Annotated in this window: 102 protein-coding genes, 2 tRNA genes and 1 pseudogene (2 of these 105 only partly in view); 53 read left to right on the top strand and 52 right to left on the bottom strand. The window is 54.2% G+C overall.

All coding sequences use genetic code 11. The features are described 5' to 3' along the window. Both COO92_RS08885 and COO92_RS08890 read right to left on the bottom strand, forming a co-directional pair. Positions 1-399 carry the beginning of a glycosyltransferase family 9 protein gene (locus tag COO92_RS08885; protein ID WP_101301463.1) on the bottom strand. 843 nt of this gene lie to the left of the window's left edge, so only the first 399 of its 1,242 coding nucleotides appear in the window; its start codon is at positions 397-399; its stop codon lies off the left edge, out of view. 34 nt (positions 400-433) lie between these two features. Further along, the gene (locus COO92_RS08890) at positions 434-982 is read right to left on the bottom strand and encodes a thiamine phosphate synthase (RefSeq protein ID WP_165792306.1); all 549 of its coding nucleotides are present in this window, start codon (positions 980-982) and stop codon (positions 434-436) included. Positions 983-1,120: 138 nt separating this feature from the next. Here COO92_RS08890 and COO92_RS08895 point away from each other — a divergent pair, with 138 nt between their 5' ends. Further along, positions 1,121-1,816: a YggS family pyridoxal phosphate-dependent enzyme gene (locus COO92_RS08895; RefSeq protein ID WP_101301466.1), complete on the top strand. Its 696-nt coding sequence runs from the start codon at positions 1,121-1,123 to the stop codon at positions 1,814-1,816. 232 nt (positions 1,817-2,048) lie between these two features. Here COO92_RS08895 and COO92_RS08900 read toward each other — a convergent pair whose 3' ends face one another. Beyond that, complete coding sequence (locus COO92_RS08900) at positions 2,049-2,738, bottom strand: response regulator transcription factor (RefSeq protein ID WP_022733614.1); 690 nt, start codon at positions 2,736-2,738, stop codon at positions 2,049-2,051. A gap of 412 nt (positions 2,739-3,150) precedes the next feature. Here COO92_RS08900 and ribA point away from each other — a divergent pair, with 412 nt between their 5' ends. The 3 genes from ribA to COO92_RS08915 all read left to right on the top strand — a co-directional run bounded on the left by ribA (position 3,151) and on the right by COO92_RS08915 (position 7,049). Further along, positions 3,151-4,308 carry a GTP cyclohydrolase II gene (ribA, locus tag COO92_RS08905; RefSeq protein WP_101301468.1) on the top strand — a complete coding sequence of 386 codons (1,158 nt, stop codon included), beginning with the start codon at positions 3,151-3,153 and terminating at the stop codon, positions 4,306-4,308. 269 nt (positions 4,309-4,577) lie between these two features. Beyond that, positions 4,578-6,158 carry a hypothetical protein gene (locus COO92_RS08910; RefSeq protein ID WP_101301470.1) on the top strand — a complete coding sequence of 527 codons (1,581 nt, stop codon included), beginning with the start codon at positions 4,578-4,580 and terminating at the stop codon, positions 6,156-6,158. 69 nt (positions 6,159-6,227) lie between these two features. Continuing rightward, a complete protein-coding gene (locus COO92_RS08915) occupies positions 6,228-7,049 on the top strand; it encodes a carbon-nitrogen hydrolase family protein (RefSeq protein WP_206186382.1) in 822 nt (273 codons plus the stop codon). Between the two features lie 121 nt (positions 7,050-7,170). On the opposite strand, the gene trpS is transcribed toward COO92_RS08915, so the two are convergent. The 4 genes and pseudogenes from trpS to mutS all read right to left on the bottom strand — a co-directional run bounded on the left by trpS (position 7,171) and on the right by mutS (position 16,146). Next, positions 7,171-8,172, bottom strand: coding sequence for a tryptophan--tRNA ligase (gene trpS / locus COO92_RS08920; protein WP_101301776.1), 1,002 nt, complete (start codon positions 8,170-8,172; stop codon positions 7,171-7,173). Positions 8,173-8,332: 160 nt separating this feature from the next. Further along, positions 8,333-9,892 carry a murein biosynthesis integral membrane protein MurJ gene (murJ, locus tag COO92_RS08925; protein ID WP_101301472.1) on the bottom strand — a complete coding sequence of 520 codons (1,560 nt, stop codon included), beginning with the start codon at positions 9,890-9,892 and terminating at the stop codon, positions 8,333-8,335. A gap of 546 nt (positions 9,893-10,438) precedes the next feature. After that, positions 10,439-13,180 (bottom strand): annotated as a pseudogene (locus tag COO92_RS08930) ([protein-PII] uridylyltransferase); the annotation flags it as partial. Positions 13,181-13,422: 242 nt separating this feature from the next. Further along, the gene (gene mutS / locus COO92_RS08935) at positions 13,423-16,146 is read right to left on the bottom strand and encodes a DNA mismatch repair protein MutS (RefSeq protein ID WP_101301474.1); all 2,724 of its coding nucleotides are present in this window, start codon (positions 16,144-16,146) and stop codon (positions 13,423-13,425) included. 183 nt (positions 16,147-16,329) lie between these two features. Between mutS and COO92_RS08940 the strand changes: the two genes are divergently transcribed. Together COO92_RS08940 and COO92_RS08945 are read left to right on the top strand one after the other, a co-directional pair. Next, on the top strand, positions 16,330-16,830 hold the full coding sequence (locus COO92_RS08940; protein ID WP_101301476.1) for a hypothetical protein: 501 nt from the start codon (positions 16,330-16,332) through the stop codon (positions 16,828-16,830). A 449-nt stretch (positions 16,831-17,279) separates the two neighbouring features. After that, entirely contained in the window at positions 17,280-19,547 is a 2,268-nt protein-coding gene (locus COO92_RS08945) for an NADP-dependent malic enzyme (protein ID WP_101301478.1), read from the top strand. A 100-nt stretch (positions 19,548-19,647) separates the two neighbouring features. On the opposite strand, the gene COO92_RS08950 is transcribed toward COO92_RS08945, so the two are convergent. Next, the gene (locus COO92_RS08950) at positions 19,648-20,853 is read right to left on the bottom strand and encodes an APC family permease (RefSeq protein WP_101301479.1); all 1,206 of its coding nucleotides are present in this window, start codon (positions 20,851-20,853) and stop codon (positions 19,648-19,650) included. A 305-nt stretch (positions 20,854-21,158) separates the two neighbouring features. On the opposite strand from COO92_RS08950, the gene COO92_RS08955 reads away from it, so the two are divergent. Then, positions 21,159-21,617: a hypothetical protein gene (locus tag COO92_RS08955; protein WP_022733603.1), complete on the top strand. Its 459-nt coding sequence runs from the start codon at positions 21,159-21,161 to the stop codon at positions 21,615-21,617. A gap of 88 nt (positions 21,618-21,705) precedes the next feature. On the opposite strand, the gene COO92_RS08960 is transcribed toward COO92_RS08955, so the two are convergent. The 8 genes from COO92_RS08960 to COO92_RS08995 form a co-directional block, all read right to left on the bottom strand. Next, positions 21,706-22,698 carry a glucosaminidase domain-containing protein gene (locus COO92_RS08960; RefSeq protein WP_240626381.1) on the bottom strand — a complete coding sequence of 331 codons (993 nt, stop codon included), beginning with the start codon at positions 22,696-22,698 and terminating at the stop codon, positions 21,706-21,708. 460 nt (positions 22,699-23,158) lie between these two features. Next, positions 23,159-23,728 (bottom strand): NifU family protein, encoded by a 570-nt coding sequence (locus tag COO92_RS08965; RefSeq protein ID WP_022732890.1) that lies wholly within the window; start codon positions 23,726-23,728, stop codon positions 23,159-23,161. A 162-nt stretch (positions 23,729-23,890) separates the two neighbouring features. Then, positions 23,891-24,865 carry a DUF2333 family protein gene (locus COO92_RS08970; RefSeq protein ID WP_022732889.1) on the bottom strand — a complete coding sequence of 325 codons (975 nt, stop codon included), beginning with the start codon at positions 24,863-24,865 and terminating at the stop codon, positions 23,891-23,893. Between the two features lie 69 nt (positions 24,866-24,934). Then, the gene (locus COO92_RS08975) at positions 24,935-25,477 is read right to left on the bottom strand and encodes a L,D-transpeptidase family protein (protein ID WP_101301480.1); all 543 of its coding nucleotides are present in this window, start codon (positions 25,475-25,477) and stop codon (positions 24,935-24,937) included. 336 nt (positions 25,478-25,813) lie between these two features. Beyond that, positions 25,814-26,338 carry an inorganic diphosphatase gene (ppa, locus tag COO92_RS08980; protein ID WP_101301482.1) on the bottom strand — a complete coding sequence of 175 codons (525 nt, stop codon included), beginning with the start codon at positions 26,336-26,338 and terminating at the stop codon, positions 25,814-25,816. 169 nt (positions 26,339-26,507) lie between these two features. Further along, on the bottom strand, positions 26,508-27,338 hold the full coding sequence (locus tag COO92_RS08985) for a glycosyltransferase family 2 protein (protein WP_240626382.1): 831 nt from the start codon (positions 27,336-27,338) through the stop codon (positions 26,508-26,510). Between the two features lie 164 nt (positions 27,339-27,502). Then, positions 27,503-28,489, bottom strand: a complete 987-nt coding sequence (gene galE, locus COO92_RS08990) for a UDP-glucose 4-epimerase GalE (protein WP_101301484.1) — start codon at positions 28,487-28,489, stop codon at positions 27,503-27,505. Between the two features lie 54 nt (positions 28,490-28,543). Further along, on the bottom strand, positions 28,544-29,482 hold the full coding sequence (locus COO92_RS08995; RefSeq protein WP_101301486.1) for a LysR family transcriptional regulator: 939 nt from the start codon (positions 29,480-29,482) through the stop codon (positions 28,544-28,546). Positions 29,483-29,727: 245 nt separating this feature from the next. Between COO92_RS08995 and COO92_RS09000 the strand changes: the two genes are divergently transcribed. Next, positions 29,728-30,675 carry a DMT family transporter gene (locus COO92_RS09000; RefSeq protein WP_101301487.1) on the top strand — a complete coding sequence of 316 codons (948 nt, stop codon included), beginning with the start codon at positions 29,728-29,730 and terminating at the stop codon, positions 30,673-30,675. Here COO92_RS09000 and COO92_RS09005 read toward each other — a convergent pair. Continuing rightward, positions 30,672-31,034 (bottom strand): antibiotic biosynthesis monooxygenase family protein, encoded by a 363-nt coding sequence (locus COO92_RS09005; protein ID WP_101301488.1) that lies wholly within the window; start codon positions 31,032-31,034, stop codon positions 30,672-30,674. The two genes, COO92_RS09000 and COO92_RS09005, sit on opposite strands and share 4 nt — an antisense overlap. After that, entirely contained in the window at positions 31,031-31,372 is a 342-nt protein-coding gene (locus tag COO92_RS09010; protein ID WP_101301490.1) for an NIPSNAP family protein, read from the bottom strand. Before COO92_RS09010 ends, COO92_RS09005 begins: the two co-directional genes overlap by 4 nt. A 178-nt stretch (positions 31,373-31,550) precedes the next feature. Between COO92_RS09010 and COO92_RS09015 the strand changes: the two genes are divergently transcribed. Together COO92_RS09015 and COO92_RS09020 are read left to right on the top strand one after the other, a co-directional pair. Continuing rightward, the gene (locus tag COO92_RS09015; RefSeq protein ID WP_206186383.1) at positions 31,551-32,786 is read left to right on the top strand and encodes a metallochaperone AztD; all 1,236 of its coding nucleotides are present in this window, start codon (positions 31,551-31,553) and stop codon (positions 32,784-32,786) included. 122 nt (positions 32,787-32,908) lie between these two features. Further along, entirely contained in the window at positions 32,909-33,589 is a 681-nt protein-coding gene (locus tag COO92_RS09020; RefSeq protein ID WP_101301492.1) for an ArsR/SmtB family transcription factor, read from the top strand. A 3-nt stretch (positions 33,590-33,592) separates the two neighbouring features. On the opposite strand, the gene COO92_RS09025 is transcribed toward COO92_RS09020, so the two are convergent. From COO92_RS09025 to hrcA, 3 genes are all read right to left on the bottom strand, one after another. Further along, complete coding sequence (locus COO92_RS09025) at positions 33,593-34,339, bottom strand: NAD-dependent deacylase (RefSeq protein ID WP_101301494.1); 747 nt, start codon at positions 34,337-34,339, stop codon at positions 33,593-33,595. 213 nt (positions 34,340-34,552) lie between these two features. Then, complete coding sequence (gene grpE / locus COO92_RS09030) at positions 34,553-35,194, bottom strand: nucleotide exchange factor GrpE (protein WP_022732875.1); 642 nt, start codon at positions 35,192-35,194, stop codon at positions 34,553-34,555. 52 nt (positions 35,195-35,246) lie between these two features. Continuing rightward, on the bottom strand, positions 35,247-36,305 hold the full coding sequence (gene hrcA, locus COO92_RS09035) for a heat-inducible transcriptional repressor HrcA (protein WP_101301496.1): 1,059 nt from the start codon (positions 36,303-36,305) through the stop codon (positions 35,247-35,249). A 289-nt stretch (positions 36,306-36,594) separates the two neighbouring features. Between hrcA and rph the strand changes: the two genes are divergently transcribed. The 12 genes from rph to ptsN all read left to right on the top strand — a co-directional run bounded on the left by rph (position 36,595) and on the right by ptsN (position 46,987). Further along, positions 36,595-37,311 carry a ribonuclease PH gene (gene rph / locus COO92_RS09040; RefSeq protein WP_101301498.1) on the top strand — a complete coding sequence of 239 codons (717 nt, stop codon included), beginning with the start codon at positions 36,595-36,597 and terminating at the stop codon, positions 37,309-37,311. Between the two features lie 183 nt (positions 37,312-37,494). After that, positions 37,495-38,091: an RdgB/HAM1 family non-canonical purine NTP pyrophosphatase gene (gene rdgB / locus COO92_RS09045; protein ID WP_101301500.1), complete on the top strand. Its 597-nt coding sequence runs from the start codon at positions 37,495-37,497 to the stop codon at positions 38,089-38,091. Between the two features lie 114 nt (positions 38,092-38,205). After that, positions 38,206-39,399 (top strand): radical SAM family heme chaperone HemW, encoded by a 1,194-nt coding sequence (gene hemW, locus COO92_RS09050; protein ID WP_101301501.1) that lies wholly within the window; start codon positions 38,206-38,208, stop codon positions 39,397-39,399. Between the two features lie 203 nt (positions 39,400-39,602). Next, positions 39,603-39,689 (top strand) — tRNA-Leu (locus COO92_RS09055). A 176-nt stretch (positions 39,690-39,865) separates the two neighbouring features. After that, entirely contained in the window at positions 39,866-40,477 is a 612-nt protein-coding gene (locus tag COO92_RS09060) for a ribonuclease D (RefSeq protein WP_101301503.1), read from the top strand. Positions 40,478-40,644: 167 nt separating this feature from the next. Further along, a complete protein-coding gene (locus tag COO92_RS09065) occupies positions 40,645-41,667 on the top strand; it encodes a KpsF/GutQ family sugar-phosphate isomerase (protein WP_101301504.1) in 1,023 nt (340 codons plus the stop codon). A gap of 2 nt (positions 41,668-41,669) precedes the next feature. Beyond that, the gene (lptC, locus tag COO92_RS09070) at positions 41,670-42,377 is read left to right on the top strand and encodes an LPS export ABC transporter periplasmic protein LptC (protein ID WP_101301506.1); all 708 of its coding nucleotides are present in this window, start codon (positions 41,670-41,672) and stop codon (positions 42,375-42,377) included. Then, entirely contained in the window at positions 42,374-43,276 is a 903-nt protein-coding gene (locus COO92_RS09075) for an LptA/OstA family protein (RefSeq protein WP_101301507.1), read from the top strand. Before lptC ends, COO92_RS09075 begins: the two co-directional genes overlap by 4 nt. A 15-nt stretch (positions 43,277-43,291) precedes the next feature. Further along, positions 43,292-44,104, top strand: a complete 813-nt coding sequence (lptB, locus tag COO92_RS09080; protein WP_101301509.1) for an LPS export ABC transporter ATP-binding protein — start codon at positions 43,292-43,294, stop codon at positions 44,102-44,104. Between the two features lie 43 nt (positions 44,105-44,147). After that, entirely contained in the window at positions 44,148-45,725 is a 1,578-nt protein-coding gene (gene rpoN / locus COO92_RS09085; protein ID WP_101301511.1) for an RNA polymerase factor sigma-54, read from the top strand. Between the two features lie 162 nt (positions 45,726-45,887). Further along, the gene (hpf, locus tag COO92_RS09090; protein ID WP_022732863.1) at positions 45,888-46,484 is read left to right on the top strand and encodes a ribosome hibernation-promoting factor, HPF/YfiA family; all 597 of its coding nucleotides are present in this window, start codon (positions 45,888-45,890) and stop codon (positions 46,482-46,484) included. Positions 46,485-46,522: 38 nt separating this feature from the next. Beyond that, entirely contained in the window at positions 46,523-46,987 is a 465-nt protein-coding gene (gene ptsN / locus COO92_RS09095) for a PTS IIA-like nitrogen regulatory protein PtsN (protein WP_028791622.1), read from the top strand. A 130-nt stretch (positions 46,988-47,117) separates the two neighbouring features. Here the strand turns inward: ptsN and COO92_RS09100 are convergent, their stop codons facing one another. The 6 genes from COO92_RS09100 to COO92_RS09125 all read right to left on the bottom strand — a co-directional run bounded on the left by COO92_RS09100 (position 47,118) and on the right by COO92_RS09125 (position 55,547). Continuing rightward, the gene (locus tag COO92_RS09100; RefSeq protein WP_101301512.1) at positions 47,118-48,692 is read right to left on the bottom strand and encodes an AmpG family muropeptide MFS transporter; all 1,575 of its coding nucleotides are present in this window, start codon (positions 48,690-48,692) and stop codon (positions 47,118-47,120) included. Positions 48,693-48,852: 160 nt separating this feature from the next. Further along, a complete protein-coding gene (gene typA / locus COO92_RS09105; RefSeq protein WP_101301781.1) occupies positions 48,853-50,673 on the bottom strand; it encodes a translational GTPase TypA in 1,821 nt (606 codons plus the stop codon). A gap of 447 nt (positions 50,674-51,120) precedes the next feature. After that, positions 51,121-52,110 (bottom strand): adenosine kinase, encoded by a 990-nt coding sequence (locus COO92_RS09110; RefSeq protein WP_101301513.1) that lies wholly within the window; start codon positions 52,108-52,110, stop codon positions 51,121-51,123. 655 nt (positions 52,111-52,765) lie between these two features. Next, positions 52,766-53,908, bottom strand: a complete 1,143-nt coding sequence (locus tag COO92_RS09115) for a SirB1 family protein (protein WP_101301514.1) — start codon at positions 53,906-53,908, stop codon at positions 52,766-52,768. After that, the gene (locus tag COO92_RS09120; protein ID WP_101301516.1) at positions 53,886-54,548 is read right to left on the bottom strand and encodes a BON domain-containing protein; all 663 of its coding nucleotides are present in this window, start codon (positions 54,546-54,548) and stop codon (positions 53,886-53,888) included. The genes COO92_RS09115 and COO92_RS09120 overlap by 23 nt, the downstream gene beginning before the upstream one ends. A 135-nt stretch (positions 54,549-54,683) precedes the next feature. Continuing rightward, a complete protein-coding gene (locus COO92_RS09125) occupies positions 54,684-55,547 on the bottom strand; it encodes an AraC family transcriptional regulator (RefSeq protein ID WP_101301518.1) in 864 nt (287 codons plus the stop codon). Positions 55,548-55,579: 32 nt separating this feature from the next. Between COO92_RS09125 and COO92_RS09130 the strand changes: the two genes are divergently transcribed. Further along, on the top strand, positions 55,580-55,987 hold the full coding sequence (locus COO92_RS09130; RefSeq protein ID WP_101301520.1) for a DUF2000 family protein: 408 nt from the start codon (positions 55,580-55,582) through the stop codon (positions 55,985-55,987). A 27-nt stretch (positions 55,988-56,014) separates the two neighbouring features. On the opposite strand, the gene COO92_RS09135 is transcribed toward COO92_RS09130, so the two are convergent. Further along, a complete protein-coding gene (locus COO92_RS09135) occupies positions 56,015-56,413 on the bottom strand; it encodes a YraN family protein (RefSeq protein WP_101301522.1) in 399 nt (132 codons plus the stop codon). A 3-nt stretch (positions 56,414-56,416) separates the two neighbouring features. Further along, entirely contained in the window at positions 56,417-57,451 is a 1,035-nt protein-coding gene (gene rsmI / locus COO92_RS09140) for a 16S rRNA (cytidine(1402)-2'-O)-methyltransferase (protein WP_101301524.1), read from the bottom strand. A gap of 2 nt (positions 57,452-57,453) precedes the next feature. Here rsmI and COO92_RS09145 point away from each other — a divergent pair, with 2 nt between their 5' ends. Continuing rightward, entirely contained in the window at positions 57,454-58,818 is a 1,365-nt protein-coding gene (locus COO92_RS09145) for a penicillin-binding protein activator (protein WP_240626383.1), read from the top strand. A gap of 50 nt (positions 58,819-58,868) precedes the next feature. Here COO92_RS09145 and nth read toward each other — a convergent pair whose 3' ends face one another. Then, positions 58,869-59,510 carry an endonuclease III gene (gene nth, locus COO92_RS09150; RefSeq protein WP_033368946.1) on the bottom strand — a complete coding sequence of 214 codons (642 nt, stop codon included), beginning with the start codon at positions 59,508-59,510 and terminating at the stop codon, positions 58,869-58,871. Between the two features lie 216 nt (positions 59,511-59,726). Between nth and COO92_RS09155 the strand changes: the two genes are divergently transcribed. From COO92_RS09155 to dnaJ, 3 genes are all read left to right on the top strand, one after another. Next, positions 59,727-60,227: a DUF2244 domain-containing protein gene (locus tag COO92_RS09155; protein ID WP_022732850.1), complete on the top strand. Its 501-nt coding sequence runs from the start codon at positions 59,727-59,729 to the stop codon at positions 60,225-60,227. Between the two features lie 336 nt (positions 60,228-60,563). Further along, positions 60,564-62,486: a molecular chaperone DnaK gene (gene dnaK / locus COO92_RS09160; protein ID WP_101301527.1), complete on the top strand. Its 1,923-nt coding sequence runs from the start codon at positions 60,564-60,566 to the stop codon at positions 62,484-62,486. A 103-nt stretch (positions 62,487-62,589) separates the two neighbouring features. Beyond that, positions 62,590-63,744 (top strand): molecular chaperone DnaJ, encoded by a 1,155-nt coding sequence (gene dnaJ, locus COO92_RS09165; protein ID WP_101301528.1) that lies wholly within the window; start codon positions 62,590-62,592, stop codon positions 63,742-63,744. A 55-nt stretch (positions 63,745-63,799) separates the two neighbouring features. On the opposite strand, the gene COO92_RS09170 is transcribed toward dnaJ, so the two are convergent. Further along, positions 63,800-64,738, bottom strand: coding sequence for a LysR family transcriptional regulator (locus tag COO92_RS09170; protein WP_101301530.1), 939 nt, complete (start codon positions 64,736-64,738; stop codon positions 63,800-63,802). A 106-nt stretch (positions 64,739-64,844) separates the two neighbouring features. Between COO92_RS09170 and COO92_RS09175 the strand changes: the two genes are divergently transcribed. Together COO92_RS09175 and dapB are read left to right on the top strand one after the other, a co-directional pair. Further along, positions 64,845-65,729: an aldo/keto reductase family oxidoreductase gene (locus COO92_RS09175; RefSeq protein WP_101301532.1), complete on the top strand. Its 885-nt coding sequence runs from the start codon at positions 64,845-64,847 to the stop codon at positions 65,727-65,729. A gap of 104 nt (positions 65,730-65,833) precedes the next feature. Continuing rightward, positions 65,834-66,634 (top strand): 4-hydroxy-tetrahydrodipicolinate reductase, encoded by an 801-nt coding sequence (dapB, locus tag COO92_RS09180; protein WP_101301533.1) that lies wholly within the window; start codon positions 65,834-65,836, stop codon positions 66,632-66,634. Positions 66,635-66,712: 78 nt separating this feature from the next. Here dapB and COO92_RS09185 read toward each other — a convergent pair whose 3' ends face one another. Beyond that, positions 66,713-67,564 carry a substrate-binding periplasmic protein gene (locus COO92_RS09185; RefSeq protein WP_101301536.1) on the bottom strand — a complete coding sequence of 284 codons (852 nt, stop codon included), beginning with the start codon at positions 67,562-67,564 and terminating at the stop codon, positions 66,713-66,715. A gap of 246 nt (positions 67,565-67,810) precedes the next feature. Next, entirely contained in the window at positions 67,811-70,657 is a 2,847-nt protein-coding gene (gene polA, locus COO92_RS09190) for a DNA polymerase I (RefSeq protein WP_101301537.1), read from the bottom strand. Between the two features lie 301 nt (positions 70,658-70,958). Here polA and COO92_RS09195 point away from each other — a divergent pair, with 301 nt between their 5' ends. Next, the gene (locus COO92_RS09195; protein ID WP_206186384.1) at positions 70,959-71,741 is read left to right on the top strand and encodes a hypothetical protein; all 783 of its coding nucleotides are present in this window, start codon (positions 70,959-70,961) and stop codon (positions 71,739-71,741) included. 33 nt (positions 71,742-71,774) lie between these two features. After that, positions 71,775-72,353 carry an alpha/beta fold hydrolase gene (locus COO92_RS09200; protein ID WP_101301539.1) on the top strand — a complete coding sequence of 193 codons (579 nt, stop codon included), beginning with the start codon at positions 71,775-71,777 and terminating at the stop codon, positions 72,351-72,353. Here the strand turns inward: COO92_RS09200 and COO92_RS09205 are convergent, their stop codons facing one another. From COO92_RS09205 to COO92_RS09225, 5 genes are all read right to left on the bottom strand, one after another. Then, a complete protein-coding gene (locus COO92_RS09205; protein WP_240626384.1) occupies positions 72,354-73,664 on the bottom strand; it encodes a bifunctional folylpolyglutamate synthase/dihydrofolate synthase in 1,311 nt (436 codons plus the stop codon). It lies immediately after the preceding gene. Continuing rightward, positions 73,645-74,568, bottom strand: a complete 924-nt coding sequence (accD, locus tag COO92_RS09210; protein ID WP_101301542.1) for an acetyl-CoA carboxylase, carboxyltransferase subunit beta — start codon at positions 74,566-74,568, stop codon at positions 73,645-73,647. Before accD ends, COO92_RS09205 begins: the two co-directional genes overlap by 20 nt. 61 nt (positions 74,569-74,629) lie before the next feature. Then, entirely contained in the window at positions 74,630-75,478 is an 849-nt protein-coding gene (gene trpA / locus COO92_RS09215; RefSeq protein ID WP_101301544.1) for a tryptophan synthase subunit alpha, read from the bottom strand. Further along, positions 75,475-76,698 (bottom strand): tryptophan synthase subunit beta, encoded by a 1,224-nt coding sequence (gene trpB, locus COO92_RS09220; RefSeq protein WP_022732837.1) that lies wholly within the window; start codon positions 76,696-76,698, stop codon positions 75,475-75,477. The genes trpA and trpB overlap by 4 nt, the downstream gene beginning before the upstream one ends. A gap of 125 nt (positions 76,699-76,823) precedes the next feature. Then, positions 76,824-77,003, bottom strand: coding sequence for a zinc-finger domain-containing protein (locus COO92_RS09225; RefSeq protein ID WP_022732836.1), 180 nt, complete (start codon positions 77,001-77,003; stop codon positions 76,824-76,826). A gap of 181 nt (positions 77,004-77,184) precedes the next feature. Between COO92_RS09225 and COO92_RS09230 the strand changes: the two genes are divergently transcribed. The 5 genes from COO92_RS09230 to COO92_RS09250 all read left to right on the top strand — a co-directional run bounded on the left by COO92_RS09230 (position 77,185) and on the right by COO92_RS09250 (position 82,168). Next, positions 77,185-78,147, top strand: a complete 963-nt coding sequence (locus COO92_RS09230) for an ABC transporter ATP-binding protein (RefSeq protein ID WP_022732835.1) — start codon at positions 77,185-77,187, stop codon at positions 78,145-78,147. 224 nt (positions 78,148-78,371) lie between these two features. Further along, the gene (locus COO92_RS09235) at positions 78,372-79,295 is read left to right on the top strand and encodes an alpha/beta hydrolase (protein ID WP_240626385.1); all 924 of its coding nucleotides are present in this window, start codon (positions 78,372-78,374) and stop codon (positions 79,293-79,295) included. Positions 79,296-79,440: 145 nt separating this feature from the next. Beyond that, entirely contained in the window at positions 79,441-81,177 is a 1,737-nt protein-coding gene (locus COO92_RS09240) for an adenylate/guanylate cyclase domain-containing protein (protein WP_101301547.1), read from the top strand. 162 nt (positions 81,178-81,339) lie between these two features. Continuing rightward, positions 81,340-81,416: transfer RNA gene (locus COO92_RS09245), tRNA-Arg, on the top strand. Positions 81,417-81,520: 104 nt separating this feature from the next. Further along, positions 81,521-82,168: a 5'-methylthioadenosine/S-adenosylhomocysteine nucleosidase gene (locus COO92_RS09250; protein WP_101301549.1), complete on the top strand. Its 648-nt coding sequence runs from the start codon at positions 81,521-81,523 to the stop codon at positions 82,166-82,168. A gap of 26 nt (positions 82,169-82,194) precedes the next feature. Here COO92_RS09250 and COO92_RS09255 read toward each other — a convergent pair whose 3' ends face one another. The 5 genes from COO92_RS09255 to COO92_RS09275 all read right to left on the bottom strand — a co-directional run bounded on the left by COO92_RS09255 (position 82,195) and on the right by COO92_RS09275 (position 87,679). Further along, positions 82,195-83,862, bottom strand: coding sequence for a thiamine pyrophosphate-binding protein (locus tag COO92_RS09255; protein WP_101301551.1), 1,668 nt, complete (start codon positions 83,860-83,862; stop codon positions 82,195-82,197). A 239-nt stretch (positions 83,863-84,101) separates the two neighbouring features. Beyond that, the gene (locus tag COO92_RS09260; protein ID WP_101301553.1) at positions 84,102-84,650 is read right to left on the bottom strand and encodes a polysaccharide biosynthesis/export family protein; all 549 of its coding nucleotides are present in this window, start codon (positions 84,648-84,650) and stop codon (positions 84,102-84,104) included. A gap of 1 nt (position 84,651) precedes the next feature. Beyond that, complete coding sequence (locus COO92_RS09265; RefSeq protein ID WP_101301555.1) at positions 84,652-85,875, bottom strand: outer membrane beta-barrel protein; 1,224 nt, start codon at positions 85,873-85,875, stop codon at positions 84,652-84,654. Next, complete coding sequence (locus COO92_RS09270) at positions 85,875-86,513, bottom strand: sugar transferase (RefSeq protein ID WP_338063611.1); 639 nt, start codon at positions 86,511-86,513, stop codon at positions 85,875-85,877. Before COO92_RS09270 ends, COO92_RS09265 begins: the two co-directional genes overlap by 1 nt. 194 nt (positions 86,514-86,707) lie before the next feature. Further along, the gene (locus COO92_RS09275; RefSeq protein ID WP_101301558.1) at positions 86,708-87,679 is read right to left on the bottom strand and encodes a DNA-binding response regulator; all 972 of its coding nucleotides are present in this window, start codon (positions 87,677-87,679) and stop codon (positions 86,708-86,710) included. 166 nt (positions 87,680-87,845) lie between these two features. Here COO92_RS09275 and COO92_RS09280 point away from each other — a divergent pair, with 166 nt between their 5' ends. The 3 genes from COO92_RS09280 to COO92_RS09290 all read left to right on the top strand — a co-directional run bounded on the left by COO92_RS09280 (position 87,846) and on the right by COO92_RS09290 (position 91,089). Beyond that, on the top strand, positions 87,846-89,021 hold the full coding sequence (locus COO92_RS09280; protein ID WP_165792309.1) for an EAL domain-containing response regulator: 1,176 nt from the start codon (positions 87,846-87,848) through the stop codon (positions 89,019-89,021). Positions 89,022-89,102: 81 nt separating this feature from the next. Further along, positions 89,103-89,585, top strand: a complete 483-nt coding sequence (locus tag COO92_RS09285; protein ID WP_101301562.1) for a putative pterin-binding protein — start codon at positions 89,103-89,105, stop codon at positions 89,583-89,585. After that, positions 89,572-91,089 carry a sensor histidine kinase gene (locus tag COO92_RS09290; RefSeq protein WP_101301564.1) on the top strand — a complete coding sequence of 506 codons (1,518 nt, stop codon included), beginning with the start codon at positions 89,572-89,574 and terminating at the stop codon, positions 91,087-91,089. The genes COO92_RS09285 and COO92_RS09290 overlap by 14 nt, the downstream gene beginning before the upstream one ends. A gap of 15 nt (positions 91,090-91,104) precedes the next feature. On the opposite strand, the gene COO92_RS09295 is transcribed toward COO92_RS09290, so the two are convergent. The 3 genes from COO92_RS09295 to COO92_RS09305 all read right to left on the bottom strand — a co-directional run bounded on the left by COO92_RS09295 (position 91,105) and on the right by COO92_RS09305 (position 93,722). Next, the gene (locus tag COO92_RS09295) at positions 91,105-92,334 is read right to left on the bottom strand and encodes a response regulator (protein ID WP_101301566.1); all 1,230 of its coding nucleotides are present in this window, start codon (positions 92,332-92,334) and stop codon (positions 91,105-91,107) included. A gap of 178 nt (positions 92,335-92,512) precedes the next feature. Continuing rightward, positions 92,513-92,983: a DoxX family protein gene (locus tag COO92_RS09300; RefSeq protein WP_101301568.1), complete on the bottom strand. Its 471-nt coding sequence runs from the start codon at positions 92,981-92,983 to the stop codon at positions 92,513-92,515. Between the two features lie 37 nt (positions 92,984-93,020). After that, entirely contained in the window at positions 93,021-93,722 is a 702-nt protein-coding gene (locus COO92_RS09305; protein ID WP_101301570.1) for a pirin family protein, read from the bottom strand. A gap of 137 nt (positions 93,723-93,859) precedes the next feature. Here COO92_RS09305 and COO92_RS09310 point away from each other — a divergent pair, with 137 nt between their 5' ends. Both COO92_RS09310 and COO92_RS09315 read left to right on the top strand, forming a co-directional pair. Next, positions 93,860-94,771 (top strand): LysR family transcriptional regulator, encoded by a 912-nt coding sequence (locus COO92_RS09310; protein WP_101301572.1) that lies wholly within the window; start codon positions 93,860-93,862, stop codon positions 94,769-94,771. A 100-nt stretch (positions 94,772-94,871) separates the two neighbouring features. Further along, complete coding sequence (locus tag COO92_RS09315; RefSeq protein WP_101301574.1) at positions 94,872-95,672, top strand: sirohydrochlorin chelatase; 801 nt, start codon at positions 94,872-94,874, stop codon at positions 95,670-95,672. A gap of 29 nt (positions 95,673-95,701) precedes the next feature. Here COO92_RS09315 and COO92_RS09320 read toward each other — a convergent pair whose 3' ends face one another. Continuing rightward, positions 95,702-96,634 (bottom strand): LysR family transcriptional regulator, encoded by a 933-nt coding sequence (locus tag COO92_RS09320; RefSeq protein WP_101301575.1) that lies wholly within the window; start codon positions 96,632-96,634, stop codon positions 95,702-95,704. Positions 96,635-96,726: 92 nt separating this feature from the next. Continuing rightward, on the bottom strand, positions 96,727-96,903 hold the full coding sequence (locus COO92_RS22060; RefSeq protein ID WP_165792310.1) for a hypothetical protein: 177 nt from the start codon (positions 96,901-96,903) through the stop codon (positions 96,727-96,729). A gap of 315 nt (positions 96,904-97,218) precedes the next feature. Here COO92_RS22060 and COO92_RS09330 point away from each other — a divergent pair, with 315 nt between their 5' ends. Continuing rightward, complete coding sequence (locus COO92_RS09330; protein WP_101301579.1) at positions 97,219-97,668, top strand: PaaI family thioesterase; 450 nt, start codon at positions 97,219-97,221, stop codon at positions 97,666-97,668. Positions 97,669-97,745: 77 nt separating this feature from the next. On the opposite strand, the gene COO92_RS09335 is transcribed toward COO92_RS09330, so the two are convergent. Together COO92_RS09335 and COO92_RS09340 are read right to left on the bottom strand one after the other, a co-directional pair. After that, positions 97,746-99,323, bottom strand: a complete 1,578-nt coding sequence (locus COO92_RS09335; RefSeq protein WP_101301581.1) for an aldehyde dehydrogenase (NADP(+)) — start codon at positions 99,321-99,323, stop codon at positions 97,746-97,748. Between the two features lie 584 nt (positions 99,324-99,907). Further along, positions 99,908-100,639: a GntR family transcriptional regulator gene (locus COO92_RS09340; RefSeq protein ID WP_101301583.1), complete on the bottom strand. Its 732-nt coding sequence runs from the start codon at positions 100,637-100,639 to the stop codon at positions 99,908-99,910. Between the two features lie 318 nt (positions 100,640-100,957). Here COO92_RS09340 and COO92_RS09345 point away from each other — a divergent pair, with 318 nt between their 5' ends. The 5 genes from COO92_RS09345 to COO92_RS09365 all read left to right on the top strand — a co-directional run bounded on the left by COO92_RS09345 (position 100,958) and on the right by COO92_RS09365 (position 105,988). After that, entirely contained in the window at positions 100,958-102,043 is a 1,086-nt protein-coding gene (locus COO92_RS09345; RefSeq protein ID WP_022732812.1) for an ABC transporter ATP-binding protein, read from the top strand. 38 nt (positions 102,044-102,081) lie between these two features. Next, complete coding sequence (locus tag COO92_RS09350; RefSeq protein WP_101301584.1) at positions 102,082-103,398, top strand: ABC transporter substrate-binding protein; 1,317 nt, start codon at positions 102,082-102,084, stop codon at positions 103,396-103,398. A 138-nt stretch (positions 103,399-103,536) separates the two neighbouring features. Further along, a complete protein-coding gene (locus tag COO92_RS09355) occupies positions 103,537-104,394 on the top strand; it encodes an ABC transporter permease (RefSeq protein ID WP_101301586.1) in 858 nt (285 codons plus the stop codon). A gap of 2 nt (positions 104,395-104,396) precedes the next feature. Continuing rightward, positions 104,397-105,233 (top strand): ABC transporter permease, encoded by an 837-nt coding sequence (locus tag COO92_RS09360; RefSeq protein WP_022732809.1) that lies wholly within the window; start codon positions 104,397-104,399, stop codon positions 105,231-105,233. Continuing rightward, positions 105,230-105,988, top strand: a complete 759-nt coding sequence (locus COO92_RS09365; RefSeq protein WP_101301588.1) for an aspartate/glutamate racemase family protein — start codon at positions 105,230-105,232, stop codon at positions 105,986-105,988. Before COO92_RS09360 ends, COO92_RS09365 begins: the two co-directional genes overlap by 4 nt. Before the next feature lie 11 nt (positions 105,989-105,999). Here the strand turns inward: COO92_RS09365 and COO92_RS09370 are convergent, their stop codons facing one another. After that, on the bottom strand, positions 106,000-106,671 hold the full coding sequence (locus tag COO92_RS09370; RefSeq protein ID WP_101301589.1) for a FadR/GntR family transcriptional regulator: 672 nt from the start codon (positions 106,669-106,671) through the stop codon (positions 106,000-106,002). A 110-nt stretch (positions 106,672-106,781) separates the two neighbouring features. Further along, positions 106,782-107,615, bottom strand: coding sequence for a sulfite exporter TauE/SafE family protein (locus COO92_RS09375; protein ID WP_028791615.1), 834 nt, complete (start codon positions 107,613-107,615; stop codon positions 106,782-106,784). Positions 107,616-107,851: 236 nt separating this feature from the next. Between COO92_RS09375 and COO92_RS09380 the strand changes: the two genes are divergently transcribed. The 6 genes from COO92_RS09380 to mdoH form a co-directional block, all read left to right on the top strand. Next, entirely contained in the window at positions 107,852-108,796 is a 945-nt protein-coding gene (locus tag COO92_RS09380; protein WP_101301591.1) for a tripartite tricarboxylate transporter substrate binding protein, read from the top strand. Then, entirely contained in the window at positions 108,793-109,344 is a 552-nt protein-coding gene (locus COO92_RS09385) for a tripartite tricarboxylate transporter TctB family protein (RefSeq protein WP_101301593.1), read from the top strand. Before COO92_RS09380 ends, COO92_RS09385 begins: the two co-directional genes overlap by 4 nt. Before the next feature lie 15 nt (positions 109,345-109,359). Further along, positions 109,360-110,883: a tripartite tricarboxylate transporter permease gene (locus COO92_RS09390; RefSeq protein ID WP_101301595.1), complete on the top strand. Its 1,524-nt coding sequence runs from the start codon at positions 109,360-109,362 to the stop codon at positions 110,881-110,883. 9 nt (positions 110,884-110,892) lie between these two features. Next, entirely contained in the window at positions 110,893-112,491 is a 1,599-nt protein-coding gene (locus tag COO92_RS09395; protein ID WP_101301597.1) for a gamma-glutamyltransferase family protein, read from the top strand. Positions 112,492-112,828: 337 nt separating this feature from the next. Beyond that, complete coding sequence (locus COO92_RS09400) at positions 112,829-114,691, top strand: OpgD/OpgG family glucan biosynthesis protein (protein WP_240626386.1); 1,863 nt, start codon at positions 112,829-112,831, stop codon at positions 114,689-114,691. 59 nt (positions 114,692-114,750) lie between these two features. After that, on the top strand, positions 114,751-115,343 hold the 5' portion of the coding sequence (mdoH, locus tag COO92_RS09405; RefSeq protein ID WP_240626387.1) for a glucans biosynthesis glucosyltransferase MdoH. 1,537 nt of this gene lie beyond the right edge of the window; the window shows 593 of its 2,130 coding nt (coding positions 1-593); the start codon lies at positions 114,751-114,753; the stop codon falls past the right edge of the window.

Genomic DNA, 115,343 nt, shown 5'->3' on the forward strand with positions numbered 1-115,343 from the left:
ATCCGATGCGCTGGCACTGTTGAGCACAGCTATTTTTGCATCCGGGTATTTTTGCGCAAAGGCGCGAAAGAACAACACCATGCCAACACAATCGCCCAGTGCATCATCGGGGATCAGAAACAAAACACTGGATTTGGCAAAGTCGGTTTCCGACCATGCCGCACGGGGCAATACCCGGGGGTGGAAAGCATCTGACTTGATCTGGACCGAGGGTGCGGTCGCCAAGGCCTGCTGGCGCAACAAGGATGTGGTGCGGGTGAAATAAATCGGGCTGCCGTCCGAAGATTGGCCCAGTGTCGGGCTGACATTGGGCAGGCCGAACTGAAACGGCGCCCTGGATGCGAATCGGGTGAATTTTTTGCGGGCAGGGTGCAGCTTATGGCGCGGTTTTGCGGGCATTGCGGGGCGATACTCCATGCACCGGCGGGGGTGATCAAGCCCCAGAAAACCCGATCCCGGCCAAAGACGCAAGGGCTGACCCGCGCAGTTTCCCAACATTTTTGCGATTGATTCCACCAAGTCCAATCGGGCTGATGGCGTGATGTGCACAGATGTGCGCAATACGTTGAACAACGCCAAACGGCATGGTGGATGCGCCGGGGTGGCTTTGGGTCGCAAAAACCGGCGAAATGAACAGGCCGTCGGGGCGAATGTTCGCTGGCAAAAGGCACAATTTCCGGGCTGTCGTCATGCTGTGACAGGCGGATGTGACGATCAACCCGTCTGGGATTTGTCGATAGATCGATGGCGACTGCCAGATGCGATATTCGGGCAAATGCACCCCGTCGGCGCCAAGGGTCAGTGCGAGTGCAACGTCATTGGCAATCAGCATCCGGTGGCCCAGACGGCGGCATTGCGAACGCAGTTTTGCCGCAAGGCTGGCCCGGTCAGGGTGATCATAATGGCGAAAAACCACCATGCTGTGACGGGGCAGTTTTGTAATTGCCGCAACCGGATCGGGCAGGCGGTGATCATCGGTCATGAGGATAACCGGTGGGAAAGGGCCATTGGTAACGCAATTGCGTAAATTCAGTTGGTGTGCCTGCTTTAACAGGGAGGCGTCCATTGATAGTATCCCGATTTCGTAAGGCGTATTTCAAACCATTAGGATCCATCATCCATGAGCGATCATGATCTGTCATCTGGCAATAGTGATGTTGCACAGAACCTGCGCGATATTCAGGACAATATCAATGCCGCCTGTAAGGCTGCTGATCGTGATCCAACGTCGGTGACCCTGGTCTGTGTATCCAAAAACCACGCAGCAGATCATGTGCGCACGGCATTGGTTGAAGGACGGCGGGTTTTTGGCGAAAACCGGGTGCAAGAAGCGGCTGGAAAATGGCCGGGCTTGCGCGATGAATTTCCCGATGTGGAATTGCATCTGATTGGGCCGCTTCAGACCAATAAGGTCAAGGACGCCGCCCGATTGTTTGATGTGATTGAGACGGTGGATCGGCCAAAACTGGCCCGTGCATTGGCAAAGCACCGGGACACGACAGGCGAATGCCCGGATTTGTTCATTCAGATCAATACCGGTGAAGAACCGCAAAAGGCTGGTATCGCCCCCAATGATGCGGATGAATTTATCGCCATGTGCCGTGATGAGTTGAATTTGCCAATTACGGGGTTGATGTGCATTCCTCCGGTCGATGAAGAACCAGCACCGCATTTTTTATTGCTGGGAAAGATTGCCGACCGTCACGGGATTGCGATCAGAAGCATGGGCATGAGCAGTGATTACGAGGCCGCAATCCGGTTTGGTGCGACACATATCCGGGTTGGAACGGCAATTTTCGGGTCTCGGGGGTATTAATCGGCACTTCAGGCAATTTTAAAGGGGCTGAATTTGATATTTTCCCCAAAATTCAGCAAAAATTGCGTTTAAAGTGCAATAATCATGCTAATTACCGATGGAAACTGATTTTTCGGGTTTCTGTGGATAATCAGCCCGATATCCAAGACGCGCGACATTCAAGTTTGTGACAAAAAATCCCGCTTTTTATCGCGGGATTTTTTTAAACCGATGATCACGCGATGGTCCAACCTTACGGGATCAGCTTGTAACCACCCGGCTCGGTGACCAGAATCGTCGCGTTTGACGGGTCTTTTTCGATTTTCTGACGCAGGCGATAGACATGGGTTTCAAGCGTGTGGGTGGTAACCCCGGCGTTATAGCCCCAGACTTCATCAAGCAGCGTTTCGCGGGTGACCGGCTTGTCGCCTGCACGGAACAGGAATTTCAGGATCGAGGTTTCCTTTTCCGTCAGGCGGACTTTCTTTTCGCTGACCGTTTCGATCAGAATTTTTGCACTGGGCTGGAAGCTATAGGGGCCAATGACAAAGACCGCGTCTTCGCTTTGTTCGTGCTGGCGGATGTGAGCGCGGATGCGCGCCAAAAGCACATTGAGGCGGAACGGCTTGGTGACATAATCATTGGCACCTGATTCAAGGCCAAGGATGGTGTCGGAATCACTATTGGCCCCGGTTAGCATGATAATCGGGGATTTGACGCCCGCACGGCGCATCAATTTGCAGACATCGCGGCCATCCATATCGGGCAGCCCGACATCAAGCAAAATCATGTCAAAATAGGCTTCTTTCGCGGCATCGAGTGCATCCTTGCCACTGTTGGCGACAACACATTCGAATTCCTCGTGCAGTCGAAGCTGCTCGGTCAAAGACTGGCTGAGTGCTGCATCATCTTCAACGACGAGAACCTGTTTACCTGTCGACATTCACCATCCCTTGCTGCTTGTCAGAACCCGGATCAATTTCTTGATCAGACATGGCGCTTCGGCGCGCCATTGTTTTTGTGGAATATCCGTTCATGCGCCGCCATATATCTGGGGAGAGCGTCGCATAATGCTATTTCAAGAACAAACTGTTTTCATTTTAACCCATTGACCTCTGCCCGACCCGGATTAATTAATACATCCCAACCACCAAACGCTATGATCTGTTGGTTGGCCGCGTCACAAAACCTTGAAAGATGTCTATCTTCCTGCGATTTTGCGCGAGACATCAGAATAAACCCGATTGAACTGTTCGCTTATATTAATCATTACGGCCCGTTATCTAGCCCCTTACGACCAGATCGCGATGTTGTGATCGCTTAAATGGCCTCTGACCCCTAACGATAAGATAACAATGACCCAAAGCTTTGCCGCCACGGCCCAGAATGACAGCAATTCAATCCCGGCCACCGATCTGGTGACAGTATCGCGTGCGGTTGCGGATTTACGCCGCGGTGAAATTGTTCTGGTTCAGGGCCATTTGGACGGTGCGGTCCATAGCGTTGCGGTGATTGCCGCCGAGCCCTTGTCGCAAGCCGGGTTTGAGCGCCTGTGTGACATCACCCACACCACCGAAAGCCCGGCAATTATTTTGCCGCGGGTACGTGCAAGATCCCTGGGCGGTGCGTGCGAACAAGACTCGTTTGTGGCCTTTGTCAGTAAAAGGCAGTCAGAGATTGATGCGGCCCGTTTGGGCGAAATCGCCAATCCATTGCTTGATCTTGATCAGTTGCCTGCAGGCGACTGGCGTGCGGTGAGCATGGCTGAAACAGCGGCAATCCGGTTGGCGAAGCTTGCCCGGTTGTTGCCCGCTGTTGTTACGGTGCCAGTCGGGGCCGATCAGCTCGAAAACTTGGCCCGCGCGCAAAATTTACTCGTTTTGCAATCTGAAAGCATTAATGGCTACGAAGATGCATCGGCCGCGAGCCTCCGCGAAGTCAGTCAGGCCCGTGTGCCGCTTGAAGATGCGGAAAATGCCACGGTGATTGCCTTTCGCCCCGAAGATGGCGGTCAGGAACATCTGGCCATCGTGATTGATGAACCGGCCAAGGATCAGCCTGTTTTGATCCGGTTGCATTCAGAATGCTTTACCGGCGATTTGATCGGGTCGCTGCGCTGTGACTGCGGGCCGCAATTGCGCGGGGCGATTTCGGAAATTGCCAAAAGCGGGCAGGGTGGCATTATTTTGTATCTGCGTCAGGAAGGGCGCGGCATCGGGCTTGTCAATAAGCTGCGCGCCTATGCCCTTCAGGATCGCGGGTTTGATACGCTTGATGCCAACGAGGAACTTGGCTTTGATGCCGACGAACGGGTCTATCGCCCGGCGGCTGAAATGTTGCGCCAACTGGGTTTTGGTTCTGTCCGGTTGCTGACCAACAATCCGGAAAAGCTTAAAGGGCTTGAAGGTTGGGGCGTTAAGGTTGCCGAACGTGTGCCGCACAAATTCCCGTCCAACGGCCATAACGCGTTTTATCTGCAAACCAAGAAAGACCGCGCGGGTCACCTATTCTAGGCAATCGGTGCAGAACGGCCTGCAAATAAAGGTTTCCCTGCGCTTCGATGCTCACGTACTTTAAGTACGCTGCGCTTCGGTGCTCGTGAATCCTTCATTTTCGGCACGTTCTACCCAGATTGGTCCTTTCGGGGCCTTACCCGGCAGAAGATTCCGACGGGCAGGTTTGTGTCGGGCGGTGCTTTGATAAATTCCTTTGAAATCAATGTGTTGATCTATGCCAAAACTGGCACTCCTTTTGCAAAGTATGGGGCAAGAGGAGGACAAACATGTCGATTGGTGCAGATTGGCGGCAAAATTCGCCCGGCAGTGTTGCGGGCCTGACCAAGGATGTTGCGAACAACAAATTCGCAAATTCGGGTCCGGGTGAGCAGCTTGTTGATGGCGCGCAAGAAGGGCGCGACTTTTCCGAATATATGTTCGGCGAAGACGGGTTTGAGTTTTCCGATGTGCTCGACGTGATCAATCCGCTGCAACATATTCCCGGTGTCGGGATGCTGTATCGGTCACTCACCGGCGATGAGCTGGGCAATGGCGCCCGCGTTGTTGGCGGCGGTTTGTTTGGCGGTGTCTTCGGACTGGCGGGGGCGGCAATTGATGCCGTTGTTGACGCGGTCAGTGGTGAAGATACCGGCGCCCATGTGATGGCCTTCCTTGGAGACAGTTTTAATGGGGCGCCAACCGATGACGGCACAGCTGTTGTCGATGCAGCGCCGTCTGGCGCGGATGCGCCCGATGCGGTGACGGCCCGTGCTGATACCATTGCAAATGCTTCCTTTGACGGGACATATCAGGGTGATCTTGTTCTGCCGTGGATGGCGGGACAGGCAAACCAAGGCCGACCTGCGGGAGTTGCTGCCACAGCAGCAGAACAATCGACGATCGTTCAGGCCGCGCCTGTGGGGGGTGTTGAATATGCCGCCCTTGATGCGGGGCCGCAAAATGCCGCTTCGACCATTTCCGGGCCAAAGGCATCTGATCTTAATACCCCATGGGCGCAAGCAACACCGGCTGCGACTATGGCCGAAAACGCACCCCAAAAATCAGCTCAAGCTTCTGCCTCAGCACAGGCCTCAGCGCAAAGCACGACTGCGCTTCAGGAGATGGCGCAGGCGGTGCAGAGTGATCCAGCCGAACTGGCCGTTGCCATGGCATCGGCTGGCGGCAATAGCCCGGTATCGAGCTTGACCCGGACAACAGCGGCGACCCATTCGCCGCAGAATGGCAGCAACCCGATCCGCCCGGCATCCTTTAGCAGTGAAGGCGGCGATACGGTGTGGGCCCGGGCACAAAGCAGTGGCCGTGTTAGTCGGACCACCAACAGCTTTGCCCTGTCACCGGAAATGGTAGCCCACGAATCGCGTCAGGCGAAACAGGCCGCTGCCAATGTTGATGCCGTTGAGGACATGAGCGGGCAGCGCCCATCAACCGATCAAAACGCGCTCCGGGAAAATTCGGTAAGCCCGGCACAGGCGTTTGCTGATTTCAGGAATGGTGGAACGCCATTGTCAGCAGCCGAAATGGCGGCAAAGTTTAACGCGGCCCTTGGCCGGGACTCGTCGCAAGCCATGGCCCAAACCCCGGCACAAGAAACTGTATCATCGGGCAACACGTCCGCCGCACAGGGTAAAATTTCCGGAAGCTTTAACCGCGATACCAGCAGCAACAGCGTTGCCCAACACGAAGAGACTGCGGCAACGCCCGTCGTGCATCCTTTGATGGAGCAAGCGACCAGCCATATCAACGGCGATGCGCCGGTGGGTGCCTGGTTTAGCCAAACCATGATGGATGGTCTGAAGAAATATCAGGACATGCAGCAGAACCGCCAAAACCCGGCAAACGCCATTTAATCGACGCCTGCGATATATCGTTTCTGGCTTGAAGCTTGTCTAATCTTGATCGCCGTGGATAATCCAGCGATGTCCATCATTAAGCTTGCTGTCGCCCAGACACGTGTTTCTCGTGACATTTCCGAAAATGGTGTTGCAATACGGCGCGCCATGAAAAGTGCTGCGCATCAAGGCGCACGTGTGATTAATTTTTGCGAAGGTGCCTTGTCAGGGTACGCAAAAAGCCAGATTGACCGTCCAGATGACTGGGCGACTTTCGATTGGGAACAGCAAGAATCAGAACTTGCGGAAATTGCAAAACTGTCTGGCGAACTTGGCATTTTTGCCGTGGTCGGAGCGGCACATTGCCATACGGATTCAGATTTACCGCACAACAGCCTTTATATTTTTGATGATAACGGTGCCCATTTGGCGCGGTACGATAAGCGGTTTCTGTCAAATACAGAACTTGATGGCTGGTATGTTTCAGGTACGAAGCCCGTAACATTCGACGTGGATGGCTATCGGTTTGGATGTGCCATCTGTATCGAATGTCAGTTTCCTGAGGTTTTCCGTGAATATGAACAAGTCGGCGCAGATGCTGTTCTGTTTTCGTCATATGGTCTTGGCGCGTTTTTCGACATTGCCCTGCAAGCACATGCTGGTTTCAATTGTATGTGGATGAGTGTCGCGACCCCGATGCAAAGCGCCGATGCCGGTGCGGCGGGTATCATTGGTCCAGACGGCGGATGGATTACCCGATGTGTCGGGCCGAATTCTGCGGACATGGATTTGGTTATCACGAGGCTGGATCGCGATGACCCTGTTTTCGATGTACCCTTGAACAAGGCCCGACCATGGCGTGCGAAAGCCAGAGTCGGGAAGATCTATAGAGATAACAGGGGTTTCTGAGATCGGATTGGACGCGGTGCCAGAATGTAGGTGGCTTAACTCCTCTGAAATGAAAAAAGCCCGTCTGTCATGCTTGAAAAGCTTGGACAAACGGGCTTTTGGTGTTTCAGGCCGAGGCTGTTTATGAATTCAGGAAGCCGACGGTTTCCTTGACGTCGCGCAGGATCGGCTGGGCGATGGCGTTGGCGCGCTCCGCACCCTTGGCCAGAACCGCATCGATATAGGCGTTGTCGTTGTTCAGACGGGCCATTTCTTCGGTGATCGGGGCCAGTTTTGTTACCACCACGTCGGTCAGGGATTGTTTAAAGCCCGAGAACTGGGTGCCACCATGTTCTGCCAGAACCGCATCGACCGTGCTGTCGGTGAGGGCTGCAAAGATGGTGATCAGGTTCTTGGCTTCCGGGCGGTCTTCAAGACCGGCGGCCTCGCTTGGCAGGGGTTCCGGATCGGTTTTGGCCTTGCGGATTTTTTTGGCCAGCGTGTCGGCATCATCGGTCATGTTGATGCGCGCCATTTCCGACGGATCGGATTTTGACATCTTTTTCGAGCCATCGCGCAGCGACATCACCCGCGTTGCCGGACCCAGGATCAGGGGTTCTGGCTGCGGGAAGAAGCCTTCGACCTCGTAGTCATTGTTAAATTTCAACGCGATATCGCGCGCCAGTTCAAGATGCTGTTTCTGATCTTCGCCGACCGGAACATGGGTGGCTTTATAGGCCAGAATGTCAGCGGCCATCAGGCTGGGATAGGCATAAAGACCAAGAGACGCGTTTTCGCGATGCTTGCCAGCCTTTTCCTTGAACTGGGTCATGCGGTTGAGCCAACCGATGCGTGCGACACAGTTAAAGATCCACGCCAGTTCGGCATGGGCGGAGACCTGACTTTGATTGAACAGAACATGTTTTTCCGGGTCAATGCCCGAGGCGATCATGCTGGCCGCAAGTTCGCGGATGTTGGAACGCAGTTCTTTGGGGTCTTGCCAGACTGTGATGGCATGCATATCCACAACGCAGAAGATGCATTCGAAATCTTTTTGCAGAGCAACCCAGTTACGGATTGCGCCAAGATAGTTGCCAAGATGAAGGTTACCGGTGGGCTGAGCGCCCGAAAACACACGTTCCATGATGCTGTCGTCCATTTCAATAAAAACAAAACCGGGTTTGCAAGCTCCGCCAGGTTGTGGACACCCGCCGGCGGACGAGCTGCAAACCAACGCGCGGAGTTAAGCCGCCTGACCCGATTTGGTCAAGCAGCTTGTCGGTAAATGCGGGGTTTTAGGCCAATTATTCCTGTGCGGTGGGTTTTCCGCGCTTCAAGGTTGCTTTGAGTTCCGAGAAGCTGGTCGCACCGAGCAGCTGTGCGCTTAGCGCGTACACTGCAATCCCGCCACAGACACAGGTGGCCATGATCAAGATGCGCGTGATTGAGGTGGCATCATTTTGCCAGAACATATCAATGGCAAACCAAAGGGCCGCCCCCATCAAGGCCGAGGTGATCAGAATGCGCGGGACGCGTTTAAGCAACCGGGCATCAAAGGTCAAATCGCCGCGTTTACGCAGCAAATAGCCCAGCAAAAATGCATTGACCCAGACCGAGGTCGATGTGGCCGCAGCAATGCCCAAATGTCCGAATTGCGGCATCAGAACAATGATCAGAACAATGTTGAGCACCATGGCAAAGATGCCAATGCGGATCGGGGTTTTGGTATCTTCGCGGGCGAAAAAGCCCGGTGCGAGGACTTTAACCAGAACCGATGCCGGCAGGCCAAAGGCAAAAATGGTCAGCGCCAGACCGGTCATCTGGGTTTCGCTTGCGCCAAAGGCACCGCGTTCAAACAGGACATTGATTACCGGAATGCCCATCACGCCAAGGGCAACGGCCGCGGGCAGGGTCAGAAGCAGGGCGATTTCAATGCCGCGATTTTGGCTGTACATGGCAACTGCGGGATCGGTTCCCTGTAACTGGCGCGACAGGGTGGGCAACAAGGCCGTGCCAATCGCAATGCCAATCACGCCTAATGGCAGTTGCTGAACCCGGTCGGCGTAATACAGCCACGACACCGCGCCGTCAGAGACCAGAGAGGCCAGCATGGTATCGATCAAAAGGTTGATCTGATACACCCCGGCACCAATCATGCCCGGGATCATGCGTTTGCCGAGCAATTTGACCCGGTCATCAATTTTGGGTCGCTGCCATTTAATGGCAAATCCGGCACGTTTGCAGGCAATCACCAGAAAGATAAATTGTGCCACCCCGGCCAAGGCAACGCCCCACGCCAACGCGTGGGCAGGGGTTTCGGTAATGGGTGCGAGACCCAGTAGCGCGCCAATCAGACAGATGTTCAGGATAATCGGGGCCGCAGCAGCAGCGGCGTAGCGGTGCAGGGTGTTGAGAACACCCGACATCAGTGCGACGGCGGAAATAAACGCCAGATACGGGAAGGTGATGCGCGACAGTTCGACGGCAAGCGCGAATTTTTCCGGGTCTTCGGCAAATCCGGGGGCAAAGACATACATCGCCCACGGCATGATGATTTCAATGATCGCGACCAGAAAACCGGTGATGAGCACCAGCATCGACATGGCGCGCGCGGCAAATTCACGTGCGACATCAAGTCCGCGTTTTTCGATGTCCCCGGCCAGAAGCGGAATGAAGGCGGCGGAAAACGCGCCTTCGCCAAACAGGCGGCGAAACAGGTTGGGAAATTTAAACGCGACAAAAAACGCATCGGCAATGCCACCTGCGCCCAACATCCCGGCAATCAGGATATCACGACAGAACCCCAAAAGGCGCGAGATCAGGGTAAAGCCACTGACGGTGGCGATGGAGCGTACAAGCGACATTGCGTGTTTAATCCGTTTCAAGGAGCCGGTATCAGCTTGGTATCGGCATCGGGGAAATCTGACAGGGGAAGGTGAAGAAGTCGTAATCACGGCGGCCAACGGCACGAATCTTTGTCACAGAAATATGAAATCTATTTGTATGATGATTCTTTTCCGCAACTGTGACAGCCGTCACAGAAAAATGCATTCAATAACGATAAGTTCCCTCTTGCTGAGATTCGTTGGGACGCGAGCCTCATTATTTGGATGGTCGGGGATTATAAGGGAATCCACCTTAACCTGCTGCACTCCGAGGAAAGCGATGTCGTGAATAACAGGTCACGACGTCAGTTTTGGATTGCCCTTCCCCGTCCGTCTAAAATTCCAAAAGATACGCGCTTAAAAATAGTCGGCTAGTTCGACTGGATTTGATCCTTTCTGGGGTGTCACCTTGCGTGGCACAGGAGTGGGGATCAAACCGGTCGAGCGGCGTTAGACTGCGACCGTCAGGACAATGATCCTGACGGTCGCCTTGATGCCCTGACCCTGCATTTGGTGCGTGTGGTCCTAATTGTTCTGGATCGCCTGAGTAAGGGTTTCCTTGACCTGCACAAACTTGGTGCGGCTGTCGATTTTAAGCCCGAACACATCCTTCACATAGAAAACGTCAACGGCGCGTTCGCCAAAGGTCGAAATGCGGGCCGAGGCGATTTGCAGTGACAGATCGCGCAACGCACGGGTGATGTCATAGAGCAATCCTTGGCGGTCGCGGGCGGAAATTTCAATCACCGTGTGGGTGCGGCTGGCCTTGTTGTCGATAATGACATTGGGTTCGACCTTAAAGACGGCGGTTCTGTGCTTGTTATCTTTGATCTGGCGGCGTTCGAGTTCCTGACTGGGGCGCACGCGCCCGGAAATCACCTGTTCGAGGGTTTCACGCAGCTTTTCAAGCTTGGCCTTGTCGTTAAAGGCTTCGTCGTTGGCATCCTGAATAAAGAAGGTATCCAGCGCCATGCCATCGGCCAGTGTCAGGATTTTGGCATCGACAATATTGGCCCCGCACAGCGCCATTGACCCGGCAATCTGGGAAAACAGCCCCGGATGGTCGGTGGTGTGAACGGTGATTTCGGTGGCGTCAATTTCAGTATCAATGCGCACATCAACCGTGATGTCAGCGCCACTTTTCTTGGCGTCGCGGGTCAGATGGGCGTGATGAACGTGAACGTCGGTATCAAAACTGAGCCAATAGGACGGATAACCGCGATCAATGAAATCTTCGATGTCATCGGTTGGCCAGTCGACCAGTGCTTCACGGAGCGCCATCTGGGCATTGGCAACGCGTGAATCGCGGCTGTCGGCATTGAGCCCGCCGGACAGGCGATCCTCGGCAGCATAATAAAGTTCGCGCAGAAGGGTGGCTTTCCAGCCATTCCAGACATTTGGTCCCACTGCCCGGATATCGGCGACGGTAAGGCATAGCAACAAACGCAAGCGTTCCTGCGATTGTACCAGGTCACCAAATGCCTTGATCGTCGTCGGATCATTGAGGTCACGTTTAAACGCCGTCAGGCTCATCCACAGGTGGGCCTTGACCAGCCATGCGACGGTTTCGCTATCGGCGGGGGATAATCCCAGACGCGGGCAAAGCTTTTCGGCGACTTCGGCACCCAGTTCGGAATGATCGCCACCGCGTCCCTTGGCAATGTCATGCAGCAACACCGCGACATAAAGTACACGCCTGGAAATCACCTTGCCCATGATGCGGGTGGCCACCGGGGCATCATCGACCAGTTCGCCATTTTCAATCTGATTGAGCACGCCAATCGCGCGGATGGTGTGCTCGTCCACGGTATAGGTGTGGTACATGTCATATTGCATTTGCGCCACGACACGGCCGAAATCAGGGATAAACCGCCCCAAGACCCCGGCTTCGTTCATTTTACGAAGGACAATGTCGGGGTTTTGACGCTGGGTGAGGATTTCAAGGAAAACCTCGTTGGCGTCCGGGTCGTTTTGCAGCTTGTGATCGATGTGCTTTAAGCTTTGGGTGACCCAGCGTAGCGTTTCGGGATGAATGCCGACCCCGTTTTGATTGGCCACCAGAAACAGGCGCAAAATCTTGATCGGGTCTTTTTTGAAAACATTGAGGTTTTCAACCGTTAGCCGGTCATTGCGCAATTCGAACCCGTCGATTTCCTTGGTGCCAAACAGTTTGCCGGGAAACCGGATCAGCGGGCGGCGCTGATGGCGTTCTTCAAGGGCGGCACAGAAAATCCGGGTCAGGTTGCCGACATGTTTGACCATCAGATAGTAGTGCTTCATGAACCGTTCGACGCCCGATGCCCCGGCATGATCGGTATAGCCAAGGTGTTCGGCGATATCGCGTTGCATGTCGAACGTCAGACGGTCTTCTTCGCGATCCGACAGATAATGCAGCCAGCAGCGCACCGCCCACAGGAAGTTCTGGGCCTTTAAAAACCCTTGCGCTTCTTTGCGGGTCAGGACTTTTAGATCGACCAGTTCCATCGGGGAATTGACGCGGTAAAGATATTTGCCAATCCAGAACAGGGTATGTAGGTCCCGCAGGCCGCCTTTGCCGTCCTTGACATTGGGTTCGACGACATAGCGTGAATCGCCCATGCGCACATGGCGGTCATCGCGTTCGCCGAGTTTCTTTTCAATAAACTCAAGGCCGCTGCCCTTGACCAGTTCATCCATGAAGCGTGCACGAAAGACGTTATAGGTTTCCTCATCGCCCCAGACGAACCGGCTTTCGAGCAGGTTGGTGCGGATGGTGATGTCCTGTTTGCCCATGCGCAGGCAATCATCAACTGAGCGGGTGGCATGCCCGACTTTCAGGCCAAGATCCCACAGCATATAGAGGATGAATTCGACAACCTGTTCGCCGTGCGCGGTTTGTTTGTAGGGAAACAGAAACAGGATATCGACATCGGAATGCGGCGCCATATCGCCCCGGCCATAGCCACCGACCGCGACCACCGACATGCGTTGTTCATTGGTCGGATTGTGCAGCGGATAGATAAAATTGGTGGCGAAATCATGAATAAGGCGGACAATCTGATCCATCAGGAAGCTGTTGGAAAAGACGGTATCCTGCCCGGAATTGCTTTCTTCGAACCGGGCACGGATGACGTCACGTCCGCTTTCCATCACCGATTTCAGCTTGGTCAGAAGGGCGCTGCGCTGTTTGAAGTTATTCAGATCGGGATCATTGGCAATCGCCGTGAGATCGGCAAAGACCTTTTTGCGGTCAATGATTTCGCGCTGTTTCTTGATTTTATACATAGCGGGCTGCCGTTTCCTTGCGCCTTTTTGACTGCTGGTTCTGCAATACCATTTTTCGCACCATAGCGGGAATTGGTTTTGGCTGCATCAGTGCATGTGCCATGCCAAAGGCCGGACCGGCATGATCATGCGGATGCTGGCCGGCGGTGCGGTTAAATCAAAACAGGCACCTGCCTGATATGGGGGCAAGGTGCCTGTTTTTCATGCGCTTTGCCGCAATTGGCCGCGACCTGCGTTTTATCGGCTTATCCGCGCAATGCCTGTAAGCGATAGAGCGCCTCAAGCGCTTCGCGCGGGGTCATGTCATCGGGATTGATATCACCAAGGGCATCGAGCAATGCCTTTTGATCGTCCGACAGGGCAGGTGTGGCTGCGCGGTCTTCCTGTGCGGCCTGCTCAATGGCGGCGGCGAACAAGGGCAGGTCATCGGCCAGTTTTGAAACCGCGCCGCCCTGTTGGCCCTTTTCAAGGGTTTTAAGCACCTGTTCGGCGCGCTTGATTACGGGTTTTGGCAGGCCGGCCAATTGTGCGACGTGAATACCATAAGACCGATCCGCACTGCCCAGGCCGACTTCATGGAGGAAGACAACCTCGCCCTGCCATTCCTTGATCAGCATGGTGTGGCATGACAGATGGTCCAGCTTGGCGGCAAGGGCGGTCAGTTCGTGATAGTGGGTGGCAAAAAGACCACGACATTTGTTGATTTCATGAAGGTTTTCGACGACTGCCCACGCAATTGACAGACCGTCAAAGGTCGCCGTCCCGCGGCCAATTTCATCCAAGATCACCAGCGACCGGTCGGTTGCCTGATTAAGGATCGAGGCGGTTTCGACCATCTCAACCATGAAGGTCGAACGACCGCGTGCCAGATCATCAGCTGCCCCCACGCGTGAAAATAGCCGGTCAATCACGCCGATATGGGCCTTGGCCGCCGGGACAAAGGCCCCGATCTGGGCCAAAACGGCAATCAGGGCGTTTTGACGCAGGAAGGTCGATTTACCAGCCATATTTGGACCGGTGATCAGCCACAGGCTTTGTTCATCCTCAAGGCGGCAATCATTGGCGACAAAGGGCGAGTCGGCATTTTCGCGAAGGGCCGCCTCGACCACCGGGTGACGCCCGGCGGTAATATCAAACGACAGGCTGTCATCAATTTGCGGGCGGATGCAGTTCCGATCACGCGCCAGTTCGGCAAGGGCAGCAGAAACATCAAGCCCGGCGAGTGCCTGCGCACATTTGGCAATGTCGTCGGCCTTGGCAAGAACGGCCTGAACCAGTTCTTCGAACAGTTCAAGTTCAAGGGCGAGGGCCTGATCGCCCGCCTTGGAAACCTTGCTTTCAAGTTCGGACAGTTCCACGGTCGTAAAGCGCACGGCATTGGCCATGGTTTGACGGTGAATGAACTCATCAACTTCCATCATCTTGTCGGCATTTTTGGCCGACACTTCGATGAAATAGCCCAGAACGTTGTTGTGTTTGACCTTAAGGTTGGCAATGCCGGTTTGCTCGGTATAGCGGGCCTGAAGATTGGCGATCAGCTTTTTGCTTTCGCTTGAGAGCATGCGCAATTCATCAAGTGGGGGATGATATCCCCCGGCAATAAAGCCGCCATCGCGCGCCATCAGCGGCAGGCTTTCGGCAATGGCGCGGCGCAGAAGATCAATCAGATCGCCGTGATGGCCCATGCGGGTGACGTGATCGGCAAGTGATTCAGGTTGGGCGGTCAGGCCATCATTGCCGCCATCGGGCTTCTCAAGCAGATTGCCAATGGCAAAGGAACACGCCAGCCCATCGCGCATGGCGGCCAAATCGCGCGGCCCCCCACGCCAGACGGATAAACGAGACAGGGCGCGTTCAATATCGGGGCATTCGCCAAGACCGGACCGCAAATCAGACCGCAATCCATCGCGATCATGGAAATATTCGACCAGATCAAGGCGTTTGTTAACGTCATCGGCACTGGTCAGCGGGGCCGACAGACGGGCGGCCAGCAAACGCGCACCGGCCCCGGTTTTGGTGCGGTCAATGACCGACAGCAACGATCCCTTGCGATCCCCTGACTGGGTCTGGATCAGTTCTAGGGATCGTCGGGTGGCGGCATCAATTTCCATTGCCGCCCCGGCGGCAAGGCGGGTCGGCGGGGACAGGCGCGGCATCTGACCTTTTTGGGTCAGTTCGACATAGTCAATCAGGGCACCTGCGGCAGACAGTTCGGCAACTTCAAAGCCGCCAAAGGCGTCGAGTGCCTCGACCTGATACAGCTTTTTCAGGCGCAATTGCGCGTTTTCGGCATCAAAGCGCGCAGAAGGCTGCGGGGTGATGATGTTTTTATATTCGGAATAAAGGTCAAAAACGTCCGGGCGGTTGAGCAACCGGTCGGAAAACAGGATTTCACCGGGATCAAGACGCGCAAGTGCGGCGGGTAATCCGCCCATATCGGTCGGCTGAACGTAAAAATCACCGGTCGACATATCAAGCCATGCCAAGCCAACCTTGCCGCGCAGTTCGGACACCGCAGCCAGATAGTTGTGTCGGCGCGCATCAAGCAGGCTGTCTTCGGTGAGGGTGCCCGGCGTGATCAGACGGACGACACCGCGTTTGACCACGGATTTGGCCCCGCGTTTTTTGGCCTCGGCCGGGTCTTCCATCTGTTCGCAGACGGCGACACGGAATCCCTTGCGGATCAGACGCTGAAGATATGTTTCGTGACTATGGACGGGAACACCGGCCATGGGAATTTCGTTACCTTGATGCTTGCCGCGTTTTGTCAGGGCAATATCAAGGGCTTCGGCGGCTTTGACCGCATCGTCAAAGAACAGCTCGTAAAAATCGCCCATCCGATAAAACAGCAGGCAGTCCTGATACTGTTCCTTGATTTCAAGGAACTGGATCATCATCGGGGTCGCACCCTCCAGAGAAAAGGATGGTGCGATGGGTGTGGTATCGGATGTGTCAGCGATATTGTTCATGATGGTTTTGATAGCAAACCCTGAAGGCATTTACGAGGGGCAAGGAGCCGCGGTGATAAAACTTGATCTATGCCATTGCAACGCCTGAATTTCCGTAAAATATAGATAGTAAGGGATCTTTCGTTCCAGACGGCATGATGGCGTGAAAACGAACGGATGACCAGTCATCAAGGAGACAGCAAAATGTCAGAAGACCAGACCACAACGCAGGCCCCGGAACTGGTAGGTTTGTTCGACACCAAAGACAGTTTTGACGCGGCCGTGCGCGAATTGCGCGATAGCGGTTTTAAGCGCACGGATCTTTCGGTTTTGAGTTCCCACGAATCGATTGATGTCGCCGGATCAGACGGGCGGTCATGGGGGGATGTGCTGACAGCACTTGTCGGGGAAGTCAAATATGAGGTGCCCTTGGTAGCATCGGGCGCGATTGCGCTGTTTGGTGGTTCGGCAACCGCGCCGGCGGCAATTGCGGTGGGGGCTGGTGTTGGGGCGGTGGCCCTGCGCGAATTTATCGGCGAAGTCACATCCACCCCGCATACCGATGATTTTGCCCGTGCGATTGATGCCGGGTCGGTGATCCTGTGGGTGCGGATTGCCCCGGACAATAAAACCGGTGAGAGTGCGGCACAGGCGATTTTGCAAAAGCATGGTGCGACCAACATCCACCTGCATCAGGCAAAATAACGCCCGATTGCAGGTTAGGCACAGTTGAAAACGATCCTGATTTTAAAGGCGGCCCATGGTGGTTGCCTTTTTTCACTCTGTGGAATGATTGGATAAGGGGGCATTGCTTGGCAAAACGGGGGCAGGTTGGTGATGTTGGGGGCGATGTAATTATCGCACTGAAAAAGAACGATAATTCCGCCAGATCATTGTCTTGATGCGGTCTGTTATGGCGGCGAGGATACAAAGAGATGGGCAGTTCTGACCTGCCCAAACAGGGGGTTGTTGCGGCGCAACATACGGAAAACGCTACGTAATTCTGCGGTTGCCGTTAACGTCGCCTTTGACCATGGGCGCGAAGCCTGTTTTATTGTTCGGTTCGATGAGGCGGTCCCACACCGCAAACTTGTCGAACGAAATGAACTACACACAGCTTTCCATCCCACCACGCAAGCGTCAGTGAAAACACAATGTCAGATTCAGAAATCAAGGTTCGCGACCGCGAAGCGCTGCTGTTTCATTCCAGCGGCCGTCCGGGCAAAATCGAAATCACGCCGTCCAAGCCGCTGACCACCCAGCGCGATTTGTCCCTGGCGTATTCGCCGGGTGTTGCGGTGCCCTGTCTTGAAATCGCCAAGAACCCGGCGACGGCATATGATTATACCTCCAAGGGCAACATCGTTGCGGTGATTTCCAACGGCACCGCCGTTCTTGGCCTTGGTAACCTTGGCGCGCTGGCGTCCAAGCCGGTGATGGAAGGCAAGGCTGTTTTGTTCAAACGCTTTGCCGATGTTGACGGCATCGACCTTGAAGTTTCGACCGAGGATGTTGACGAGTTTGTTAATTGCGTGCGTTTCCTTGGCGCATCGTTTGGCGGCATTAACCTTGAAGACATCAAGGCGCCGGAATGTTTCATCATTGAACAACGCCTGCGCGAAATCATGGATATTCCGGTATTCCATGATGATCAGCACGGCACAGCGATCATTGCGGCATCGGGGTTGATCAATGCCTGCGACCTTACCGGGCGCAAATTGAAAGACATCAAGCTTGTGATCAATGGCGCTGGTGCGGCGGCGATTGCCTGCTGCGAGTTGGTCAAAAGCATGGGTGTGTCGCACGATAACGTTATTATGTGTGACACGCGCGGCGTGATCTATAAGGGTCGCGAAGATGGCATGAACCAGTGGAAATCAGCCCACGCAGCCGACACCGATGCCCGCACGCTTGACGATGCGATGGATGGGGCGGATGCGTTCTTTGGTCTGTCGGCCAAGGGGGCGGTGACGACCAAGATGGTCAAAAGCATGGCCAAAAAGCCGATCATTTTTGCCATGGCCAACCCGGACCCGGAAATCAGCCCGGAAGAAGTTGCATCGATCCGCGATGACGCGATCTGTGCCACCGGGCGCTCGGATTATCCCAACCAGATCAACAATGTGCTGGGCTTCCCGTACATTTTCCGTGGTGCGCTTGATGTGCAGGCCTCAACGATCAACGAGGACATGAAAATTGCCGCAGCCCATGCGGTGGCGTCGCTTGCGCGTGAAGATGTGCCTGATGAGGTGGCCGCGGCCTATTCCGGGCGGCGTTTGCAATATGGTCCGGAATACATCATTCCGGCCCCGTTTGACCCGCGCCTGATCATTGCAATCCCCAAGGCGGTGGCACAGGCCGCGATGGACAGTGGTGTGGCGCGTCGTCCGATCATTGATATGGCGGAATATGAAAATCAGCTGCGCGGGCGTCTTGATCCGACGGCGGCACATCTTCAGCTGATTTCCGATTATGTGCGCGCACATCCCAAACGGATCGCCTTTGCCGAGGGCGAAGAAGAAACCGTTATTCGCGCCGCTGTTGCCTATCGCAATTCGGGTTATGGCACGCCGATCCTGATCGGGCGCGAAGACCGCATTCATGCCAGTGCCAAAAACCTTGGTATTGAAACGCTTGAAGGGGTGGAAATCAGCAATGCGGCCCTTTCGGATCGCAATGCGGAATATGCCGAGTTCATGTATGAACGTCTGCAGCGCAAAGGGTATCTGTGGCGCGACTGCCAGCGGATGGTGAACCAGAAACGCAACGTTTTTGCTTCTGTCATGGTGGCAAAGGGCCATGCAGATGGCCTGATCACCGGGCTGACCCGGAACTTCAATCGCAGCTTTACCGATATTGCCAGCGTGATCGACGCGAAAGAGGGCGAAATCCCGATGGGCCTTTCGATTGCGATTGCCAAGGGCCGGACGGTGTTTATCGCCGATACCCGCGTGCATAATGTGCCCAATGCTGAACAGCTTGCCGAGATCGCCATTCAGGCGGCTGAGAAGGCCCGTCAGCTTGGTCATGAACCGCGTGTGGCACTGGTGTCGCATTCGACCTTTGGCAACCCGTACAGCGAAGATACCGACCGTATCCGTGAGGCGGTTGGCATTCTTGAACGCAGCAATGTTGATTTCGAGTTTGATGGCGATATGGCGGTGGATGTTGCGCTCGATACCGAGCTTTTGAAGCTGTATCCGTTCTGTCGTCTGTCGGGTCCGGCAAACGTTCTGGTGATGCCAGCCCTTCATGCGGCGACGACTGCGTCCAAACTGCTTGATAAGCTGGGCGGTGGGACGGTGGTTGGTCCGGTGATGATCGGGCTGGAAAAACCGGCCCAGATTGCCCAGATGGGGGCAACAGTCAATGATCTGGTTAATCTGGCAGCGCTTGCCGCGCATGACGCCGAACATAATTAAGACCGGATTGATCGACGGTTGAACATGGCGGGGGCGCATAGGCATCCCCGCCATTTTTTATGACGGATTGGTTTTGACGGTGGCCAAAATACGTTTGGGGTTACTCAATTGTCTGGCCAAATACCGCAATGGCAGCGCCAAGGGTCGCAAGGGCCAGATACCAGATGACTTTGGGCAAGCCTGATTTCTGTTTGATGGCGATGACGGCGGCGAGCCCCGATTGCAGGCCGTAATAGATGGCAAACCCGCGTGAGGCGTAATTTACAATTGCGAAAATATCGGCCGCCCATGTCAGGGCAATCCCGATTATGGCCAAAATGAAATAAGCCTGTGGTTCGCTGATGCGATTGCGCGACAGTTCGGTAAACAATCCGCCCGAACCGCTGGTGTCGGCGATGGCGGCACTAAGCTGTGAGGCCAGGGCGGCAGCAACCAGCAAGAAGGGCAGAATCGGCGCGACGATCTGCATCATATTGATGATGCCGGTTTCGGTCATCGACATTTGCTCGGGGCGAAACACATAGGCAATCAGGACAATGTAGACCACGTAAATCACGGTCGAGAGCCATTGCGCCATGCGCATCGACCGGATGCGTGTTTGCGCATCATAGACCGCGCCAAGATACCGGGACGTTTCAAACCCCTGTACGGTGATCAGCAACCCCAGCGCCATGGTTATGGCCGGCCAACCGGTGACGGCTTCGGGGTTAAAGATCAGCGTCTCATGGATTGCCTGATCGCCAAAATTGACAATCAAGCCAATCACCAGTCCGGCAATGATGGCCAGTTTGATGGCGACGGAAAAATATTCCATCCGTTCGAGGCTTTTAAAGCCGTTGGTGCAGCCGATCAGAACGATCAGGATGAAAACGCCGGTGGTTAAAAGTTTCGCGTCAAACCGGCTATCAAACGGCGTCATGCTGAGCGCAAAGGCGCCGAGTAAATTCAGGTAATAGGAAACAGAAATAATATAGGCAAATGCCAAGGCCCAGGATGAGATGGTCTCAATCCTTTTGGCCAATGTGCCGTGCTGGCCTGTGATGATTGCGTCTTCGCCTGTCGCAATATTGGACCGGATCACGCCGCCAAACATGTAGGCGACAACACAGAGCCCACCCATGACCCATGGCGCAAAACCGCCAAATGCATGGCTTAGAACCGGGCCAAGTAACAAAAACCCGCTGCCGATGATTGAGGCCAAAGGGGTGACAACCGCGCGCCAAAGGGTGAAATGGGCGATACGTGGCAGCACCAAAACCACACCGACAGCAAGTGTCGTTAATGCAATGATCAAATCAAATGTCATGGAGGTTTATACCAAGGATCATTTTACCAATGGTGACCATAGGCGATACAGGAGAGGCATTTGATGCAGAGCCTTGATTTCAAGCAGAATATAAGGTGTCGCGAGGTCATAAGATAGTGCGGTTTTACCGAGCGTATGTGGAAAGGCCCGCGATTGTGATAATCTGTTCCAGACTTGAACGCAGTGTCCTGAGCCTAAAAGGGCCAAAGTAAAAATATGACGTTTGTCTTGGCCTGATTTTCGCCGCATGGCGTGGGTAAAATAAGGTCATCTTTGCCGTTCTGTTAGAAAATAGGAAATTTTTCATGGGCCAAATGACCCGATTTTTTGCCGTTTTGATGTTGTTCCCGTTGCTTGCTGCGTGTGAAGGGGAACAGGCCAAAGGCCCAACTCCGGATGAAATTACCACGGCTGTGATCGAACGTTTCCGCGAAGACCCCTATGCCAAGGTCGGTCATGTAGAAAATGTTACCAAGACCAACAGCATTTCCGAAGACGATGACGAAGTCATTGCCATGGTGCGTTACGAACTGGTGTTTGACCGTACGGTGTCGGAATTTGCTGATGACGTAACGGAAAAGGGAAAAGCAGCAGGGGATGTGGATGCGGTTGGCGATACCGTTAGCGACGCCATTGATCTGGTGAAAACCAAGATGCTGGCCCTAAAGGAAGGCGCGTTCAAAGCCGGGGACCGCCGGGTTGTTGAAAATGAAATCCGTCTGGTGAAATCCGAAAAGGGCTGGATTTATCGCGATCGTCCTTAAGCGGCGAACTGAACGTTTTGGTCAAATAAAAAAGGGATCCATTTGGATCCCTTTTTTGTGACCTTTGTCATGGTGACAGCAGGTCTGATCAGTCTTCAAGAAATGCCAGAACCTTTGGCGGGGGTGGCACGTCATCTGCGGCAAACGCCAATCCGTCAAGGTCGGTCAGATCGTTGACCCGCATGATGGCATGCAGGCTATCGACATATTCTTCGCCGCGTTCGGAATATTTTGTCAGGGTGGATGCAAGGTCCCAGCCTGTGACCAACTGCCCGTCGGCGCGCAGCTCAGCGCGTTTTTCGCGCAGCACCTGATAGGCCGGATGCGAATTGATGTTGCGTGCATAGGCCCGCACACTGTCCATCAGGCTGGCAAAGGCCTTGATGACGTGGGTTTTGCCATCTTCGCGATCTTCGGGAACAATGCCTTCGTCATCGCCCCACGCCCATTGACCAAACAGGGCATTGCCCTTGCGCACGAAACGCGACGTGCCCCAACCGCTTTCCTCAGCCGACTGGGCGAGCATCAGGGAGGTCGGGATAATGTCGATGCGTTCAAGCAAGGCCGTGATGCCACCATCGGTCACGCGATAGCGTTTCATCAGTTGTTCGACCCATTGCTGATCATTGGCGTTGACCGGGATGCCGGAAATACCTTTGGCCTGAATGGCCATCAACCGTTCACGACGGACAATGATTTCCTCGTTCACGCGCATCGAGAGCGGCAGCATGATGCGGAGGAAAAGCTGTTTACGTTCATCGACCGATGCCAGTTCGCCAAGCCCTTTGGGAACGCGTTTGATGTAAACGCGCGGGACTTCGGTAACATTGGGCAGGCGATAGCCGATGCTTTTGAAGTACTGGCCCAGTGCGATGACTTCAGGACCCCGGCGATAGGCCGGTTTGGTTTTTTTGACAACAGCATCATCAATCACCTCCACAGAAGTTTCTGTGTCGGGGCTTGTTGGTACTGGCGAAATATCAATTCCGGCGAAAATGCCAATATAGAGTAAGCTGACCGCTCCGACGAGCGAAGCGAGCGCAATTTTACGGTAATTTCCAGTTTCTGCGCTAGTCATCATTCTATCTCCAGGGTCACTAGGGTCAGGACCTATTAATTAAATGCGTTCTGCATCATCCTGTTTATTTGTGGGTAGGAGCTTGTCCTTAGGAAACCGTATGGTTTTCAAGGACTAACGACGCCCTCCACAAATAAACAAGATGGTGCCCGAAGGGTTTGGACAAAAACATCCCCCCAGTCCCGATATCAGCTTGAAAAGGCGTAAAGCCTTTCCTGCTCTGATATCAAACCTGTTTGAACGTTTTTGTTCAAACAGAACGCAATGAATTAATAGGTCCTGACCCCTACACTGTCCGTCCCAAGTGGCCGTTATCTATGCCTGCCGACGGCGTTGATCGCAACGGACAATATTCCCAAGGTTGAGAAGTCCCCGCGATCCTTTACGTTCGGCGCGCAATAAGAACGCCCGGCGCACAGAAAAGTTTGCGCCGGGCGTAAGAATTTTTTAACGACTCGGAAAATTAGTCAGCCATGACGGGTTCAACAGCCTGAACTTCAGGCACGTAATAGCGCAGCATGTTTTCAATGCCCATTTTCAGGGTGGCGGTGCTGCTGGGGCAGCCGGCACATGCGCCGTGCATTTCAAGGTAAACAACACCGTCTTCGAACTTATGGAAGACAATGTCGCCGCCATCCTGTGCCACGGCCGGGCGGACACGGGTATCAAGCAGTTCCTTGATCTGGCTGACCAGCTCGTTGTCACCTTCGGCCGCGGTGCTGGCACCGGTTGCGGCATCCGAATTTTGATCAAGAACCGACTGACCAGAGGTGTAATGCTCCATGATCCCGCCGAGAACCTGGGGTTTCAGGGTCTGCCAGTCTTTGGAGTCGTCTTTGGTGATGGTGATGAAATCACCGCCCAGAAAGACACCGGCGATGCCATCAACTTCAAACAGCTTGCGCGCCAGCGGCGATTTTACAGCTTCGTCGCTTTTGACGAAGTTTGCTGTGCCCAGACGGCCCATAACCTCTTCGCCCGGCAAGAATTTGAGCGTCGCGGGGTTCGGGGTCGGTTCGGTTTGAATGAACATGGTTGCTTGTCCTCTCACTCTGATTGCCGGGGCGAATGCTCGCCCGCTCGGCAATCTGCGTTTCATATGGTTAGCCCTTAAATGGGGCAAAAAGGCGAAAAGATCAAGTCGCAGCGCGCGGGTCAGGTATTCGCAAGCTGCGATAGGGGGCCAAAATGACGACTAGCGCTGTAGGATGCTGCTGATTTCGCGTATCTGAGTGCGGGCCCTGAGCAGGTAAAAACCAAGTCCTGCCAGATGGTTGGGGAAAATGATGCCATCTGCTGATCCATTGACCACCACCAGCGGGTCAAGGGCGGCAGCGGCCTGAAGAGATCCAACCATTTCGGCCCATGCCGGGGCGACCTGGCGCTCATTGATGACCTGTTCGAAATCGGTGCCAAGATCGCGCAGGATCAGGCTATAGGCATAAAGGCGGCCCTTGGTGGCATAGAACACGTCATCAGCCGTACGATCAAAGACCGACGGAGCGTCAACCTTGTCGTCAATCACGGCCGATGCCGAACCAAGATCATTGGCAAACCGGTTCAGGGTTTCCTGCAGGTTATCGGCACGGCGTTCAAAAACCGCATTTCCGTTGATCAGGCGCTGATTATATTTATCGAGCGAACGGATGGCGTCGCGATACTGCTGTTCGGAGGTGACACCGGGCAGCAGCGATACACTGGGATCAAACACCCATTTGTCACCACGGAATTTCAACAGGCCCGCGGCATTATCAAGATCGGGATCGACCTGACTTGATCCACGTGTGCGGCCAATCTGATCAGACAGCTCGATCGAAAAGCGCGACAGGGCATAGATAATGCCGGTCTGGAAGTTTGGCATATTGTCAAGAGCCCCGCCGGGCAGGAAAAACGGATCATTTGCCGTCCAGCGGTTCTGATTAACTTCGCGGTCAATCAGCGCAGCTGCGGTGTTGACCGCATGGCTGCCACCTTGGTAATTGCCAGAAAAATCCGGATTATCATCGACGTTGTGGATCATTGCCATGCCTGCGGGATAATATACCGCGGCGACAAGAACGATTATGGCAAGGCCGCGCAGCCAGAATTTGCGCGATCCGAAAACACCTTTCAGACGCGATCCAAAACCTGCTATGCCACCTTTTTTATAGAGATAATCGTCTTCAATCATGACCTGTCCTGTAATTATATCCGGCCAATGAACCTAGGATGTCAGCGCTCAAACGGCAAGTGCATGATTTTACGGATTGATGGTGATGTATGTGTCATACGTTGCCAGACGCAGAACTGTTTCCAGATCAGGTTCTGACAAGGCGACGCAGCCTTCTGTGCCACTGTAACCGGGTTTGGCGACATGCATAAAGATTGCAGACCCTTTTCCGGGAACCGGCGGGTCATCATTATGGCCCAGCACAACCACGATGTTATAGACGTTATCGTCACGCCATAGCTTCTCATGGCTGGCATCGAACGGCAGGCGGACCGGGCAGTTATAGTCACGATGGGTTGGGTCGTCGCACCAGCCATCGGCAAAGGAAATTGTTGTTACCGGCAATTTGGTGCGCGGGCATGGCCTGTGATCCGCGCGATACATCACGTAGCGCAGCCGCCAGCGACCGGTCGGGGTTTTGCCATCGCCTTCGGTTTTATCCTTGGCCTCAATGACACCATTTACCCCCAGCGCGCAGCGAAAAGCATCATCACCCACGCGCAACATGCCATCCGACGAGACAGAAATCTCGACCGGCTGGGAAACAGAATGTGCGATGGCCTCGCTTTGCATTCGATCAGTTTCCTTGTGGCAATGGGCAATGTCGTCTTGGACAGCGTTTCAAATCGATGTTCATTAGCTGTCACAGGGACGGTGCAAAACAACAACGGTAGAAATGTGGCAAATCGAACGTTTCGCAAGTCCGTTCACAAATCATTGATACGATTAATTTTGCGGCCTGGCCTTGTCAGTCTAAAAAAAAGACCTGTCGATAGGGCGGGGAATGGCGTGTTTGTCTGTATTTTAGATATGGCAAGCCAGATCACATTTCGCCATAGGTGAAAAAAAACAACGCCCTGCCATGGGGCAGAGCGTTGCTGGAAGATCTATCGCTTGGCGTCAGACCAATTACTTGGCGAGACGGGTCACACCTTCTTCGATCAGGCTGGCGGCTTTTTCAGCGCCTTCCCAACCGGTGACTTTGACCCATTTGCCTTTTTCGAGGTCTTTGTAGCGCTCGAAAAAGTGCTGAATCTGGTCACGGAAAATCTGTGGCAGATCTTCATGCGATTTGATGTCGGTGTAATAGGGGTCGATCTTGTCATGGGGAACGCAGATCAGTTTTTCGTCCTGACCGGCTTCGTCTTCCATAATCAGAACACCGACCGGACGGGCCCGGATCACCGAACCAGCAACAACAGGCTCACGGAACATGACCATGGCATCAACCGGGTCACCGTCTTCACCAAGGGTGTTGGGGATGAAGCCGTAATTGACCGGGTAGTACATCGAGGTATGCAGAAAACGGTCAACGAATACCGCACCGGAATCCTTGTCGACTTCGTATTTGACCGGACCGCCCTGCGGAATTTCGATGACGACGTTGACGTCCCACGGAACATCTTTACCGACTGGAATCTTATTGAGATCCATCTGGGAAAATCCCTTTCGCTTTTATAAAGGCATGCCCCGAATGATCGGGACGACTGTTTTCGGCTTCGAAGGTGCGCAAATGCACCCGAAGGAGAATGATGCCGCCCTTTTATCGCGAAATGTTGCCAGTTCCAAGGGGGACCGGAATCATACTTTTGATCAGAACTTTTTAAGCTGTGGCTGAAAGGGGCATGAGACCACTTTTATTTGGAAGGAAGCGGTTCTTGTCTGTTTCAAGTTCTTTGAAATAATTGCCGTTATCGGCTTTGTTTGCATGGCGTTGGCCAATGGAGCGACCATGATAAAGATGAAGCACGGGGGAATCGAACTCAACATTTTTGCGCTTGATACCTGATCTTATCATCCGCAGCACAAAGTCAGAGTCCTCCAAGCCGTGGCCTTCAAATGCTTCGTCAAACCCACCGATTTTTAAGATGTCCTCACGGAAAGCGGCGATATTGCAACCTTGCGCCTTCTTCCAGCAATTTTCATGCGCCCAAAGACTTTTATTGCTTTGCGGCATGCGCATGAACTGAAATGGACGATTACAGTTTCCAGTCAAGCCGAGCATGAACAATGCTGCGCGGGGCCATTTGTGAAAGTTCAGTCGGTTCTTCATCGCAAATTTGGTAAAGCGTTGTTTCAGGAAAACGCGCTTACCAGTAACAAAACAACCAGCCTGTGCTGCTTTTCGATGCCTTGATACGAAGTCAGGCATCAAGCAACAATCGCCATCAGTGAAGACGATGATGTCCCCTTCAGCCATAGCAATTGCGCCATTTCGTACCCGAGATAGACGATAACCGATATCTTCCTGCCAGAAATGCTTGATCGAAACGGGTGAAATTTTCTGCATCCGGGCGATGGATTCTGCTGTGGCAGGGCCTGAACCATCATCTGCGACGATTACTTCGAAATTAGTGTCTTGCTGATCTATCAAAGACTGCAAAACCATCTCAAGCGCTTCGGGCCAGTTATAGGTCGAAACGATGACAGACACCTTATGCACGTATTTCCCCTTTTCTACGTGTGAAATATCGTCCTGAAAATCCGTTTCCAATCTTTCGACTAGAGAGTTTTTCTTGCTTATTGGTGGATCAACATGAAAGCTGAGAAGGACATGGTTAACCCGAAATCATTTTGGACGAAATAACCTATAAAACCTTAAGACATGGTTTTCATGTAAAAATTCCAAGAATGTTTAATGATGTCATGCGCTGAACCATATTTCGGTTGCCAGTCTAGCAGCACTTTTGCCTTCGCCGGATCTGCAACTAGTTTTGCGGGGTCACCTGGCCGGCGTGGCTTCAGAGACACTGGAAATTTTTGACCTGTAATGCTTTGGCAAAGCTCGATAATTTCTTTTACAGAGTAACCTTTTCCGGTGCCGATATTTATAATTTCAAAAGTTGTATTTTTTCGGGAAGTGAGATTCTGAACTGCCTTTACATGGGCGTCTGCAAGATCATCCACATGGATATAGTCACGTATACAGGTGCCATCAGGGGTGTTGTAATCACCGCCAAATATTTTCATTTCGCTGCGTAATCCAGCGGCAGCTTGCAGCGCCAAAGGAATGAGGTGGGTTTCCGGATCATGTCTTTCACCTGCGCGCCCTTTTGGGTCTGCACCTGCTGCGTTGAAATAGCGAAGGGCAATTGCCTTAAAGCCATATATTGCGAAATAGTCAGCAAGCATGGTTTCGACCATTGCCTTGGAGCGTCCATAAGGGTTTTCAGGACGTACCGGTAGGCGTTCATCAAGCAGATCAAGGCCGGCATTGCCATAAACCGCAGCAGTAGAAGAGAAAACGATGTGCAGGCAATCATGACGGCGCATTGCATCAAGCAGGTTCAGGGAGCCTGCAACGTTCACGTTATAAAACTTTGATGGTTCATGCATTGAGAGGCCAGCTTCAATCAAGGCCGCCATGTGAATGACGGCGGTTGGCTGAAACTCACTGAATGTGCGGTCCAATTTCTCGCTGTCGCGAATGTCTGCCTGAATAAAGGGTATATCGGGTGCAATTGCATCGCGGTGGCCATTTGACAAATTGTCAAAGACAACAGGACAATAACCGCTTTCGCGGAGTTTGAGACAAATATGTGAGCCGATATATCCGGCCCCGCCTGTTACCAAAATATTCTGCATGAATAATAAGTACTAAATTCCGTTAATGTGGCGGCAAGATCGTCGACAAATCAATTACAAAACCTTGCGCCGCGCAAGCGAAGCAGTTTTTGGATTGATCAGTTCGCGGATCCAGTTGGCGGCTTCGATGACGACCGGGTCTTTTTGTCGGGCCGGGCGGATCAGCAGGCGGTACCACCAGTGCGAAATGAAATCGGGGAAATTCAGTGCGACCAGCTCACCGCGTTCGACATAGTTGCGCGCAACGACATCGGTGCTGGCAACGATGCCCTGTCCGGCCCGGGCGGCTTCCAGCGCCCAGATATGGTGGCTGAAGGTCCAGCAATCACTGAGCGCGAAGCTGGCATCCTTGAACCATTGTTCGATCTGGGAAAACTGTTCGCTGTCGCTGTCGATCAGCAAAATGTCGCGCGGACTGAGCTGCCCGACGTCAATTTTGCAGGCATCAAGCCCGCGTTTTTCCAGCCATTCCGGGGCGGCAAAGGCAGTATAAACTTCGGGTGTCAAAAGTTCAGTGATCCAGTTTTCCGGACCCGGCAGGTCTTTGGGGGCGATTTGCAGGGCCAGATCAATCTCAAGCGGATCAAGGTCGTCATCAAATTCAATCTTGCGAAACTGCACTGGAATATCGGCGGGTAGACGACCGCGCAGATTGTCAAGTTCGTACAGCAAAACCGTCAAGGCCGGGGTGGCTAGCGCGCCAATGCGGATGGCCTTGCCTTTGTCGGGACCGACTTCGCCAGTGATATCAGCAATGCCGTCCAGCGCCTCGGTCAGGCGGGGTAAAAGAAGCTCTGCGGATTTCGTTGGGCTAAGGCCACGGCCCTTGCGGGTAAACAGCACCACGCCAAGGTTTTCTTCCAACTGACGCAGCTGATGGCTGATCGCACTTTGCGTGACATGCAATTCCTCAGCCGCCCCCTTGACACTTTGGTGGCGGGCGGTGGCTTCAAAGGCGACAAGTGCGCGGAGCGGTGGCAATTTGCGACGCATGGGGCATATCCGTCAGGGCTGATTTTTGCAGGGCTTTACTGTCTATCAGGATCGCTCACGAAGTGGGGCAAAAAAATCTCAGCAATGGCTGAAAACTCCTCATTCGTATTTTGTGAAGTTTGCAGGCAGGATCATGGTCATAAGGGTTTCCGGCCTGCTTTATAAAGATGTCTCCTTGCGCCACCACGCAGCAGTCTCCCCGGGCTGCCGGAAACCCCCATTATCATTTTCACTCAGGAACGATCATGACCGAGACGCTGTTGCGCCTTAGCGGAAATGTCCGCGGTGTTTTGTGGATGACTGCGGCGATGGCATCGGGCGTTTGTGTCGATGTCTGTGCCAAGCTGGTATCGCATGATGTGCCGACCGCGCAGATTCTTGCGATGCGGGCGCTTACCACGGTTCCGGTTTTTCTGATCATTGTGATGTTTCTGGGTACCCGTCTGGTGCGCACCAAACGCCCCATGGCGCATGTTGCGCGTGGGTTGTTGTGGTATGGATCGTTGTTTTTCGTGTTCTTTGCCCTGCGGCAAATGAGCATTGCCGAGGTCAATGCCTATTTGTTTATCGAGGCCCTTCTGACCGTGCTGCTGGCGGTGGTGATTCTAGGCGAAAAGCTGACGGCGCGTAAACTGATCGCGACCCTACTTGGACTGGTCGGGGTGTGGGTGATGTGCGCGCCACGTATGGACGGCTTTGGCGTGCCACTTGGTGTCGGCGCGGCACTGATCGGGGCGTTTTGTTTTTCCGCCCAGACCTTATTTGCCAAGGTGCTGACTCGCACGGAAACCAATTTTTCAATGCTGTTCTGGCCGCAAATCATTGCGGTGATGATCTGGGTACCGATTGCCATGGTCACCTGGCATCCGGCGTCTTTGGCCGACTGGCTGTATTCATCGGGTGCCGGGTTCTTTGCCATGATGACCAATTACATGGTGTTGCGTGCGGTGCGTGTGGCCGATGCCAGCGTGGTGTCGCCTGCAGCCTATACCGCGTTGCCGTTTTCGGTGGCCATGGATTTGATCTTTTTTGACATGCTGCCGATGCCGGTCATTTTCATCGGGGCGGGGATTGTCGTGCTGGCGGTGATGTTGCTTGATTACAAGGGCGGCGCGGCCCCGGTTGAGGTTGATGAGGCCGCCAGTATCGGGGAGGATAATCCGTCCCCGAAACCGGTCAGTGTCAAAACCTAAGGCTTATTACCTGCCATGTCGTGATGAGCGTGTGAATCATCGGGTGCCTGATCGCGTGGTGTCATGCCGTAATCACGGATTACCCCGGCCACCCGAAGGCGGTAATCGGCAAAGACACGGTTGCGGCCCTCATGCTGGGCCGCCCGGTGTTCGGCAACATTGCGCCATGCCTTGACTGCATCCTCATCGCGCCAGAACGACAGGGATAAAACCTTGCCCGGTGTGGTGAGAGAGCTGAACCGTTCGATCGAGATAAAGCCATCCATGTCTTGCAAAATCGGAAGCAACTCGCCAGCGATGGCGAGATATTCGTCGTAATGCGCCTTATGCGGGGTGACTTCGAAAATCACGGCGATCATGGCTTGATAAGCTCCGTCTGCGGGCCAGCATGGGGTGTAGAGGCAATTTTCAGAAACTGGCGTTCTTCGCGCAGGATGAATTTTTCGCGCTGGGCGAATTGATAGTTTTCCTGACCTAACGGATCGGCGGCTAGTTTTGCGCGATAGGCCTCATAGGATGCCAGATCGGGCAAATGATAGATACCATAGGCGGTCGAAACCGATCCTTCATGTGGTGCGAAATAGCCAACAAGGTCTGCCCCGCATCGCGGGATAGCCTGCCCCCAATTGCGGGCATATTCGATGAAGGCGTTCTTTTTATAAGGATCGATTTCGTAGCGGATAAAGCAGGTGATCATGGGGGAGTACCTTTGGTTTGCGGGTGGTGAAGCAGGGCATGTGTACCTTGCTTGGAAAGGCATAGCGCACCCAGCCTGAGTGATGTTTCGATGCAGATCGAACTATCGATATGGACAGGCCGGACAAAGGATTGTATTAAATGTTATGTTATAACGTTACATTAAATAGGGGCATCTTTTGTTCAAAAATATTGCGCGCGCCGCCATGGTGAGCGGTGTGGTTATGATGCCGGTTTTCGGGATATCAGTCGCACAGGCTGCCGATGAAACACGGCAAGCATGGCGTCTTTTTGTTACTAACCAGCAAGAGGGCGGTGTTACCGTTGTTGATCTGGAGAAAAAGGCGGTTATCGACCGGTTTGATACAGCTGGCTATGTGACCCATCTGGTGCCAAGCGAGAGTGGAAAGACTCTGGCGGCAGTTCAAATGGATCATGATGCCGTGGCGGTGATCGATAGCGGGATTGAGGTTTTCTCCCACGGGGATCATGCTGATATCGACATTAAGGATGTGACGTTGCTGCCGGTTGGCATAAATGGCAAACGCCCGGTTCATGCGGTTCCCCATGATGGCGCGTTCTATATGTTTTTTGACGGAGAGGGTGTTGCAAAGGTCTTTGATGAAAAGGACCTTCTTGCGGGGAGCTCTGCTCATGGTGACGTGAAAGCGACCGCACCTCATCATGGTGTGGTGGTGCCGATGGGCGATTATTATCTTATTTCCGAACCTAATCTTGCCGTTGAAACCAAGCCGGGCAGCTTGCCGCCGCGTTTGGGGCTTAAGGTTGTCGACCCGGCGGGCAAACAGGTTGGCGATATTCACACCTGCACGGGGCTTCACGGCGAAGCCTACTCGGCCGGTATTGTCGCGTTTGGCTGTAAAGAAGGGGTGATTACTGCCCAGCTGAGCGGCAACGATGCGCCAGCGATCAAGATGCTGTCTTATGGCGACGATATGCCAAACGGACGTGTGGGCCATTTGGCCGGTGGCAAAGCCATGCAATTCTTCCTTGGTGATTATGGTGCGGACAAGCTGGTGGTGATTGAGCCAACCGAAGATGCCCCCTTCCGGCTGGTTGACTTGCCGGTGCGCTATGTTCATTTCGCGCTTGATCCGGCACAGGTGACGATTGCCTATGTCTTTACCGAAGACGGGTATCTGCATGCGGTTGATGTTCTTGATGGCAAGATTGTCCGTTCGCAACAGATTACCAAGCCCTATAGCAAGGACGGGCATTGGCGCGACCCGCGGCCCCGCATTGCGGTTGCCGGTGATGTGATTGCCGTGACTGATCCGCGCGAACATCTGGTGCGGCTTGTCGATGCCAAAAGTTTTGCCGATAAGGGCGAGATCACGGTTGAGGGGCTGCCGTTCAACATCGTTGCGGTTGGCGGGTCCGGGCTGTCGCACTAAGGCCGCTATCCCTTCGATGCATCAAAATGCAATGAAGCGGGCAGATATCGGTTCTGCCCGCTTTTTCACATCACACCTTTGGCTTTGTTGCCCGACATTCATCATTCGATTATCATCGAACTATGAAAGAAGGACCCGATATTGCCCGCGTGGCCGCATTGCTTGGCGATCCGGCACGCGCAAATATGCTGACAGCCTTAATGGGCGGCAAAGCATTAACCGCAACCGAATTGGCACAGGAAGCCGGGGTGACGCCGCAAACCGCAAGTTCGCATCTGGCGAAACTTGAAGCCGGACAGATTGTGATCCCGCGCAAGCAGGGTCGGCATCGCTATTTCACGCTGTCTGGTCCCGATATTGTCGAGGCGCTTGAAGTCATGATGGGGATTGCCAATCGGGTCGGGCATAACCGGGTGCGTACCGGCCCCAAAGACCCCGAATTGCGTCGCGCACGGGTGTGTTACGACCATTTGGCGGGGGATATGGGGGTAGCGCTGTTTGACGGTTTGTCAAAACGCAAGCTTATCAAGACCGATTTGAATGGAGTGGCTCTGACCGATGCCGGTGTGGATTTTGCCAACGGGTTTGGCATCGATCTGGCGGCGTTGCGCCAAAATCGCCGTCCGTTATGCCGTGAATGTCTGGACTGGAGTGCCCGGCAATCGCATCTGGCTGGGTCGTTCGGGGCGGCGTTGCTGGATCGGTTTTATGATTTGGGTTGGGCGCGGCGTATGAGCGAGTCGCGGATTGTCCGGTTCAGTGCCGAAGGGGAGCAAAAATTTCGCGAACTGGTCGGAGACTAAAGGTCAGCCTTTTAAAAGCGCATCGACAAAAGCGGGGACCAGTTCCGTTGCCGGGCCATAGGTGCTGTGGTCAAACAGGGTGGCACCCGTGCTGGGTTCAAGATTGAGCTCCACCGTTTCGGCCCCGGCTTCTTCATGGGCAACTTGAACAAATCCGGCTGCCGGATAGACATTGCCCGATGTGCCAATCGACATGAACAATCCGCAATCACCCAAGGCGGCATAGATGCGGTCCATCTCAAGCGGCATTTCGCCAAACCAGACGACATGTGGACGCAGACCACCAGCTTTGCCACACGCCGGGCAGGCGGTTTCCTTGGCGAGGTCGTCTGCCCATGCGGTCAGAAGATCACAGTGATTACAGCGGATTTTAAGCAGTTCGCCGTGCATATGGATCAGGTTTTTTGATCCGGCCCGGCCATGCAGATCATCAATGTTCTGGGTCACCAGCAAAACATCACCGGGCCATTCGGTTTCAAGCCGGGCAAGTGCATGATGGGCGGCGTTGGGCTGGATATTCGAATCCAGAAGAGCTGCGCGCCGGTCATTGTAAAAATGATGGACCAGATCGGGATTATTGACGAAGGCGTCGGGGGTGGCGACGTCAGAAATATCATATTTCGCCCAGATACCATCGGGATCGCGGAATGTATGCAACCCGCTTTCCTTTGAAATGCCAGCCCCGGTCAGAATGACAATCGGGGCGGCTTCATCGCGCAGGATGTCAATCAGGTCGGGACGAAGTGGCATGGGGAGGTGTCCTGTCGGGTTGGCAATCAATGTTTTTCGCGGGCATGACGACTGTAGAGGGATTCAGAGTAACCGTCTTGAGAGAGTACGTCATTCCCGCGAAAGGTGGGAATCTCTGTGCGTCTGGACTCAAAACGGCCCCGCCAAGTATGTCTGGCAGGGCCGTTGATAAACCCGATCCGCTAAAACCGGTTTATTTTGGTGCTGTCGTGCTTAGGCCGAGGTATCGACATTCCCGCCCGGAGTGTCGTCCTTGGGCGCTTGCTCAGCAGGCGGGTTTTTGGTCACACCGACCATGGCAGGGCGCAGCAAGCGGCCTTTGAGCATATAACCGGCCTGCATCACCTGTGCGACATGCCCGTCCGGATAGTCCGGGTTCGGCATTTCAAACACGGCCTGATGCTTGTTCGGGTCGAGCTTTTCACCAAGCGGCTCAAGCTTTTCAACGCCATTCTTTTCAAGCGCCTTAAGAAGCGTCTGTTCGGTCATTTCAACGCCTTCAAACAGCGTTTTCATCGCCGGATCGGCATTGGAGGTGTCGCCAGCAGCATCAAGGGCGCGGCGCAAGTTATCCCCAACGTCAAGAAGCTCACGGGCAAATTTGGTAATTGCGTAGTTGCCAGCGTCCTCGACATCCTTTTTGGCGCGGCGGCGGGTGTTTTCCACCTCGGCGGCCTGGCGCAACAGACGGTCTTTCAGTTCTGCAACTTCGGCTTCAAGGGCGGTGATCGGATCTTCGATCACGACATCTTCGTGCTCAGCCGCGTTCGCCTCTGCTGCGATATCTTCGGCTGCGGCCTGCTCTGCATTTACATCGTGCAGATCGTCCGGGGTGTTTTTTGCGGTTTCCGACATGGCTAACCTATGTACTTTCACGTTTATGCGGCCTGACACGCAGCGCCGCGATTTATCCAATCAGTCGACCGACCAGTTTGGCGGTGTAATCGACCAGCGGAATGATCCGGGCATAATTGATCCGGGTTGGTCCGACAACCCCGATTGCGCCCACAATGCTGCCTTCGGCGTTTTGATAGGGCGAAATCACCATCGAAAGGCCCGATCCACCGAATAATTTGTTTTCCGACCCGATGAAAATCTGAACACCCTGGGCGTCCGTCGTCACATCGAGCAGTTCGATCATCTGATCGCGGGCCTCAAGCACGTTAAACAGGCGGCGCACGGATTCAAGCTGTTCAATCGTATCGATATTTTCCAACAGCTGGGATTGACCCTTAACAATCAGGGACGATCCCTTGATCCCGCCAGCCCATGTTGCAAGGCCTGCATCAATCAATCCGGCTGAAAGGTCGTCAAGCTCCTGGCGCAACTGATCACGTTCCTGGGTGATCAACAGGCGCGCATCGTCAAGAGTCTTTCCAGCCAACCGGCTATTTAGATAATTCGCGGCTTCTGTCAATGCCGAACCGGGCAAATCTGTTGGAACATCAAGGATTCGATTTTCAACGTTGCCGTTCTGCGACACCAGGACAGCAAGAACCTTGCCCGGTGAAAGCCCAACAAATTCAATTTGTTTGAGCCGCAATCCATCGGTTTTTGGGGCGACAACAAGCCCGGCACAGCGCGACAGCCCCGATAACATGGTGGTGGCTTCGCCCAGCATCTGATCAAGCGAATATCCCGCCTGTTCGCAATTTTTGGTCAGTTGATCGCGTTCGGCATTGGGAAGGTCACCGACCTCCATCAGTGCATTCACAAACAGACGCAGGCCCTTTTCACTGGGCAACCGTCCGGCCGAGACATGCGGGGCCACCAGCAATCCCATGTCTTCAAGGTCGGACATCACATTGCGAATGGTCGCCGCCGACAGGTTTTCAGACATCCGGCGTGCAATCGAACGTGACCCGATGGGTTCGCCGGTTGCGACGTAGGCATCAACGATCTGGCGGAACACTTCGCGTGTCCGCACGTTCATATCGCCAAGTAGAGTGTCGTCGAAATGCGCCATTTTCTGTGTGTGACCATAGTTTGCGCAAGATTGCGTCAAAAGGTGATACGAATTTAGTCAGCCCAAGTCCAACCGTCAATCGCACCGGATTTGCAGTGAGAAGCGCAAGGGTACCATCAATCAAGTACTTAGTTTCAAAACCCGTCAAAGCGCAATGCGAATCGCGCCAATTATCACGGGGAAACTGCTGGACCTTTGGCGGGTGTCATCTTACTTTGGGCGAAATTTCAGATTATTCGCGTTGGTCGCCAAGGCCAGTGCCGTACAGACAAACAAGAGGTTCCCACTCATGCGCCCATCCGGCCGTACCCAAGATCAGCTTCGCGACGTTTCGATTGAAACCGGCATTTCTAAATATGCCGAAGGGTCATGCATGATCAAATTTGGCGATACCCATGTCATTTGTACGGCAACGGTCGAGGATAAGGTACCGGGCTGGATGCGCAATTCCGGCAAGGGCTGGATTACCGCAGAATACGGTATGCTGCCACGTGCGACGGACTCGCGCATGAACCGCGAAGCCGCGCGCGGTGGTCAGTCGGGCCGGACTCAGGAAATTCAACGTTTGATCGGGCGTTCGATCCGGGCCGTGACCGATATGAAGGCCATGGGCGAAATGCAGATGCGCCTTGATTGTGATGTCATTCAGGCCGATGGCGGCACGCGCACCGCATCAATCACCGGTGCCTATGTTGCCGCCCATCTGGCATTTCAGGGTGTGCGTCGCCTTGGCCTGCTTAAGGAAATCCCACTGACCCAGCCGGTTGCAGCCATTTCGTGCGGTATTTATAACGGCAATGCGGTTCTTGATCTTGATTACGCAGAAGACAGCAATGCCGGGGCCGATGCCAACTTTGTTTTGGCTGGCAATGGCGGCATTGTTGAGGTGCAGGCAACAGCAGAAGACGTGCCGTTTGATCGTGCAGCGTATGATCAGATGTTCGCGCTGGCCGAAAAAGGCTGCAAAGAGCTGTTTGCGAAACAGCGCGAGGCGCTTGGCCTTTAAGGTTGCTGATCTTCGTCTCATGCTGGCCTGCAAATGGCGGGTCGCTGCGCTTCCGATGCTCACGTACTTAAGTACGCTGCGCGTCGGTTCTCGCGACCAACCATTTTCGACTCAGCATAAAACGAATCTCAACAACCTTATTTTGCTTTAACCCCATTTTGAAAATCGCTTTCAGGCAAGAACATGGCCCGTCGCTTTACGGAAAAAAAACTGGTTATCGCCAGTCACAACAAAGGCAAAATCAAGGAAATCGGTGACCTTCTCGCACCCTTTGGGATTGAAGTGTTTTCCGCCGGTGACCTTGATCTTCCCGAACCCGAAGAAACCGAAAAGACCTTTATTGGCAATGCGCAGCTAAAATCGACTGCGGCGGCCAAGGGGGCGAACCTTCCGGCATTGGCCGATGACAGCGGGCTTGCGGTATCGGCTCTTGATGGGGCGCCCGGTATTTATTCGGCGCGCTGGGCCGGGCCGGACAAGGATTTTGATATGGCGATGGAAAAGGTCCAGAACGGGATCGGCAGCCATCCGGATCGCCGGGCATCGTTTATCTGTGCGCTGTCACTGGCGTGGCCTGATGGGCATGTTGAGAATTTCGAAGGGCGGCTTGAAGGCGACATCGTTTGGCCCAAGCGCGGCCGTCATGGATTTGGCTATGACCCGATTTTCCAGCCCAAGGGATATGATCAAACCTTTGGCGAAATAGAGCCAGCCATAAAGCATGAAATGAGCCACCGGGCCGATGCGTTCGCGCAATTGGTTGCGGCCTGCTTTAAATAAGTCTCTGGGCAGATTATCGCCCTGCATCGAACATATGCACGCATCGCTGATGTCATGATCGGCGGTGCGTGTTAGTTTATCGGCCAACATTCCCGTATTTGAAAAGAATTTCGCGTGTCCGCAACCTCCGCTGAAACCGTGCCGTTTGGCATTTATATCCACTGGCCGTTTTGTCTGTCGAAATGCCCCTATTGCGATTTCAACAGCCATGTTGCCAACAGTGTCGATCATGTGCGCTGGCGCAAGGCATTGCGCGCCGAACTGGCGGCGGGTGCAGCGCGCCATCCGGGCCGGACGGTGGGATCGGTGTTTTTTGGCGGGGGCACGCCGTCGCTGATGGATCCGGAAACCGCGGGTGCCTTGATCGATGACATCAAGACGTTCTGGAACGTGACTGATGATATTGAAATCACGTTGGAAGCCAATCCGGGGACGGTTGAAATCGACCGGTTTTCGGCCTTTGCCGCCAATGGCATTAACCGGGTGTCGATTGGCATTCAGGCGCTCAATGACCGTGACCTCAAATTCCTTGGGCGGTTGCACAGTGCTGAGGAAGCCATGCGCGCGCTGGATGTTGCGACATCGGTGTTTGACCGGTTTTCGTTTGATCTGATCTATGCCCGCCCGGAACATGACCCCAAGGCGTGGCGCAAGGAACTTCGCGAAGGGCTTGCGATTGCCAATGGGCATATCTCGCTCTATCAGCTGACCATCGAGCCGGGCACACAGTTTTACACCCTGCATCAGCGCGGTGAGTTGGTCGTCCCCGACGAAGACCTTGCGACCGAGCTTTATGAGATTACGCAGGAAGAAACGCAGGCGGCTGGTTATGGCTGTTATGAAGTGTCAAACCACGCCAAACCGGGGCAGGAAAGCCGCCATAATCTGGTGTATTGGCGCTATGGCGATTATCTTGGTATCGGTCCCGGCGCGCATGGCCGCGAAGCGATCATTCAGCCAGATGGCAGCACAGTCCCGACGGCGGTCCGCCGCCACCGGGCGCCCGATATCTGGCTGGACCGCGTGGAAAAGGCCGGGAACGGCACACAGGAAGAAACCGTGCTTGAGGCCGATGAACGCCTGCTTGAGATGGTGATGATGGGCTTGCGGCTTAATGAAACCATTCCAACAGCCCGGTTTGAGCGGATCATTGGCAAAGGCCCGCGCGATGTTTTGGATAATGCGCGGCTTGAAACCCTGATCGGATCGGGGGATTTGATTTGTGATTCGGCCGGGCTTCGCACCACCGATCAGGGTCGGAACCGTTTGAACGGTGTATTGGGCTACTTATTCGACCCTGTAGCGTGATGTAAGCGACGGCATTAAAATGCCCGAAACCCTATGAAAACCGTGATGTTTCCGATATGGAACAGGCATCAGCCGCGTGTTGTGGAAACTTGCGGGGTTTAGTTTCATCAAACCATCAAAAAGGTGGTTGACACTTCAAGCTGACCGCGTATATTCCGCCCCGTTCCAGCGCATAGCGTCGGAACAAAACCACAAGCCCCTATGCCCAGGTGGCGGAATTGGTAGACGCGCTGGCTTCAGGTGCCAGTGGCCGCAAGGTCGTGGAAGTTCGAGTCTTCTCCTGGGCACCATACCCCAGCACATTGATGATGTGCTGGGGTATTGTCGTTTTGGGACGGAATACCATTCTTGGGTGTGCAAAGCGAAGCAAATGCACGAAAAACCCCACAAATGGCACGACTTTTGCGTCGCGACGCGCAGTTTGCTGTGTTAAGAACAGGAAAATCATGACATTTGGAGCACCGCGATGACCAATTTCCTCCATCTCGGAGATCTGCCCGATGACCTTGACCTTGGTAAGGTTGTGGCAATCGACAGTGAGACCATGGGCCTTAATCCGCACCGCGACCGTTTATGTGTCGTGCAATTGTCGAGCGGCGATGGCGATGCCCATCTGGTCAAGTTTGATGGGGAAGATTACAGCGCGCCGAACCTTAAGAAATTGCTGGCTGATCCCAGTGTTCTCAAGCTCTTTCATTTCGGGCGTTTTGACATTGCGGTGATGGACAAATACCTCGGTGTGCGCTGCGCGCCGGTTTATTGCACCAAAATCGCCTCCAAGCTGATCCGCACCTATACCGACCGTCATGGTCTGAAAGACTTGCTGCGCGAGCTGGTCGGGGTCGAGATTTCCAAGCAGCAGCAAAGTTCCGATTGGGGGGCGCCTGAGCTCTCCAAGGATCAGATTGATTACGCCGCATCGGATGTTTTGTATCTGCATAAAGCCAAGGAAGAGCTGGATCGGCGTTTGGCCCGCGAAGGGCGCACCGAACTGGCGCAGGCGTGTTTTGACTTCCTGCCAACGCGCGCGACACTGGATCTTTCGGGCTGGGACGAAACTGATATCTTTGCCCACTAGTTTTCTGGCCGTCTGCAGATATTTGCATATCGGTTAACCGCCTGTGAATGTCGGCTGTGCTAGGCAATTGACCCCCGCACCGGGCAGGTTCATAGTTTTGGCAAAATGGCCGTGCATGTTGGTCAATACGCCTGACGTTCCGGGCGGGAAACGCAAACAAGAAACAGATGACAGTGACCCCAGAAGCCAAACAAAACGCCCCACAAAATGTCGGACATACCCCTGCACCTGCTTCCAGTGCCGATCTCGCTGTGGCGCGCCGGGTTCTTGAGATCGAAGCAACTGCCCTACACGAACTGGCCGAATCGCTTGATGGTGCTTTCTGTGCGGCGATTGACCTGATTGAGGGGCTTAAAGGTCGCCTTGTGATTACCGGGATGGGCAAAAGCGGTCATATCGCCAAGAAAATCGCTGCGACCTTTGCCTCGACGGGCACACCATCGTTTTTTGTCCATCCGGCCGAAGCCAGCCACGGTGATCTTGGCATGATCGGCAAGGATGACGGGGTTTTGGCACTGTCCAATTCCGGTGAAACCCCGGAGCTGTCCGATATTATCGCCTTTACACGACGGTTTAATGTCCCGCTGATTGGCATGACGCGCAAACCGCACAGCTCGCTTGCGATGCAAAGTGACTGCCCGCTGGTGTTGCCCGCAAGTCCGGAAGCCTGCCCGAACAAGCAGGCGCCGACGACCTCAACCACCGCCATGCTGGCCTGTGCCGATGCATTGGCGGTGACCTTGATGGAGCGTCGTGGCTTTTCCGCCGAAGATTTCCGCACATTCCATCCCGGCGGCAAACTGGGTCAGCGGTTGCTGCATGTGCGCGATGTCATGCATCCAGCCGACAGCCTGCCATTGATTGCCAAGGATGCCCTGATGTCCGAGGCGCTTGTGACCATGACCAGCCATTCGTTTGGCTGTGTCGGGGTGCTGGGGGATCGCGGTGAGCTGATCGGGATTGTGACCGATGGCGATTTGCGCCGTCACATGGCCAATAATATTGTGGCGATGAAGGTAATGGATGTGATGACGGCAGGGCCGAAGGTGACCAGTGAAATGGCACTTGCGGTCGAAGCACTTGCCATCATGAATGATCGCAGCATTACCGCCCTGTTCGTGCTGGATGAGGCGCAAGTGCCTGTTGGACTGGTCCATATCCATGATCTGCTGCGGTCGGGGGTTGCCTGAGCATGGCCGAGGATCGGGCGCAAAAGGCTGAGAAAGCGGCGCGTGACGCACGCAGCCGTGACCGGCTTCCGTCCGGGCGGCGCGATGTACGGATCAATCCGTTTCGCCGGATCATTGTAACGTCGCTTAAACTCGTTTTGCCATTGATCGCGCTTACCCTGATGGCGTTGGTGGTGTTATGGCCGCAGATCGAACAGGTTCAGGACAGTGGGTTTCGTCTTGGCTTTTCCACGTCTCCTGAGGATTTGATGGAAAATGTTGCCATGTCCAACCCGCGCTTTTTCGGTGTGGATGGCAATCGGCAGCCGTTTACCGTCACCGCACAGGAAGCCATCGAAAACCAGGCCGATGACGGTCACGATGATCATGTTTACCTTGATACCCCACAGGCCGATATCACGCTTGAAGACGGGTCGTGGATTGCGCTGACGGCCAATGAAGGGTTCTATACCGAAACCGATGGTGTGCTTGATCTGGTCGGGGCGGTGAATATGTACCACGATAACGGGTTTGAAATTCACACCCAGAAAGCTGAAATCGAAATGAACGTTGGCAACGCCAGCGGATCGGTTCCGGTTGATGGGCAGGGGCCGTTTGGCACGATCAAATCGGATTCCGGGTTTGAACTGGAAGACAAAGGGGCGGTCATCCGCTTTTTGGGGAACGCCAAAATGGTGATTTTCGATAGTGCATTGAAAGGGAAGTCATGATCGCAACGGCGCGTTTGGCCCGCACACAGGCAGCCGCAGGGCGTTTATTGGCAACGGCCCTTTTGGTCGGAAGCATTGTGGGTGTCAGCACCCTGATGCAGGCCACCGTGATGCAACAGGCACATGCCAATCCGCTGGGGCTGGCACAGAACGGCAGTGGCGGGCTTGAGGTTGAGTCTGATAACGGCATTGAATGGCGCCGCAATGAGCAAATCCTGATTGCGCGCGGCAATGCGGTGGCAAAACGCGGAACATCGCGGGTCGATGCCGATGAATTGCAGGCATTATATCGGGATCGCGATGGCAACAGCGAGATTTACCGCATCATTGCGACCGGCAACGTCAGATTATCATCTGATACCGATGTCGCGACCGGCGATAAGGCGGTTTACGATATTGATCAGGCGGTTGTGGTGCTGACTGGTGAAAACCTGAAATACCAAACCCCGAAAGAAACCCTGACGGCGGAAGAAAGTCTGGAATACTGGGAAACCGATCGGATTGCGGTGGCCCGTGGCAATGCGGTTGCGGTTGCCGAAGACCGGACATTGCGGGGCGATACATTGACTGCACGGTTCGAGCCGGGCGAAGGCGGGACCAACGAACTGCGCCGCATCGATGGCGACGGCAATGTAACAATCCGCACACCAACCGACTTTGTCATTGGTGATCAAGGGGTTTATGATGCTAAAACAGGTATCGCTACTTTGATTGGATCGGTTAAGATTACACGCGGCGAGAACCAGCTGAACGGGGATCGCGCGGTTGTTGATCTGAATACCGGCATCAGCCGCCTGACGACCAATGGCACAGGTGGCAGCAAAAACCGTGTCCGGGGCCTTCTGATCCCAGAAAAAGACGAAAAAGACGGCCCGGCAGACGCCGGGACAGGAAATTGAGGAAAGGTCGGTAATTTGTTCTGGTCGCGCAAAGGCGTAAAATCCGACACAGCAAACGGGCAGGCTGCATCTTCTGTGGAGGGCGGGCCGCGTTTGGTGACCGCGAACAAGGGGCTGGTGGCGCATAATCTTGGCAAAAGCTTCAAGAAACGCCCGGTTCTCAAAGACGTGTCGATGTCTGTGCAGCGTGGTGAGGCAGTTGGTCTTTTGGGGCCAAACGGTGCGGGCAAGACCACCAGTTTTTACATCATTACCGGACTGATTGCCTCTGATCGCGGGTCGATTTCGCTTGATGGACGCGACATTACATCGATGCCGATGTATCAGCGCGCGCGCCTTGGGATTGGCTATTTGCCACAGGAAGCATCGATTTTCCGCGGCATGACGGTCGAACAAAACATCATGGCCGTGCTTGAGGTGGTCGAAGATGACCGCATCAAACGCGAACAGAACCTTGAAGACCTTTTGGCAGAATTTGCCATTGAGCACCTGCGCCGGACACCGGCACTGGCATTGTCGGGCGGGGAACGCCGACGTTGCGAGATTGCACGTGCGCTTGCGGCCCATCCGAACTTTGTTCTTCTGGACGAACCGCTGGCCGGGATTGACCCGATTGCCGTGGGGGATATTCGCGATCTTGTACGTCATCTGAAAGATCGTGGCATTGGGGTCTTGATTACCGACCACAATGTGCGCGAGACTCTCGACATTATTGACCGGGCATATATCTTGCATGATGGCCGGGTTTTGATGGAAGGTGGTCCCGATGAAATCGTTAGAAATGACGATGTTCGCAGGGTTTATCTGGGCGATCGTTTTAGCCTGTGACCATTTCTTGGGGGGAATCGGATTGACACGGGGTAGTGCATAAATGGCCCTGAAGGCGCGGCTTGATCTTCGCCAGTCCCAGTCTCTTGTCATGACGCCGCAATTGCAGCAGGCGATTAAGCTGTTGCAATTCAACAATATTGAACTTTCCAATTTCATTGACAGTGAGCTGCTTGAGAATCCGCTGCTGGAACGCGCGGACCCGGGGCAGACGTATGCCGAATCGGGCGATAGCGCGGTCGGCAATGGCGACGACGGGATCGATCAACGCACCAGTGACAATTTCACCGACCGCGATGACCAGTTCGGTACCGACCGCCTGACAGCCAGTGAAACCATGGGGGCGGGTGACAGTCCGCTCGATGTCGCCAGCGACGCGCTGTATGACGGCGAGGGCGAGATTTCCCAAAATGGCGCGCCTGTTTCGGGCAGCCATGACTATTCCGCGCCCTATAGCGGCGGTGCGGGCGGCGGCGGTTCAGGTGGGGGCAGTGGTGATGAACTGCCCAGCCTTGAACAAACCCTTGCCGATGAAGCAACGCTTCGTCAGTCGCTTGATGATCAGCTCAACATTGCATTTGCCGATGCAAGGTCACGCATGATCGGCAGTTATCTGATCGATATGCTTGATGATAATGGCTATCTCAGTGGGGAACTTGACGAGGTGTCATCCTCGCTTGAGTGCGACCTTTCGGATGTGAAGCATGTTTTGTCGGTAATGCAGGGGTTTGATCCGGTCGGGATTTTTGCCCGTGGTTTGGCCGAATGTCTTGAGCTGCAATTGCGCGATCTAAACCGGTTTGATCCGGCAATGGCGGCCCTACTGGCCAATCTTGAATTGCTGGCGAAACGCGAATTTGACCGGTTGCGCCGGATTTGCGGTGTCGATGCCGATGATCTGCACGACATGATCGCCGAGATCAAAACGCTTGATCCACGCCCCGGCCGCACGGCCGACGGTGAAGTGGCAACACCGGTGATCCCCGATGTTTTGATGCGCGCTGCGGGCAATGGCAACTGGCATCTTGAACTGAATACCGATGCGCTGCCGCGGGTTTTGGTCAATGAGGAATATGTCGCGGAAATCGGGTCTGGTTTGCGTGACCGCGAAGAACGCGGCTTTATGAGTGAAAAACTGCAAACCGCCAACTGGCTGGTGAAGGCCCTGCATCAGCGCGCGACCACCATCATGAAGGTGTCGACCGAAATTGTCCGCCAGCAGGACGGGTTCTTTAGCCACGGGGTGTCGCATTTGCGCCCGTTGATCCTGCGCGATATTGCCGAGGCGATTGGCATGCATGAAAGTACGGTATCGCGGGTGACCAATGGCAAGTTTATGTCGACCCCGCGCGGGATGTTTGAACTGAAATATTTCTTCACCACAGCGATTTCATCATCGGTGGGCGGAGATTCATATTCGTCGGAATCAGTGCGTCACCGGATCAAGTCATTGATCGATATGGAAGATCCGAAAAAGATTTTGTCAGACGACAAACTGGTCGAACTTCTGCAAAAGGAAGGGATCGACATTGCACGCCGAACAGTGGCAAAATACCGCGAAGCGATGCGCATTGCGTCCTCTGTTCAGCGCCGTCGCGAAAAAAAATCACGTGCTTCCTAGCACTTTTTTACCAGAAAAATGCGCCATAAGGTGCTGTAATTTAAGGTAGAATACCCATATCTTGACTTGGCTATTACGAGGGAATATGGTGCGCCCACCTGATTGAGGGGCTCCAAACATCCATATGTACTGGGAAGTCACTCAAAGAGGGATAGGCGATCCATGCAAATTACGGTTATCGGTAAGCAACTTGACGTAGGAAATGCTCTTCGCGAGCACGTCGTCGAGACCTTGGACCCTGCGGTAGAGAAATATTTCGATCACGCGATCGAAGCCACGGTGACACTCACCAAACAGGCGCATCTCTATCATACGCAAATTTCGGTCCATGTCGGCAAGGGCATGATGGTGCAGGCCAAAGCATCGGCGGATGAAGTTTATCCTGCCTTTGATGGGGCCTGCGACAAAGTGGCCAAGCAGTTGCGGCGCTATAAAAGGCGCCTGCGTGATCATCACGCCAGCCGGGACCATCATGAGCAGGCCCGCCTAGATGCGATCCACTATGTGATCGCGCAAGAAGACGATGATCATTCGGATGACACTCACGTAAATGGCTATGAACCAGTGATTGTTGCCGAAACGCCCGATCGCATTGATACGCTTTCTGTTGGGGAAGCGGTCATGCGGCTCGACTTGGGGGACATTCCGGCACTTATGTTCCGGAATGGCAAACATGGCGGATTGAATGTTGTGTACCGTCGTGCCGACGGAAATATCGGGTGGCTTGATCCAGCCGATGAGGAAGCCGGTGCAGCGTGACGGACGCGGATTCTGAGCCAAACAACGCAACGCGAAAAATGGACATATCATCTATTCTTACCCCGTCCGGGGTTATTCCGGCACTGCGGTCCGGTGCGAAAAAGGCTGTGCTTGAGGAACTTGCCGAGAAAGCAGCCGAAGTTACCGGACGCGATGCAAGCGAGATTTTCTCTGTCCTGCTTGATCGTGAGAAACTAGGCAGCACTGGCGTTGGCGGTGGTGTCGCAATTCCGCATGGCAAGCTGAATGATCTTGATCGGCTTTACATGGTCTTTGCCCGTGCTCAGAACCCGATTGAGTTCGATGCGGTTGATGAGCATCCGGTGGATTTGTTCTGCATGTTGATTGCGCCCGAAGAAGCCGGTGCGGATCATCTGAAGGCGTTGGCGCGGATTTCCCGCCTGCTGCGCAATCAGGGCATGTGTGACAAGCTGCGTGGTGCGGGCTCTGCTGATGCGATCTATGCGCTGCTGACACAGGATGAGGCCGAACAGGCCGCCTGAAAAGGTCAGTGATCGGCGGGTAATCCCCGTACGCACAGATAACAGCCCAGAATTTAAAAAAACCGGACGCCCGTTAAGGCGTCCGGTTTTGCTTTATGGACGGCATGCAAGAGCGATCAGCTGTTGACCATCAGCCCTCAGCTTCGGCTGGCGTACGATCCTTGTTTGGATTTTCCACATCGGTTAAACGGCCCGCCAGAACGACAAGGTACAATACCGGAATGCCGATGATGGCGGTGCCAATGAAGAACCAGCTGTATCCGACCGCATCAACAACCGTGCCCGAGAACCCGGCGAGGATCTTTGGAAACAGGGTCATGATCGAACTAAAGATCGCGTATTGCATGGCCGTAAAGGAAATATTGGTCAGGCCTGACAGATAGGCAATGAAGGCCGCCGTTGCCAAACCACCCGACAGGTTGTCGGCCATGATCACCACGGCAAACATGATGGTGTTTGCCCCCATATGGGCCATAAAGGCAAACAGGATATTGGTGATAGCCGAAAGTAACGCCCCGACAAACAGGATGCGCACAACCCCGTAGCGCACCGACAAAACCCCGCCCATGAAACTGCCGGCAATGGTCATGAACAGACCAAATGTTTTGGACACGGCGGCGATTTCTTCCTTGGAAAAGCCAAGGTCGGTGTAAAACACGTTGGCCATGACCCCCATGACGATATCGGCAATGCGATAGACGCCAATCAGGATCAGGATAATGATCGCGGCCTTGCCATAACGATCAATGAAGTCCTTTACCGGTGCGATATAGGTTTCACGCACCATGCCCGTCGGAGTGAGGCCGACCCGCGTGGTCAGCCAAGCGACCAAAATGGCAACGGCAATCGAAATCGCAAGTTTGAGGGTGCCGGCAATAAACCCGGCAAGCTCGCTGATCATGCCACCATCGCGCAAGATGGCTTTGAGTGGGTCGGTGATGTCCCCGGCATAGAGATTGGCAAGGATGAAGGCGATGACCGTGACGGCAAACATCGCAAGAAATCGCACGTAATCGGATGTTTCGTGGAAATACTTGCTGTCGGTGCGGTTTACGGCCGGTTCACGGATCAATAGCGTTGTAATCACCCCGATACACATCGCAAGCGCCATACAGCCGTACGCCATTGTCCAGGCAAAGGGTTGGTAACTGCCTTCGGCTTCAAACAGCCCGGCAATGGTGAGCGCCCCGGCGCCGGCAACGATCATGCCGATGCGATAGCCGCCAATATAGGCTGAACTCATCATCGCCTGAAGATCGGTATCGGCGGCCTCGATGCGATAGGCATCAATCACGATATCCTGTGTGGCCGAGGCAAAGCCAAGGGCAACGGCGGCAAAGGCCATCATGGTAAGGTTTTGTGCCGGATCGGTCAGCCCCATCCACAGGATGGCGCCGATGATGCACCCTTGGGCAATGATCAGCCAACTGCGCCGACGCCCCAGAATACCGTGCAGGACCGGGAAGGGTAGCCGGTCAATCAGTGGCGCCCAGACGAATTTGAACGAATAGCCAAGGGCGGCCCAACTGAAATAGGTAACGGTGGAACGATCCACGCCCGCTTCGCGCAGCCAGATCGACAGGGTGGAGAAAATCAGAAGGATGGGAATGCCCGCAGACAAGCCCATAAACAGCATTGTGATGACACGTGGATGGATGAAGGCGCCAAAGGCCTCGCTCCAGCTTCGTTTTTCTGCGCTGTGCATCAATTTCCCCCGTTTGAATGCCACGTGGACACAAAGTAGGGGAAACTGGTTAAGGAATGCCGAAATCGTCCGGCTATGATGCAAAGGACCCTAAAGGGCCTTAAACGCAAAAAAGGCCGATCCATCTGGACCGGCCTTTTTCAATTCAGGTGCGAAACGATTAGACGGTTTCGGATTCTGATTTACGGCTTTCGCGTTTGCGCACGTTCGGATCGAGGTGCAGCTTACGAATACGAATGCTTGTCGGCGTTACTTCGACCAGCTCGTCGTTCTGGATGTAGGCAAGGGCCTCTTCCAGGGACATGCGGCGCGGCGGGGTCAGGGTGATGGCGTCATCCTTGCCCGATGCACGAACGTTGGTCAGTTTTTTGCCTTTGAGGATGTTAACCTCAAGATCATTGTTACGATTGTGTTCGCCAATGACCATGCCTTCGTAAACGCGTGTGCCCGATTCGATGAACATTGCGCCACGATCTTCCAAGCCCCAAAGAGCATAGGCAACCGCGTCGCCCTGATCGTTTGAAATCAGAACGCCGTTACGACGGCCTGCAATGGCACCTTTGACCGGGCCATAGGAATGGAACACACGGTTCATAACGCCGGTACCGCGGGTATCGGTGAGGAATTCACCGTGATAGCCGATCAGGCCACGCGACGGTGCGTGGAAGATGATACGGGTCTTGCCGCCACCTGATGACCGCATGTCGGTCATTTCGGCTTTGCGCAGGCTCATTTTCTCAACAACCGAACCAGCGTATTCTTCGTCAACGTCGACCTGAACTTCTTCGAACGGCTCAGACATGACGCCGTTGATTTCCTGGATCAGAACGCGCGGACGCGAGATCGAAAGTTCATAGCCTTCGCGGCGCATGGTTTCGATCAGAACGCCAAGCTGAAGTTCGCCACGACCGGCAACTTCAAAGGCGTCTTTATCTGCGGTTTCACCGATCTTGATCGCGATGTTGCCTTCGGCTTCGCGCTCGAGACGGGCACGGATCATGCGGGATGTAACTTTGTCGCCTTCCTGACCGGCCAGCGGCGAGTTGTTGACCGAGAAGGTCATCGCCAGCGTCGGCGGATCAATCGGCTGACTTGCAATCGCGGTGGTGATTTCGGTCGAGCAGATGGTGTCGGCAACGGTTGCGTTGGTCAGGCCCGCAATTGCGATGATGTCACCAGCATTTGCTTCTTCCTGAGGCACACGATCCAGACCGCGGAAGCCCATCAGTTTGGACAGACGGCCGGTTTCAACTGTGCCATCGCCGCGAAGAACCTTAACCGGCATGTTGAGTTTCGCACGGCCCTGCGCGATACGACCGGTCAGGATACGACCCAGGAAGTTATCGGCATGCAGCATGGTCGCAATCATTGCGAACGGTGCGTCAACGTCTGCCTTCGGAGCCGGAACATAGCTCAGAACCAGATCCATAAGCGGGGTCAGGTTTTCTTTCGGACCTTCTGGTGCTTCGGCAGCCCAGCCATCACGGCCAGATGCATAAAGCGTCGGGAAGTCGAGCTGTTCATCGGATGCTTCAAGCGACACGAAGAGATCGAAAATCTCGTCGAGAACTTCTTCGGCGCGCTCATCCGGACGGTCGATCTTGTTAATGATGACGATTGGCTTCAGGCCAAGCTTCAGGGCTTTACCCAGAACGAATTTGGTCTGTGGCATTGGGCCTTCGGCCGAGTCAACCAGCAGAACAACACCATCAACCATCGACAGGATACGTTCGACTTCACCACCGAAATCGGCGTGGCCCGGGGTATCAACGATGTTGATACGGGTCTCGCCCCACTGAATTGCGGTCGGCTTTGCCATAATGGTAATGCCGCGTTCGCGTTCCAGATCGTTGCTGTCCATGGCGCGTTCATCAACGCGCTGGTTATCACGATAGACGCCCGACTGGCGGAACATCGCATCGACGAGGGTGGTTTTGCCATGGTCAACGTGAGCGATGATGGCGATATTGCGCAAGTTCATTGGCGCGGACTCCAGAATAAAAATGCCGCGCGCCGGGATGTGTCCCTTGCGCATCGGTCAGTAAAAGTTTCAAGGCCAGTAGATATTCAGCCGCCCTAAGACCGGGTTCATCCGGTCGGCAAGGTCAAACCCGCGCAATTTGCGCAGCACGGCACATGCTGAATGTTTACTGGCCCAAAGACATTTTGCAGGCTGGCTCGAAAGCTGCCCTGTCATAGCCAATGTGGAGGCGAATGACCAGCCTCGTGCACGCCATGCGGGGTTGATTTTTCTGCAATGCGGGCTGTTTGCGCTAAACTCTGTATAAAGTCAATGCTTGTGTGCAGTGCAAAGCCACGGAATCTGTGCTGTTTGCCAAAATAAAACGGGACGGCAAACAAATATTGCCGTCCCGTGAAATCTTTCGAGGCTTGTCTCAGGGCATGTAAATCATGTCCTGCAAACCGCTCAAATGGCCTTGTTGATCAGGTCCTTAAGGTCGGCAACCGGGCGTGCGCCCATATGTGAAATGACTTCGGCGGCGCAAATCGCACCCAGCTGACCACAGGTCGCAAGGTCATGCCCCTTGGTGTAGCCATAGAGGAAACCCGATGCGAACAAATCACCAGCCCCGGTGGTATCAAGTACGCGCGCGACAGGTTCGGCGCTGATTTCATAAAGCTCGTTATCTGAAACAATCACCGCACCCTTTTCACTGCGGGTCAGGGCCGCGACCTTGCAGTGTTTGCGCACTTCGGCCAGCGCTTCTTCAAAGGTTTCAACCTCATAGAGCGACTTGATTTCGTCTTCGTTGGCAAACAGCACGTCAATATGGTTATGCACCAGATCGCGAAACGATTCGCGATGACGGTCAACACAGAATGAGTCAGACAGGCTGATGGAAACCTGACGGCCTGCTTCGTGGGCGACCTTGGCGGCCTTGATAAAGGCGTCCTTGGCTTCTGGACGATCCCAAAGATAGCCTTCCATGTAGGTCAGCTTTGCCGATTTGATCAGATCCTCGTCGATGTCTTCCGGGCCAAGTTCCGCACAGGCACCCAAAAAGGTGTTCATGGTGCGGTCACCATCCGGGGTGACAAAAATCAGGCAGCGCGCGGTCGGCGACCCTGTGGTTGACGGGGTGGAATTGAACTGCACACCAATTGCACGAATGTCATGGCGAAACACCTGACCGAGCTGGTCATCGCGGACTTTGCCGATATAGGCGCCTTTGCCACCAAGGGCTGCGATGCCGGCCATGGTGTTGCCAGCTGACCCGCCCGACATTTCCATGCCCGGCCCCATCTGTTCATACAAACGATCCGCATCATCCGCGTCGATCAGGGTCATAGAGTTCTTAACCAGATTCAGCCGTTTGAGGTCTTCTTCCTTGCAGTTGGCAAGGACATCAACGATGGCGTTTCCGATCCCGACGACGTCGACTTTGGTGTCGTGCATGTAATTCATTCCTGCGATGTGTGCGTTTGCGTGTTTGATTCGTACGGTATGGCGCGTGGGCCTTCAGCGTAACGGGCCGTTTGGGCATGTGCCGAACCGGACCGTCTTTATATAATAGGTGACGTTATATCATAGGGGCCATTGGGCATTGGCGGGAGTATAGGCATTGCAATTATTGGTGCAAGTGTTGCGACCGTTTCGTGACCGGTCGTTTAACCTCGCGTTAAGGACCTGAAAAACTACATACGATGTTTTTTGCACCGATTTTGAAACGAGATTCCCGAGCCTGCAGTTTAAACATCGTGCGATGAGTCAATTGAATCCCATCCGGCGCGGAAGAATGAATCATAAGTCCCGGAAAACTGCCAGATTTCGCAAATTAGCGGTCCGTGATGCACAACAAGGGACATTCCCCGGATTTGAGGGTGAGAACGGAGCAAAAATACGTAAACAAGAATTTTTAACTGTTTTTAATCTCGGATTTTACCTGCATTCGATTTCTTTGAGGCAGCGGACAAACTGGTTTGTATTGAAATAAGAATAATAATTTATCTGTATAATGATCAGTATAGATAATATTAATTAATCTAACATAGCGAAAAATGGCATTTTAGCATGCTGTGCCGGTTTGTGGCCGACCAAGCCTTCATTCGAGTCAATGGTCGCTTGAGGAGGGGGTGTCAGACGCGTTTGTGGTGTTGGTAACCGACATCAAATTGGGATAAAGCGGGATTGGCGCATTGTCCTTTGCGTCGTTTTTGACACTGTCATCATCTGTGACGGCAGGGGCTTTTGTTGTGGTGAGCCCATCGGTGTGGCAGAGGACATCAAGTCCAAGCCGATCGCGTAATTCTTCGATAACTGCTTCGATTCTGGTGCGATGAAGGGGGTCTTCACATAGGGCCACAAACTGTTCAAAGGCGCCCAGCGCCTTATGATCTTCATTAAGGCGGGCATACAGTGCGCCGAGCTGATGCCACAGGCCTTCATGGTCGGGTGCGATCAACAGGCTATGCTCGATAATGCGGGTCGCATGGGTCAATTCCCCGGCACGAAGCGCACGAACCTTAATGTTGTTTTGAAGTCGTAACAAAATAGAAACGTCGGAAGATTCGCAATAATGGCGGGGTTCGAGTTCGGCATCGAGACCACTAAACGATTTTAAAAGTTCGCGTAGCTCGGCCGGGCCAAGGGCAATGCCGCCATGGAACGGGTCAATCATGCGGCGTTTGCCATTTGACTGCAGACGCAACAGAAAATGACCCGGGAAATCAATGCCGGTAATCGTAAAGTCACAACGGCGCGCCACATGGATATAAAGCATGGCCAATGCGACGGGCAGACCACGTTTGCGGTCCATGACCTTCATCAGATCGGCGTTTTCCATGTCATCATAGTTTTCCGCATCCCCCTGAAAGCCATGTCGGGTCGGGATGACAGATTGCAGCGTCGATACGATTTGTTCGATGGAGGCCTGTGCCAAGGTTTCTGGCGCCAAGGTGTTGTTGTCTGGCGCCACCTTGGCGGATGCCACTGTGTCGTGCCCGGATTTTGCCAACAGGGCGGCAAGATCGGAACGAACCTGATCGGCCAGATCATCAAGCCGGGCAAGATACGGTGCAATGTCGCGTGCGTTGTTTGGATCGTTGATCCGCGCAAAACGCAATGCGGCTTCTGCTGCCGTGGCGTCGGGCTTATTGCCCTTGCCATAATCGACAAGCCATTGGCGATCCGGATCGGTCGGGTCTGTGATGTGGCGAATACTGTTAATAGGATCAGGTTCCTTGCCGGTTTGCATCATTTTTCAGGCGAATATGGCTGACCACCCGTCTAACATAGCTGGTATCGCGGGCATGTGCGATGACGCGATTGCGTTCAAGGTCATCCTGGGCAATCCCCATCAGATGCACCGTGCCCTTTACGGTTTCGATGCTGTAATTGATCGCAAAGACATCGGTATCAAACATCAGGGCTGTTTTAATGCGGGTCGTGATCAGAAGGTCATTGGCATTGTCCATGAAGGATGCACCTTCGCCGACACTGATTTCATTAAGCACACTGCGTACACCACCAACCTGCCAGGTGAGTTTCACGGCTTCAAGTTCGTCCGTTGCTGATTTGACTTCACCGGCCAGTAGAACTTCGCCTTCGACAACTTCGATCTCGATATTGAGAAACAGGGATTCGTCCTGTGCCAGAAACTTTTGCCAGATTTCGGCTGTAATTGCCGTGTCGCTTACTGCCCCTTCAAACCCGCGTTCCTGAAAGGCCGCGACCCCGGCGGTTGCCCCGGCCCCAATGGCCATCGATGTGCAGCCCGCCAACGGCAGAATGCCAAAACCGGTGAATGCCAAGGTTAGTAAAATACAAAAACGCCGCTTGGCATCGCTTGGCCGTGTGCCAATGAAATGCCGGGCTGTGTCATATGCTGACGCCATATGCCGAAGTCTCGTCCCGATTCCCCAAATAATGTCCCATCATTACCCCATCGGGTTAAGGAGTTTTAAAATCCGGACCGGTTTATCAGAAAATATGCATTTTATCTTTGCCGGAGCCTTTTAATTTCGGGGTATTCAGTGGCGATGAGGGGCCGCCAGTTCCGACCAGCGTCCTGGTGTCAGGCCAAATGCCTGACGGAAATGCCGGTTAAAATGGCTTTGATCGGAAAATCCGGTTTCAACTGCAATGCCCGCAAGCGGTTGACCCAGCGTGATCAGGGCGCGGGCCTGTTGCAGGCGCCGCATGATCAGATAGCGATAGGGTGTTGTTCCGAAACGGGCGCGAAAATGCCTGATCAACCGATAACGATCCATGTCGGCCACCTGTTCAAGTTCGTGCGATAGAACCGGGCGATCAAAATTGGATTCAAGGAATGCGCGTACCTGCTCCATCTGCAGGCTTGCATTGTATCGCGATTGTTTCAGGGGTGTTTTGGCATGTTGTGAAAGACGATGTGCGATGTCGGTGACGAATTGATCGCGCAACAATGGATCAACGTCGCTTTCAAGTTCACCCAAAACAGATGCAAGGATCGCCCACAGTGCAGGATCGTGAATGATGGGATCGCCGACAAACGGCAGGGATGCTGTTTCATGATCAAGGCCGCGCCGCAAAAGGGCCGGTTCAAGATAGAGCATGCGATACTGCAATCCATCATCGGTGCCAGCGCCGCCATCATGTAATTCATCGGGATGCAGCACAATGACGTTGCCCGGATTGCTGGCGCGATATTCGCCACGATAATTAAACGTCTGCACCCCGCGCATGGTAATGCCAAGCGCATAGGTGTCATGGCGGTGTGGGGAAAACATATTGCCAAAGAACTGTGCTTCGATGCGCTCAATCCCGGGGGAGGCAGGGGCCGCAATGAACCGCTCACGCGTTTTGCACAAACGTTCAATACCGGGTTCACCGTCCTGTTCTATTGCTTCTGTCATGACCTGATAACCCAACCGGATGGAGGACGCATATGTTCGAGACCAAAGTGGCGCTGGTGTTGCGCGATGATTTGCAGATGTGGCAGTCACTGAATGTGACGGCCTTTCTGATGAGCGGCATTGTCGCCCAAACACCTGACATCATCGGCGAACCCTATGTCGATGCGAAGAACAATCTTTACAACCCGCTGTCACGTCAGCCGGCCATCGTTCTGACGGCGGATGCGCAAACCATTGCGAAAATTCATCAACGCGCCATAAACCGTGGCATTCGGGCATCTGCCTATATCGAAGAAATGTTTGCCACCGGCCATGATGGCGCCAACCGGGATGTTTTTGCCAGACTGGCCCCCGATGACGCCCAGTTTGTGGGTATTGGCATTCATGCCGACAAACGCATTGTCGATAAAATCACCAAGGGGGCAAAGATGCATCCCTAAGATATTGGGGGTGTGGGTATCGGCAAATTAGCGCGGTTCTGTATGCCAGGCATTTTTCAGATGTTCGATCCGGTACCATTTGCCAACAATCATCAGATCAAGACGCAAATCACCCTGATGGCCAATGTGCCCGGCATAAGATTCAAGCGCACGTGCAATGCGGTTTTGCTGTTGCGGGCGGATGGCCAGAAGGGCATCGGCGCGATTGGTGCGGTTTTTAACCTCGATCGCGGCGATCAGGTTTGCGCGCTTGGCGATGATGTCAATTTCGCCAAGCGGGCTGCGATACCGGGTAGCAAGAATGCGATATCCCTTAAGACGCAACCAAAATCCACACAGGGTTTCTGCCCGACGACCGGCCTTTTCTGCCCGTTTGCGTTTTGATTTATCACCGGGTGCTGGGGGGCGAGAACGCGACGGGGCCATGGCTTAGTCGTCCGATGGTTTGGCAAGTGCGAGCGCACGATTATAAAGGTCGCGTTTTTTAAGCCCGGTTTCCTTGGCAAGGATATCGGCGGCATCCTTGGTGCGGTGGGTTTTGATCAGGTCGGAAAGTCGGGCGTCGATGTCTTCGGGGCTTGGTTCATTCCCGGTTTCATCGGCCGGGCCGACAATGACCACAACCTCGCCCTTGGGCGCACCTTGTTCGGCGTAATGGGCGGCTAATTCATCAAGTGTGCCGTTGCGGACTTCTTCGAACATCTTGGTCAGTTCGCGGGTGACCGCGGCTTCGCGCGTACCACCAAGCATTTCAGCCATATCAACCAGACTGGCGGCAAGACGTTTGGGGCTTTCAAGGAAAATCAAACTGCCGGGGATCGGGGCAAAGCGCGCCAGTTCCTTTTTGCGCGCCATGGTTTTGGGCGGCAAAAATCCGGCATAAAAGAAATGATCGCTGGGAAGCCCCGACAGGATCAGGGCGATAATCGGGGAGGAAGCGCCCGGTGCTGCGGTAACGTTAAAGCCTTCGGCCTTACAATCGCGCACCAGTTTATAGCCCGGATCATTGATCAGCGGCGTGCCTGCATCGGAAATCAGCGCCAGTCCCTGACCCTTGCCAAGTCGGTCCATGATTTCCGGCCGTAATTTGGCGGCGTTATGTTCGTGATAGGCAATGCGTTTGGTTTTTACCCCATAGCGCGACAGCAATTTTCCCGATGTGCGGGTGTCTTCGCACAGGATAATATCGGCGCGTTTGAGGATATCGAGTGCGCGGAACGTAATATCGCCCAAATTTCCGATTGGAGTAGCAACAAGATAAAGACCAGATGAAAGTGGTAAATGGCTTTCATCATGTTTACTTGATCGGTCGCCCGCATTACCCTGCGTGCGAAACGAGTTATCGGGAGGTGAGAGTGGATTCTCCGAAACGTCATCCGGGGCAAAATCAGGCGCCGCGTCGTCAGGCGTTGAAGAATTTTGATCGGGATTCGGCTTGGTGCCGTGTCGTGTGCCGGACGGCATCTGTGTTTGTCCTCTCTATCGGGCTAGCCGCATGTAGTGCGACCACGAGTATCACGGACCTGTTTGGCATGCAACGAGACGGGGCACCGGTGGAAACCGCCAACGACCCCGGCGCGAATGCGACCCGCGCACCGGATCAGGGATTGATCCCGGATGCCAATCCGTGGACAAACGATGCCGCCTTGCCAGAAGGGGTAGGCGAAGAAATCCCGACATTGTTTAATGATGAGGCCGCAACATCGGAAAAACGTGTTGCGTTGTTATTGCCACTGTCAGGGCAGAATGCCGCCCTTGGCCGTGCGATGCGCCATGCCGCCGAACTGGCAATGTTTGATATCGCCGCGGATGATTTCATCTTGATGCCGATTGATACCGCCGGGACCTATCAGGGTGGGCAGAATGCCGCGCGTCAGGCGATTAATGCTGGTGCCAAGATGATCCTTGGTCCGCTGTTTTCCGAATCGGTAAGCGGTGCCAGCGAAGTTGCCAAATCGGCCAATGTGCCGGTGGTGGCCTTTTCCAACAACCGACGGGTTGCGGAAAATGGTGTGTGGGTCAACGGTTTGATCCCGGAAGACCAGATTGCGCGTGCGGTGGGCTATGCCACGACGCAGGGCAAATATCGTTTTGCCGCCCTGTTGCCGCAAAATGATTACGGTCGTCAGATTGCCGGTGCCTTGCAAAGTGTCGTGTCGCGCGTTGGCGGTACACTTGGCCGGGTTGCCTTCTATCAGCCGGGGTCCGAAAGCCTTCAGCAAACCATCCGCGATTTTGCAAATTATGATGCACGGCGGGCGAATTTGCGGGCGCGCAAGGCACAGTTGAATGCCGAAGGCGGGACCGCAGCCAAACGCGCACTGCGGCGTCTTGAAGGTGTCGATACCCTTGGTGAGCTTGATTTTGATGCCTTGATCCTGCCGGCAACCGGTGGGGACTTGCGTCAGGTATCGGCCCTTCTGGCCTATTTCGATATTGATCCATCGGTGGTGCAGTTTATCGGAACATTTGGCTGGAACGATCCGGGCCTGTTTACCGAACCAGCCCTTAAGGGCGGAATTTTTGCCGCCCCGAACCCGGAAAACTGGGAACTGTTTGCGGATCGGTTTGCGCGCACCTTTGGCGATCAGCCGCCACGTATTTCAAGTCTGGCCTATGACAGTACCGCTTTGGCGGCCTTGATGGCGCGTGATGAAAACAACATGTCCGAGGCGGCGTTGACCAACACCAGCGGATTTGTCGGGGTGGATGGTGTGTTTCGCCTGACCCCAGATGGTCGGTCTGAGCGGGGGTATGCCATCATGCAAATCGGGCCAGAGGGGGCAAAGGTCATCGCCCCGGCCCCGGCCAGCTTTGATCAGGTATTCTGATTTGATCGGGTAAAACCGTATCGACAGTATGACGCAAAACGCCTGCCGGATTATGCCCCGGCGGGCGTTTTGTCTTTGAAATTGCACAGATCATTAACAATGCAGTCGCCACAACGCGGCTTGCGCGCCTTGCAGATATAGCGTCCATGCAGGATCAGCCAGTGATGCGCATGGGTCATAAAGCGCGAAGGCACCTTTTTCATCAGTCCTTTTTCCACCGCCAGAACCGTCTTGCCATTGGCCATACCGGTGCGATTGCCCAGACGGAAAATATGGGTATCAACCGCCATGGTGTGTTCACCCCAGGCAATATTGCGCACCACATTGGCGGTTTTACGCCCGACACCGGGCAGTTCTTCAAGCGCGTCCTGATCGTTGGGCACGATGCCATTATGTTTCTCGACCAGAATTTTGGCCGCGGCCATGACGTTCTTGGCCTTGCCGCGATACAGACCAATGGTTTTAATATGACTGATCAGGGCTTCTTCGCCCAGATCAAGCATGTCTTGCGGGGTTTCAACGATCTGAAACAGCTTCTTGGTGGCCTTGTTCACCCCGATGTCGGTTGCCTGTGCTGATAGGGCGACAGCAACCAAAAGCGTATAGGGATTGGTGTAGTCCAGTTCCCCCTTGGGTTCCGGGTCGGCATCAGACAGACGCTGGAAAAAGGCGTCAATCGCGGCTTTGTTCATCGGGCGGGCCATGGCAGAGAACTCTTTCTTGGTGCCGCATTTTTGCGGTCGATTTAGGGAACAGCATCTTGTTGAAATGCGGGTTCCGTGATCCGATCTCTTGATCTGCTATTATATAAACGTGCAGGTTCAAAAAATCGAATTCTGATTGCAGCCCGGTCAAGACCGGGCGCAAAATCGCCGCGTACAAGCCGACCACGATCAGAGGGATATATAGTGCCCGCCGTACCGCGCAGTTCAAAACCGATCTTTAGCATTGCCCTGAGGCCGCCGCGTTCCCTGTCACGGCGCGGGGCGCGCAATGTTGTTTTCCTGCTGGCGGGGGCGACAACGACGATTGGCTTGATCTTTTGGTCGGTGGGGGCGTGGCCGGTGATCGGCTTTTTGGGGGTTGATGTGATTTTTCTGGCCCTGGCATTTCATTTCAGTTTCCGGGCGGCACGCGAAGAAGAACGGATTGAGTTGCATCCGGGGAATTTGCGGGTGACGCGAATCCCGGTGCGTGGCCGACGTCAGCAATATGATTTTCAGCCATATTGGCTGCGCGTTGTTCTTGAACGAGGCGAAGACGCGCAGTGCAGTCTTTTTTTGCAAACACATGGCAAAAGTCTGGAAATTGCCGGTTTTCTCGGGCCTGATGAAAAGGCCGATCTGGCCTCGCGACTTGAAGACGTGTTGCGTAAAAACCGTTGCTATCCGGCGCAAAACCCTGCCTGAGAAATTAGATTTGCGCGTTTTGCAACCCGGTTATGACCGATTTGAAAAGCGCGAATTTCAAGGATCAAAACTGGCCTTATGCGCCAATTTGGCGTTCTGGAGCGGGTTAAAATGCCCGTCATTGGATCAAAATCGGCGTTTGATCACCAAAAACACCCAAGATTCCCTGTTTTGACCGCTTGCGACTTTGTGGGGACTTTCATATATAGGTGCGCGGGGTAACGAAGAACCCCCAGAAAAATTACGTGTATTAACACCATTGGTCCCAGGAGGTCCTGCGCGGCGCTTCATAGCGAAGGCTGCGGGACGGACCGGCCGCTAAAAGAGGAACTTACTATGGGCAAAATTATTGGTATCGATCTTGGCACCACAAACTCATGCGTTGCAGTCATGGACGGCAAAGAAGCCCGCGTGATTGAAAACAGTGAAGGTGCCCGTACCACACCATCAATGGTCGCATTCACCGATGACGATGAACGTCTTGTCGGTCAGCCTGCAAAACGTCAGGCTGTGACCAACCCGGAAAACACCCTGTTTGCGATCAAACGTCTGATCGGCCGTCGCTACAGCGACGCTGAAGTCGAAAAAGACAAGGATCTGGTGCCGTACAAAATTATTGCCGGTGAAAACGGTGATGCATGGGTTGAAGTCAATGGCGAGAAAATGGCCCCGAGCCAGATCGCAGCCATGGTGCTTCAGAAAATGAAGGAAACCGCAGAAGGCCATCTTGGCGAGCCGGTGACCGAAGCCGTGATTACCGTACCTGCGTATTTCAACGATTCGCAGCGTCAGGCAACCAAAGACGCCGGTAAAATCGCCGGTCTTGATGTTAAACGTATCATCAACGAGCCGACGGCAGCTGCCCTGGCCTATGGCCTGGACAAAAAAGAAGCTGGCACCGTGGTTGTTTATGACCTTGGTGGCGGTACTTTTGACGTGTCGGTTCTGGAAATCGGCGATGGTGTTTTCGAAGTTAAATCAACCAACGGCGATACCTTCCTTGGTGGTGAAGACTTCGACAAACAGATCATTGATTACCTTGCTGACGAGTTCAAAAAAGAACAGCAGATCGATCTTCGTAAAGACCGTCTGGCCCTGCAGCGTCTGAAAGAAGCTGCTGAAAAAGCCAAGATCGAGCTTTCCTCGTCGATGCAGACAGATGTGAACCTGCCGTTCATCACCGCAGACGCATCGGGTCCGAAGCACCTGAACATCAAACTGTCGCGTGCGAAGCTTGAAGGTCTGGTTGGCGATCTGATCGAACGCACCATGACGCCGTGCAAAGCCGCATTGAAAGATGCCGGCATCACCGCAGGCGAAATTGATGACGTGATCCTGGTTGGCGGCATGACCCGTATGCCGAAAGTTCAGGAACGCGTGAAAGAGTTCTTTGGCCGTGAGCCGCACAAAGGTGTGAACCCGGACGAAGTTGTTGCACTTGGTGCGGCGATTCAGGGTGGTGTCTTGCAGGGTGACGTTAAAGACGTCCTGCTGCTTGATGTTACTCCGCTGTCGCTGGGTATTGAGACCCTTGGTGGTGTCTTCACCCGTTTGATCGACCGTAACACCACGATCCCGACCCGCAAGTCGCAGACCTTCTCGACCGCTGAAGACAATCAGACGGCCGTGACCATCCGCGTCTTCCAGGGCGAACGTGAAATGGCGGCTGATAACAAGATGCTTGGCCAGTTTGATCTGGTTGGTATCCCGCCGGCACCGCGCGGTGTTCCGCAGATCGAAGTGACCTTTGACATTGATGCCAACGGTATCGTCAACGTGTCTGCCAAAGATAAGGCAACCAACAAGGAACAGCAGATCCGCATTCAGGCATCTGGTGGTCTTGGCGATGACGAAATCGAAAAAATGGTCAAAGACGCGGAAAGCAATGCCGAGTCTGATAAACAGCGTAAGGCACTTGTTGAAGCCCGTAACCAGGCCGAAGCCGTTGTTCACTCGACCGAGAAAAACCTGACCGAGCATGGCGACAAGGTTGACGATGCAACCAAGTCAGAAATCGAAAACGCCCTGTCGGCTTTGAAAGAAGCCAAGGACGGTGAAGATGCCGATGCGATCACCGCAAAGGTCAACGAACTTCAGCAGGCTGCGATGAAACTTGGCGAAGCCATGTATCAGGCCCAGCAGGCAGAAGACGGTGGCGCAGAAGGTGACGCTGCGGATGCAGGTGCGTCAGCACAGGCTGATGACGGTGTTGTTGATGCCGACTTCGAAGAAGTCGACGACAACAAAAAAGATAAATAAGACGACCGCAGAGGTCGTCTTTAACGACGCCCTGTAAATAAAAATCGGGCCGTTCCGGACGCAGAAACTGCTGGGACGGCCCGACCGTATTTCGGAGTTACAGATGGCGAAAGAAGATTACTACGAGCTGTTGGGTGTCAGTAAAGACGCCAGCGCGGCCGAGCTCAAAAGCGCCTATCGCAAGCAGGCCATGAAATTCCATCCGGATAAAAATCCGGGCAATACCGAAGCCGAAGTTAAATTCAAGCAGGTCAACGAAGCGTACGAAATCCTCAAGGATGACGAAAAGCGCGCGGCCTATGATCGTTTTGGTCATGCTGCCTTTGAACAGGGTGGTCCCGGTGGGGGCGGCTTTGGAGGTGGTGGCTTTGGCGGCGGCGGTTTCGGTGGCGGCGGATTTTCCGATGTCTTCGACGAAATCTTTGGCGCTATGGGGGGCGGTGGTCGCCGTGGTGGCGGTGGATCGTCGCGCGGTGCCGATCTGCGCTACAATATGGCGATCACGCTCGAAGAAGCATTCGAAGGCAAGAAAGCCGAAATCACCATTCCGGGATCGGTTTCGTGTGAAGAATGTGACGGTACCGGTGCAGAAGCCGGTTCCCAGCCTGTGACCTGCCCGACTTGTAATGGCCACGGTAAAGTCCGTGCCCAGCAAGGGTTCTTTACCATTGAACGCACCTGCCCGAGCTGTCATGGCAAAGGCAAGATCGTTAAAAACCCGTGCAAATCGTGCCATGGTGTCGGTCGCGTTGAAAAGGAAAAAACCCTGCAGGTCACGATCCCGCAAGGGGTTGAGGACGGCACACGTATTCGCCTCGCGAGCGAAGGCGAAGCCGGAACCAATGGGGCACCGGCGGGTGATCTTTATATCTTCCTTGATATTGCGCATCACCGGTTCTTCCAGCGTGAAGGGGCGAACCTGTATTGCCGGATTCCGATCCCGATGGGCAAGGCTGCCCTTGGTGGCACCATCGAGGTGCCGACCATTGAAGGCACGCGCACCCGGATCAACATTCCAGCCGGAACCCAGTCGGGTCAGCAGCTTCGGCTGCGGGGCAAGGGCATGACCATCCTGCGGTCTCAGGCGCGCGGGGACATGTTTGTTGAAATCAGCGTCGAAACGCCGGTCAATCTGACCGACCGCCAGAAAGAACTTCTGGAAGAATTCGACGAGATTTCGCGTGCAGAAGGCTCCAGCCCGGAAAGCGAAGGCTTCTTTTCCAAGATGAAAGAAATCTGGAAAGACCTGACGGACTAGGCACCATGCAATATCGTTCCGGTTTTGGAACGAAAAAGGATTTAACCCCACTCTGTTATGCGGAGTGGGGTTTTTCTTTGGCCGGATGGCTTGGCCAAGGGTGGCTTTTGACGAAATCAATAAAGGTCCGCAAGGGTGTCGGGACAAGCCGACGTCCCGGATAATACAGTTTGGGTCCCGGAAACCGCGGCCACCAGTCCGACAGCACCGGGACGAGTGCTCCGCTGTCAAAATAGGGCTGGAGCCAGTCTTCAAACAGATAAAGGATGCCTGTGCCCTGACAAGCGGCCACAGTCGCAAGGTCGGTCCCGCCGCCCGGTCGGACAAGTAACGGACCGGTCGGGTTGAGTTCGATGGTTTCGTCGCCGCGTTCAAATTCCCACGGATGTAGTGCCCCGCTGGCAAAGCGGCCACGCAGGCAGGCATGGTCCAGAAGGTCACGGGGATGTTCGGGTATGCCGTGCTGTTTTAGATATCCGGGCGATGCGGCAGCGGCAAAACGCTGGCTGCGCGGGCCAATCGGAATGGCGATCATGTCCTGTTCAAGGCTTTCATCATACCGGATGCCGGCATCACATCCTTCGGCCAGAACATCGACAAAGCTTTCTTCGGTGATGATTTCGACCCGGATACCGGGATAGGCGGCCAGAAAGGCCGGGATGATATCGGGCAGGACAAGACGGGCGGCACTGACCGGGACATTCAGTTTAAGGGTCCCGACCGGCCGGTCCCGATAGCTGTTAACGACATCAAGTGCGAGTTCCATTTCATCAAGTGCTGGGGAAAGCCGTTGCAACAGTCCTTCTCCGGCCTCGGTCAGGGCGACACTGCGCGTGCTGCGGTTAAACAGCCGCACGCCAAGTTGCGATTCAAGGCGGCGAACCTGATCGCTTAAGCGCGATGCGCTGCCGTTGCTCAGGCGGGCACCTTCGCGAAAACCCCCGGCGCGCGCGACCGTGACAAAGGCGGTGATGGTGGCCAGATCCAGTTTCATTGTTCCAAATTCCGTACAACCTGTATCAATTGTACCGGATTGTTGATCACGGGAATAGGCGTTAGCGTCCTGTCAGACAGAAATCCTGATAGGAAGGAGAATTCCCATGACCATGATCGAACAGGCAGGAACATTTGCGATTGGTGATTTGACGGTGAACCGCATGGGCTATGGCGCGATGCAGTTGGCTGGGCCGGGGGTGTTTGGCCCGCCAAAGGACCGGAATGAGGCGATTGCGGTTTTACATGCCGCCCGCGAAGCCGGGGTCAATCACATCGATACCAGCGACTTTTACGGGCCGCACATCACCAATCAACTGATCAAGGAAGCGCTTCATCCTTATCAGGATGATTTAGTGATTGTGACCAAGATCGCGGCAAAACGCGGCGATGATGGTGCTTGGTTGCCAGCCCTGTCGCCCGACGAACTGACATCGGCGGTGCATGACAATCTGCGCAATCTGGGCATTGATGCGATTGATGTGGTCAATTTCCGCTCCATGCACGGGCTTCATGGCCCGGCGGAAGGATCGATTGGTGAACCGCTTTCGGTTCTTGCCGAGTTGCAAAAACAAGGCCTTATCCGTCATATCGGCCTGTCGAACGTCACCCCGACCCAAATTGCCGAAGGGCGCGAGATTTGCGACATCGCCTGTGTCCAGAACCAGTACAACCTTGCCCATCGCGATGACGACGGTTTGATTGACGATCTGGCGGCGGATGGCATTCCCTATGTGCCGTTTTTCCCGCTTGGGGGCTTCTCGCCATTGCAGTCAGAAACCTTGTCACAGGTTGCCAAACGTCTTGAGGCATCGCCGATGCAGGTCGCGCTTGCGTGGTTATTACAGCGGTCCCCCAATATCCTGCTTATTCCGGGGACATCGTCGCGCAAACACTTGTCACAGAACCTTGCGGCGGCGGGTTTGACGATCCCGGCGGATGCGATTGCCGAGCTTAATGCGATTGCGGCACAGGCGGTGACATCAGCCTGAATGGGCTGATGCTGGTCTTTTGCGCATTTCCGGTGATTTCATCGTGCGGCGGCATGTGATAAAGCAATCACACGTTTGAAATTACGGATCCTAGGAGACCGGAAATGAAAGTCGGGATTGTTGGTTGTGCTGGCCGGATGGGCCGGATGCTGGTGAATGAAACGGCCAAGACCAAGGGCTGCGAAGTTGGTGGCGGCACGGATCTTCCGGGCAGTTCATTCATTGGCAAGGACGTCACCTTGATTGCCGGTCTGGAAGAAAGTGGCGTTCTGGTTGGTGACGATCCCAAGGCGTTGTTTGAAACCGTTGATGCGGTGATTGATTTCACCGCCCCGGCGGCCACCATGAAACACGCGAAACTGGCGGCTGAAACCGGGACCATCCTTGTGATTGGTACGACCGGGCTTTCCAATGACCAGAAAGACGAGTTGAAAGTTGCGGCGCAAAACGCCCCGATCATTTTTGCGCCGAACATGAGTGTCGGTGTCAATCTTGCCTTTGCACTGGTCGAAAAGGTGGCGGCGGTTCTTGATAAGGACGTGGCCGACATCGAAATCGTTGAAATGCATCACAAGCACAAGGTCGATGCGCCGTCAGGGACCGCCCTTGGCCTTGGTGAAGCCGCTGCCAAGGGGCGTGGTGTTGTGCTTGATGATGTGTCGGTGCGATCACGCGACGGGCATACAGGTGCGCGTGAGGACGGCACAATCGGTTTTGCGACGCTCCGCGGTGGCGATGTTGTCGGTGATCATACGGTTGTCTTTGCCTGCGAGGGTGAGCGCATCGAGATCACCCACAAGGCATCCTCACGCGAAGTGTTCGCCAAGGGGGCCGTGCGGGCCGCAAAATGGGCCGAAGGCAAGGCGCCGGGACTTTATTCCATGCGCGATGTCTTGGGGCTTTAAGCCTGACATCGGACGTGTCACAGCCGACTTTATACCGTGAGATGATTAACACCGGCCAGAGACATCAGGCCGGTGTTTTTATTGGCTATTGACGGCTTTGGTTTCTGGTCGCAAAGGCATTATGTTGGCAACCGCATCGGGGATGCATGCGGGGGGCATGCAGCTTAACCGGCCAAGACCCTTGTTAAAGGCATCACGTTGCCTAAGGCCCTGTGATGAGGGCGGGAATCCGACATGCAATGTTTGTTCGATCACCAGATGCGGGTTGTAGATAACAAGGTTTTCCGCATCGCGAAGGCCGGGGTTATTGTGAAGAAGATAGCGGGCAACATTGTGATCAATCACGGCCACTTCGACATGGCCGGTAATGAGTTGGCGCAGAAGAGTTTCATCGTCGCGCATACCAAAGGAATTCATGCTGGTGCTTTCGAGCATGGCGACCAAGTGTGATTCATAGCCATAGCCCTTGACATAGCCGACGGCATATTCTTTGAGGTCGCTAAGGTTTTCCCAGGAAAATTCAGTTGAACGCAAATGTACAAAGCCGAGCGGACTGGTGCCGATTGGTTCGGAAAACAGGAACTGACGACGCCGTTCAGGGTTGTCATAAAGCGGAAATATGGCTTCAAACCCGCGATTGTTCAGGATGTTTAAAAGTGCGCGTTTCCAAGGATAGACTTCGATTGTGTGGTCGATATCGACCTGATCAAAGGCTGCGGTTACCACACGCGATAGAAGTCCACCATCCGGCAGATTGACAGTGCTATAGGGCGGCCAGTCCAGCGTGACGAGGTTAATAATCGGTTTTGTCGAATGTGGTGGGTCATCGGCGCGTACCGTTGGGATCGACACTATCAGCGCAACACACATGATCAAACCACCCCACATAATCTTCTGGGTGATCAATCGGCGTTGCACCGGAACACGCATTGTTTCCTCCCTCTGCCCGCAGAAACCTATCCATAAGTGGTGATTCCGGTCAAGGTTCGAAAGGCTATTTCATTAGATTTATATTGTATTAATTGGTGTATTGATCGTGTTTATAAACAATCACAGATGTTTAATAAGGATTATTTAATGTAGTGGTGCGACGGCAAGGCGCAGGGCCAAGTGGCCAAAGAAAAACCTCGGCATTTTGACAGATGCCGAGGTTTTAAATGATCGAGGGGGGATGATCTAATGCGCATCCGCCCAGCTATCGCCAATGCCCGCATCGACAATCAGCGGCACCGACAGATGGGCGGCATTTTCCATGACATCGCGGATGATCTTGATGGCTTTTTCGGCCTCGTCTTCCGGGGCTTCAAAGATCAATTCATCGTGGACCTGTAACAGCATCCGGGTTTTAAGGCCGGCATCAACCAAAGCACCGGGAACCGCGATCATTGCACGTTTGATGATATCGGCAGCCCCACCCTGAATCGGGGCGTTGATGGCGGCACGCTCGCCAAAGCTTCGGCGCATGCCGTTTTTATCATTGATGCCATTGATATGGATGTTGCGGCCAAACAGGGTGCGGACATGGCCATGTTTTTTGGCAAATTCCTTGGCCTGATCCATGTAATCGCGAATGCCGGGGTAAATTTCGAAATAGGCTTCGATGAAGGCCTTGGCTTCTTTTTGGCCAATGCCGAGCTGATTGGCCAGACCAAAGGCAGATATGCCATAGATGATGCCAAAGTTAATTGCCTTGGCCTTACGGCGCACCATCGGGTCCATGCCCTCAATCGGGACACCAAACACCTTTGATGCGGTGGCGGCGTGGATATCCTCGCCGTTTTTGAACGCTTCGCGCAGCGCATCAATTTCGGCCACATGGGCCAGAAGACGCAGCTCGATCTGCGAATAGTCGGCAGAAATAAGCTTGCAGCCCTTATCGGCAACAAAGGCGGTGCGGATTTTCCGGCCTTCTTCGCTGCGGATCGGGATGTTTTGCAGGTTCGGATCGTTTGACGACAACCGCCCGGTATTGACGTTGGTTTGACCGTAGCTTGTATGAACGCGCCCAGTCAGCGGGTTAACGTGATTTGCCAAGGCATCGGTGTAAGTACTTTTAAGTTTTGACAGTTGGCGCCATTCCAAAATTTTGGTCGGCAGGTCATGACCGAGTGCAGCCAATCCTTCAAGAACGTCAGCACCGGTTTGCCATGCGCCGGTTTTGGTTTTCTTGCCACCCGGCAGGCTCATTTTATCAAACAGAATTTCGCCGAGCTGCTTGGGACTGCCAAGGTTGAACGGTTCACCAGCCATTTCATGGATGGTTTTTTCGAGTATCGCCATGCGTTTGGCAAAGTCATCCGACAGGTTTTTAAGGATGTCGGTATCAACCTTAACCCCCAGCCGTTCCATTTTGGCCAAGACCGGCACCAACGGGCGGTCCAGCGTTTCATAGACGCTTGCCATATGTTCCTGAGCAATACGGGGTTTAAGTAACCGATGCAGGCGAAGGGTGATATCGGCATCCTCGGCGGCATAGTCCAGCGCCTTATCAAGCGGGACCTGATCAAAGGTGATCTGGGTTTTGCCCGACCCGCAAACCTCCGAGAACTTTATTGGCTGGTAATCAAGATGCAGGTCAGCCAGTTCGTCCATGCCGTGTCCGTGGCTGGTGCCATCAAGGACATAGGACAGCACCATGGTGTCATCCATCGGGGCGACATCAATGCCATGACGCGACAGAACAATCATATCGTATTTCAGGTTCTGACCGATTTTCAGAACACCGGTGTCCTGCAACAACGGTTTGATCAGCTCAATGGCGCGATCAAGCGCGATTTGTTTGGGGATGTCGGCCTTGGCAGGGGCCTCTTTGGCATCGCCAAAATCAAATCCGCCTTGCGTGCCTTTGGCTTCGCTGTTCTCAGCACTCTTGCCGTGCCCCAGCGGGATGTAACAGCCATTTCCAGGCTCTGTCGAAAGTGAAATGCCAACCAGTTTGGCCTGATGGGCATCAAGGGACGTGGTTTCGGTATCAACCGCAACTGTCCCGGCATATTCGGCCTTTGCAATCCAGTGCCTTAGACGTTCTTCATCCTGCACAAGTTCATATTCTGCCTTTTCGACATTGATTTTATTGACACCGACACCGGGCTGGGTCGGGCTTTCAAATTCAATATCGCCGCCAAATTTTGCTTTTACTTTAGAAAGCAGTGATTTAAAGCCATGACTTGCAATAAAGCTTAAAAGAACTTCTGCGTCGGGTTCTTTTAATTCAAACCCACTGATCTGCTCAACCACTGGAACGTCGGTTTTCAAGGTGACCAGACGTCGGGAAATACGGGCCAGTTCGGCATTCTCGATCAGTTTTTCGCGGCGCTTGGGCTGTTTGATTTCGCCTGCGCGCTCCAGTAGAGAATCAAGATCACCATATTCATCAATAAGTTGGGATGCGGTCTTAATGCCAATGCCCGGAACACCGGGGACGTTATCAACAGAATCACCGGCAAGTGCCTGAATATCGATGACTTTGTTTGGAGAAACACCAAACTTCTCCATCACCTCGGCAGCACCAATGGTACGATTCTTCATCGCATCAAACATTTGCACCCGGTCGGTGACAAGCTGCATTAAATCCTTGTCCGAAGACACGATAATGACGTCAGAACCTTCGGCTTCGGCCTGACGGGCATAGGTCGCGATCAGGTCGTCGGCCTCATATCCTTCGAGCTCGATCGACGGCAGGTTGAACGCCCGGGTCGCATCGCGGATCAGGCCAAACTGCGGCACCAGTTCTTCGGGCGCTGGTGGGCGGTGTGCCTTGTATTCGGGATAGAAATCATTGCGGAACGTCTTGCCCTTGGGGTCAAAAATGACCGCCATATGGTCGGGCTTGGTGTCTTCGCGCAGTTTCATCAGCATGGTGCAGAAACCATACACCGCGTTTACCGGCGTGCCGTCCGGACTGGTCATCGGCGGCAGGGCATGAAAGGCGCGGAAAATAAAGCCGGAACCATCAACCAGTACGACGCGGCGCGGTTTTTGTCCGCTGGACGTCTTGGTGTCGGATGGGGCGGAATCTGTCATGCGTCTCTTGCTCTTATGTTCGAGGATAATGTTGGCCCGCAGAATGCCCGATCCGTGTCGGTAAGTCGAGGGCGCGGTGTCGCCTACGATCAAAAACCGCGCCTGTCTCCTGACAAAAACGGGTGGCAAAGTGTCGGCCTTTGACGCTGGGTTGATGTATATTTCGATATCAAAACAAATAAGCTAAATACCGGGGGCTGGACGATTTTTGGCGGACGGTCTGTTTGTGCTTATCGTTCTGCTGCGGTGTTGCTATGGTGATGTGATAACTTCATCCCAAGGGACATGGGAGATCCGGTTCGTGGCCCGGAAAACAAGCAAGCCGGAATTTAGCCCAAAGGGCATCGGCGTTGAAACTGCAGGTCCGGTACGTGAGCTTTCAGATGATATGAGGCTCTCGACCCGGCAAGGCAAAAAGAAGCAAGGTGATCGTCGCGGGGTAGCTGCGAACGATACAGGATGGCGCCGATTTTTTAGCGTCAGTGCATGGCTGCGTTTTGTCCTGACTTTTGGCAGTTTTGGGTTGGTTCTGCATGGCTTGTTCATTGTCTTTGGCGTGTATGAACGCAATGAACGCCTTGCAAACTTTGATCATTTTGTCTTGCTGATCAAACTCGTGGTGTTTGTCGCGTTGATGTATCTGTTTTACGCCATGCTGATGCATTACGGGCCCATTCGGCACAAGGTTCGGGGCATTTTCTTTTTGGCGCTTGCCCCGGTGGCCGCCCTTTGCATTTTTATGATCTATGGCGGCGGTGCCCTTTTTGGCAGTTTCATCCCGGTTTTGCAGTTCTTGATCCTGACCATCGGGGTCGGTGGATTTCTGCTGTATGTCCTTGGTTATACATGGATAACCGGACGTAAGGTGCGCCGTGAAACGGTAAAATATGGCGATTTCACACCGGCAGGCGACCCAATAGGCTCGGCGGGTCATGGTAACCTGCCGCCCGGTGTGCGACAGGATCGCCGCAAAGTCCACAAAGCAGGCAACCTGCGGCTACGCAGTACCGATGGCCGTGGTGATGCAACGGGCGGGGGATCTGGAAACGGCAATGGTGGCAAGGTCCGTTTGCCGGAAATCTAACGCATTCTGAACCATGAGCAGCGGAGGACCTTTATGCGCCGCGACTTGATTTTTATCCACAGCGCAGGAAAACAGGGCGGAGATGACGGCAGTAGCCGGTTTCTAGCCCGGCTTGAAGCCGCGCTGGACGGCCAGTTTCGCATTGTCGCACCGGAAATGCCGACCCCGGAGCGCCCCGACGTTGAACTATGGCTTCGCGAAATTGACCGCGTGGTTTCCAACAGCAAGTCTGATGTCCGACCGGGGGCGGTGCTTGCCGGTCATTCGCTTCGTGGGTCAACGATTTTGCAGTATCTCGGGCGAAATCGTGAAATATACCGTGATGATAACTGGTTATCGGCGGCTTTTAGCATTTCAGCACCGTTTTGGGGCCTAAAAGACTGGGAAGTGACGGATTTTGCCTTGTCTGCACCGGAAATTGCCGCATTACAGGGTCTAAAAGACCTGTATTTCTGTCACAGTGCGGATGATCGCATCGTGCCAGCGGAACATCAGGACGCTTACACTGATCATTTTCCCCATGCGGGCTGCATCCGGCTTAGATCAGCCGGGCATTTATTGTCAGACGGGGATGCTGACGATCTGATTGAAAAGATCGCCGCATTCGCCTGATCAGGAATGATTTTCCAGAACGACACCGGCCAGATACAGCGACCCAAGGATCAAAATCCGCGATGGCGCCGGGGTTTCTGTCAGCAAAACCTCAACCGCGTGTTTGAGGTCGTTACAGGCGTGGCTTTTGGCAATGCCGCAATCACGCCCGGCGTTTTGCAGGGTGGTGGCATCATGCGCCTCATGATCGCCGGGAATAACAATCCCCGCCAAGGCCGATACATGGGGTGCCAGTGGTGCCAGAAAGGCCACAGGGTCACGGTTATCAAGCATACCGACAATCACAAGCGTATCGCCCTTGGGCTGTTGTGACAGCCATTCAGAGATCACCTCGGCAGCGGCGATATTATGGCCGCCATCCAGGATAAGCTCACAATTTTCCGGCAGGACGTCGATCAGCGGACCTTTTTTAAGGCGCTGCAAGCGTGCGGGCCATTGTGCTGAGCGCAACCCATTGGCCAGAACATCCACATCCATGCCATCACTGCCGGGTATATTGGCCTTGCGCACCGTGGCAATCGCCGTGGCGGCGTTGACATATTGATGCCGACCGGGAAGGGCAGGCCGTGGCAGGTTTAATGTGTCGCGCCCGATGCGCAGCATAAAACCATCAGCCGTTTCGTCAACGACGTCAAAATCACAAAAGATCGGCGCGCCAATCGTGTTGGCATGACGGGCAAGCGTATCAAAGGCTTCAAGGGGTTGCGGGGCGAGGATGCTGACCACGCCCGGCTTCATGATCCCGGCCTTTTCAAAGGCAATTTTGGCAATCGTATCGCCAAGGAACCCCTGATGATCAAGCGAGATTGGCGTGATCACGGTTGCCGCAGGGGTATCAAGCACATTGGACGCATCCACCCGTCCGCCCAGTCCGGTTTCAAGGATCAGAACATCGGCGGGAATGCGCGCAAAGGCCAGAAATGCCGCGGCCTGTGCAATTTCAAAGAAGGTAATGGAATCGCCGTTATTAACGGTTTCGACTTCTTCAAGCAGGTCACAAAGCGCCTGTTCGGAAATCTGCGCACCGGCAACGACAATACGTTCGTGAAAACGCACAAGATGCGGGGATGTCGAGCAATGAACCCGAAGGCCAGCCGCCTCATAAATCGCGCGCAAATAAGCCTGGGTGGAGCCTTTGCCGTTGGTGCCAGCCAAATGAATGACAGGCGGCAGACTCAGGTGCGGATTTCCAAGCTTTTCAAGAAGCCGGGTAATCCGCCCGAGTGAAAGATCAATGACTTTCGGGTGCAACTGACCAAGGCGTGCAATGATTGCATCGCTTCGGGCTGTGTTACTTGTCTGTTTTGGCACCTTTGGTGTCCGGCTTTTTCTTGGCATCCTTGATCGGGACAATCGACGCACCGGGTTTGGTGCGGCGGATCATGTCAATCAGGCGGCCAAAGGTCGCGTTCAATTCGTTGCGCGGAACCACCATATCGACCATGCCATGGTCCATCAGATATTCTGCTGTCTGGAAGTCGTCAGGCAGTTTTTCGCGAATGGTGTTTTCAATCACGCGCCGACCGGCAAAGCCGATCTGGGCACCGGGTTCGGCAACCTGAATGTCACCGAGCATGGCAAAGGATGCCGAAACACCCCCTGTGGTCGGATCGGTCAGCAGCACGAAATAGGGCAGGCCCTTTTCCTTGACCTTTTCAATCGCAGCCGTGGTGCGCGCCATCTGCATCAGGCTAAGGATGCCTTCTTGCATACGTGCACCGCCCGATGCCGGGACAATGATCAAAGCCGCATCCTGAACCGATGCCAGTTCGGCCGCGGCAACGATGCCCTCGCCAACCGCGATCCCCATCGATCCGCCCATAAAGGAGAAATCGAAAACGGCAATCACCGTGGCATGACCACCGACCTCACCATGGGCAACAGCCAGCGCATCCTTATAGGTTGCTTTGGCTTGAGCTGCTTTGAGGCGGTCAGTGTATTTTTTCTGATCGCGGAATTTCAGCGGGTCAACCGGAACATTCGGCAGTTCGATGGTTTGGTATTTACCCCCATCAAACAGGAGTTCAAGACGGTTTTGCGCGGAAATCCGCATGTGATGCCCACAATGCTGGCAAACATGATTGTTCTTTGCCAGGTCACGGTGGAAAATCATCTGTTCGCATGATTTGCATTTGTGCCAAAGATTTTCGGGCACATCTGTCCGGCGAACAAGTTGTTGAATCTTGGGACGGACGAATTCAGTCAGCCACGACATATCGGATACTGATCCTTAGGTTCTGTCTATATCGGTTCTTTTACAAACGCACAGCGATTGCTTATTTGCGTGCGTCCCGGACCCCGTTTGCCAGTTCGCGTACAAGGCCGGTAACCATAGAGGCGGTCTTATCGGTGGCCTTGCCGTTTTCGTCAAGACTTTCGGCAATTTTTGATACGATTGCCGAACCAACAACAGCTGCATCGGCCTGTCTTGCGACCTCGGCGGCCTGTGCGGCTGTCTTGATGCCAAACCCGACTGCGATCGGCAGTTTGGTATGACGACGCAGGCGTTCCATTGCTTCGATAATCTGCTCATTGCTTGCCGAACCGGCACCGGTTACCCCGGCCACCGACACATAGTAAACAAAGCCGGATGTATTCTGAACAAGTTTCGGCAAACGCTTGTCATCAGAGGTCGGTGTGGTCAGTCGAATGAACGATAGACCTTTTTCGACGGTCGGAACACAAAGCTCTTCGTCTTCTTCGGGCGGCAGATCAACAACAATCAGGCCATCAACCCCGGCATTGCGCGCATCTTCAAGGAATTCTGCCACGCCATAGATGTAGATCGGGTTGTAATAGCCCATCAGAATGATCGGCGTTTCGTGGTCCTGATCACGGAAACCACGCACCAGCGACAGCGTTTTGCGCATGTGCATGCCCGCTGCAAGTGCACGGTTCGATGCTTCCTGAATGGCGGGGCCATCGGCCATCGGATCGGTGAACGGCATGCCCAGTTCGATGATATCCGCCCCGGCTTCTGGCAGGGCCTTGAGGATTTCAAACGAAGCTTCGGGGTCCGGGTCACCCGCCGTGATGAAGGTTACAAGACCGGCACGGCCTTCTTCCTTGAGCTTGGCAAAACGTTTTTCGATGCGGTCTTTGCCGCCAATGATTGCGTCGCTCACAGTTTAACTCCCAGTGCTTCAGCCACGGTAAAGATGTCTTTGTCACCTCGGCCGCACAGATTGACGATGATGATTTTATCCTTGCTCATCGTCGGTGCGATTTTGATGACATGTGCCAGTGCATGGCTGGGTTCGAGTGCCGGGATGATGCCCTCACATTCAGAACACAGCTTGAAAGCAGCAAGGGCTTCCTTATCAGTAATCGCAACGTAATTGACACGCCCGATATCCTTAAGCCAGCTATGTTCCGGGCCAATCCCCGGATAATCAAGACCGGCCGAAATCGAGTCTGCCTCGGTGATCTGACCATCATCATCCATCAGAAGATATGTACGGTTGCCGTGCAAAACGCCCGGTGCGCCGGCCGTCAGGCTGGCGGCATGCTTGCCGGTATGAACACCGTGACCAGCCGCCTCGACGCCAGTGATTTCGACATCCTTGTCATCGAGGAACGGATGGAACAGCCCGATGGCGTTTGATCCCCCCCCGATGGCGGCAACCAGAAGATCGGGCAGGCGACCTTCGGCTTCCATGATCTGTTCCTTGGCTTCGTTGCCGATCACACACTGGAAATCACGGACAAGTTCCGGATAGGGATGTGGGCCAGCCGCGGTGCCGATGATGTAAAACGTGTCTTCGACGTTGGTAACCCAGTCACGCAATGCTTCGTTCATCGCGTCTTTCAACGACCGCGAACCCGACTCGACCGGTTTGACCTCAGCCCCCAGAAGCTTCATGCGGAACACATTGGGCGACTGACGTTCGATGTCTTTGGCCCCCATGTAAACCGTGCAGGGCAGACCAAAGCGCGCACAAACGGTGGCGGTTGCAACACCGTGCTGACCCGCACCGGTTTCGGCGATAATGCGGGTTTTACCCATGCGCATGGCCAGAAGGATCTGACCAATACAGTTATTGATCTTATGCGCGCCGGTGTGGTTGAGCTCGTCACGCTTGAAATAGACCTTGGCCCCGCCAAGTTCTGCTGTCATGCGTTCAGCGAAATAAAGCGGGCTTGGACGGCCAACGTAATATTTCAGATAATAATCGAGTTCCTTTTGGAACTCCGGGTCATTCTTGGCGTCCTTATAGGCCTGCTCAAGCTCAAGAATCAGTGGCATGAGCGTTTCGGCGACAAAACGGCCACCGTAATTACCAAAATGCCCGTCCGTATCAGGAAGGGTGCGGTAGCTGTTGGGCTTGGGCGATGAAGACGTCATAGAAATTCCCCGTGGATAGGCCGCAATTCCTGCGGCGTAGGCTGGTGACGACCGATTAATCCGCAAAGCGCTGACGAAATGTGTCGCGCTGGCTGGTTACAATACCCGCAAACGGGCGTAACGGATTAATGGGCTGCGTGATCGGCCTGGGATTTGTCGAAGATATATTTTTTTGAGCAGTACGGGCAGACGATCTCGCCTTTTTCCTCAAGATTGAGGTAAACGGTCGGGTGGCCAAGGTGACCTTTTCCGCCGTCGCAGGCTACATTCAGAGTGCCGACTTTGATTTCTTCGGTGAGCTTCATATATCCAGTTCCAAGTTTTGTATGGCCATCGGGATTGGCCACGCGATGCGGTCAGCATTGACCCCGGTTTAACGGGGATGATACCGATTGCGCATATTCAATCAATACTTCCGCATGCTCATGGCGCTCCATGGTCTTAGCGCAAACAAGCGATGCGGAAAAGAGTGGAGATCACTGACACATGACTGCAATGCCCGACTATGCCATCGAAGTCGAAGGCTTGACCAAGGTCTATACGGGGTCAAACGGCGAAAAACTTGCCCTTGATGATGTTTCACTGAAGATTCCCCGCGGGTCTTTTTTCGCGCTTCTCGGACCAAATGGTGCCGGAAAGTCAACGTTTATCAACATCTTGGCCGGTCTTGTCACCAAGACAAACGGCACGGCAAAAATCTGGGGCCATGATATCGAGGCGGAAATGCGCGCGGCGCGTTGCGCGATCGGGATCGTGCCACAGGAACTAAATTTGGATGCATTTTTCACCCCGCGTCAGGCGATGGAATTGCAGGCTGGCCTCTATGGCGTGCCCAAACCGGAACGTCGCACGGACGAGATTCTTGCCGCCCTTGGTCTGGCAGACAAGGCAGACTCGTACTCAAGATCGCTTTCGGGCGGGATGCGTCGCCGCCTTTTGGTTGGTAAGGCCATGGTTCATACCCCACCGGTTCTGGTTCTTGATGAACCAACCGCCGGGGTCGACATCGAATTGCGTCAGCAGCTTTGGGCCTATGTCAAAGAACTGAACAACGCCGGTGTGACCATCGTTCTGACCACACACTATCTTGAAGAAGCCGAAGAACTGTGTGACGAGATCGCGATCATCAATCAGGGCAAAGTCATTGCCCATGAAGATAAGCGTAGCCTGCTGCGCCGGATTGATCACAAAACCCTGATCCTGACGGTGAATAATGAACTCAATGCGGTTCCCGATGTGCTGGCCCCTTGGGGGGCGGAGCTTCGGTCGGAAAACCAGATTGCGCTGCATTATCGCCCCAGCAACACCCAGATGACCGAAATCCTCGAAGCCATTCATGGCTGTGGTCTGGCGGTTAAGGATCTGTCGACCGAGGAAGGCGATCTTGAAGACATCTTCCTGATGCTGACCCGCGATAATAATGCCGCGCGGGCCGGTGCGGCGGCGTAGGCTGCCGCGCGGTACCAGAAACTCAGGCGGCCCTTGCCCGTCATGATCGATATAAGAACCCCGCAATTTGTTGCGGGGTTCTTGTTTTTGGCTTTAACATGAATGTCTTGTCTGAAACCTTTTCCTTCGGAGTTTCTGTGTTCGTCACTCAATTATTCCGTCGGGTCTTCCGAAGGATTTCGGTTCGCTTTCTAGCATATTTGATGGTGCCGGGGGTGGTGCTGATGCTGTCAGCCTGCGCACCTTCTGTGCATTCCGCCGGGCCGCCAATTGCGCAAATTGCATTAACCCCCGACAGCTTTCAGACAAGTGATGGAACCCGGCTTGCCCTGCAGTCATGGGGCGCACTTGATCACCCGTCTGCGGTGATCCTTGGCCTGCATGGCATGGGCGATTATGCCAATGCGTTTATGGAACTTGGCGACGCACTTGGACCGACCGGCATTGCTGTTTACGCGTATGATCAGCGCGGGTTTGGGCGCAGCCCGACGCGCCCGTTCTGGGCCGGAACACGCAGCATGGTTGATGATGCCAGCGACATGCTGATTTTGTTGCGTGCACGTTACCCCAATGTTCCGATTTATCTTTTGGGCAATTCCATGGGCGGGGCTGTGGCGATTGTCACCGCAGCGACCCGGCCGTCATTGATGGATGGGGTCGTGCTGGCCGCCCCGGCGGTTTGGGACCGTAACACCATGCCGTGGTATCAAACCTTGCCGCTGAGTATGATGTCCTATGGTCTGCCGTGGTTGCCGCTTACAGGTCAGGGGCTTGATATTTGGCCGTCCGATAATATTGAAATGCTGCGTCGTTTGTCACGCGACCCACAGATGATGTCTGCGGTGCGGGTGGATATGATTGCCGGGGTGGCCGATTTAATGGATTTGGCGCACGCGCGGGCGGCGGACATTACAGTTCCGACCCTGTTATTGTCGGGTCAGCAGGATCAGGTCATTCCGCCCGATGCCATTGATGCGATTGATCGTGACCTTCGGGCGCAAAATTTACCACGCTATTCCAGATGTTTGTATGCGTCGGGCTATCACATGGTGTTGCGTGACCTCAATGGGCCGGTCGTGATTGGCGATATTGGTCGCTGGATCACATCATTGGGGACGGCAGAAAATTATTCCTGCACACAATCATGATTGCTTTTTGACCAAGGAAAGCCGATCAGGTAGCCTTTTTAATCATTTGCGCGGTGTCGGTTGGGTTGTTTAACGCTCTTTCAATCCCGATATGGCAGCAATAAACGCGCTTTGTGCAGCGATTTTTCGGAGGATCAGGACCGCCATGCTACGGACCGTTCGGGCGAAGTTCCTGGGTGTTGCGGCCTTTTTTGTCGTGTGGCTGGTTGTGGCCACCGGATTCTCTGTCATTCAATCGCTTGGCATCAATGGCGACCTCGAAGCGGTGTCGCGCTATGTCACGCCGGTCAAGGATGCGATTTCGGATGTGCGCGCGCGTCAGCTTGAACAGATTTCGCTGATTGACCGCTATATGCGGGTGGTCGAAAACGATGGCCCGCACGCGCCGCTTTTGAACGGTCTTGAGATCGAAATCAACGCCAAGCAAACCCAGATCGAACAGGCATTTCGCAAGGCATTCACCTTTGCCGCCCTTGGCCGGGCACAGGCATCGGGGCATTTCGATAACGGCGTTCTGCTTGATCTTGATGTCCGCATGCGTGAGTTCGCTGATGTCTCGGCGCAATTTTCCCTTGGCGTTGAACGGTTGCTTAGCCGGGTCAGGGATGATGATTTGATGGATGCCCAGCGTCAGGAAAATCTGGTGCGCGGCCTGCATCGCAATATCGTGCTTGATCTGCGCAATGAGATTTTATTGCTGGAAAAATATGCCGCCGATACGGTCGAAAACGTCTCGTCACGCGAAGATTTCCTGATACAGGCCGAGTTTATCATGATGCTGGCCGCCGTGGTGATTGGCGTGTCGCTGGCCTATTACATGGCCCATGCGGTGGTCATTGCCGTGCGTCAGGTTACCAATGCGCTTAATGCGGTGCAGTCGGGCAAACTTGACGCCAGCCTTGATTTCAAGGGCAAGGGCGATTTTGCCCGTCTGGCCGATGCGTTTAACCGCATGACCCGCGAATTACGTGTGCGGTTCCGCATGCGGGAACGGTTTGGCAAATATGTCGATCCGAAAATCGTCAATAACCTGATCAGTCAGGAAACCGCGCTTGAAACCTCTGAAAAGCGGGTGATGACGGTCAGTGTTGTCAATCTGACCGGGTTTGACTGGCTGGCCGAACATACCGCCCCCGAAAAGCTGGTGGATTTCCTTAATGATTATCTGACCGCCATGACCGAACCGATTTCCGGACACAGCGGGATTATCGACAATTTCGTCGGCGACCGGGTGATCGGGTTCTGGGGCCCACCGTTTTGTGGTGAAGGTGCCCATGCCGGTCATGCCTGTCAGGCGGCACTCGAACAGGTCGCACGCTTTAACGCGCTTAAAACCAAATATGCTGATCTAATTGGTGATCACGGGCTTGATATCCGTGTCGGAATTGCGACCGGCGAAGTGGTTGTCGGCTCGATTGGGACGGATAAATCACGGGCCTATACGGTGGTTGGCGATTGCGTGAACTATGCCAACCGTCTGGAAAAAGCCAACCGGGTTTATGGCACGCGCATTCTGGCATCCCATGAAACCGCCAATATGGCGACGGGTGACATCGAAATGCGCGACCTTGACCATGTGGTGCTGCTGGGCACGGAAAAAGTGGTCTATCTGTATGAAGTGCTTGCAGCCGGTGGACAGCTTTCAGATGAACGCCAGGAATGGCGCAAGAAATATGAAGCCGCGATGGCCCATTACCGCGATGGCCGTTTTGAGGATGCCCGTCCGCTTTATGAATCCGTGATCGAATTTGACGACAGCGATTTTGCCGCCCAGCTGATGATGAACCGGATGGAACGTCTGGAACGCCGCGAACAGGACCGTGAATGGAACGGCACATGGGTGGTGCGTGACCCTTATGAACGCCGCGATGTCGAAAGCTGATTGCACGATGGCGGTGGCAAGAATTGCTTAACCCAAAGGCCGCTATGCTCGGCACCGGATTTGGTGAACAGCAACCCGCAAAAATCCTTGCCCGCCGGGGATAAAACCTGTATCACCCAAACCGCTCGGGCCACTTGATCCAGACATGGCCCCACATATTGCGCACCCGTAGCTCAGCTGGATAGAGCGCTGCCCTCCGAAGGCAGAGGCCACAGGTTCGAATCCTGTCGGGTGCGCCAATTTCCAAGAAAATCTAAGAACCGATGCTCCTTTTGGGGCTGCTATTTCGTGTGTCTGGGGCTAATCTGCACGTCCTTACAAGTTTATGGACAGGGTTAGTTTGATGCGCGGATATCTTCATGATTTTGCAGGCCACAATGTGCTGTTTTCGATGGCGGCACCGGCGGAATATGGGGATTTTCTCAAACAGCGCTTTACACCCTTGATGATCGGGGTGGGGCCGGTTGAGGCGGCGATTAATCTGTCGGTGGCGTTGGCGGAGCTGGAAAATGCCAAAGACCTGCCTGACCTTGTCGTGACGCTGGGATCGGCCGGGTCGCGGACGTTGGAGCAGGCCGAGGTTTATCAGGCGATTTCCGTATCCTACCGCGATATGGATGCATCCGTGCTGGGGTTTGAAAAGGGCTGCACGCCGTTTGTCGATTTCCCGGCCGAGATCATGTTGCCTCATCGTATTCCCGGTATTCCCGAAGCCCGTTTGTCGACCGGGGCCAATGTGGTGTCGGGGGCGGCTTATGACGCGATTGATGCCGATATGGTCGATATGGAAAGTTTCGCCATTTTGCGGGCCTGTCAGAAGTTTGACGTGCCGCTGATCGGGCTTCGCGGGATTTCCGATGGCAAGGAAGAGCTTTCCAAGCTGTCGGACTGGACGGCATATTTACATGTGATCGATGAAAAGCTGAGCCGTGCTGTCGATCTGCTTAAGGCCGGATTGGAAAGTGGTGAGATCAGCCTTTTGAAAGGCTGATCTGCCTTATTGCCTTTTCGAAATGATCAACTGCCGGTGCGGATTTGATCAAGGGTTTTGATTGGCGTTAGGGCCTGTGGGTCAACCTGAATTTCAAGGATTGCGGGTTTGCCGGATGCGACCGCACGGTCAAAGGCCGGGCCGAAATCCTCGGTTCGTGTCACGGTTTCCCCATATCCGCCAAAGGCAACCGCATAGGCGGCAAAATCCGGGTTATGCAATTCAGTCCCCGACACACGGCCGGGATAATTGCGTTCCTGATGCATGCGGATGGTGCCAAACATGCCGTTATTGACCACAAGTGTGATGATATTGGCACCATATTGCACAGCCGTTGCAAATTCCTGCCCATGCATCAAAAAGCACCCGTCCCCGGCAAGACAGACCACCGGCCGGTCCGGATGGGCCAACTTGGCCGAGACCGATGCCGGCAGGCCGTAGCCCATCGATCCTGATGTCGGGGCCAGTTCGGTGCGGTATTTACCATAGCGGAAGAAACGATGCAGGAAGGCGGCATAATTGCCCGCCCCGTTGGTGACAATCGCGTCTTCGGGCAGCTTTTCGCGCAACGTCGCCACCACATGTGCCATTTTAACATCACCGGGCGTTTCCACCGGGGTTGAGAAGGCAAGATAAGACGCATGGGCGGCTTCGATCTGGGCGTCACGCGCACTGCCATCGACAGGTTCCATCATGGCAATGGCGCGGATAAACGATCGTTGCGATGCATTGATCGCGATATCAGGGCGATAGACGCGGCCCAATTCATCTGGTCCGGCATATACATGGATCAGTTTTTGGCGCGGGCAGGGAATTTCAAGCAGGCTATAGCCGCTACTCGTCATTTCACCCATGCGCGATCCGACCAGAATCACAAGGTCACTGTCGTGGATGAACGCGGCCAGTTTGGGGTTAATCCCGATGCCAACATCACCGATAAAGTGACTGTGGGTGTTGGGGATATAGTCCTGACAGCGGAAACTGGTGGCAATCGCAACATTGTTTCGAAGTGCAAACGATTTAAGGTTTTCCGTGGTTTCGCGGGTCCATCCGCCACCCCCGACAATCATCACCGGCTGCTTTGCCGAGTTGAGAGCATTGTGGAACCGCGCGACGTCTTCAGGGGCTGTTTTGGCTTCAATCGGGACATATGGTTTGGCGTCCGCAACCTCGGCCTCGGACGACAGCATGTCTTCGGGCAGGGCCAGTACCACCGGGCCGGGGCGACCCGATGTGGCGATGTGATAGGCGTGGCTAAGATATTCCGGGATGCGGTTGATGTCATCAATCTGCCCGACCCACTTTGCCAGCGGTTCAAACATCTTGCGGTAATCGACTTCCTGAAATGCTTCACGGTCGACCATGTCGCGTCCGATCTGCCCGACAAGCAGGATCATCGGTGTGCTGTCCTGATGGGCGACATGCACACCCGCCGACGCATTGGTCGCACCGGGGCCACGGGTGACCATGCAAATGCCGGGCTTTCCGGTCAGTTTGCCATGCGCCTCGGCCATGATGGCGGCCCCGCCTTCCTGACGGCAAATGATCGGATCAATGTCGGGATGATCAACAAGACCATCGAGAACCGCCAGATAACTTTCGCCGGGCACCAGAAAGACGCGTTCCGCCCCATGCAGGGCCAGTTGATCAACCAGAATACGTCCGCCGTGGCGCATTTGCGTTTTCGCCGACATGTGTGAAGAACTCCGTATGGTGGGGCTATTGCCTTAATGGGTTTTGCTTGTTGTTGGCGCGGTGGATGCGCAACGGCGATTTCATCACGGATCAGGGGCAAAGGTAAAGATATCAGGATCGAAAACACCGGGAAAATTCAACGCGCTGTCGAAGGTTTCCAAAGACGGGAGCTTTTGGCGCTAAATCCACAGCAGGATGTATCGTAAAGATGTTGGTTCGAAGTGTTTTGGTCTTGAGCCTAAAAATATCGTTCAGCAATCCGAACGATGTCGCCGGGCATGACGATGGTGGCCAGAGTTGCGGTTATGGCAATGCGGTCAGTGTCATTTCCGCGCAGGATTTCGACGTCATCTTCATCACCGCGATAGGTCATGCCGCCGCCAAGTGCAATGGCATTGAGCACATTCATCCCCGGCACATAGTCATAGGAGCCGGGTTTATTGACCTCGCCGACGATAAAGAACGGCCGAAAGGCAATGATTTCAACCGCGATGTCGGGCTGGCGTAAATAGCCGTCCTGATAGGCATCATGGACTTTCTGTCGGGTTTGGTCGGTCGTCAGGTTGCGAACATCGACCGACCCGATCAACGCCATATTGATCCGTCCGTTGGCATCGACGGTGAACTCACCCGATAGGTCTGCTTCACCAAACACCGTCACACGGACCGTATCCCCCGAATTGATGTGATAAATGGTTTGGGCATGTGCTGCCGGGATTGCGCTGCCCGAGAGCACGGTTAAGAAAGCCAGAACCATCATCAAAAGGGCGTTTGGGTGTTTAAGCATTCTACATCTCCAGCTTGAGGCTGAATTGCGTTTGAAAACGGCGATAGTCATGACCCGAACTGGTCGAGTTTCGCATGTCATGGGCAATCCCGGCATCAAACCGGGTAAAACGGTTGAGCTGATATGTCATGCCCAACCCGACGCCCGTCGTGCGGTCATGGCGCGTGGTTTGTCGGAACGCTTCGTCGGTATAATGTGCGTCTGCTGTGATCGAAAGAAAGCGGCGCAATTCATGTGAAACGGTTGCGCCAAAGTCAAAGGCCAGAATACCACTTGCCCCGGGCAGGGTTGTTTCGCGGACTTGACGCGCGGCTTTGACACCGATGCCAGTCAGCCGTGTGACAGCCCAATTCACATTGGCGCGCAGCGTATAGTCGGCAATATTGCCAAATGCTGGATCGGCGTAACTTTGGGTCATCCAGCCTGCGGCAACGTCGGCTGTGATCAGATTGGTCAGATCAAATCGCAGTCCCCCCAGCATCTGAAACCCGGCAGAATCACGTACCCGGCCGTCATCATCGGGGGTCCGGTCATATTGGCGTTGATTGAGGTTAAACTCGCCATAGGCCTCACGCCCCAGATCAAGGGGCATCAACACCCGGATGGTTTCACGGGTTTCAACCCGGTTGCGATCATCATTGGCAATGCGATTGCCATTTTGGTCGGTGGCATCATCAAAATCCAGACGGCGCAAGGCCAGTTCGGTCTGATAATGCAGATACTGGGTGATGTGTTGCGCGTTAAGGCTTGCCCGTACATCGTTAAAGACAACCGGTTTGGTTGCGCCAGTGGGGACATCATTTCCCCCGCGGGCATCATGGGCGCGGTGCCATTCAAATGTGCCGTCAAGAACGGTATTGGGGCCGATATCAAGCGCGATGCCGCTACGGACATCGGCATCCTGATAATTGTCGTCGTCAGAATCGGCATAAAACCCAAGTTCCGCACCGGCCCCCATGTAAAGTTTCAGGTAACGCCATTCAGATTGCAGGCGTAAACGCGGTGCGATTTCGGTGATGACATCTGACGTCGGAGCGTCGTCTGTCAGATAGATGTTGTCATCAAACCGTTCGCGGACAGAAACATCGGGCGATATTACAAACCGACCCATTCGTATGCCGGTGTCCTCAGATGGCGTGTTGGTTTGCGTGTGTCCCGATGTCTGGACAAGTGAAAGGGCTAAAACCGGCGCAAATACCGTAATTATCAAACGCCCGGCCGCCATCAGGTCACATCCCTGGTCTGAAGAAGCCTTGGGCGCTTTGTCGATGCGGTTAATGGCAGCAAAACCGTGCCGATCAGAATAGCCAGATCAAAGAGAAAATGCTGCTTTGAAATATAGGCAAGATCATGGGCCACACGTTCGGCCAGATGGTGCTGGCATGTGACGGGACCCCGCCAGCCCCGGATTTGCGCCCAGCCGGTCAAGCCCGGCTTTACTGCAAGACGGTCTTCGTATTCGGGCAGTATGGATGCAAAAAGAATATGGTCGGAAATTGTATGGGGTCTTGGACCCACCAGCGACATGTCCCCGCGCAAGATATTGAAAAGTTGCGGCAGTTCGTCAAGCCCACTGCATCTCAGCAACGACAGGATCGATTTTGACCCGTGATCAGGTAAGAAATCTTGCGATTGGTGAGGGCGCGCGCGCAGGGTCCGGAATTTGAAGATGGTAAAAATCTTCCCGTTCTGTCCGACGCGTTTCTGGGTAAAAATCGGCTGTCTAAAGCCGCAACTCCGGATCAGACCATAGACACACAGCATGAGTGGCGCACAGGCAACAACGGCGAGGCTTGCCAGCAATAGATCGCAACACCGTTTGAGGTATGGGTGCGGTGAACACACCGGCTTTGGCCGCCGCACGGATAATCGCGGGCATATGACACAGGACCGCGATGGATTTGTTTTGACGACAGCCAACCCCTTGATGCCCTCACATTTCCCTAATGCAGCATAGCAGCATGTTAAACTCAGGGTAGTGCAAAAATGATGTATTTCAACATGATATGTTGCGGGTCTTTGGTCTTGTCAGAAAATATCTTCGCCGTTATCCGTGTTCAGGATCGCAAAGACGGGATGGTGGATAGAACCGCTTTCATGAGTTGTGGCTGCCGGTTGACCCCGATCTTCGAGAAGATGGTTTTAAGATACGTCCGCGCAGAACTGTGCGAAATGCCAACCAGTTCGGCCGCCTGATCAAGCGAAAGTCCTTCTGCGAGTTTTTGGGTTAATTTTGCTTCTGAACGGGTCAGGCCAAACAGGTCCATCAGATCATCAATGGCCGGCGGGCATTGCTGTTGCGGGTCAACCAGAATGACCATAAAGCTTGCCAACCCATCGGACCTCTTGTCCATCCGGCGAACAAAAAGCGATAGCTTTTCCTCGTCATGTTCCAACGAAAAACTTTGTTGACGGCGCGGCGCAAGGTTGGTGGGAGGATGTAAAAAATGATCGAGCCCATCGGGCATCGGCGTGAAAACCAGATTGTTTTGCGTGCCGATCCGCACCAGCGATGATGTGCGCATCACCTCGGCGGCCTGGGCATTCATGTGCGATATCGTCTGTGTTTCATCAATGGCCACCACACCCAGTTGAAACAGGTCAAGAAATGCGGTGGGCAGGGACTCTTCGCTTTGCTCATCACGGCGTTTGAGTTCATCTGCAATTCCGCCCAAGATCGTCTGAAGGTTGGTGGGTTTGGGATAAAACCGGTACACGCCAAGTTCATTGACCGCCATCAATGCCGATTGCAAATCGGCATAGCCGGTCAGCATGACAATAATCAGATCATCACGTGTTTTGCGCAGGTGCGTTGCCAGTTCCAGCCCGGTCATGCCCGGCATGTGGATATCAATGACCGCGGCGACGATATTGGGCTGTGTCGTGATGGCATCCTGTGCGGAAAAAGGATCGCCAAAAAACACGCCATCCCATTCGGGCATCAGACGGCCAAAGTTGCGCCGATGCGATGACAAAAGGTTTTCGTCATCATCGACAAAGGCAATTCGGACCGGCGTTTTGGCAACCATCAGAAAGTGCCCTCCACAAATGGGGATATTGGACAAGCTACTCTGACACTATTCTTGGCAGCATCAAAGCATTGGCACTGATATCTGCCGATATCAAATGCCGTATCCGAGAAACAAACTGAATTTTTTGAGACGTCTGGAGTTTCCATTTATGGAAGTGGTTGGTTTGACACGTCCTGTCATTTTGATGGTTGATGATGATGAAAAGCTGCTGGCTGCGGTGCGCCGCACCCTGTCGGGCAGTTTTGATTTCGTCACTCATACAGATCCAGAAGCCGCCTTTGAATGGCTTGTGAACAACCGCGCCCAGATCGATCTGATTATTGCCGATCTCGTGATGCCGACCCTTGACGGGATTGGGTTTCTAAAAAAGGCGGCCCGCACAGCACCGACTGTCCCACGTATTTTGCTGTCGGGGAACGTTTCAAACATCTCGCTGCGCGAGGCCATCAATCAGGCCATGGTGACCCGTGTTTTGGCCAAGCCGGTGTCGGTTGCCGTTCTTAAGGATGCGATTGAGCGGGTCATTCAAACCAAATGCCCGGCGCCAAAGCCCGCGACTGCGACGGGAATTTCGCCAGCAATGGTCAGTGCGGCGATTGATCGTGCTGATTTCCGCACGGTTTTACAGCCCCGTTTCCGGGCAAGCGACCTTGCGCTATGTGGCAGCGAGCTCCTGTGCCGTATGCCATCGCTTGAGAAAGAATTTGGCATCGACGAGATTTTCGAGGCCTGCTGGGATCATCCGGTGATCGATCGTCTGACCAGCCAGTTGATGGCACTGATGATTGATCAAGCGCCGCGGTATCGCGCGCTGATGGAAGATGCGGCCAGCGTTGCGGTCAATGTTTCGGCCTATTCGCTTAGAAATCCCAAGTTTCTTGAGCTGCTCATCCGGTTTTATGAAAAAATGCGCATGCGCGGGGTTGGTGTGACTTTTGAAGTACCTGAACGTCAAATTCAGCCAGATGACCATGATTTGCTTGCAAGTGCTTGTCGCCTGCGCGAACGCGGTATTGCCTTGTTGATTGATGATTTTGGTTCGGGGAACAATTCGCTAGAATTGCTGCGTCATGAAGTCTTTGCTGGCATCAAGCTGGATCGGGATCTGATTGGCGGCATCATGACCGATTTTCTCGATGATGCCTTTGTTGAATGGATTGCGCGGGTTTGTTCCAAGCTGGGTCTGTCGATTTCGGGCAAGGGTATTGAAAATCGTCAACTTGTCGAAAAGTTACAGATCTACGGGATTACGGAACTACAGGGTTTCTATCTTGGCGGGCCGGTCTCACTTGAAGAATGGGAAGCCGCGGTTGCGGTGCCGTTGAGTGCCTCTGGTTGATGGTTAAAGTATCAAAACGATATCCGGGCCATTGCGAAAGGACGTTCGGCTCAGACTTAAAACATGTATGGGAGTAGGGTTATGAAGATGAAATGCTGGGTGAAACTGCTTGTAATGTTTGTTGCGGTGACCGGCCTGTATGCAACGCCGGCAAAGGCTGGCAGCAGTGTGACACTGGCCAAGACAGACGGTACATCGGTAACGATTTCCATGGAAAAGCTGATGGAAATGCCGGTAACTGAATTTTATACCTCGACGCCATGGACCAGCGGGATTCAAAAATTCCGCGGTGTGGATTTTAAACTGCTGCTTGATACCGCGGGCATTGATGCAGATACAGTTCGGGTTTCAGCACTTAATGATTACAGTGTCATGGTGCCCGCCAATGTTTTGCGGACCGATGGGGCGATCCTTGCCTATCATATGAATGATGCTGAGATGTCGGTCCGTGAAAAAGGTCCGTTCTGGGTTGTCTTCCCCTATGACAAGGATGTTCGGTTCCAGACCGATGCATATTGGGCCTATTCCGTCTGGCAGGTGAAAGCGATTGATGGCCAAAACTAAATCATTCTTTGCCAAGATTTCGGGACGGACGGTATTTGCCGTCCTGGTCTTGTTTCTGATCCTGTACGCGGTTCTGTCGACATCAATCGTCCATAAACTCGAAGATGAACGGTTTACTTATCGTGAAAACTTCGTCTGGGCGGTGTTTCAGGTCCAGCGACAGTATCTTGTCCTGCAACGCGATATTCAGGCCGCATTGGCAGCACCCGAGGTGACCGACGAAGCCGTCGAAAACATCATGCTCGGCTATGAGCTTTTGGTCAGCCGTGTCTTTTTGTTGCGCGACGGGGATGGTTTTACCGTGCTGTTTTCCGTACCCGAAGTCACCGACCTGATCGCAACACTCGAAAAGCAGATCGTGGTGATTGATGATGAAATCGTCGTGATGAGCGAACCGCATGAACTGATTACCGAACTGGCCCGGTTGCTCGAACCTTTGGGTGATCCGCTTCAGCAGGCGGTGGTGCGGACCACCAATTTTGTCTCGGTCTATAACACCAATAATATTTCCGGGGTGAAGAACGATATCGAGACATTGTCTTATCTGTTCTTCTTTGGCGTGTTTGCCATGGGGCTTTTGGGGTTATTTATGATCCGCCAGCGCCAGCGCGCCTTTGCGGCGGATATCGCCGCACAGAAAGCCCGTCAGGAACAGCAAGTCATCGAAGAAGCCGCCGATTACGCCAAAATGCATGCGCTTGGGACGCTGGCGGGGGGCGTTGCCCATGAAATCAATACACCGGCGCAATATATCCAGAACAATCTTGAATTCCTGTCTGACAGCTTTGCTGATTTGATGGGCGCGATCAAACGCGACAATCCGGCAGACGACGCGCGGCTTGATCTTGATAAGGGCAAGATTGATTTTCTGACCGCAGAAGTCCCGATGGCGATTGATGAAAGCATTCAGGGTCTTGACCGCATTGCTGAAATTGTCCGGGGCATTCGCAAATTTGCCCATCCCGCGACCGATATTGTCGAACGGATTTCAATCACCGAAGAAATCGATACGGCCATCACATTGACGCGCAATGAGGTTAAACACATCGCCGATCTTGAAGTCGGTATGCAAACCGATGTCACCGAAATCAATGGACGTCGCAACCATCTGTCTCAGGCCTTGATCAACCTTATTGTCAATGCGTCGCAGGCGATTAAGGAAACTGGTCAGCGCCGTGGCCGAATTGATCTTGTGGTCAAATCCGATGACAGAAATGTCTATATCCATGTGCGCGACAATGGTGGGGGGGTTCCCGACACAGTGCGCGACCGGATTTTCGATTATTTCTTTACCACAAAGGAACGCGGTGTTGGTACCGGGCAGGGGCTTCCGATTTGTCGCAAGCTTCTTCAGGATGATTTTAACGGCGATTTGACCCTGTCAGACGATTATCACGGCGGGGCAGAATTCGTGATCCGATTGCCAAAACCCGATCAGGATGACGCGGTCAGCCGCCAGACCGACCACGAAGGGCCAAGTGATCTGGGCCTGCTGTTGCGTTAAACACGCCGCCAAAGCTTACCGGGCTGCGATCCGTTCTTGGGGCAGATGGCGTTCAAGGCACATCTGTTCCCACTGCGGCCAAATGGTTTCGGCCTGGCATTTATGAATAAATCCGGTCGCTAGGTCATACTTCATGGCCCGGCCCGCACCATCTGTCCCGATTTTGCGGGCGAAATGCTGGGCGGCATAAACCATCAGAAGACTTTCCGAATGATGGGTTGGGGCTGATTCCGGGCGGTGATGAAACGCAATGTTTTCCACAATTTCGTGGCGGAATCCCCAAAGCGCGCACAGGCATGCCGATACGGCAGGATGGGCAATCCCGATTTCTGCGATCTCGGCTGAGACGATGTCACAGGTATCGCGGTCCGCAGTTTCGCGGCTTGATGCGTAAAGGTCAGGCCGTATGCGCGCAAAGATGTTTTCGCCAATATGACACAGCAAGGCCGCCGCCCGGACATAGTCAATAAATTCGGATGGATGGTTTTGTTGGCGTGCAATGTCGGCGGCGATTTGACCCAGAATCAGGGACCGATGAAGTTTGACATCAATTTGGTTAATCGCAAGCCCGTTGGGCGCGCCCATTTCGGCCCAGAGAATGCAAAGTGCCTTGGTGCTTTCAAAGCCCAGCATGTCGACCAGATCAATAAAATCGATGGACGCGTTTTGCGCAATAAGGCCTTCACGACGGGCCAGTTCACGGGCAAGGGCGGTTAAGCCCGGGTGATCATTGGCAAAGTCAGCCAGTTCCGTATGACTGTGTGGGCCGCGAAATTGCAAAATCAGATGGAGACGGTGAAAGACCGGCGGCCAGATTTGATCGTCGGGCATGCATTGCAGCAAATCGAGCAATTGCGGGTCACGCAGATAAGCCTGCAAAATCAGACCGCGTTCGACGGCATGAATGATATCGGTATCGGTGCACGGTTTGGCAAGAAAATGATGGGTGGCCGCGGTGCCATTTTGAATTGCGGCCTCATCAGCATAACCAGACAGCAGGATACGTGATGTTTGTGGAAATCGTTTTGCAACGATCCTAAGGAATTCGGCACCATCCATCACTGGCATGCGCATGTCGGAAATAACCACATCGGCGGGCTGCTGATCGAGTTTATCCAGCGCGTCTTTGGCGCTGCCACAGAACGCGATTGTCCAGTTTGGCCGTTTAGTTATCATTCGACGGCGAAGGCCGTTCAAAACGTTGGGATCATCATCGACAAAGATGATGGATATACGTTCGGTCATGGGTGTCTCCACGGGCCTTGTTGGGTGATGGCAGCAACCATATGGTCGCGTAGCCGATGACGTAATCTTCAACCTTTCCGCACGTTCTCAATACCCCCAAATGAGGATAAAAATAAAAACGGGCACCTTTTGCAGGCGCCCGTTTTGAGTAGATATGTTGGCTTTGGCGATCCGTGGATCAGAAGGCATAGCCAATTTTCTGATCGACCGAGAATTTGCCGCCGCCCCGGATCAGAACCGACAGAGCCAGCAAACCCCACATCAGTGGCATTTCAAAACCACCCTCGTTCCAGAAATAGCCAGTTGGCAAATGGGTGCTGACGGCAATCGCCATAAAGACCACAACGGCTGCGGCAACCGGTCGGGTCAACAGCCCCACTGTCAGCATCAAGCCACCGACAAATTCCAGAAGTCCGATCATCAGCGCAAAGGCAAAGCCCGGCACAAACCCCATGCTTTCAAGCCAACCGGCTGTTCCTTCAAGGCCATAGCCGCCAAAGGCACCAAACAGTTTCTGTGCGCCGTGCGGCACCATCAAAAGGCCGGTTGTCACACGAATGATGACAGGCGACAGGGGCTCAAGCACATTCCATAGCGGTTCAAGCGCCGGAATGATCGCACGCGGTTTGTTATGTGAAAACTCACTCATAACGTTCTCCAATATATCGCCTGTCCGGTGTTGCGGATCAGGGGACCATGTCAAAAACAAGGGCTTCGGCGTTTGTGGCGTCGGTGAAAACAAGTTCGTCTTCATCCTTGATCGCCACACCGTCACCAGCGTTCAGGCTTTCGCCATTTACGGTCAGACTGCCGCGTGCGACCTGCACCCAGGCAAGACGTCCTTTTGCAATCTTGTGGTTGGCACTTTCCCCGTCATTAAGATGCGCGACATACAGATCGACATCCTGATGAATGGTGATTGAGCCATCCCGTCCCGTGCGGGACCCGATCAACGATAGACCAGAACCGGTATCACCGCGTGTGATTTCCTTTTCCTCGTACCCCGGCTCAAGTCCGGCGGCTTCGGGGATGACCCAGATTTGCAGGAAATGCACCGGATCGGTTTTCGAGTGGTTATATTCCGAGTGACGAATGCCCGTTCCTGCGGTCATGCGTTGCAGACGCCCCGGACGGATAACAGAACCGGTGCCGATGCTGTCTTTATGTTCAAGCGCACCCTCGAGCACATAGGAAATGATTTCCATATCCTTGTGACCGTGGGTATCAAAACCAGCCCCGGCAATGACGCGGTCTTCGTTGATCACCCGAAGCGGCCCCCATCCCATGCGGTTGGGATCATAATAATGGCCAAACGAAAAGCTGTGGTTGGAATCCAACCAGCCAAACTGTGCGCGGCCACGTGTTTTGGCGTCTATTTTGGTCAGCATGTCTGCCTCCATGGGTTGATGTGGTGTTGGAAGCACAATACCCTTTTCACAAAATGAGACAATTCATGTAATAATGCCCACAGCGTTGCATATTATGCGACAATTGAGGGTGATGTGCGGGGGAATGAGGAGCAGCCATGGACAAACTGGTTAGTTTGCAAACATTCATTCGTGTGGTCGAAGACGGCAGCTTTGCCGCGGCCGCGCGCAAGATTGGTCAATCACGCTCACAGGTAAACCGCGCAGTGGCGGCCCTTGAAGATGATCTTGGCGTGCAGTTGTTAAACAGAACCACCCGTCAGGTTTCAGTCACCCCAAGTGGTCAGGCCTATTACCAGCGGGCCAAGGGGATCCTTGCCGATTTGGGGGAGGCCGAAGAATCCATTCGCGAAAGCCGTGAAACCCCGTCTGGTGACATTCGTATCAATGCGCCAATGTCGTTTGGCACTTTGCATCTTGGCCCGGCATTGGTCGATTTTGCTGGTCTGTATCCGGATATTCGGGTCGAGCTGGCGCTAAATGATCACTTTATCGATCCGGTCGCCGATGGTTTTGACATGACGGTCCGCATCAGCCGACCATCGGAAACACTGGCCCTGATTGATCACGAAATCATTCCGATCAAGCGGGTTTTATGTGCGTCGCCGGACTTTATTCACACCCATGGGGAGCCAGATGACATTCGGGCCCTGACCACATTGCCCTGCCTGCATTACGGCAATCTGCCATCCGGGGCGAGTTGGAAAATGACCGGGCCGGATGGGCCGGTTGCGGTTCAGGTTAATGGGGTGTTTTGTTGTAACAATGCCGAAGTCCTGCGTGATGCCGCATTGGCCGGGTTGGGGATTGCCGAAATTCCAACCTTTATTGCCGGGCCGGAATTGCAAACCGGGCGGCTGGTGACAATCTTGTGCGATTACACGCCGCCGGAACTGTTTTTATATTTGCTGTATCCGCCCAGTCGGCAACTGTCATCGCGTATCCGGTTGCTGGTTGATTTTATGCATGAACGGTTCGGCGGTCAGCCACGCTGGGATTTGGTGCAGTAATCAAATTGATCAAAAATACGCTCGGGCCAATCCAACCGGTTGCACACTGCGTATTGACTATTAGGTTATCATTGAAACGTTTAGTCACGGTTGGGTCAGCATGACACAATTTGAAATGCCAACATTGATGATGGTTGCACATGGCAACAGTGGCAATGGCGGTGATCCCGCCGGGCAACTGGCGGCAAAGGTCCGCGATCGTTGGGATGGGCGTGTCAGTTTCGGTTATATGCGCAGTCAACCGTCTGTTTCAGATCAGCTTGACCACTTAAAGCAGTTTGGTGATGCCGACCGATTGATCCTTTTCCCGCTGTTTTTCAGCGAAGGCTATCTGGTGTTTGAAGAACTGCCCAAGAACCTTGAGGACGCTGGCCTGAACGATGCGGTGATCCTGCCACCGGCGATCAATTTGCCGGGCTTTACCCAAATGGTTGCCGACCATGTGCAGGATGGCATCGCGCGGCGCGGTTGGCAGGCATCGGATACATCGGTGTTTCTTGTCCCGCATGGTTTGAAAACCCTGACCGAAGCCTTGCCGGAGACGTTGCGGTTTGCCGATGACCTGTCGCGGTTCTGCCCGTCGGCGGAAATTGTGGTGGGCAATATCGAAGGTCACCCATCTCTGGCTGATTGGCGCGATTTGGGATCGCGCAAAAATGCGTTGATTGTCCCGATGCTTGCGGGCGGGGGCATGCATGCGCGCGATGATTTACCACAGTTGATTTCTGCGCGTCCGGGTGAGGAAATCGAAATTCTTGCGCCAATCGGACAGTGGGACGAACTGCCAACCCTCGTCATTGCGGAAGCCAACCGTCATGTTGCCCGGTTTGGCAAATATGCTGTGCCACTTGGCCCGACCGGTTATGATTTGTGGTCAGAAAGAATGGCGCGTTCGGCCTAAAGGCTGTTGTTGGTGATGGGCCGGGGATTTTATCCCAGAACGGGTTTGAATTTGGTTTCTGCCGACTTTTTCAACAGATAATCGCGAAACGTCCGGGCTGAACTTGTCAGGTTTTCATCGCCTTCATGGGCGATCAGCAATTGACGTTTGGCCCAGTCATCAGCAATCGGCGCACCAGAAATGTTCATATGCCCGACATATCCGGCAACAGAACTTTTGCGTAAGAACCCGATGCCCAGTCCAGCGGCAATCATCTGACGCAGGGATCCAAACCGCACGACCTTGATGTGCGGGTGCATGTCGAGTTTCAATTTCGATGCTGCTTCGCTGATCAGATCATCAATCACCCCGCCTTCGTGTAACGAGATGATGTCGTATTTGGCGGCGTCAGAAAATTTGACCGGTTTTGGATTGGTATCGTCGCTGATCAGGGGGTGACCTTTGGGGGTGACGACCCAGATCGGATCATCACAAAACACATCATGCTTTAAATCCCCACGCGGGCTGTTATCGGCCAGAATGGCCAGATCAGCCCGTCCTTCGCGGACGGCCTCGGCACTTTCGCGCGATGTCAGTTCGCGAACATCAACGGTGATATCGGGAAAGTCGCGTTCGAAATCAGCCAGAAAATTTGGCAGGCCGGTCAAAATGGCCGATGTGACGGCGGCAAGATAGATTTTGCCTTTCTCGCCAACATTGAAATCGCGCAATTCATTGGAAAGATGATTGAGGTCGCCCAGAAGCTTCTCGCCGTAGCGGGCAAAAATCTCGCCTTCTTCGGTCGGTTCGACCCCGCGCGGCAGGCGGCGCAACAGTTTGACACCCAGCATGGCCTCAAGCTCGCCGATGCGGCGACTGACTGCCGACGTCGCGATATGTTCGCGCCGTGCTGCTTCATTAATGCTTCCGGCGCGCACAATGGCGACAAACAACCGGATGGTAACAATATCAAACTTTTGCATAGAACCGTTTTCGGTGGTTCAACCAAAAGCGTCAAGCGCTTTGAACGTGCGGTGATTTGCAGATCGTTGCACGGGGCGCTCGCGAGGGTGAATTAACCCTCGACCTTGCGCCACGCATTGTTCCAATCCGCGGTCAGTTCGGCGTGATTTTTGGCCTGCGAAGCCTTCATGATCACGGCAACCTGAAGTGCGCGGACAAAGCTGGTGAACCAGCCGGTACGGACTTCACGTTCGATGGTGGTGCTGTCTTTAAAAGCAATCGTCGTCATGATGTTTTCCTTTACGGCATACTGTTCGTCTGCGGTGATTTCAGAAATATCAAACACCGGGTCTGACGACTATTCTCCTTTCACCGCTATCCCGTTCTTGTTTGGAGAACGATAGGGTTAAGGCATTGAAATAAAGACGTTAAATAGATACTGCTGTGCAGCATGATTTAAGCTTCCAGCCATCTATAGGGTATTTTGGAGGTGGGATCGGTGGGGATGGCTGGCGGGCATTGGCATGCTTCACGGGCCGGGTAAACATCTGCTATAGCTTGGGGTCAGACCCTAGATAAAGTTTTCACCACAAAGGCCGCAACCATGACTGCAATTGACGACAATCTTGCCTATGAACAGTCCAGTGGCAGTGGCCTGCAAAACCATCTGGGATACCGCTTGGTGGAGTGGTCGGAAAACCATGCTGTGATTGAGCTCGACATCAAGGATTATCACCGCAACCGCGGGGGCATTCTGCATGGCGGGGTTTTGGCGACTTTGCTAGATACCGTATCGGGGTATGCGGTGTGTTACTGCCCGGTGCCGGGAAATGTCCGTAAATCGGTCACACTGACCCTGACTACCAATTTCATAGGGGCGGGCACGGATGGGATTGTGCGTGTAGTGGGTCGGAAACAGGGCGGCGGGCGCAAGATCGTCTTTACCGAAGCAACCGCCTATAGCGCCGACGGTGATGTGATCGGAACCGCCGCCGGGACTTTTAAATATCAGCGTGGCAGCGATGATCCCAACGGTATCCCGCGCGACGCCTGACAAAGGTATTTGCATTCCTCATACAAAAAGGCGCGACCCTATGGCCGCGCCTTTCATTTGTGTGACCATTGATGGTCTTAGCTTGGCATTTGCCATTTGCCATTGACCAGACGCGGAATGTTCAGCGGGTTGGCATCCTGAATGGCGGCTGGCAGCAGCGCATCCGGGAAGGCCTGATAGGAAACCGGACGGATAAAGCGTTTGATCGCCAGCGACCCGACCGAGGTCGAACGCGAGTCTGTGCTTGCCGGGTATGGCCCGCCATGCACCATGGAATGGCAAACCTCGACACCGGTTGGCCAACCGTTGATCAGGATACGACCGGCACATTTTTCCAATGCCGGGCGCAGTTTGCCTGCAACGTCTGAATCGCCATCAACCATGTGAACAGTTGCGGTCAACTGACCAATCAGGGTTGCTGACAGGGCAATCATTTCATCAACAGTGTCACATTCAACAATGATACCGGCCGGACCGAACATTTCCTCGGCCAGTTCCGGGTTGGCTTTCCAGTCAGCCGCCGTGGTGCGGAAGATCGCCGGGCTGCCTTCGAATTTGCCATCAGAATCACGGCGTTTCAGCGCACAGGTGACTTTGCCATGTTTGCTCATGGCGTCGGTGACATCGTGATAGGCACTTGAAACACGGTCGGTCAGCATGGCAGTTCCGCCAACCTGACCAAGCTCAGAGGCAGCCGTGTCAACAAAGGCATCAAGATCGGCACCCTTAACCGCGATCAGAAGACCCGGATTGGTACAGAACTGGCCAACACCCATGGTCAGTGACCCGACCCAGCCCTTGGCAATTTCGGTGGCCTTTTCGCCCATGGCTTTGGGCAGAAGGAAGACCGGGTTGTTTGAGCCAAGCTCGCCGTAGAACGGGATCGGTTCCGGGCGCGATACCGCGATATCAAACAGCGCACGACCGCCACCGGTCGACCCGGTAAAGCCCACGGCCTTGATCAGCGGATGGGCAACCAGTGCCTGACCAACTTTGCGTGTGCCGCCATGGATCAGGCTAAACACGCCTTTGGGCATGCCGGTTTTGGCAACGGCGGCTTCAATTGCCTTGGCAACGACTTCTGAGGTGCCGGGATGGGCAGCATGGCCCTTAAACACAACCGGGCAACCAGCAGCCAGGGCCGATGCGGTATCACCGCCAGCAGTCGAAAAGGCCAGCGGGAAGTTGGACGCGCCAAACACACCAATCGGACCCAGCGCCTTGTTCATCACACGCAGATCAGGTTTTGGCAGCGGCTGACGGTCTGGCTGTGCGGTTTCAATGCGGGCTTCGAACCATGAGCCTTCTTCGATCCAGTCAGCAAAGAAGCGCAACTGTCCAACGGTACGGCCGCGCTCGCCGGTCAGGCGTGCAGCAGGCAGAGCTGATTCAAGGGTGCCGATTTCGGTGATTTCGTCGCCGCGTGCATCAATCTCATCAGCAATCGCGCGCAGGAATTCTGCGCGTTTGGCTGGCAGCATGGCGGCGAATTCTTCGGCACAGGCTTGTGCGGCGGTAACAGCCTGATCAACCAGTTCTTCTGTGCCGTGCTGAAATTTGGTTGGCAGTTTGTTGCCGGTTGCCGGGCTGTCGGCCTGAAATACGTCCGGCCCATTGAGCCATTCACCGGCGATATAATGCTGTCCACTAAGCATGTAGGTCTCCTATGAGATGTAAGTCCTGTGACTTTGTATGTACCGCGCGATCCAGTTCAGACCGCGGCAGATGCCAGGCATCGCGGCAGTCCAAAGGGCGCAGTCTTGATAAACTCGGCGCAGCTTAGGTTCTCGGCCCCCGGATGTAAACATCATACAATATGATAATATTGCGGCGGGGCCGTATTTGATGGTTTTTCGGACAGTAACAGGCTCATTTATGCTGGTCGAATATTTTATACAATGCTTGCTGGCTATCGGTTTAGGGTGGTTTTGAGGTTGCGACCGGAACGCGCCAATTGTCAGATTTTCGATATCAGGTCTGCGCCCGATGTGGTGCACGCACCTTGTGGCGGGTGACTTGGTCATGGTGTCGGCATGATCGGCATGCTGTCTGCCGCGTAAAACTGTCTAAGGGTAAAGCTGCTTCTTACATTTAACGGTACAGGACATGATGTTGTTCCCCGCGATGACCGGAGATGACGGGGATCATCATTGCTTTGCCCATGTTGACGGACGCATCACAGTCACAGTTAAGGATGTTGGCGTAGGGAGTTGTCCGGTTTGGCTTGGCTTGATTGAGCTTAGCTGGCTTCGGATCTTGGTGTGCGGCCAAAGATGCTGGCAAAGTCGGTTTTGCCGGGTTTGGGGCGCTGAAGCTGCAACCGGTCGCGGATGGCATCAAGATGGCGGGACATTTCGGCGGCTGCCACATCGGGATCGCCACCGAGTAATGCATCAAGCAAGCGGTCATGTTCGCTGTGAGAGCAATCAACCGGCTGCGGGCTTTCATACATCGCAATGATCAATGAGCTTCGCAAAATCAGCCGCTCCAAAAATTCCTCGATCACCAGATTGCCGGTCAGACGGGCCAGAAGAAGATGGAACTCACCCGATAAAATGATGGCGGCGCGGTGATCGCCGTCATGGTGGGCCGCATGTTCGCGCGCCAGATGGCTTCTGATTTGATCGGCACGTTCCGGCGTCATGCTGGTGGCCACTTTGCGGGCAACACCGTCCTCAATCATGCGGCGCGCAGAAAACACCTCAATCGCTTCGTTGATGGTGGGTTCGGCAATAAAGGCGCCGCGATTGGGCACAAGATTGATCAGTTTGTCATGGGCAAGCTGCAGGAACGTCGCACGGATTCGCGCCCGACTGACGCCAAACGTCTTGGCCAGATCTTCCTCGACCAGTTTCATGCCCGGTTCCAGCCTGCGATCAAGAATCGCATCGAGCATTTCCTGATAGATCATTTCCTCCGGGCGGAGCTTCCCGCTGCCCTTGTAGGCGCCCGAATCTTCGGCCTTGGCCATCGTGACGATTCTTTCCGTTCGTTCATGTTTTTTAGGTGTGGGTTTATTTCTACAAAATTGTTGACGATTTTAACAATAAAAAATCCAAGAGGTCAGTTTCATCCTTTTCCATATGATTGCATTAATAATCACCAATCAAACCAGAATGCGTAAAAAACGCGCAAATGATGTGCAGAAAACAAGCAGGGCTTCTGCGGTTTGTATGAATGTTTAAGCTGACTCCCGCACAAAACAGCCAATAAGAACAAGTGGCACGCATTTTGCCAGCAATCGACAATAATATTGTTAACAATTTTGCGTGCAGCGACGGGTGAGCGAATGAAGGGCGACGGAGCCATTGAATTGATTGCTGTCAGTAAGTTCTATGGCAGCACACAGGCGGTCAAATCCATTGATCTGCAAATTCCGGCGGGCGCATATTGCTGCTTGATTGGCCCTTCGGGCTGCGGAAAATCGACGACTTTGCGTATGATCGCCGGTCATGAAGTGATTAGCGAAGGCGATCTTTTGATCGGTGATCGCAATGTCACGGAACTGCCGCCGGTCAAACGCGGCACGGCGATGATGTTCCAGAATTATGCACTGTTTCCGCATATGACCTGTGCGGAGAACGTTGCCTTTGGCCTGAAGATGCAGGGTGTTTCAGCACCGGATCGCAAAGAGCGCGCCAAGGAAATGTTGGCGCGCGTTCAGATGGAACAGTTTGCCGACCGCAAACCTGATCAGCTTTCGGGCGGGCAGCAACAGCGTATCGCACTTGCACGGTCCTTGATTACAGAACCCTCGGTCCTTCTGCTTGATGAGCCGCTTTCGGCGCTTGATCCGTTTTTGCGTGCGCGCATGCGTGATGAATTGCGCCGGTTGCAGCAGGAACTTGGCATTACGTTCGTTCATGTCACCCACGCCCAGGACGAGGCCTTGGCCCTGTCGGACATGGTGGTGGTGATGGAAGACGGGATCATTCGCCAGAAAGGCAGCCCGCAGGAAATCTTCAATCAGCCCAAATCGCGGTTCATCGCCAATTTCATGGGCGGTCAAAACATTTTCAAAGGCACGGTTTCGCAATCCAGCCCGGCGGGCACCTTGCTTGCGCGTGGACCTGACAGCTTTTTCCTGCCTGGTTTTGCCGACGGAAAGGCTGGTGAGGAACTTGAATTCACCATTCGCACAGACCTGATCGGTCTGGACGAAAACGCGCCGGAAGATACCGAAAACGGGCAAATCCCTGTCGAAATTACCACGGTCGAGTACCTCGGGCTGTGGGTCAGGATCGTCGCGACGACAAGCGACGGCAAGGAGATAACTCTGATGAAGACCGAAAGTGAATTTCGGCAGGCGCCAGTAAGGCGCCAGGACAAGTTCATCGCCTATTGGAAGCCTGAACACGCACATGTTCTGGCGTAAACGAAAACAAACCAAACAAATTATCAGGAGTGCTTCACATGACGATCGACATCAAAAAATCAGCGAAGAATCTTCTTACCGATACCGGCGTTTCGCGTCGTGGCTTTGTTAAGGGTGCCGCAGTTGCGACCGGTGCGGCCATTGGATCGGGTGCGATTACCGGTTTTCCGACCATCTGGGCGCAAAACATCAAAAATGTAACCCTGCGCCAGTTCGGCACAGGTGTTTCCAACATCAATGCGGTTGCCGATAAGGTCAAAGAAGACCTTGGCTTTACGCTTCAGATGACCGCCCTTGATTCGGACGCGGTCGCCCAGCGCGCAGTGACCCAGCCAAATTCGTTTGATATCGCCGATATCGAATACTGGATTTGTAAAAAGGTTTTCCCGGCCGGCACCATGCAGCCGATGGACACCACCAAGCTTAAAAACTATGACGCGATTTCCAAGCTGTTCATTACCGGTAAACTGACCCCGGATTCTGAAATTGCCCAAGGCACCGCACCGCATAAGGTTGGTTTTGTCGAAGGTCCCGACAGCGTTGATTTTGCATCCGCACCGACCCAGTGGATGACCCTGATCCCGACCATTTACAATGCTGATACCCTTGGTATTCGCCCGGACCTGATCGACCGTCCGATTGACAGCTGGGCTGATCTGCTCGATCCGGCGTTCAAAGGCAAAGCATCGATCCTGAACATCCCGTCGATTGGCATTATGGATGCGGCAATGGTGTGCGAAGCCATGGGTGAAATGACCTATGGCGATAAAGGAAACATGACGCAGGAAGAAATCGACAAGACCATCGCGATCATGATCGAAGCCAAAAATGCCGGTCAGTTCCGTGCGTTCTGGAAAAGCTTCGATGAGTCGGTCAACCTGATGGCGTCGGGCGAAGTTGTTATTCAGTCGATGTGGTCACCGGCAGTTGCGGCCGTGCGTTCCAAAGGCATCGCCTGTAAGTACCAGCCGCTTAAAGAAGGCTACCGCGCATGGGGTGGCGGTATTGGTCTTGCCAAGCACCTTTCGGGTCTCGAACTGGAAGCAGCCTACGAATATATCGACTGGTACCTTTCGGGCTGGGTCGGTGCGTATCTGAACCGTCAGGGCTATTACAGTGCGGCGCCAGAAACTGCGAAAAAGTTCATGTCCGAAGACGAATGGGGCTTCTGGATGGAAGGCAAAGCTGCCGAAGGCGATATCCTCAGCCCAGAAGGCAAGGTTATGGAAAAAGCCGGTGCCGTGCGCGATGGCGGTTCGTACGAAGAGCGTATGGGCTCGGTCGCATGCTGGAACTCTGTCATGGACGAGAACAAGCACATGATCCGCAAGTGGAACGAATTCGTCGCCGCATAATTTGGCGACTGACATTGTCGGGCGCGGTTTATACCGCGCCCGACACCCAATTGGGTTCAGACACTAATTGATTTCAAATGCCAGACTTGATCATTGCTTATTTGACCATTTATTCCGGCAGGCATTCAGGGACAGACCATGGCTTCTGATACGTCCAAACGATCGTCTTATTTTCTGATCACGCCCATGGCGGCGATCTTTGCGGTCTTTCTTGTCATTCCGTTGCTGACCATCGTTGTTGTCAGTTTCTGGGATTATGACGAATACCGAATCCTGCCTGATTTTATTTTAGAAAATTATAGCTACTTGCTCGGATCCTCTGTGACCTGGAGCATCTATCTCAATACCTTGAAATATGCCGCCTTAACGTGGGTGTTTACCCTTCTGATCGGCTTTACGGTGGCCTATTTCCTGGCCTTCCATGTCCGCAGCCTGACGTGGCAGATCGTGCTGTTTATGCTGTGTACCATCCCGTTCTGGACCTCAAACATCATTCGCATGATTTCGTGGATACCGTTTTTGGGGCGCAACGGGCTTTTAAACTCCGCACTGATCAATATGGGCATTGTCGATCAGCCACTTGAGTTCCTTTTGTTTTCCGATTTCGCAGTCGTGTTGGCAGATGTGCATCTCTATACCCTGTTCATGGTGGTACCGATTTTCAATTCGATGATGCGAATTGACCGGTCGTTGATCGAGGCGGCCCGCGATGCCGGGGCCAGCGGGTTTGAAACCTTAAAATCAGTGATCGTACCGCTGTCCAAACCGGGCATTGCCATCGGATCGATTTTTGTCATCACGGTGGTGATGGGGGACTTCATCACGGTGCGTTTGATGAGTGGCGGGCAAAGTGCATCGGTTGGTTTGCAGATTTCCAATGAAATCGGGCTGTTGCAATACCCGGCCGCCGCAGCCAGTGCGGTGGTACTGTTGATTACGGTTCTGTTGATCGTGACCGGATTGTTGCGGTTGGTTGATATCAGGAAGGAGCTGTAATCATGGCAATGTCGCGCAAGACCCGTGAACGGCGTCCGACGAGTTTTTACTTCCTTGCCGCGTTTTTTACCCTGTTTGTCCTGTTTCTCTATGGGCCGATGCTGACGATCTTTATCCTGTCGTTTCAGGGCGTGAATGGTGGTTTGACCTTCCCGATGAACGGATTTTCGTTCCACTGGTTTGGCAATCTGTTTGAACGTCAGGCGGTCGGTGATTTTGGCGGGTCGTTTTTACGGTCCCTTAAGCTTGGCCTGATTGTCATGGTGGTCACCGTGGTTGTGTCCTTTATGGCCGGTCTGGCATTCCGCCGCCGGTTTAAGGGCGACAGTATTGTGTTCTATCTGGCGATTGCCAGCTTGATCGTGCCCTCGATCCTGATTTCGCTGGGGATTGGCTTGCTGTTCAACATCATCGAATGGCAACCACAATGGTTCACATCCGCCCTTGGCGCGCATCTGACATGGACCTTCCCGTTCGGGCTTTTGATCATGTTTGCCGTGTTTAACCGGTTTGATCCGTCATACGAGGAAGCCGCACGTGATTTGGGGGCGAGTAACTGGCAAACCATTCAATATGTTGTCTTGCCGATGGTCGGGCCGAGTTTGATCGGGGTGGCGATGTTTTCCTTTACCCTGTCTTACGATGAATTTGCCCGCACTTTGATGACGGCAGGCGCGCTTAATACCCTGCCGCTTGAGATTTATGGCATGACCACCAATGTCACGACGCCGGTTCTGTATGCGCTGGGCACGGTGACCACCGGGTTCTCGTTCCTGGTGATCGCACTTGCCCTTGGATCGGTGGCGATCCTAAGAATGCGCAAAGGGCAAAAAGCATGAGTAAGATCGCGGTTATCAATCCCAACCTTTCAGAGGGGTTCACCCGAAAGGTTGGCGATCAGGCACGCAGCATTGTTGGCGTGAATACTGATATCATCGCGCTTAATCCGCAATTTGGCCCGGCCAGCATCGAAGGATATTACGACGAGGCCTTTGCCAGTGTCGGATTGTTGTCAGTCATTCGCGACCTTGAAGCCGCACCCGATCATGCGGCCAATCCGATTGGCGGGTATGTGGTTGCCTGTTTTGACGATACCGGGGTTGATGCGGCACGCTGTTTGACCAGCGCACCAGTTTTGGGCCTGTGCGAAGGGGCGCTTCGCATGGCCGCCGCCGTGGCATCGCGTTTTGCCATTGTCACCCCGATGCCGGTATCAGTCCGTCCGCTTGAACATCTGGTCGCGAAATACGGCGCGGCATCGCAATGTGTTGTCCGTGCGGCGGGTGTCCGAACGCTTGATTTCGAAGGCGATGGGGCAGACGCGGCCTATCACGCGCTTAAGAAACAGGCAAAAGTCAGCCTGACAGAAGACCGGTCAGAAGCCATCGTTCTGGGGTGTGCGGGCATGACCGATATTGCCGATCGTCTGCATGCAGACCTTGGGGTTCCGGTAATTGACGGGGTCAGCGCGGCAGTCAAGATGATTGAGGCCATGGCGATGCTGGGTCTTCGCACAAGCAAGGTCGGGGCTTATGCCAGCCCGCCGCTTAAGACGTATCACGGGATGTTTGCCGGTTTCGCCCCGCAAGGTTGAGCAACGAGCGCTCAGCTTTGTTTTAGGGCCTGTTCGACCTGTGCCAGATGGCGGCGCATGGCGTCTTCGGCGCGTTTGGGGTCGCGCTGTTCAATCGCATCGACAATTTCACGGTGTTGCGCACTTAGGTCGTTGATCAGGCTGCCGGAATGGCTGCTTTCGCGCATGCGGGCCCATGCCGCATCGCGGCGCACGGCGTTGACGGCCTCAAACACCGCCAGAAACAGGGTGTTTTTAACCGATTCCGCCAGTTTCTGGTGAAAGGCCGCATCCCATTTTTCATATTCGCCCTGTGTGGTCGCGCGGGCCGCATTTTCGACCATGGTGCGCATGGCATCGATATCGCCCTGTGACGCACGAAGGGCGGCAAAGCGGGCCATGGACGGTTCGATTTCCTGACGGACTTCCATGATTTCGAACGGGCTGGTTTTGGTGGCGATGCCTTCAAGCTTGCGCAGGCGCGGGGTCGGCGGGGTGCCAACAAAGGTTCCTTGTCCTTGACGGCGCCAGATCAGGCCTTCGGCCTCAAGCAAGTCAAATGCCTTGCGAAGGGCGCGGCGGCCAACATCAAGTTGCTCGGCAAGGTGACGTTCTGCAATGACGCGCCCGTCTTTGACGAAGCTGCCGTCGGTGAAGCCTGCTTTGAGTTTCTCGGCCAGTCCCTGTGTCGCGATATCATGCATTGTCGTTATTCTTTTTATGGCGATCCCTATTCCGAACCAATCCGCACCCATTTTTTGCGGTGTCATTTCCCAGAGGACTGGTTCGGCTTTGACGTTTGTCTGAACTGATATCAGTTAATCAGATCATAGAACATCCGCAATGATGTCACAGCCAGAAACAGGCCAAAACACATGCGCAATGCCCGGCGTGGAATGGTGTGAGCAATGCGTGCGCCAATTGGTGCACAGAGCACGGTCATCGGGATCAAAAGGGCGGCTGCCAGAACATTGACATAGCCGATTGAGAATGGTGGGCGCCCGTCAACACCAATGCCCGACATGGCATAGCCAATCGTGCCGGGGATGGCGATGATCAAACCGATGGCCGCAGACGTGCCAACCGCGCGGCGGATGTCATAGCCAAGGAAATTCAGCACCGGCACACAAATCGTGCCGCCGCCAATCCCCATCATGGCCGACAGGCTACCGGCAATCACACCCAGCACGGCCCAGACTGACTTCGGTGGATTTTTGGCCTCATCCGTTTCGCGGTCCTTGACCAGGATCATGTTGGCGGCCACCAGAAGGGCAACAACGGCAAACACAATTGTTAGAACCCGACCATCGGCAAGGCCGCCAATGGCGGTCCCAATGATCACACCAACGATAATGGCCGGTCCCCAGTGTTTCAGAAGGGCCGTATCAACCGACCCCTTCTTGTAATGGCTTCGGGTGGATGAGATGGCGGTGGCGATGATTGTGGTCAGCGAGGTGGCGACCGCGACCTGCATACGCAGCGACTCGTCGACCCCCATGGTGGTCAAAAAGTGATAGAGCACCGGCACAATAACAATGCCGCCGCCCACACCGAGAAGCCCGGCCATGATCCCACCGACAACGCCGGCAAACAGCATGGCAGCGCCCCAAACCAGATAGAGGCTCATGGTGCCTTCAATTTCAATCATCTCAAACCAATCCAAACCAATTTTGCGATTACATCTGTATAGGTACTAACGCCAGTGGTTACAGATTGGCAATAAATTTGCGCAACAATACGTGAAATATCGCGAAAAATACGCATAAATGCGTTTTTAGGCTTGCGGATACAATATTCAGATGACAACAATATGCCGACAAAATGACGGAACCAAAATTTAATTGGTTTTGATTGATTCGAATAACTCATCAGGAGGCACTTACCATGTTCCGCAAGATTGCCGTTGCCGCCGGTTTGATGGCTGCTGCCATTGCCGGCCCGGCGCAGGCGCAAGACTATCCGACGAAACCAATTGAATTCATCGTCCCATGGGGCCCGGGTGGCGGCAGTGATACGCAGATGCGTCTTGTTGCACAGGGTCTTGCCGAAGAAACCGGTCAGGCAGTTCCTGTGATCAACATGCCCGGCGTTGGCGGCAATGTTGGTTTGGCAGAATTCGCCAAACGTCCGGCAGATGGTTATACGATTTCGCAGATCCACGAAGGCCTTCTGATCTCAAACGGGACCGGCATTACGGACCTGAACTGGGACAGCTTCATGCCGATCGCGCTGGTGACCTCGTCGCCGCAGTATCTGACGCTGTCAAAGAACGACAATTTCTCGACCTTTGAAGAAATGGTTGCCTATGCCAAGGATCATCCGGGTGCCGTCCGTGCGGGTGTGACCCTTGCCGGTGTGCCGCATTTGCACATGGCCATGATCGAAGATGCTTTTGGCATTCAGTTTTCCTATGTCGGGTATGAAGGTACCGGTCAGCGCATCCGTGCACTGGTTGGTGGCAACATCGACGTTGCCATCGGTGACGTTTCATCGGCGGGTCAGTTTGTTGAAAATGGCGATTTGATCTTTGCCGCTGTTGGCATGCCAGAACGTACCGCCGAAGAGCCTGATGTTCGGACCTTCAAGGAACTTGGTCAGGATCTTGATCTTGCTGTGACCCGTGGTGTCGTTCTTCCGAAAGGCACGCCGCAGGACGTTGCAGATGCGCTTGAAGCACATCTGGAAAAAGTCATGCAGAACGAAGACGTCCGGACCAAAATCAAAAATGTTGGTTCCGAGCCGGTCTTCCTTGGTCAGGACGCATATAAAGCCTATCTCGGCAAACTGTCTGACACTGTTAACCGTCTGGTTGGCAAGCTCGCAGGATGACGAACGGGGCTGAGAAATCAGCAGCAGCGGGTGCAGATGCATCCGCTGCTTCTCGTGCAAGGGCAGAATTCGCACGGCTGATTTCATACATCGTATTTGGTTTGGGGTCGGTTTATCTGTCCATCCGGGCGAGTGCGTTGCCGACATCACGCTGGGAACCACTTGGCGCGGGGTCGTTCCCCAAGCTGGTTTTTGCCGTTCTGGCGGTCTTGTGCCTGATTTCGGCAGTTCGGACCGTCATTGATCTTCGCAAGACCGGTCACCTAAGTGGTCTTGGGGAGGCTTTGGCGGAATGGCTCAAGGTGCGCCGGTTTGCCTTTGCGCTGTTTGGCTTGCTGGTGATCTATCTTGGTGTATTGCCCTATGCCGGGTTTTCGCTGGCGACCTTTGCCTTTCTGCTGATCACGCAGCTTATGATCGCAGGTATTTCGAAAAAGACCGTCATTCAGTCCCTGATCGCCGCCCTGATTTTCTCGGTTGGCTTGAATCTGCTGTTTGCCGAAGTCTTTAACGTGTTTCTCCCGCGCGGCGTGCTGTTCGCGGGCTAACAGAAGTTTACGATCATGTTGGATGCATTTCTTGCCGGTGCCCATCAGGTTTTCGCATTCGATACCCTGATTTATATGCTGATTGGTTCCGTTGCCGGGATCGTTGCGGCGGCCATTCCGGGCTTTACGGTTACGATGGCAATCATTCTGACCTTGCCGCTGACCTTTGCCATGGATCCGTTGCAGGGCGTTTCGGTGATGCTGTCGGTCTATGTCGGTGGCTATACCGGCGGTTTGATCAGTGCGGCCCTTTTGGGGATTCCCGGAACACCAAGTTCGGTTGCCACCACCTTTGACGCCTATCCGATGGCGCGTGGCGGGGAACCGGGGCGTGCGCTTTCGCTGGGTGTCTGGTCATCGTTCTTTGGCACGATCATTTCGACCATCATTCTGATTGTTGCCGCACCGCCATTGGCCCTGATCGCGGTTAAACTTGGTCCTTGGGAATATTTCTCGTTGATCGTGTTTGCGCTGACGATTGTTGCATCGCTTGTCGGTAATTCACTGATGCGTGGCTTGATTGCCGGTGTGATTGGCCTTGGTTTGGCAACCGTTGGGCCCGATCCGATGATGGGACGTCCGCGTTTGACGTTTGACTCGGACATTCTGATGCCGGGCCTGCCGTTTCTGATTGTCTTGATCGGCATCTTTGCCATCAGCCAGCTGATGGGGGAAGTCGAAGATGATGGCAAATCAGAAACCAAGGGGGCGTTGATCCCCGATGTGATCGAATTCAAGACCTGGGCCGTGATGCGCGAAGTTCTGATGCATCCGGTAAACCTTATTCGGTCCTCCCTGATTGGGGTGTTTATTGGGGCACTTCCCGGTGCCGGTGGCTCGATTGCCAACCTTCTGGCCTATGATCAGGCCAAGCGCAGCTCCAAAACCCCGGAAGAATTCGGCAAGGGTACGCCAGATGGTGTGATCGCGTCGGAAGCCGGGAACTCTGCGACCGCAGGCGGTGGCCTGATCCCGATGATTGCATTGGGCATTCCCGGATCGGCGGTTGATGCGATCCTGATGGCGGCCCTGATGGTGCATGGCATTTCGGTTGGCCCGCGCCTGATCATGGATAATGCCGATCTGGCCTATGGTATGTTCATTGCCATGATTGTGGCGTCATTGATGATGCTGGTGGTCTGTGTGCTGTCGATGCGTCTGTTCCTGCGCGTGACCGACATTCCCAAGCAGTTCATCGTGCCGACCGTGATGATTTGCTGTGTGATCGGGGCGTTTGCGCTCAATAACCGTGTGACGGACCTGTATCTGCTTGGTGCGATTGGTCTGGTTGGCTATGGGCTTAAATCGCTTGATTACCCGCTGGCACCTTTGGTGCTGGGCGTGATTTTGGGACCGATTGCCGAAACCAACCTGCGCCGTGCCTTGATGAGTGAAGGCGACTGGACGGTGTTCTTTACCCGTCCGATTTCGGCGGTATTACTGGCCGCAGCCTTGCTGTCTGTCATTTTCAGCATCCGGTCTGTTTTGAAGATGCGTAAGAAAAACCGCGCTGTCACCGATGAACAAGACGGCGATTAGGAGACTCCAATGAAACTTCGTCATGACGCGCTTTATGCCTCACGCCGGTCACCGGTTTTGGCGCGCAACATCGTTTCCACGTCCCAGCCACTGGCCGCACAGGCCGGTTTGCGCATGTTGCTTGCCGGGGGCAATGCGGCGGATGCGGCGCTGGCATCGGCCATTGCACTGACCGTGGTGGAACCGACCGGCAATGGTCTGGGATCGGACGCCTATGCGATTATTTGGGATGGCAAAGAACTGCATGGGTTGAATGCATCTGGCCGTGCGCCCGGAGCATGGACCCCGGAACGGTTTGCCGAGGCTGATAAAATGCCACAGCGCGGTTGGGAATCGGTGACAACGCCGGGTGCGGTTTCCGCATGGCGCGAAATTTCCGATAAATTTGGCAAACTGCCGTTTGAAAAACTGTTCGAACCGGCTGTTGAATATGCATCGCGTGGCTTTGCGGTTTCCCCGATCATTGCGACCTTGTGGGAAAAAGGCGGTCAGACGCTGGGCAAGCAGCCCGGTTTTGCCGAGGCGTTCCTGTCCGGTGGCAAGGCGCCAAAGGCCGGTGAGTTGTTTGTCAACAAGGCCGCCGCTGATAGCCTGATTGATATTGCCCAGACCAAGGGCGAAAGCTTTTACCGGGGTAAACTGGCGGACAAAATCGCCGCCTTTGCCAAGGAAAATGGGGCAGCCCTTTCCGAAGACGACCTTGCCAATCACAAGGCCGACTGGGTTGGCACAATCTCGCAAAGCTTTGGCAAGGTGAAGCTGCATGAAATCCCGCCAAACGGGCAGGGGATTTCGGCCCTGATTGCCTTGGGCATTCTGCGCCACACCAATATTTCTGATTATGAGCCCGACTCGGTCGAGGCGCTGCATCTTGAGATTGAGGCGATGAAACTGGCGTTTGCCGATATGCGCGCCTATGTCGCCGATCTGGATTACATGACCGATGTGACGGTCGAACATCTTTTGTCTGATGAGTATCTGAAATCGCGGGCCGCACTGATTGATACGAACACAGCACAGGATTTCAAGGCCGGTGCGCCCAAGCATGGCGGGACTGTCTATGTCACCGCGGCCGATGAAAACGGCATGATGGTGTCGTTTATTCAGTCGAACTATATGGGCTTTGGTTCAGGCGTTGTGGTGCCGGGCACGTCGATCAGCCTGCAAAACCGCGGTCATGGCTTTAGCCTGACACCGGGCCATCCCAACCATGTTGCGGGCGGAAAACGTCCGTTCCAGACGATCATTCCGGCGTTCCTGATGGGCGATGACGGCAATCCGGTGATGAGCTTTGGCGTCATGGGCGGCCCGATGCAGTCACAAGGCCATTTGCAAATGACCCTGCGCACCCAGCTTTGGGGGCAGGACCCGCAAACGGCTGTTGATGCACCGCGCTGGCAGGCGCTTTCGGGGCTTGAAGTTGCGGTTGAGGCATCGCTTGGTGCAGACGTCATTGACGGGTTGAAAGCCAAGGGCCACGCCATTGCGGTTGAGACACCAGACAGCACCAATTTTGGATTTGGGGGCGCACAATTGATCGCCAAAACCGATGTTGGCTATGTCGCGGGGTCTGATCCGCGCAAGGATGGCTGTGCGGTTGGCTATTGATTAAGAGGTCTTTCAGATCGGCATTCGCAGTCATCTGAAGTCCGGGTCGGCCCTGAAATGGGCCGACCCTTTTTTATGGACGGCATAAATGCACAGCCTGCCATTTAAAGTCACGGTTCTGTCAAGGCGGAAATCCCCGCATTTCAGGACCATAGCCCATGCAAAAATGCCGCTTTGCGTATAGGGTGGATGGGCGTAATTCAGATCATACGTGTAGGGTGTGTTATGGGAGACTGCGAATTCTTTCCCTTATCGCGACACATTCCTGCCTCGTTTTTTGCGCACAAACACAATCAGGATTCCAAAGAAGTCCATTGGTTGGGTAACTCAAACGAGAATGATGCAAAACAGTCAACGGCGTTCAGCGCTGAGCTTGAAACATGTCCTTCTGGTTGCATTTGCAGCCGGATCCATTGTGCTGGGCACATCACATACGGCTTTGGCGCAGGATAGCAAACCTGCGGCGGCGTCGCAGGGTGATGCCGTGGTGCCGGCAAAGCCGAAGCCCGGTGCGGCAGCGGTTGCAACGCCTGTGGCAGACGAAACAACGCCTGTGGCAGACGAAGCAACGCCTGTGGCAGACGAAGCAACGCCTGTGGCAGATGAGGCTGCGCCATCGGGCGCGGACGTCGTCCCGGTGCAAGATCCGGAAAATGAACCCGCTCCGCAAAACGACACAACGGCGCGCCCAACTGACGCAACACCCCCGGCTGCTGTTGATCAGGACAAGCCGGTTACGTCTGTTCCGGTGGCATTTGATCCGAAAATGGTGATTGATCGTGCCCGTGCGCTGGCGGCAAAGCCGTTTGAGGATCCGCATCGTGATTTGCCCGACGCCTTGGCCAATCTGAGTGCGGAAGAATACGACCAGATCAGGTTCAAGTCACAAAGGGCGTTTTTCAGTCAGGCAAATTCCGGCTTCTCGCTTGAGCTGTTCCATCCGGGCAACATGTATGACGTGCCGATTGCGATCAATCTTGTACGCGATGGCAATTTGCAGGTTGTGCCCTATTCCGCCGGGCTGTTTGATTTTGGCGAGGCCGGATTGTCGGGGAATGATTTTTCGACACAGGGCTATGCCGGGTTCCGGCTGCGCTATCCGTTGTCCGATGTCACCAGCAACGATGAACTGGCGCGGTTTTTAGGCGCGTCTTATTTCCGTTTGCAGGGCGAAGGCCAGTCGATTGGTCAGATGGCACGTGGGTTGGCGCTTGATCTGGCCGGTCCAACCGGCGAAGAAGTGCCAGTATTTCGTGAATTCTGGATTGTGGCGCCCAAAAAAGGCGAACGCAAAATCACGGTTTACGCGCTGCTTGATAGTGCGCGCGTCACCGGGGCCTATCGGTTTGACATCATACCGGGTGCGGACAGCAAAGCCGATATTCGTGCCAATCTGTTTTTCCGCGAAGGCATTGAGAAGGTCGGCCTTGCGCCATTGAATGGCATGTTCCTATTTGGCGAACAGCGTCGCCGCACCTTTGAAGATTATCGCGGCGAAGTGCATTCAAGCGATGGTCTTTTGATCAATAATGGTCATGGTGAATGGCTGTGGCGGCCACTTGATAACCCGGTCAACTTGCAGATCAGTTCGTTCCTTGACGAAAACCCGCGCGGGTTTGGATTGTTGCAGCGTGACCGCGATTTTGACCATTATCAGGACCTTGATCGTCGTTTCGATCAGCAACCCGGCTATTGGGTGACGCCCAAGGGCAACTGGGGCAAGGGTCATGTCGAACTGGTTGAAATCCCGATCCCAAGCGAAAGCAACGACAATATCGTTGCCTATTGGGTGCCGGAAACCAAACCCGTGGCAGGCGGTGAAATGCAGATCGAATACAGCATTACCGCAACCCGTGACGGTGATGATCTGCACCAGATGGCACAGGCGACAGATACCCGGATCATGCGGATTGCACCACAAGGCGATGATGAGCCGGCCAAAACCCGGTTCGTTCTGAACTTTGCTGGTGGTGATCTTGACTATTTCACTAAAAATATCGCTAAGATGAAGGCAAACGTCAGTGCAGCCCATGGCACGGTTGAAAACATCCGCCTGATGGCCGATCCGGAAAACGGCGGGGTCAGGGTGATATTTGATCTGCTGCGTGACGGCGATGTTGCCAGCAGCGATTTGCGTGCGTTCCTTTTGTATGACGAACAGGTCCTAAGTGAAACCTGGACGATGCCGTGGGTCTTTTGACCCGGTTTTCAGAACCGTCCATCAGACCGCTGATCACAGACATATTCAGGTAGCCCCAAATGAACCGGATTTCTGATCCACAGAACGACCCGACGCCCGATCATCCGAAAGGCAGTCCAGACGATGCGGTCGCCTATGACCCGGCCGTCAGACTGCGCGGGCCGGGTGTTGGGGCACGGCGTTTCTTTCTGTTTGGCGCATCGCTTGCCGCAACGGTCTATGCCGCGTGGCTGATGGCCGATGTCTTGGGGGCGGACCAGTTGACCATCATGGAAATGGTGGTGGTTGCGTTCTTTAGCATCAACTTCGCCTGGATTTCACTGTCGTTCTTTACCGGTATTGTCGGGTTGATCCTGCGCGGGTTGAAGCTTGATGCGATTACGCTCAAACGTCTTAAACCCATTGCACGCAAAGGGCCGCTGCGATCCAAGAACGTCGTTGTGATCCCGGTGTATAACGAGGACCCCAACCGCGTGTTCGCAGGCCTTCGCGCAAGTTATGAAAGCCTGGCGGCCACGGGCGAAATAGATGCGTTTGATTTCTTTGTTCTGTCTGACACGCGCGATCCCGATATCTGGATTGCCGAAGAAATGGCATGGGCAAAGGCCTGTACCGATCTGAATGCACGCGGCAAGATCTTTTTCCGCAGACG

The sequence above is a fragment of the Thalassospira lohafexi genome (assembly GCF_002844275.1).
Classification (GTDB): domain Bacteria; phylum Pseudomonadota; class Alphaproteobacteria; order Rhodospirillales; family Thalassospiraceae; genus Thalassospira; species Thalassospira lohafexi.

Bases quoted from the DNA above. Each gene is read 5' to 3' on its own strand.
- COO92_RS08890 (WP_165792306.1), bottom strand. From the start codon at position 982: ATGACCGATGATCACCGCCTGCCCGATCCGGTTGCGGCAATTACAAAA.
- COO92_RS08895 (WP_101301466.1), top strand. From the start codon at position 1,121: ATGAGCGATCATGATCTGTCATCTGGCAATAGTGATGTTGCACAGAAC.
- COO92_RS08900 (WP_022733614.1), bottom strand. From the start codon at position 2,738: ATGTCGACAGGTAAACAGGTTCTCGTCGTTGAAGATGATGCAGCACTC.
- ribA (WP_101301468.1), top strand. From the start codon at position 3,151: ATGACCCAAAGCTTTGCCGCCACGGCCCAGAATGACAGCAATTCAATC.
- COO92_RS08910 (WP_101301470.1), top strand. From the start codon at position 4,578: ATGTCGATTGGTGCAGATTGGCGGCAAAATTCGCCCGGCAGTGTTGCG.
- COO92_RS08915 (WP_206186382.1), top strand. From the start codon at position 6,228: ATGTCCATCATTAAGCTTGCTGTCGCCCAGACACGTGTTTCTCGTGAC.
- trpS (WP_101301776.1), bottom strand. From the start codon at position 8,172: ATGGAACGTGTGTTTTCGGGCGCTCAGCCCACCGGTAACCTTCATCTT.
- murJ (WP_101301472.1), bottom strand. From the start codon at position 9,892: ATGTCGCTTGTACGCTCCATCGCCACCGTCAGTGGCTTTACCCTGATC.
- mutS (WP_101301474.1), bottom strand. From the start codon at position 16,146: ATGAACAATATCGCTGACACATCCGATACCACACCCATCGCACCATCC.
- COO92_RS08940 (WP_101301476.1), top strand. From the start codon at position 16,330: ATGTCAGAAGACCAGACCACAACGCAGGCCCCGGAACTGGTAGGTTTG.
- COO92_RS08945 (WP_101301478.1), top strand. From the start codon at position 17,280: ATGTCAGATTCAGAAATCAAGGTTCGCGACCGCGAAGCGCTGCTGTTT.
- COO92_RS08950 (WP_101301479.1), bottom strand. From the start codon at position 20,853: ATGACATTTGATTTGATCATTGCATTAACGACACTTGCTGTCGGTGTG.
- COO92_RS08955 (WP_022733603.1), top strand. From the start codon at position 21,159: ATGGGCCAAATGACCCGATTTTTTGCCGTTTTGATGTTGTTCCCGTTG.
- COO92_RS08960 (WP_240626381.1), bottom strand. From the start codon at position 22,698: ATGATGACTAGCGCAGAAACTGGAAATTACCGTAAAATTGCGCTCGCT.
- COO92_RS08965 (WP_022732890.1), bottom strand. From the start codon at position 23,728: ATGTTCATTCAAACCGAACCGACCCCGAACCCCGCGACGCTCAAATTC.
- COO92_RS08970 (WP_022732889.1), bottom strand. From the start codon at position 24,865: ATGATTGAAGACGATTATCTCTATAAAAAAGGTGGCATAGCAGGTTTT.
- COO92_RS08975 (WP_101301480.1), bottom strand. From the start codon at position 25,477: ATGCAAAGCGAGGCCATCGCACATTCTGTTTCCCAGCCGGTCGAGATT.
- ppa (WP_101301482.1), bottom strand. From the start codon at position 26,338: ATGGATCTCAATAAGATTCCAGTCGGTAAAGATGTTCCGTGGGACGTC.
- galE (WP_101301484.1), bottom strand. From the start codon at position 28,489: ATGCAGAATATTTTGGTAACAGGCGGGGCCGGATATATCGGCTCACAT.
- COO92_RS08995 (WP_101301486.1), bottom strand. From the start codon at position 29,482: ATGCGTCGCAAATTGCCACCGCTCCGCGCACTTGTCGCCTTTGAAGCC.
- COO92_RS09000 (WP_101301487.1), top strand. From the start codon at position 29,728: ATGACCGAGACGCTGTTGCGCCTTAGCGGAAATGTCCGCGGTGTTTTG.
- COO92_RS09005 (WP_101301488.1), bottom strand. From the start codon at position 31,034: ATGATCGCCGTGATTTTCGAAGTCACCCCGCATAAGGCGCATTACGAC.
- COO92_RS09010 (WP_101301490.1), bottom strand. From the start codon at position 31,372: ATGATCACCTGCTTTATCCGCTACGAAATCGATCCTTATAAAAAGAAC.
- COO92_RS09020 (WP_101301492.1), top strand. From the start codon at position 32,909: ATGAAAGAAGGACCCGATATTGCCCGCGTGGCCGCATTGCTTGGCGAT.
- COO92_RS09025 (WP_101301494.1), bottom strand. From the start codon at position 34,339: ATGCCACTTCGTCCCGACCTGATTGACATCCTGCGCGATGAAGCCGCC.
- grpE (WP_022732875.1), bottom strand. From the start codon at position 35,194: ATGTCGGAAACCGCAAAAAACACCCCGGACGATCTGCACGATGTAAAT.
- hrcA (WP_101301496.1), bottom strand. From the start codon at position 36,305: ATGGCGCATTTCGACGACACTCTACTTGGCGATATGAACGTGCGGACA.
- rph (WP_101301498.1), top strand. From the start codon at position 36,595: ATGCGCCCATCCGGCCGTACCCAAGATCAGCTTCGCGACGTTTCGATT.
- rdgB (WP_101301500.1), top strand. From the start codon at position 37,495: ATGGCCCGTCGCTTTACGGAAAAAAAACTGGTTATCGCCAGTCACAAC.
- COO92_RS09060 (WP_101301503.1), top strand. From the start codon at position 39,866: ATGACCAATTTCCTCCATCTCGGAGATCTGCCCGATGACCTTGACCTT.
- COO92_RS09065 (WP_101301504.1), top strand. From the start codon at position 40,645: ATGACAGTGACCCCAGAAGCCAAACAAAACGCCCCACAAAATGTCGGA.
- lptC (WP_101301506.1), top strand. From the start codon at position 41,670: ATGGCCGAGGATCGGGCGCAAAAGGCTGAGAAAGCGGCGCGTGACGCA.
- COO92_RS09075 (WP_101301507.1), top strand. From the start codon at position 42,374: ATGATCGCAACGGCGCGTTTGGCCCGCACACAGGCAGCCGCAGGGCGT.
- rpoN (WP_101301511.1), top strand. From the start codon at position 44,148: ATGGCCCTGAAGGCGCGGCTTGATCTTCGCCAGTCCCAGTCTCTTGTC.
- hpf (WP_022732863.1), top strand. From the start codon at position 45,888: ATGCAAATTACGGTTATCGGTAAGCAACTTGACGTAGGAAATGCTCTT.
- ptsN (WP_028791622.1), top strand. From the start codon at position 46,523: ATGGACATATCATCTATTCTTACCCCGTCCGGGGTTATTCCGGCACTG.
- COO92_RS09100 (WP_101301512.1), bottom strand. From the start codon at position 48,692: ATGCACAGCGCAGAAAAACGAAGCTGGAGCGAGGCCTTTGGCGCCTTC.
- typA (WP_101301781.1), bottom strand. From the start codon at position 50,673: ATGAACTTGCGCAATATCGCCATCATCGCTCACGTTGACCATGGCAAA.
- COO92_RS09110 (WP_101301513.1), bottom strand. From the start codon at position 52,110: ATGCACGACACCAAAGTCGACGTCGTCGGGATCGGAAACGCCATCGTT.
- COO92_RS09115 (WP_101301514.1), bottom strand. From the start codon at position 53,908: ATGCAAACCGGCAAGGAACCTGATCCTATTAACAGTATTCGCCACATC.
- COO92_RS09120 (WP_101301516.1), bottom strand. From the start codon at position 54,548: ATGGCGTCAGCATATGACACAGCCCGGCATTTCATTGGCACACGGCCA.
- COO92_RS09125 (WP_101301518.1), bottom strand. From the start codon at position 55,547: ATGACAGAAGCAATAGAACAGGACGGTGAACCCGGTATTGAACGTTTG.
- COO92_RS09130 (WP_101301520.1), top strand. From the start codon at position 55,580: ATGTTCGAGACCAAAGTGGCGCTGGTGTTGCGCGATGATTTGCAGATG.
- COO92_RS09135 (WP_101301522.1), bottom strand. From the start codon at position 56,413: ATGGCCCCGTCGCGTTCTCGCCCCCCAGCACCCGGTGATAAATCAAAA.
- rsmI (WP_101301524.1), bottom strand. From the start codon at position 57,451: ATGCCGTCCGGCACACGACACGGCACCAAGCCGAATCCCGATCAAAAT.
- nth (WP_033368946.1), bottom strand. From the start codon at position 59,510: ATGAACAAAGCCGCGATTGACGCCTTTTTCCAGCGTCTGTCTGATGCC.
- dnaK (WP_101301527.1), top strand. From the start codon at position 60,564: ATGGGCAAAATTATTGGTATCGATCTTGGCACCACAAACTCATGCGTT.
- dnaJ (WP_101301528.1), top strand. From the start codon at position 62,590: ATGGCGAAAGAAGATTACTACGAGCTGTTGGGTGTCAGTAAAGACGCC.
- COO92_RS09170 (WP_101301530.1), bottom strand. From the start codon at position 64,738: ATGAAACTGGATCTGGCCACCATCACCGCCTTTGTCACGGTCGCGCGC.
- COO92_RS09175 (WP_101301532.1), top strand. From the start codon at position 64,845: ATGACCATGATCGAACAGGCAGGAACATTTGCGATTGGTGATTTGACG.
- dapB (WP_101301533.1), top strand. From the start codon at position 65,834: ATGAAAGTCGGGATTGTTGGTTGTGCTGGCCGGATGGGCCGGATGCTG.
- COO92_RS09185 (WP_101301536.1), bottom strand. From the start codon at position 67,564: ATGCGTGTTCCGGTGCAACGCCGATTGATCACCCAGAAGATTATGTGG.
- polA (WP_101301537.1), bottom strand. From the start codon at position 70,657: ATGACAGATTCCGCCCCATCCGACACCAAGACGTCCAGCGGACAAAAA.
- COO92_RS09200 (WP_101301539.1), top strand. From the start codon at position 71,775: ATGCGCCGCGACTTGATTTTTATCCACAGCGCAGGAAAACAGGGCGGA.
- accD (WP_101301542.1), bottom strand. From the start codon at position 74,568: ATGTCGTGGCTGACTGAATTCGTCCGTCCCAAGATTCAACAACTTGTT.
- trpB (WP_022732837.1), bottom strand. From the start codon at position 76,698: ATGACGTCTTCATCGCCCAAGCCCAACAGCTACCGCACCCTTCCTGAT.
- COO92_RS09225 (WP_022732836.1), bottom strand. From the start codon at position 77,003: ATGAAGCTCACCGAAGAAATCAAAGTCGGCACTCTGAATGTAGCCTGC.
- COO92_RS09230 (WP_022732835.1), top strand. From the start codon at position 77,185: ATGACTGCAATGCCCGACTATGCCATCGAAGTCGAAGGCTTGACCAAG.
- COO92_RS09235 (WP_240626385.1), top strand. From the start codon at position 78,372: ATGCTGTCAGCCTGCGCACCTTCTGTGCATTCCGCCGGGCCGCCAATT.
- COO92_RS09240 (WP_101301547.1), top strand. From the start codon at position 79,441: ATGCTACGGACCGTTCGGGCGAAGTTCCTGGGTGTTGCGGCCTTTTTT.
- COO92_RS09250 (WP_101301549.1), top strand. From the start codon at position 81,521: ATGCGCGGATATCTTCATGATTTTGCAGGCCACAATGTGCTGTTTTCG.
- COO92_RS09255 (WP_101301551.1), bottom strand. From the start codon at position 83,862: ATGTCGGCGAAAACGCAAATGCGCCACGGCGGACGTATTCTGGTTGAT.
- COO92_RS09260 (WP_101301553.1), bottom strand. From the start codon at position 84,650: ATGCTTAAACACCCAAACGCCCTTTTGATGATGGTTCTGGCTTTCTTA.
- COO92_RS09265 (WP_101301555.1), bottom strand. From the start codon at position 85,875: ATGGCGGCCGGGCGTTTGATAATTACGGTATTTGCGCCGGTTTTAGCC.
- COO92_RS09275 (WP_101301558.1), bottom strand. From the start codon at position 87,679: ATGGTTGCCAAAACGCCGGTCCGAATTGCCTTTGTCGATGATGACGAA.
- COO92_RS09285 (WP_101301562.1), top strand. From the start codon at position 89,103: ATGAAGATGAAATGCTGGGTGAAACTGCTTGTAATGTTTGTTGCGGTG.
- COO92_RS09290 (WP_101301564.1), top strand. From the start codon at position 89,572: ATGGCCAAAACTAAATCATTCTTTGCCAAGATTTCGGGACGGACGGTA.
- COO92_RS09295 (WP_101301566.1), bottom strand. From the start codon at position 92,334: ATGACCGAACGTATATCCATCATCTTTGTCGATGATGATCCCAACGTT.
- COO92_RS09300 (WP_101301568.1), bottom strand. From the start codon at position 92,983: ATGAGTGAGTTTTCACATAACAAACCGCGTGCGATCATTCCGGCGCTT.
- COO92_RS09305 (WP_101301570.1), bottom strand. From the start codon at position 93,722: ATGCTGACCAAAATAGACGCCAAAACACGTGGCCGCGCACAGTTTGGC.
- COO92_RS09310 (WP_101301572.1), top strand. From the start codon at position 93,860: ATGGACAAACTGGTTAGTTTGCAAACATTCATTCGTGTGGTCGAAGAC.
- COO92_RS09315 (WP_101301574.1), top strand. From the start codon at position 94,872: ATGACACAATTTGAAATGCCAACATTGATGATGGTTGCACATGGCAAC.
- COO92_RS09320 (WP_101301575.1), bottom strand. From the start codon at position 96,634: ATGCAAAAGTTTGATATTGTTACCATCCGGTTGTTTGTCGCCATTGTG.
- COO92_RS22060 (WP_165792310.1), bottom strand. From the start codon at position 96,903: ATGACGACGATTGCTTTTAAAGACAGCACCACCATCGAACGTGAAGTC.
- COO92_RS09330 (WP_101301579.1), top strand. From the start codon at position 97,219: ATGACTGCAATTGACGACAATCTTGCCTATGAACAGTCCAGTGGCAGT.
- COO92_RS09335 (WP_101301581.1), bottom strand. From the start codon at position 99,323: ATGCTTAGTGGACAGCATTATATCGCCGGTGAATGGCTCAATGGGCCG.
- COO92_RS09340 (WP_101301583.1), bottom strand. From the start codon at position 100,639: ATGGCCAAGGCCGAAGATTCGGGCGCCTACAAGGGCAGCGGGAAGCTC.
- COO92_RS09345 (WP_022732812.1), top strand. From the start codon at position 100,958: ATGAAGGGCGACGGAGCCATTGAATTGATTGCTGTCAGTAAGTTCTAT.
- COO92_RS09350 (WP_101301584.1), top strand. From the start codon at position 102,082: ATGACGATCGACATCAAAAAATCAGCGAAGAATCTTCTTACCGATACC.
- COO92_RS09355 (WP_101301586.1), top strand. From the start codon at position 103,537: ATGGCTTCTGATACGTCCAAACGATCGTCTTATTTTCTGATCACGCCC.
- COO92_RS09360 (WP_022732809.1), top strand. From the start codon at position 104,397: ATGGCAATGTCGCGCAAGACCCGTGAACGGCGTCCGACGAGTTTTTAC.
- COO92_RS09365 (WP_101301588.1), top strand. From the start codon at position 105,230: ATGAGTAAGATCGCGGTTATCAATCCCAACCTTTCAGAGGGGTTCACC.
- COO92_RS09370 (WP_101301589.1), bottom strand. From the start codon at position 106,671: ATGCATGATATCGCGACACAGGGACTGGCCGAGAAACTCAAAGCAGGC.
- COO92_RS09375 (WP_028791615.1), bottom strand. From the start codon at position 107,615: ATGATTGAAATTGAAGGCACCATGAGCCTCTATCTGGTTTGGGGCGCT.
- COO92_RS09380 (WP_101301591.1), top strand. From the start codon at position 107,852: ATGTTCCGCAAGATTGCCGTTGCCGCCGGTTTGATGGCTGCTGCCATT.
- COO92_RS09385 (WP_101301593.1), top strand. From the start codon at position 108,793: ATGACGAACGGGGCTGAGAAATCAGCAGCAGCGGGTGCAGATGCATCC.
- COO92_RS09390 (WP_101301595.1), top strand. From the start codon at position 109,360: ATGTTGGATGCATTTCTTGCCGGTGCCCATCAGGTTTTCGCATTCGAT.
- COO92_RS09395 (WP_101301597.1), top strand. From the start codon at position 110,893: ATGAAACTTCGTCATGACGCGCTTTATGCCTCACGCCGGTCACCGGTT.
- COO92_RS09400 (WP_240626386.1), top strand. From the start codon at position 112,829: ATGATGCAAAACAGTCAACGGCGTTCAGCGCTGAGCTTGAAACATGTC.